Annotated in this window: 92 protein-coding genes and 2 pseudogenes (1 of these 94 running past the window's edge); 52 read left to right on the top strand and 42 right to left on the bottom strand. The window is 72.0% G+C overall.

The window, feature by feature from the left end:
- Positions 1-124: 124 nt before the first annotated feature.
- The 3 genes and pseudogenes from aztD to aztB all read right to left on the bottom strand — a co-directional run.
- Positions 125-1,228: a zinc metallochaperone AztD gene (gene aztD / locus ABZ193_RS04810; RefSeq protein WP_354708958.1), complete on the bottom strand. Its 1,104-nt coding sequence runs from the start codon at positions 1,226-1,228 to the stop codon at positions 125-127.
- Between the two features lie 37 nt (positions 1,229-1,265).
- Positions 1,266-2,156, bottom strand: coding sequence for a zinc ABC transporter substrate-binding protein AztC (gene aztC / locus ABZ193_RS04805; protein WP_354708951.1), 891 nt, complete (start codon positions 2,154-2,156; stop codon positions 1,266-1,268).
- Between the two features lie 1,076 nt (positions 2,157-3,232).
- Positions 3,233-4,048, bottom strand: a pseudogene (aztB, locus tag ABZ193_RS04800) (zinc ABC transporter permease AztB); the annotation flags it as partial.
- A gap of 234 nt (positions 4,049-4,282) precedes the next feature.
- Here aztB and aztA point away from each other — a divergent pair.
- The 3 genes from aztA to ABZ193_RS04785 all read left to right on the top strand — a co-directional run bounded on the left by aztA (position 4,283) and on the right by ABZ193_RS04785 (position 6,197).
- Complete coding sequence (aztA, locus tag ABZ193_RS04795; protein ID WP_354708950.1) at positions 4,283-4,978, top strand: zinc ABC transporter ATP-binding protein AztA; 696 nt, start codon at positions 4,283-4,285, stop codon at positions 4,976-4,978.
- A 19-nt stretch (positions 4,979-4,997) separates the two neighbouring features.
- Positions 4,998-5,801, top strand: a complete 804-nt coding sequence (locus ABZ193_RS04790; protein WP_354708949.1) for a class I SAM-dependent methyltransferase — start codon at positions 4,998-5,000, stop codon at positions 5,799-5,801.
- Between the two features lie 63 nt (positions 5,802-5,864).
- The gene (locus ABZ193_RS04785) at positions 5,865-6,197 is read left to right on the top strand and encodes an STAS domain-containing protein (protein ID WP_354708948.1); all 333 of its coding nucleotides are present in this window, start codon (positions 5,865-5,867) and stop codon (positions 6,195-6,197) included.
- 69 nt (positions 6,198-6,266) lie between these two features.
- Here ABZ193_RS04785 and ABZ193_RS04780 read toward each other — a convergent pair whose 3' ends face one another.
- The 7 genes from ABZ193_RS04780 to ABZ193_RS04750 all read right to left on the bottom strand — a co-directional run bounded on the left by ABZ193_RS04780 (position 6,267) and on the right by ABZ193_RS04750 (position 15,336).
- Complete coding sequence (locus tag ABZ193_RS04780) at positions 6,267-6,422, bottom strand: DUF6131 family protein (RefSeq protein WP_020422901.1); 156 nt, start codon at positions 6,420-6,422, stop codon at positions 6,267-6,269.
- Positions 6,423-6,597: 175 nt separating this feature from the next.
- Positions 6,598-8,178 carry a gamma-glutamyltransferase gene (locus ABZ193_RS04775; protein WP_354708947.1) on the bottom strand — a complete coding sequence of 527 codons (1,581 nt, stop codon included), beginning with the start codon at positions 8,176-8,178 and terminating at the stop codon, positions 6,598-6,600.
- On the bottom strand, positions 8,178-9,512 hold the full coding sequence (locus ABZ193_RS04770; RefSeq protein WP_354708946.1) for an MFS transporter: 1,335 nt from the start codon (positions 9,510-9,512) through the stop codon (positions 8,178-8,180). The genes ABZ193_RS04775 and ABZ193_RS04770 overlap by 1 nt, the downstream gene beginning before the upstream one ends.
- A gap of 19 nt (positions 9,513-9,531) precedes the next feature.
- The gene (locus ABZ193_RS04765; RefSeq protein ID WP_354708944.1) at positions 9,532-10,623 is read right to left on the bottom strand and encodes an FAD-binding oxidoreductase; all 1,092 of its coding nucleotides are present in this window, start codon (positions 10,621-10,623) and stop codon (positions 9,532-9,534) included.
- Positions 10,620-11,645, bottom strand: a complete 1,026-nt coding sequence (locus ABZ193_RS04760) for a Gfo/Idh/MocA family oxidoreductase (RefSeq protein WP_354708942.1) — start codon at positions 11,643-11,645, stop codon at positions 10,620-10,622. Before ABZ193_RS04760 ends, ABZ193_RS04765 begins: the two co-directional genes overlap by 4 nt.
- Positions 11,642-13,294 carry a hydantoinase B/oxoprolinase family protein gene (locus ABZ193_RS04755; RefSeq protein ID WP_354708941.1) on the bottom strand — a complete coding sequence of 551 codons (1,653 nt, stop codon included), beginning with the start codon at positions 13,292-13,294 and terminating at the stop codon, positions 11,642-11,644. Before ABZ193_RS04755 ends, ABZ193_RS04760 begins: the two co-directional genes overlap by 4 nt.
- Positions 13,291-15,336 carry a hydantoinase/oxoprolinase family protein gene (locus ABZ193_RS04750; RefSeq protein WP_354708940.1) on the bottom strand — a complete coding sequence of 682 codons (2,046 nt, stop codon included), beginning with the start codon at positions 15,334-15,336 and terminating at the stop codon, positions 13,291-13,293. The genes ABZ193_RS04755 and ABZ193_RS04750 overlap by 4 nt, the downstream gene beginning before the upstream one ends.
- A gap of 122 nt (positions 15,337-15,458) precedes the next feature.
- Between ABZ193_RS04750 and ABZ193_RS04745 the strand changes: the two genes are divergently transcribed.
- Entirely contained in the window at positions 15,459-16,520 is a 1,062-nt protein-coding gene (locus ABZ193_RS04745; protein WP_237338623.1) for a LacI family DNA-binding transcriptional regulator, read from the top strand.
- Between the two features lie 341 nt (positions 16,521-16,861).
- Here ABZ193_RS04745 and ABZ193_RS04740 read toward each other — a convergent pair whose 3' ends face one another.
- Together ABZ193_RS04740 and ABZ193_RS04735 are read right to left on the bottom strand one after the other, a co-directional pair.
- Positions 16,862-16,993, bottom strand: coding sequence for a hypothetical protein (locus ABZ193_RS04740; RefSeq protein ID WP_017981498.1), 132 nt, complete (start codon positions 16,991-16,993; stop codon positions 16,862-16,864).
- Between the two features lie 9 nt (positions 16,994-17,002).
- The gene (locus tag ABZ193_RS04735; RefSeq protein ID WP_237338622.1) at positions 17,003-17,527 is read right to left on the bottom strand and encodes a YbhB/YbcL family Raf kinase inhibitor-like protein; all 525 of its coding nucleotides are present in this window, start codon (positions 17,525-17,527) and stop codon (positions 17,003-17,005) included.
- Between the two features lie 68 nt (positions 17,528-17,595).
- Here ABZ193_RS04735 and ABZ193_RS04730 point away from each other — a divergent pair, with 68 nt between their 5' ends.
- Positions 17,596-17,793, top strand: coding sequence for a hypothetical protein (locus tag ABZ193_RS04730; RefSeq protein WP_354708937.1), 198 nt, complete (start codon positions 17,596-17,598; stop codon positions 17,791-17,793).
- Positions 17,794-17,977: 184 nt separating this feature from the next.
- Here ABZ193_RS04730 and ABZ193_RS04725 read toward each other — a convergent pair whose 3' ends face one another.
- The 3 genes from ABZ193_RS04725 to ABZ193_RS04715 are packed head-to-tail and all read right to left on the bottom strand — an operon-like array spanning position 17,978 to position 21,114.
- On the bottom strand, positions 17,978-19,645 hold the full coding sequence (locus ABZ193_RS04725; protein WP_354708935.1) for a protein kinase: 1,668 nt from the start codon (positions 19,643-19,645) through the stop codon (positions 17,978-17,980).
- A 9-nt stretch (positions 19,646-19,654) separates the two neighbouring features.
- Positions 19,655-20,239, bottom strand: coding sequence for a CPBP family intramembrane glutamic endopeptidase (locus ABZ193_RS04720; protein ID WP_354708934.1), 585 nt, complete (start codon positions 20,237-20,239; stop codon positions 19,655-19,657).
- Positions 20,236-21,114, bottom strand: coding sequence for an NAD(P)H-binding protein (locus ABZ193_RS04715; protein WP_354708932.1), 879 nt, complete (start codon positions 21,112-21,114; stop codon positions 20,236-20,238). Before ABZ193_RS04715 ends, ABZ193_RS04720 begins: the two co-directional genes overlap by 4 nt.
- 64 nt (positions 21,115-21,178) lie before the next feature.
- Between ABZ193_RS04715 and ABZ193_RS04710 the strand changes: the two genes are divergently transcribed.
- The 3 genes from ABZ193_RS04710 (at position 21,179) to ABZ193_RS04700 (ending at position 22,724) form a co-directional block, all read left to right on the top strand.
- Complete coding sequence (locus tag ABZ193_RS04710; protein ID WP_237338618.1) at positions 21,179-21,739, top strand: MarR family transcriptional regulator; 561 nt, start codon at positions 21,179-21,181, stop codon at positions 21,737-21,739.
- A 40-nt stretch (positions 21,740-21,779) separates the two neighbouring features.
- Positions 21,780-22,301: a hypothetical protein gene (locus ABZ193_RS04705; protein ID WP_354708931.1), complete on the top strand. Its 522-nt coding sequence runs from the start codon at positions 21,780-21,782 to the stop codon at positions 22,299-22,301.
- 108 nt (positions 22,302-22,409) lie between these two features.
- Positions 22,410-22,724, top strand: coding sequence for an integrase core domain-containing protein (locus ABZ193_RS04700; protein WP_354708929.1), 315 nt, complete (start codon positions 22,410-22,412; stop codon positions 22,722-22,724).
- A gap of 28 nt (positions 22,725-22,752) precedes the next feature.
- Here the strand turns inward: ABZ193_RS04700 and ABZ193_RS04695 are convergent, their stop codons facing one another.
- Complete coding sequence (locus ABZ193_RS04695) at positions 22,753-24,201, bottom strand: aldehyde dehydrogenase (RefSeq protein ID WP_354708927.1); 1,449 nt, start codon at positions 24,199-24,201, stop codon at positions 22,753-22,755.
- Between the two features lie 183 nt (positions 24,202-24,384).
- Here ABZ193_RS04695 and ABZ193_RS04690 point away from each other — a divergent pair, with 183 nt between their 5' ends.
- The 16 genes from ABZ193_RS04690 to ABZ193_RS04615 all read left to right on the top strand — a co-directional run bounded on the left by ABZ193_RS04690 (position 24,385) and on the right by ABZ193_RS04615 (position 38,814).
- Positions 24,385-24,894, top strand: coding sequence for a cupin domain-containing protein (locus tag ABZ193_RS04690; RefSeq protein ID WP_354708925.1), 510 nt, complete (start codon positions 24,385-24,387; stop codon positions 24,892-24,894).
- Between the two features lie 4 nt (positions 24,895-24,898).
- Positions 24,899-25,834 carry a PDR/VanB family oxidoreductase gene (locus ABZ193_RS04685; RefSeq protein WP_354708924.1) on the top strand — a complete coding sequence of 312 codons (936 nt, stop codon included), beginning with the start codon at positions 24,899-24,901 and terminating at the stop codon, positions 25,832-25,834.
- A 4-nt stretch (positions 25,835-25,838) separates the two neighbouring features.
- Positions 25,839-26,024, top strand: a complete 186-nt coding sequence (locus ABZ193_RS04680; protein ID WP_020418958.1) for a recombinase-like helix-turn-helix domain-containing protein — start codon at positions 25,839-25,841, stop codon at positions 26,022-26,024.
- Positions 26,025-26,026: 2 nt separating this feature from the next.
- On the top strand, positions 26,027-27,070 hold the full coding sequence (locus tag ABZ193_RS04675) for a Rieske 2Fe-2S domain-containing protein (protein WP_354708923.1): 1,044 nt from the start codon (positions 26,027-26,029) through the stop codon (positions 27,068-27,070).
- A gap of 17 nt (positions 27,071-27,087) precedes the next feature.
- The gene (locus ABZ193_RS04670) at positions 27,088-28,011 is read left to right on the top strand and encodes a VOC family protein (RefSeq protein WP_354708922.1); all 924 of its coding nucleotides are present in this window, start codon (positions 27,088-27,090) and stop codon (positions 28,009-28,011) included.
- Positions 28,008-28,784: an aspartate dehydrogenase domain-containing protein gene (locus ABZ193_RS04665; protein WP_354708920.1), complete on the top strand. Its 777-nt coding sequence runs from the start codon at positions 28,008-28,010 to the stop codon at positions 28,782-28,784. Before ABZ193_RS04670 ends, ABZ193_RS04665 begins: the two co-directional genes overlap by 4 nt.
- Positions 28,781-29,494, top strand: coding sequence for an alpha/beta hydrolase (locus ABZ193_RS04660; protein ID WP_354708919.1), 714 nt, complete (start codon positions 28,781-28,783; stop codon positions 29,492-29,494). The genes ABZ193_RS04665 and ABZ193_RS04660 overlap by 4 nt, the downstream gene beginning before the upstream one ends.
- Complete coding sequence (locus ABZ193_RS04655) at positions 29,485-30,219, top strand: SDR family oxidoreductase (protein WP_354708918.1); 735 nt, start codon at positions 29,485-29,487, stop codon at positions 30,217-30,219. Before ABZ193_RS04660 ends, ABZ193_RS04655 begins: the two co-directional genes overlap by 10 nt.
- A gap of 8 nt (positions 30,220-30,227) precedes the next feature.
- Entirely contained in the window at positions 30,228-31,007 is a 780-nt protein-coding gene (locus ABZ193_RS04650) for an SDR family oxidoreductase (RefSeq protein ID WP_354708917.1), read from the top strand.
- Positions 31,008-31,017: 10 nt separating this feature from the next.
- On the top strand, positions 31,018-32,637 hold the full coding sequence (locus ABZ193_RS04645; RefSeq protein WP_354708916.1) for a thiamine pyrophosphate-binding protein: 1,620 nt from the start codon (positions 31,018-31,020) through the stop codon (positions 32,635-32,637).
- 433 nt (positions 32,638-33,070) lie between these two features.
- A complete protein-coding gene (locus ABZ193_RS04640) occupies positions 33,071-33,658 on the top strand; it encodes a dienelactone hydrolase family protein (protein ID WP_354708915.1) in 588 nt (195 codons plus the stop codon).
- Positions 33,655-35,034 (top strand): MFS transporter, encoded by a 1,380-nt coding sequence (locus ABZ193_RS04635; RefSeq protein WP_354708914.1) that lies wholly within the window; start codon positions 33,655-33,657, stop codon positions 35,032-35,034. The genes ABZ193_RS04640 and ABZ193_RS04635 overlap by 4 nt, the downstream gene beginning before the upstream one ends.
- Positions 35,035-35,101: 67 nt before the next feature.
- Entirely contained in the window at positions 35,102-36,031 is a 930-nt protein-coding gene (ligD, locus tag ABZ193_RS04630; RefSeq protein WP_020418948.1) for a non-homologous end-joining DNA ligase, read from the top strand.
- A gap of 220 nt (positions 36,032-36,251) precedes the next feature.
- Positions 36,252-37,280, top strand: coding sequence for a hypothetical protein (locus ABZ193_RS04625; RefSeq protein ID WP_354708913.1), 1,029 nt, complete (start codon positions 36,252-36,254; stop codon positions 37,278-37,280).
- A 50-nt stretch (positions 37,281-37,330) separates the two neighbouring features.
- Complete coding sequence (locus ABZ193_RS04620; RefSeq protein WP_020418946.1) at positions 37,331-37,516, top strand: CsbD family protein; 186 nt, start codon at positions 37,331-37,333, stop codon at positions 37,514-37,516.
- Between the two features lie 62 nt (positions 37,517-37,578).
- Positions 37,579-38,814: a benzoate/H(+) symporter BenE family transporter gene (locus ABZ193_RS04615; RefSeq protein WP_354708912.1), complete on the top strand. Its 1,236-nt coding sequence runs from the start codon at positions 37,579-37,581 to the stop codon at positions 38,812-38,814.
- On the opposite strand, the gene ABZ193_RS04610 is transcribed toward ABZ193_RS04615, so the two are convergent.
- From ABZ193_RS04610 to benA, 5 genes are read right to left on the bottom strand one after another with little or no spacing between them, the layout of a single operon-like run.
- On the bottom strand, positions 38,809-41,397 hold the full coding sequence (locus ABZ193_RS04610; protein WP_354708911.1) for a LuxR C-terminal-related transcriptional regulator: 2,589 nt from the start codon (positions 41,395-41,397) through the stop codon (positions 38,809-38,811). The genes ABZ193_RS04615 and ABZ193_RS04610 overlap by 6 nt on opposite strands.
- Positions 41,398-41,406: 9 nt before the next feature.
- Positions 41,407-42,717: an MFS transporter gene (locus ABZ193_RS04605; RefSeq protein ID WP_354708910.1), complete on the bottom strand. Its 1,311-nt coding sequence runs from the start codon at positions 42,715-42,717 to the stop codon at positions 41,407-41,409.
- Between the two features lie 58 nt (positions 42,718-42,775).
- Positions 42,776-45,466, bottom strand: coding sequence for a benzoate 1,2-dioxygenase electron transfer component BenC (gene benC / locus ABZ193_RS04600; RefSeq protein WP_354708909.1), 2,691 nt, complete (start codon positions 45,464-45,466; stop codon positions 42,776-42,778).
- A gap of 10 nt (positions 45,467-45,476) precedes the next feature.
- Positions 45,477-45,983: a benzoate 1,2-dioxygenase small subunit gene (gene benB, locus ABZ193_RS04595; RefSeq protein WP_020418941.1), complete on the bottom strand. Its 507-nt coding sequence runs from the start codon at positions 45,981-45,983 to the stop codon at positions 45,477-45,479.
- Complete coding sequence (gene benA, locus ABZ193_RS04590) at positions 45,980-47,329, bottom strand: benzoate 1,2-dioxygenase large subunit (RefSeq protein WP_354708906.1); 1,350 nt, start codon at positions 47,327-47,329, stop codon at positions 45,980-45,982. The genes benB and benA overlap by 4 nt, the downstream gene beginning before the upstream one ends.
- A gap of 222 nt (positions 47,330-47,551) precedes the next feature.
- On the opposite strand from benA, the gene ABZ193_RS04585 reads away from it, so the two are divergent.
- The 4 genes from ABZ193_RS04585 to catC are packed head-to-tail and all read left to right on the top strand — an operon-like array spanning position 47,552 to position 50,738.
- The gene (locus ABZ193_RS04585) at positions 47,552-48,454 is read left to right on the top strand and encodes a LysR substrate-binding domain-containing protein (protein WP_354708905.1); all 903 of its coding nucleotides are present in this window, start codon (positions 47,552-47,554) and stop codon (positions 48,452-48,454) included.
- Positions 48,451-49,554: an enolase C-terminal domain-like protein gene (locus ABZ193_RS04580; protein ID WP_354708904.1), complete on the top strand. Its 1,104-nt coding sequence runs from the start codon at positions 48,451-48,453 to the stop codon at positions 49,552-49,554. Before ABZ193_RS04585 ends, ABZ193_RS04580 begins: the two co-directional genes overlap by 4 nt.
- A 35-nt stretch (positions 49,555-49,589) precedes the next feature.
- Positions 49,590-50,435, top strand: coding sequence for a catechol 1,2-dioxygenase (gene catA / locus ABZ193_RS04575; RefSeq protein ID WP_354708903.1), 846 nt, complete (start codon positions 49,590-49,592; stop codon positions 50,433-50,435).
- 21 nt (positions 50,436-50,456) lie between these two features.
- Positions 50,457-50,738, top strand: a complete 282-nt coding sequence (gene catC / locus ABZ193_RS04570; RefSeq protein WP_020418936.1) for a muconolactone Delta-isomerase — start codon at positions 50,457-50,459, stop codon at positions 50,736-50,738.
- A gap of 24 nt (positions 50,739-50,762) precedes the next feature.
- Here the strand turns inward: catC and ABZ193_RS04565 are convergent, their stop codons facing one another.
- The 4 genes from ABZ193_RS04565 to ABZ193_RS04550 all read right to left on the bottom strand — a co-directional run bounded on the left by ABZ193_RS04565 (position 50,763) and on the right by ABZ193_RS04550 (position 54,590).
- Entirely contained in the window at positions 50,763-52,130 is a 1,368-nt protein-coding gene (locus tag ABZ193_RS04565; RefSeq protein WP_354708901.1) for a M14 family zinc carboxypeptidase, read from the bottom strand.
- 93 nt (positions 52,131-52,223) lie between these two features.
- Positions 52,224-52,988: an SDR family oxidoreductase gene (locus ABZ193_RS04560; RefSeq protein WP_354708899.1), complete on the bottom strand. Its 765-nt coding sequence runs from the start codon at positions 52,986-52,988 to the stop codon at positions 52,224-52,226.
- A gap of 53 nt (positions 52,989-53,041) precedes the next feature.
- Entirely contained in the window at positions 53,042-53,398 is a 357-nt protein-coding gene (locus ABZ193_RS04555) for a hypothetical protein (RefSeq protein ID WP_354708898.1), read from the bottom strand.
- Between the two features lie 196 nt (positions 53,399-53,594).
- Positions 53,595-54,590, bottom strand: coding sequence for a PaaX family transcriptional regulator C-terminal domain-containing protein (locus tag ABZ193_RS04550; protein ID WP_020418932.1), 996 nt, complete (start codon positions 54,588-54,590; stop codon positions 53,595-53,597).
- A 117-nt stretch (positions 54,591-54,707) separates the two neighbouring features.
- On the opposite strand from ABZ193_RS04550, the gene ABZ193_RS04545 reads away from it, so the two are divergent.
- The 8 genes from ABZ193_RS04545 to ABZ193_RS04510 all read left to right on the top strand — a co-directional run bounded on the left by ABZ193_RS04545 (position 54,708) and on the right by ABZ193_RS04510 (position 63,612).
- Positions 54,708-55,610 carry a transporter substrate-binding domain-containing protein gene (locus ABZ193_RS04545; RefSeq protein ID WP_354708896.1) on the top strand — a complete coding sequence of 301 codons (903 nt, stop codon included), beginning with the start codon at positions 54,708-54,710 and terminating at the stop codon, positions 55,608-55,610.
- A gap of 13 nt (positions 55,611-55,623) precedes the next feature.
- Positions 55,624-56,484 carry an amino acid ABC transporter permease gene (locus ABZ193_RS04540; protein WP_354708895.1) on the top strand — a complete coding sequence of 287 codons (861 nt, stop codon included), beginning with the start codon at positions 55,624-55,626 and terminating at the stop codon, positions 56,482-56,484.
- A complete protein-coding gene (locus tag ABZ193_RS04535; RefSeq protein ID WP_354708894.1) occupies positions 56,481-57,266 on the top strand; it encodes an amino acid ABC transporter ATP-binding protein in 786 nt (261 codons plus the stop codon). The genes ABZ193_RS04540 and ABZ193_RS04535 overlap by 4 nt, the downstream gene beginning before the upstream one ends.
- Entirely contained in the window at positions 57,263-58,402 is a 1,140-nt protein-coding gene (locus tag ABZ193_RS04530) for a CapA family protein (RefSeq protein ID WP_354708892.1), read from the top strand. The genes ABZ193_RS04535 and ABZ193_RS04530 overlap by 4 nt, the downstream gene beginning before the upstream one ends.
- Positions 58,399-59,637, top strand: coding sequence for a CoA transferase (locus ABZ193_RS04525; RefSeq protein WP_354708890.1), 1,239 nt, complete (start codon positions 58,399-58,401; stop codon positions 59,635-59,637). Before ABZ193_RS04530 ends, ABZ193_RS04525 begins: the two co-directional genes overlap by 4 nt.
- On the top strand, positions 59,637-60,650 hold the full coding sequence (locus tag ABZ193_RS04520) for a 2-hydroxyacyl-CoA dehydratase family protein (protein WP_354708888.1): 1,014 nt from the start codon (positions 59,637-59,639) through the stop codon (positions 60,648-60,650). Before ABZ193_RS04525 ends, ABZ193_RS04520 begins: the two co-directional genes overlap by 1 nt.
- Entirely contained in the window at positions 60,647-61,876 is a 1,230-nt protein-coding gene (locus ABZ193_RS04515) for a 2-hydroxyacyl-CoA dehydratase family protein (RefSeq protein WP_354708886.1), read from the top strand. Before ABZ193_RS04520 ends, ABZ193_RS04515 begins: the two co-directional genes overlap by 4 nt.
- A gap of 290 nt (positions 61,877-62,166) precedes the next feature.
- Positions 62,167-63,612, top strand: a complete 1,446-nt coding sequence (locus ABZ193_RS04510) for an MDR family MFS transporter (RefSeq protein WP_354708885.1) — start codon at positions 62,167-62,169, stop codon at positions 63,610-63,612.
- Here ABZ193_RS04510 and ABZ193_RS04505 read toward each other — a convergent pair.
- Together ABZ193_RS04505 and ABZ193_RS04500 are read right to left on the bottom strand one after the other, a co-directional pair.
- Positions 63,584-64,906 carry a hypothetical protein gene (locus ABZ193_RS04505; RefSeq protein ID WP_354708883.1) on the bottom strand — a complete coding sequence of 441 codons (1,323 nt, stop codon included), beginning with the start codon at positions 64,904-64,906 and terminating at the stop codon, positions 63,584-63,586. The genes ABZ193_RS04510 and ABZ193_RS04505 overlap by 29 nt on opposite strands.
- Positions 64,903-65,826 carry a hypothetical protein gene (locus ABZ193_RS04500; RefSeq protein WP_354708882.1) on the bottom strand — a complete coding sequence of 308 codons (924 nt, stop codon included), beginning with the start codon at positions 65,824-65,826 and terminating at the stop codon, positions 64,903-64,905. The genes ABZ193_RS04505 and ABZ193_RS04500 overlap by 4 nt, the downstream gene beginning before the upstream one ends.
- A gap of 460 nt (positions 65,827-66,286) precedes the next feature.
- Between ABZ193_RS04500 and ABZ193_RS04495 the strand changes: the two genes are divergently transcribed.
- Positions 66,287-67,462 carry an FAD-dependent oxidoreductase gene (locus ABZ193_RS04495; RefSeq protein WP_354708881.1) on the top strand — a complete coding sequence of 392 codons (1,176 nt, stop codon included), beginning with the start codon at positions 66,287-66,289 and terminating at the stop codon, positions 67,460-67,462.
- 20 nt (positions 67,463-67,482) lie between these two features.
- Here the strand turns inward: ABZ193_RS04495 and ABZ193_RS04490 are convergent, their stop codons facing one another.
- Positions 67,483-68,229, bottom strand: coding sequence for an N-acyl homoserine lactonase family protein (locus ABZ193_RS04490; protein WP_354708880.1), 747 nt, complete (start codon positions 68,227-68,229; stop codon positions 67,483-67,485).
- Positions 68,226-69,563: an MFS transporter gene (locus ABZ193_RS04485; protein ID WP_354708879.1), complete on the bottom strand. Its 1,338-nt coding sequence runs from the start codon at positions 69,561-69,563 to the stop codon at positions 68,226-68,228. Before ABZ193_RS04485 ends, ABZ193_RS04490 begins: the two co-directional genes overlap by 4 nt.
- Positions 69,564-70,115: 552 nt before the next feature.
- On the opposite strand from ABZ193_RS04485, the gene ABZ193_RS04480 reads away from it, so the two are divergent.
- Both ABZ193_RS04480 and ABZ193_RS04475 read left to right on the top strand, forming a co-directional pair.
- Positions 70,116-70,601: a hypothetical protein gene (locus ABZ193_RS04480; protein WP_237338576.1), complete on the top strand. Its 486-nt coding sequence runs from the start codon at positions 70,116-70,118 to the stop codon at positions 70,599-70,601.
- Entirely contained in the window at positions 70,594-71,478 is an 885-nt protein-coding gene (locus ABZ193_RS04475) for a hypothetical protein (RefSeq protein ID WP_354708877.1), read from the top strand. The genes ABZ193_RS04480 and ABZ193_RS04475 overlap by 8 nt, the downstream gene beginning before the upstream one ends.
- Before the next feature lie 4 nt (positions 71,479-71,482).
- Here the strand turns inward: ABZ193_RS04475 and ABZ193_RS04470 are convergent, their stop codons facing one another.
- Both ABZ193_RS04470 and ABZ193_RS04465 read right to left on the bottom strand, forming a co-directional pair.
- Positions 71,483-73,048: an AMP-binding protein gene (locus ABZ193_RS04470; protein WP_237338574.1), complete on the bottom strand. Its 1,566-nt coding sequence runs from the start codon at positions 73,046-73,048 to the stop codon at positions 71,483-71,485.
- A complete protein-coding gene (locus tag ABZ193_RS04465) occupies positions 73,048-73,989 on the bottom strand; it encodes a nitronate monooxygenase (RefSeq protein WP_354708875.1) in 942 nt (313 codons plus the stop codon). Before ABZ193_RS04465 ends, ABZ193_RS04470 begins: the two co-directional genes overlap by 1 nt.
- Positions 73,990-74,530: 541 nt before the next feature.
- Here ABZ193_RS04465 and ABZ193_RS04460 point away from each other — a divergent pair.
- The 6 genes from ABZ193_RS04460 to ABZ193_RS04435 are packed head-to-tail and all read left to right on the top strand — an operon-like array spanning position 74,531 to position 82,212.
- The gene (locus ABZ193_RS04460; RefSeq protein WP_237338572.1) at positions 74,531-75,469 is read left to right on the top strand and encodes an ABC transporter permease; all 939 of its coding nucleotides are present in this window, start codon (positions 74,531-74,533) and stop codon (positions 75,467-75,469) included.
- A 40-nt stretch (positions 75,470-75,509) separates the two neighbouring features.
- Positions 75,510-76,586, top strand: coding sequence for a sugar ABC transporter substrate-binding protein (locus ABZ193_RS04455; RefSeq protein ID WP_345075052.1), 1,077 nt, complete (start codon positions 75,510-75,512; stop codon positions 76,584-76,586).
- A gap of 25 nt (positions 76,587-76,611) precedes the next feature.
- Positions 76,612-78,813, top strand: coding sequence for an SMP-30/gluconolactonase/LRE family protein (locus tag ABZ193_RS04450; protein WP_354708874.1), 2,202 nt, complete (start codon positions 76,612-76,614; stop codon positions 78,811-78,813).
- Positions 78,814-78,822: 9 nt separating this feature from the next.
- Positions 78,823-79,944, top strand: a complete 1,122-nt coding sequence (locus ABZ193_RS04445; protein ID WP_354708872.1) for an SMP-30/gluconolactonase/LRE family protein — start codon at positions 78,823-78,825, stop codon at positions 79,942-79,944.
- Complete coding sequence (locus ABZ193_RS04440) at positions 79,941-81,488, top strand: sugar ABC transporter ATP-binding protein (RefSeq protein ID WP_354708870.1); 1,548 nt, start codon at positions 79,941-79,943, stop codon at positions 81,486-81,488. Before ABZ193_RS04445 ends, ABZ193_RS04440 begins: the two co-directional genes overlap by 4 nt.
- 55 nt (positions 81,489-81,543) lie before the next feature.
- Positions 81,544-82,212 carry a TetR/AcrR family transcriptional regulator gene (locus ABZ193_RS04435; RefSeq protein ID WP_237339123.1) on the top strand — a complete coding sequence of 223 codons (669 nt, stop codon included), beginning with the start codon at positions 81,544-81,546 and terminating at the stop codon, positions 82,210-82,212.
- A 23-nt stretch (positions 82,213-82,235) separates the two neighbouring features.
- Here the strand turns inward: ABZ193_RS04435 and ABZ193_RS04430 are convergent, their stop codons facing one another.
- From ABZ193_RS04430 to ABZ193_RS04400, 7 genes are read right to left on the bottom strand one after another with little or no spacing between them, the layout of a single operon-like run.
- Entirely contained in the window at positions 82,236-82,466 is a 231-nt protein-coding gene (locus tag ABZ193_RS04430) for a phosphopantetheine-binding protein (RefSeq protein WP_020418907.1), read from the bottom strand.
- A 23-nt stretch (positions 82,467-82,489) separates the two neighbouring features.
- Positions 82,490-83,581, bottom strand: a complete 1,092-nt coding sequence (locus ABZ193_RS04425; RefSeq protein ID WP_237339122.1) for a beta-ketoacyl-ACP synthase 3 — start codon at positions 83,579-83,581, stop codon at positions 82,490-82,492.
- Complete coding sequence (locus ABZ193_RS04420; RefSeq protein WP_020418905.1) at positions 83,581-84,633, bottom strand: ketoacyl-ACP synthase III; 1,053 nt, start codon at positions 84,631-84,633, stop codon at positions 83,581-83,583. The genes ABZ193_RS04425 and ABZ193_RS04420 overlap by 1 nt, the downstream gene beginning before the upstream one ends.
- Complete coding sequence (locus ABZ193_RS04415; protein ID WP_354708868.1) at positions 84,630-85,406, bottom strand: enoyl-CoA hydratase/isomerase family protein; 777 nt, start codon at positions 85,404-85,406, stop codon at positions 84,630-84,632. Before ABZ193_RS04415 ends, ABZ193_RS04420 begins: the two co-directional genes overlap by 4 nt.
- A gap of 29 nt (positions 85,407-85,435) precedes the next feature.
- Positions 85,436-86,245, bottom strand: coding sequence for an SDR family oxidoreductase (locus ABZ193_RS04410; RefSeq protein ID WP_354708867.1), 810 nt, complete (start codon positions 86,243-86,245; stop codon positions 85,436-85,438).
- Between the two features lie 3 nt (positions 86,246-86,248).
- Complete coding sequence (locus ABZ193_RS04405) at positions 86,249-86,695, bottom strand: thioesterase family protein (protein WP_237339120.1); 447 nt, start codon at positions 86,693-86,695, stop codon at positions 86,249-86,251.
- Positions 86,692-87,402, bottom strand: coding sequence for a hypothetical protein (locus ABZ193_RS04400; RefSeq protein ID WP_354708865.1), 711 nt, complete (start codon positions 87,400-87,402; stop codon positions 86,692-86,694). Before ABZ193_RS04400 ends, ABZ193_RS04405 begins: the two co-directional genes overlap by 4 nt.
- Positions 87,403-87,770: 368 nt before the next feature.
- Here ABZ193_RS04400 and ABZ193_RS04395 point away from each other — a divergent pair, with 368 nt between their 5' ends.
- Together ABZ193_RS04395 and ABZ193_RS04390 are read left to right on the top strand one after the other, a co-directional pair.
- On the top strand, positions 87,771-89,111 hold the full coding sequence (locus ABZ193_RS04395) for a hypothetical protein (protein ID WP_354708864.1): 1,341 nt from the start codon (positions 87,771-87,773) through the stop codon (positions 89,109-89,111).
- On the top strand, positions 89,095-89,430 hold the full coding sequence (locus ABZ193_RS04390) for a helix-turn-helix transcriptional regulator (protein WP_020418899.1): 336 nt from the start codon (positions 89,095-89,097) through the stop codon (positions 89,428-89,430). Before ABZ193_RS04395 ends, ABZ193_RS04390 begins: the two co-directional genes overlap by 17 nt.
- A 144-nt stretch (positions 89,431-89,574) precedes the next feature.
- On the opposite strand, the pseudogene ABZ193_RS04385 reads toward ABZ193_RS04390, so the two are convergent.
- Both ABZ193_RS04385 and ABZ193_RS04380 read right to left on the bottom strand, forming a co-directional pair.
- Positions 89,575-89,754: pseudogene (locus tag ABZ193_RS04385) on the bottom strand (hypothetical protein); the annotation flags it as partial.
- A 36-nt stretch (positions 89,755-89,790) separates the two neighbouring features.
- Positions 89,791-91,011, bottom strand: coding sequence for an AraC family transcriptional regulator (locus ABZ193_RS04380; protein ID WP_084506109.1), 1,221 nt, complete (start codon positions 91,009-91,011; stop codon positions 89,791-89,793).
- A 53-nt stretch (positions 91,012-91,064) separates the two neighbouring features.
- Between ABZ193_RS04380 and tsrT the strand changes: the two genes are divergently transcribed.
- Entirely contained in the window at positions 91,065-92,717 is a 1,653-nt protein-coding gene (tsrT, locus tag ABZ193_RS04375; RefSeq protein ID WP_020418897.1) for a tryptophan 2-C-methyltransferase, read from the top strand.
- A gap of 36 nt (positions 92,718-92,753) precedes the next feature.
- A complete protein-coding gene (locus tag ABZ193_RS04370; RefSeq protein WP_237339117.1) occupies positions 92,754-93,035 on the top strand; it encodes a DUF6191 domain-containing protein in 282 nt (93 codons plus the stop codon).
- A gap of 192 nt (positions 93,036-93,227) precedes the next feature.
- On the opposite strand, the gene ABZ193_RS04365 is transcribed toward ABZ193_RS04370, so the two are convergent.
- Positions 93,228-93,680, bottom strand: coding sequence for a TetR family transcriptional regulator (locus ABZ193_RS04365; protein ID WP_237339116.1), 453 nt, complete (start codon positions 93,678-93,680; stop codon positions 93,228-93,230).
- 166 nt (positions 93,681-93,846) lie between these two features.
- On the opposite strand from ABZ193_RS04365, the gene ABZ193_RS04360 reads away from it, so the two are divergent.
- Positions 93,847-94,428, top strand: coding sequence for a DUF2867 domain-containing protein (locus ABZ193_RS04360; RefSeq protein ID WP_237339115.1), 582 nt, complete (start codon positions 93,847-93,849; stop codon positions 94,426-94,428).
- The gene (locus ABZ193_RS04355; protein WP_237339114.1) at positions 94,413-94,823 is read left to right on the top strand and encodes a DUF6463 family protein; all 411 of its coding nucleotides are present in this window, start codon (positions 94,413-94,415) and stop codon (positions 94,821-94,823) included. The genes ABZ193_RS04360 and ABZ193_RS04355 overlap by 16 nt, the downstream gene beginning before the upstream one ends.
- Here the strand turns inward: ABZ193_RS04355 and ABZ193_RS04350 are convergent.
- Entirely contained in the window at positions 94,792-95,151 is a 360-nt protein-coding gene (locus tag ABZ193_RS04350; protein WP_020418892.1) for an STAS domain-containing protein, read from the bottom strand. The genes ABZ193_RS04355 and ABZ193_RS04350 overlap by 32 nt on opposite strands.
- A gap of 123 nt (positions 95,152-95,274) precedes the next feature.
- On the opposite strand from ABZ193_RS04350, the gene mftD reads away from it, so the two are divergent.
- Positions 95,275-95,580: the beginning of a pre-mycofactocin synthase MftD gene (gene mftD / locus ABZ193_RS04345; RefSeq protein WP_020418891.1), read on the top strand. The gene runs 876 nt beyond the window's last position; the window shows 306 of its 1,182 coding nt (coding positions 1-306); it begins with the start codon at positions 95,275-95,277; its stop codon lies off the right edge, out of view.

Below are 95,580 nucleotides of genomic sequence, written 5' to 3'. Positions count from 1 at the left end.
AAATAACAACCAAAACCCCCAAAACAAAATGCAATTGTTTTTGAGTTGAGTACAGACGTGTGGTATTCACATGTGACAGATCGCCGCTGCCGGGGCGGCCACCGACCGGTGACCGCCCCGGCCCTCAGTGCCCTGCCACCCCGCTGAGCTCGTTCGGCTCGTGGGGCAGCGTCACGCTCCGGCGCTTCTCCCCCGTCGCCAGGTCGATCAGGTGCACCTGCCGCGTCGCCGGGTCGGTCACGTACACGTCGGCGCCGCGGGTGAAGATCGCCGGGCGGGGCTGTTGCCACTCCAGCGGCTCCTCCCACGGCCCCGTCACCGGGATCGTCCGCACGATCTGCGCGCTCACCGGGTCGATCACGCGGATCCCGCCGTCGGTGCCGAGCACCAGCGCCTCACCCTGCGGCCCGCGCGCCAGCGAGCGGAACGTGTAGCTCGTGCCGATGTCGACCAGCCTCAGCGTCCCCGCGACCGTGTCGATCAGCGAGACCTGCCGCGGCCGCTCCAGCTCCGCGTCCTCGTCCTGCTTGTAGTCGCCCAGCACGATCGGCGACGCGTCCGAACCGGCCTGGTTGCCGATCCGGCCGTACTCCGTCGGGCTGGTCACCTTCCGGATCACGCCGTCGCGGTAGACGAGCACCCCGTTCTCGCAGCCGATCACCACCGCCTCGCCGGCCGCGGTCGCCTCGCCGTGCACGCCGGGGCACTCCTCACTGCGCGTGAGCTCCTTCCGCGCGTCGTCGAGGACCGCGATGCCGCGCCGCTCCTCCTCGTTACCCAGCGTCACCACGAGCCGCCCGTCGGACAGTTCGATCGCGACCCCGTGGTGCGGCTCGGCGGACCGGTACACCTCGGTCGCCGGCTGCCCGCCGGACAACCCGGCCGGGTCGAACGCCGTGACCTCCCCGGTGCCGTCGGAGAACAACACGGTCCGCCCGGCGTGCCGGACGACGTGACCGGGCTTCGCGCCGGGGAACTTCACGTCCGTCAGCTCCGCCGACACCGCGTCGAGCGCCTGGAAGCCCTCCGCGGTGGACACCATCACGTGCCGGTCGTCGCCGGCCGGGTTGAGCCGGTTGAAACCGGCCAGCGGCAGGTCCGCCTTCTGCTCGAGCGTGTCGCCGTCGAGCACCAGGATCCCGCCGTCGTAGGTGACCACGACCGGGTCGGTGACCTCCGGCGCGGCGGACGGGCTCGTGCCGCACCCGGCCAGCACCAGGCCAGCCACAATGGACAGTGCAACTCTCTTCACGGAACAACCTTTCTCAGTGGGAACCGGCAAGGGCGGAGACGATCGCGTCGGTGTTGGACCGCATCAGCTCCAGGTAGGTCGCCGCTCCCCCGCCGGGCACGGTGAGCGACTCGGAGTGCAGCGGGACGACCCGCACGCGCACCCCGGCCTGGTCGGCCAGCACCCGCGCGAGACGGTCGGGCTGCGAGGAGTCCGCGAAGATCGCGGGCACCCCGGCGGCGCGGATCGCCGCGGCCAGCTCGGCGAGGTCGGACGGGCTCGGCGAGGCGAGCGTGGTGCCGCTGGGCACGACCGCGCCCACGACCTCGAAGCCGTAACGCTGGGCGAGATAACCGAAGACGTGGTGGTTGGTGACCAGCTTGCGCCGCTCGGCCGGGATCGTGGCGAAGCGCTCGGCCATCCACGCGTCGAGCGCGTCCAGCTCACGCACGTACGCGTCCGCGTTGGCGCGCACGACCGCCGTGTCGGCCCCAGGCACCCCGGCCACCTCGTCCGCGATCGCCAGCACCACCGCGCGCATCCGCCGCGGATCGGTCCAGAAGTGCGGGTCCGGCTCGCCCCCGGCGTACGGAATGGGGTCGGCGGCCTCGCCCGCGGCCAGCGTCGGCACACCAGCCCGGACGGCCGCGTCCACGTTGCGCGCCACGCCCTCCTCCAGGCCCAGTCCGTTGTGGACGACCAGGCCGGCGTCCTCCAGCAACGCGGCCTCCTGCGCGGACAACGCGAACGAGTGCGGGTCCGCGCCGGGCCGCATCAGCACGGTCACCTCGGCCTGGTCTCCGGCGATCGCGCGGGTGACGTCGCCGAGGATGTTCGTCGTCACGACCACCCCGGCCCGGTCACCGGCGCCGGAACAGCCCGCCACGAGCAGCAACGCCGCCAGCGCGGCCGCCAGCCGCCTCATCGCCCGGTCTCCACGAACAGCGCCGGCGCGATGCCGGTGGGCAGGGTGCGGGCGATCCGCAGGTTGTCGGCGTAGTCGATCTCGTGCACGACCCGCGCGGCGACGTCGTTCACGTACGCCCGGCTGGTGTCCAGGTGGATCGCAGCGCCCGGATCGACCGGACCGCTGATCAACGGACGGCGCGCGGTCTCCGCACCGGTTTCCGGGTCCAGCGCGTGCAGCACGCCGTCGGCGGTCAGCGTGAGCACGGCTCCGCCGGAGCCGACCGCGTTGACGGCCACCACCGGCCCGGTATCCAGCAACCGCCAGGTCTTCTCGGTCACGTCGAGCACCCAGACACCCCGGTCGCCCGCGCGGGCGGTGAGCGTGGCGCTGCCGGGACGGTGGGTGAACTCCACCGCCCGCGGACCGCCGGCGGGATAAGGGATGTGGACCGCGGCGAAGTCCTTTTCGGACACGAGCACGGCACCGTCCGCGCAGCCGATCACCACACCGCGCCGCGTGACCGCGGACCCGCGCGGATCGGCGCAGACCGGCTCCAGCACGCGTTCGGTGACCCCGTCGCGGCCGCGGACCTCGACGGCGCCGTCGGCGACCACCAGCCGCTCCTCCAGCGGGACCGCCACCCCCGCGGCTTCCCGGCCGTCCAACGCGGTGCGCCCCTCGGCCACCAGCGCGGTGACCGTGCTGTCGGCGTGCGCGGCCACAACCGGGCCGCCGGGCCGCGTGCCCGCCGCGGTGGGGGCGGTGCGGTAGTAGTGCACGTGGTCGCCGTGGTCGACCATCCAGGACCCGCTGTCCACGACGTGCACGGTGCTTCCCGCGGACAGGTAGGCGAAGCGCCCGTCGGTGGCGATGCGCTCGACGCCCGGCGCCGGCGGCAGCTCGGTCATCGACTCGGTGATCAGGTCCAGCACGCGTACGGCGCTCGCCCGGTCGGTGAGCACCAACCGGGGTTGCGCCTCGGCGGTTTCCTCGGCGCCCTCGATGTAGCCGTGCGGCGGTTCGGCGGGCGGCGGTTCCGGGGCGCAGGCCGCGAGCGGAAGTGTGGCGAGCAGGGCGAGCGCCTTGCGCGGCACGCGGTCCCGCAGGCGCGCGGCGAGGGCCGACAACCCGAACAGCGCCACGGCCACCGCGGCGATCGTCGCGCCGGCGGCGGTGCCCCAGTGCCACGAGATCAGCAGCCCGGCCGTCGTCGCGAAGGCGCCGAGCAACGCGGCGATCAACATCACGGCTGGGACGCGCCGCGCCCAGTACAGGGCGGCCGCGGGAGGCGCGACGAGCAGGCCGAACACCAGCAGCGTGCCGACGACGTGGAAGGACGCCACGATCGCGAGCGTGACCAGGCCGAGCAGCGCGGCGTGCGCCCGGCGCGGCCGGAGACCGAGGGTGTGCGCGGTGCGCTCGTCGAAGGTCAGCGCGACGAACGAGCGGTGCCCGAGCAGCGCCACGACCCCGGCGACGGCGAGCGCGACCGCCAGGAACAGCAGATCCCGGTCGCGGACCGCGAGGACGTCGCCGAACAGGAACCCGGTGAGGTCCACCGCGAACGACTGCGACCTGGACACGATGATCACGCCCAGGGCCAGCATGCCCACGAAGAGCAACCCGATGCTCGTGTCCTGGGATATCCGGCGCGACCGGCCGAGCGCGGTGACCCCGGCCGCCATCGCGCCGGCGCTGAGAGCCGCGCCGAGCACCGGGCTGCCGCCGAACAGGGCCGCGAGCGCGACCCCCGGCAGCATGCCGTGCGACATCGCGTCACCGAGGAAAGCCAGGCCCCGCAACACCATCCACGTCCCGGCGAGCGCGCACACGCCCGACACCAGGACCCCTCCCCACCAAGCCCGTTGCACGAAGGACACCTCGAACGGGGCGATCAACCACTCCACAGTGGGTCACCCTATAGTGAAAACGATTATCGTTACAAAGGGGAGGAGCTATGACGCGGAGCACGATCCGGACGAGCGTTGCGCTCGACGAGTGTGGGTCCGGGGCGCGCCACTCACCGGAGTGCCGTCGCAGGGAGGGCCAATGACACGGAACACCAGCCGGACGGGCGTGGCACTCAATGGAGTGTTGTCCAGGCGCGCAGCACCCACCGGAACGTCGTCCGGGGAGAACCCATGACCCAAAGCGCCATCCGAACAGGCGCGGCACTCAACAACGTGTCGGCCGGATACGCACGACAAGTCGTCCTGCACGAGGTCTCCGCGGTCTTCCCCGCCGGCGCCGTCACCGCCCTGGTGGGCGCCAACGGCTCCGGCAAGTCGACCGCACTGAGCGTGCTGGCCGGGATCGTCCGGCCCGCCGCGGGCAGTGTCGAGCGGCCCGCCGGGCGCGCGGCGCTCGTGGTGCAGCACGACGCGGTGCCCGCGCTGCTGCCGGTCACCGTGTGGGAGACCGTCGAGATGGGGCGCTGGGCCGGCCACCCCTGGCGGCGGCTGTCGCGGCATGACCGGGCGGTCGCGGAGCGGTGCCTGACGAGGCTCGGCCTGGATCAAATCGCCGGTCGCCGGCTGTCCGCGCTCTCCGGCGGGCAGCGGCAGCGCGCCCTGGTCGCTCAGGCGCTCGCGCAGGAGACGGACCTTCTCCTGCTCGACGAACCCACCGCGGCGCTCGACGTGCCTGCCCGGGAGACGATTTCCCGGACACTGCGCGAGGTCGCCGACAGCGGTGTCACGGTCGTGCATGCCACGCACGACCTCACCGAGGCCCGAGCCGCCGACCACTGCGTGCTCCTGCGACAGGGGCGGGTTCTCGCCGAAGGGCCCTCGGAAACCGTCCTCAGCCAGGACAATCTGCTCGACGCGTGGCACTGACGACCAGGAAGGAGCAGCCATGAATCCCGAGGCAGCAGCCGGGGTCTTCACCGCGGCCAGATCGGAGTTCGCCGCCTGGTCAGGCCGCCTGTGGCGGCCGCTCGGCGAGATCCTCACCGCGCTGGCGCGGCCACGGCCGGGCGACCGCGTGCTCGACGCCTGCTGCGGCGCCGGCGCCTCCGCCATTCCGGCCGCCCGCGCGGTCGGACCCGACGGCGTGGTCGACGCGATCGACGTCGCCGAAGGGCTGCTCGACGAGGGGCGCCGGGAGGCGGCCGCCCACGGGCTGAGCAACCTGCGCTTCACGGCCGCCGACATCCTCGCCTGGCCGCACGACGGCTACGACGTCGTGCAGAGCTCGTTCGGCGTGTTCTTCTTCCCGGACATGGACGCGGGCAGCCGCCGCCTCGCCGGGCTGCTCAAGCCCGGCGGCCGGTTCGCGGTGAGCACCTGGCGGGCCGACGGCATGTCCCGCATCGTCCCGATCGGACGCGCCGCCGCGCTGCCGGACCACCCGGAACTGGCGGACGCGCCGCCGCGGCCCAACCACAGCGCCCGCGTCGACACGGCGGACAAGCTCGCCGGCTGGCTGTCGTCGATCGGCCTGCGGGACGTCGAGGTGCGGGAGGTTGCCTACGTGCAGCCGCTGCACCCGGAGGACGCCTGGACGTTCTACCTCGGCTCGGCGATGCGCGGCTTCGTCACCGGCCTGCCCCCCGACGCGCTCGACCGGGTCCGCGCCCGCTTCTTCGACGGGCTGCGCGAAGCCGGGCTCGACACACTCGACGCGGGCACGCTGATCGGTGTCGGACGCCGGCCCTAAACCCCATCGCCGTCATCCCATCCGGTGAATCCGGGCCGAGACCCGTCCCAGGAGTGTTGAACTGTGTTCACACTGTCCGCGGAGGTGGGTGGCGTGGCGGACCGGGCCGAGGTGGAGATCCGGACGGCGGTCGTGGACGACGAGGTCGTGCGCGTGCACGTCTCCGGGGAGGTGGACCTGCTGACGGTCCCGTCGCTGGCCGAGGCGCTGGCCGCGGCCGGGCGGCTCTCGCCCCGGCTCATCGAGGTCGACCTGTCCGCTGTGGACTTCCTGTCGGTGTCCGGCGCCGCCGAGCTGGCCCAGACCGCGGCGCGGATCCCGGTCCAAGTCGGACCGGCCAGCCACGCCTCCAGGGTGGTGCTCGCCGCCGCGGGACTGGACCACCTGCTCGCCTGACAGGACTGTGCCGGTGACAGGACAGTGCCGGCCCCCCGAAGAGGGCCGGCACTCGAAGTGTGGTCCGGATCAGTACCAGTGTGCCCTGCCGCCGACCTTCCGGCCGGTGCCACCGAGGATCGCCAGTGCCGCACCCACGACCAGGAGCACGATCCCGATCGTCCAGATGATGTTGATGCCGGTCAGCAGACCGACGATGAGCAGGATGACGCCAAGAACGATCATGGCAACTCTTTCTGCCTGCAGGACGGGCCGCGCCGCCGGTCCTGCTCCGATGGGGACCGGCCAGCGATACCCGGACGGGTGATCGCGCAAACCCGGTACGCCCCGGTACGAGGCGAAGTTGCTGCGTCGCGACCACACCGTTGCGCCACGTAGACCAAGAGCGTTTGCGAACCGGTCAGTACCCTTCCGCTCCGCCGTTGCGGCGGGGGTCCGCACAGGACCGCAGCGACCCGCCGTCCAGCGTGACGCCCTCGAAGTTGCCGGTCAGCGAATGCCACGGCCCGAGATCACGCAGCCACAGCCCGCGTTCGGCGCAGCGGCGCCGGAACTCGCGGTCCACGCCGGGCGCGAACCCGTGCTCCAGCGTCACGCCCGGCAACCACCCGGCGGCCGGCTCGTGCGGCCGCACCCCGAAGCGCGGCGCCGCCACCGACTCCTCGATGGACATCCCGAAGTCCAGGAGGTTCACCAGGTTCTGCAGCACGCACGCCACCAGCGACACCGACGGCGACCCGGACGCGATGACCGGCACGCCGTCCCGCAGCACCAGGTTGGGCGCCAGGTAGACGGTGGCCCGCTCCCCCGGCCACGGCATGCCGCGCTGGAAGAACGACCCGCCGCCGGAGAGCTGGAACCCCTCCGCGAACAGCCCGTTCACCCACGGCGAGGCCATGTGGGAGTGCGTGACCGAGGCGATGTTGCGCTGCTCGTCCACCACGGTGACGTGGATCGTCCCGGGCACCGGCGTCGGCACGGACGGCGGCAGCGCGCCGAGCCGGTCCATCCGCCGGGCCGCGAAGTCCTTGGACAGCAGCGTTTCCACGTCGGCGGCGGCCGTGCGCGGTGGCGCGTAGTACACCTCGTTGTGCACGGCGACCAGCAGGTCCAGCGTGTCCACGCAAGAGTGCGCGGGGCCGCGCAGGTCCACCAGCTCCAGCATGTTGAGCGCCTCGATGAGCTGGCACCCGCCGTCGTCCGGCGGCGCGGACGCCACGACCTCCACGTCCCGGTAGGTGCCACGCAGCGGCTCGGACCACTGCGCCTCGTACGCGGCGAAGTCCTCGGTCGTGATGACCCCGCCGCCGCGGGCGCACTCGGCGGCGAAGGCCCGCGCGAAATCGCCCAGGTAGTAGTCCAGGTCCTCGTCCCGCAGCCGTTCCAGCGTGCGCGCGACCCGGTCCTGACGCAAGGTGCCGCCGGGCGCGATCAGGGTGCCGCCCGGCAGGAACGCCTCCCGCGCCTGCTCGTGACACCCGAGTTCGGCGCGGTGCGCGTACATCTCGCCGAACAGGTAGGGGTTGACCGCGAACCCGTCCCGCGCGAGCTGGACGGCGTCCCGCATCAGCCGATCCCGGGACAGCCTGCCGAACCGGTCATGCGCGGCGCGGAAGGCAGGCCACCAGCCGGGGACGGGGACGCCCCGGCCGGTGGTCAGGTCGGCCCCGGTGAACCCGGGCAGCGGCGCGAGCGGGGCGGCGACGTTGCCGTTGAGGTAGCTCGCCTCGCCACTCGCGCCGTCCCAGTGCAGCATCTCCAGGCCGCCGGTCAGCGCCGTCATGTGTGGTTCGACCACCAGCTGGGTGGCCGCCGCCGCGAGCGCCGCGTCGGCGGCCGTGCCGCCGTCGCGGAGCACGTCGATCCCGGCCCGCACCGCGAGCGGGTGCGAGGTGACCACCATGCCGCGCTCGGCCTCGACCGGCTCTTTCGGGCCGTAGGCGGCCGAACGGGCCAGTTCGTCCGCGGTGCGGGCGTCCATCAGGCCTCCGCCAGCGACTTGCGGCGCTGCTCGTCGACCGCGGCGGGCATCGCGAACAGGGCGACCAGGATCGAGACGGCGCAGATCGCCGTCATGTACCAGCCGAACGCGGCGTTGGTGCCGGTGAGGTCGAACAGCCACACCGCGATCAGGCCCGCCGTCGAGCCCAGCGCGGTGGTGCCGATGTTGTAGTTCAGCGCCGACGCGCTGGCCCGCACCTCGGCCGGGAAACTCATCACGTAGGCCGTCGTCAGCGGCGCGCCGACGAAGTTGTTGATGAAGGTGAACGCGACCACCGCGACCACCGCCAGCCACAGCGAGCCGGACCCGATGGCGAGGAACGTCGGCACGGTCAGCACGACGAACAGGCCGTAGCCGACCACGAGCGGGATCCGCGCGCCGTGCTTGTCGGCGAGCTTGCCGCCCCAGATCGCCGGGATCGGGCCGATCGCGTACGTCAGCAGGGAGGCGAGCAACGCGTTGTTCTCGGCGAACCCGGCCTTCACCATCGCGGTGACGAAGTAGGCCTGGATGACGAACGAGCCGACCCGCTGCCCGGCGCCGAGGCCGATCGCCCGCAGCATCGCGCCCCAGTGCTCGCGCACGGCGGTGCGGAACGGCGTCTGCTTGACCTTGTTCTGCTCGGCCAGCTCCGCCATTTCCTTGAACTGCGGGGTTTCCTCGACGTGACGGCGGATGTAGATGCCGACCAGCGCCATCGGGATCGACAGCAGGAACGGGATGCGCCAGCCCCAGTCGTTGAACGCCTGCGCCGGCATCACCGAGATCACCAGGTAGGACACCAGGGTGGCGAGCAGCGGACCGACCGAAGTGGACGCCACGGACAGCCCGGCGAGGTAGTTGCGCCGGTTGCCGCGCTCGTGCTCGAAGATGAAGTTGGCGGCCGTGGTGTACTCCACGCTCGCCCCGATGCCCTGCAGGACCCGGCAGAACAACAGGATCATCGGCGCCGCGATCCCGATCGCCGCGTAGGTCGGCAGCAGCCCGATGCCCGCGGTGCCGACGCTCATCACCGCGATCGTCAGCAGCAGCACGAACCGGCGGCCCTTGATGTCGGCCAGCGGTCCCAGCACGATCGCCGCCAGCGGCCGCAGCGCGTAGGACAGCACCACGCCCGCGTAGGTCGACAGCAGCGCGGCGGTCGCGTTGCCCTCCGGGAAGAACTGGCGGGAGATGATCACGGCCAGCGTGCCGTAGAGGCCGAAGTCGTAGTACTCGACGACGTTGCCGAGCATCGCGGACATGATCACCTTGCGCCGCGAGCGCAGGTCCGTCGAGGCGGGCGCGGACGCCCGCGTGTCGTGGTCGGTCAACGGATCTCCTTGCGGGGGTTCAGGGCCGGAAGCGGTCCGGCCGGAAGGGCTCCAGCATCGGGTGGGGCTCGCCGGTGCGGATCTCGCCTGCCAGCAGCTCTCCGGCGATCAGGCCGAGTGTGGCGCCGGAGTGGGTGAAGGCGACGTGGCACCGCGGCACGGCGGACAGCTCGCCGAACACCGGCTCGCCGTCGCCGGGGATGGGCTTGCGTCCGAGCTTCCAGGACGCGGCGGTCAGCGTGACCCCGCCGTCCAGGAGCGCGGAGGCCTCGGCGGCGAGTTCCTTGACCACCGACTCGTCGATCGAGCACGTGCCGTCGGCCGCCTCGGTGATCCGGTCCTCGTACCAGTGGTGGTCCAGGGCGAACGTGCCGCCCGGGTTGGGCCGCAGCGCGACGCGCGGGGTGTTCAGCACGGACTTGACGCCGGCGTCGGCGGGTTCGGTGAGCACGAGCATCGACAGCGGGGACGCGTCCGGGATGGTCACGCCCAGCTCCGCGACGACGGCCGGGGTGGCGGCGCCGCAGGCCACCACGACGGCGTCGCCCTCGAACCGCTGTCCCCCCGCGGTGGTCACCCCGGTGGCCACTCCCCCGGCGGTCGTGACGCTCGCCCGGCCCGCGCCGGTGACGATCTCGCCACCGAGCGCGGTGAACTCCGCGGCCAGGTGCTCGATCAGGTGCGGCAGGGACACCCAGCCCTCGCCCGGGTTGTGCACGGCCACCTCGGGGAACGCGGCCGGGTCGAGGCCCGGGTGGCTCGACACCAGCTTGGAGTCGTAGCCGTGCGCGACCTCGGCGCGGTGCCGGTCCCGCATCGCGTCCTCATCGAGGCTCCAGTGCAGCCCGCCGTCGAAGCGGAGCCACTCGCGGGCGGGGTCCTGCGCGAAGAGCGTGCGGTAGCGGTCGATCCCGGCCATCCGCAGCGCGTGGTAGGCCGCCGAGCGGGTCCCGGCGGAGTTGAGCCAGGACAGCGACCGGCCGGAGGCGCCGTCGGCCAGCTCGCCCTCGGTCACCAGCGTCACCGCCACGCCGTCGCGCTGCAGGTGCGTGGCCGTGGAGACGCCGAGAACGCCCCCGCCCACCACGACGACGTGCTTGCCTGCGGTCATCGGGAAAGATCCCCCTTCTGGGCGTGTGCCCGTTCGATGATGCGAAGGACGTCCACCGCGTCGCGCGGATCGACCGGTGGTTCGCCGCCGGTGGCGATCGCGGTGGCGAGCAGCCGGTAGAACTCGCCGTAGTCCCCGGGTTCCGGCTCGACCCGGCGGGTGTCGCCGCGGACGCCGAGCGTGCCCCAGTTGTCCCGCGGCTCGTGCCCGAACCCGTCGTCGCCGGGCCGGGCGCCGTTCTTCAGCGCGTCCTCCTGCGGGTCCAGGCCGTGTTTCGTGTAGCCGGCCCGGTCGCCGAGGACGTGGAACCGCGGGCCGGGCAGCGCGGCGAGGCCGGTCATGAACAGCCGGGACCGGGTGCCGTTTTCGTGGGCCAGCACCAGGAACGTGTCGTCGTCGCCGTCGCCCGCGCCGCGGCGGAGGACGTCGGCGTGCACGTGCGCGACCGGGCCGAACAACTGGATCGCCTGGTCGATCAGGTGGGTGCCGAGGTCGTACAGGATGCCGCCGCCCTCGGCCGCGCCCGCGTGCGCCTTCCAGTCGCGTGGCCCCTGCGGCTTCCACCACTCGAACCGGGACTCGAAGGTGTGCACCCGGCCCAGCTCACCGTCGTCGATCAGGCGCCGCAGGGTCCGGAAGTCGCCGTCCCAGCGGCGGTTCTGGAACACCGTGAGCACGCGGCCGGCGAGGTCGGCCTGCTCGATCAGCGCCTCGCCCTGCTCGCTGGTCACCGCGAACGGCTTGTCCACCACCACGTGCAGGCCGTGGCCGAGCGCCTCCGCGGCGAGGCCGGCGTGTGTCGCGGGCGGGGTGCCGATCACGACCAGGTCGAGCTCGTGCGCGAACAGCTCGCCGGGGGTCGCCAGGACCGTCGCGTGTGGATACTCGGCGCGGGCTTGTGCTGCGCGCTCCGGGTTTCCGGTGACGATGTAGTCGAGCGAGTAGTTCTCGTCGGCGGCCAGGAACGGGGCGTGGAAGATCCGCCCGGACACCCCGAAGCCGATCACGGCGGTGCGGATCACGACTCCACCCCGTACACGGTGCGGGCGCGCTCGGCGGAGATCCGGCCTTCGGCGACGTCCCGGCGCACCTGGTCCGGGTCACGCTCGGACGGCGGCCCGTAGCCGCCCGCCCCGGCGGTCCGGATCGACACGCGGTCGCCGGGCTGCAGGCGGGTGTAGCCGTGCTCGACCGGTTGCGCCCCTTCGGAGAGCTCGACCCCGGCGCTCGCGCCCGGCCCGCCGCCGAACAGGCCCCACGGCTGCGAGCGCTGCCGCGAGGTGTCCAGCCAGAAGTGCACGTCGGACTCCTCGACGCGGACCGTGCGCCGGATGCCCATGCCGCCGCGGGTGCGGCCGTCGCCGCCGGAGTCGTCGATCAGGGCGTACTCCTCGACCACCAGCGGGTACTCGGTCTCCAGAGCCTCCACCGGCAGGTTGCTGGTGTTGGTCATGTGCACCTGCACGCCGTCCATGCCGTCCTTGCCCAGCCGCGCGCCGCACCCGCCGCCGATCGTCTCCAGGTAGACGAAGTAGCGGCCGGTGCGGCTGTCCACCCCGGAGAAGTGCACGCCGGTGTTGGCGCCGTTGCTCGCGGCGGTCACGGTCTCCGGCACCGCATCGGCGAGCGCACCGTGGATCAGGTCGACCACGCGCTGGCAGGTCTCGCTGCGGCCGTTGACGGCGGCGGGTTCGGCGCAGTTGAGCACCGATCCACGCGGGGCGTTGATCGTGACCGGCCGGTGCAGGCCGGCGTTCGGGATGATGTCCGGGTCCACCAGCGTCTTGAGCGAGTAGTAGACCGCCGCGTACAGCGCGGTCCACACGACGTTGACGCTGGCCCGGACCTGCGGCGGCGCGGTGAAGTCGAACGTGACCTCGTCGCCGTGCACGGTGACGGTGACACCGAGGTCGAGTTCGTCGTCCAGCTCGGGGCAGTCGAAGCGGTCCGCGAAGGTGTAGGTGCCGTCGGGAACCCTCGCGATGGCCGCGCGGGTGCGGCGCTCGGTGTAGTCGAGCAGCGCCGCGGCCGCCGCCACCAGCGTGTCGCGGCCGTACCGCGCGGCCAGCTCGGTGTAGCGGGTGACGGCGAGCCGGTTCGCGGCGATCTGGGCGCGCAGGTCCGCGCGGCGCTCGTGCGGCACCTGGCAGTTGAGCAGGATCAGCTCGAACAGGTCGTTCTGCAGCTCGCCCCGGCGCATCAGCCGCACCGGCGGGATGCGCAGGCCCTCCTGGAAGATGTGCGCGTGGCCGCGGTCGCCGAAGTCGGCGTGGTGGGCCAGGTTCGCCACCCACGCGGTGATCTCGCCGTCCAGGAACACCGGCGACACCAGCACGATGTCCGGCAGGTGCGAACCGCCGCCGGTGAACGGGTCGTTGCCGATGAACGTGTCGCCCTCCTCGATCGTCCCGGCCGGGTAGCGGCGGGTGATCTCGTCGACGATGCCCATCAGCGAGCCCAGGTGCAGCGGCGAGCCGCCCTCGTCCTGTGCGAGCATCCGGCCCGCGGCGTCGAACAGCGACGCGGTGCAGTCGCGGCGTTCCTTGATGTTGGTCGAGTAGGCCGCGCGCACCAGCGTCTCGCCCATCTCCTCCACGATGGACGACAGCGCGGAGCCGATCACCTCGACCAGCACGGGGTCCTGCATGGTCTTCCCTTCCGTGTGGGTCATCGGCCCACCGTCACGACGAGGTTGCGCAGCTCGTCGACGACGGCGACGTCGCCGGGGAGCAGCAGCGTGGTGGTGTCCATCTGCTCGACGACCGCGGGGCCGTCGATGCGGTGGCCGGGTTCGAGGAGCCTGCGGTCGTACACCGGGCATTCGGTGAACCCGCCGCTCTCGGGCAGGTAGACCTCACGGGTGGCGCGGATCGCGACGCTCGCGTCGGCGTCGCCGAGCGGGGCGCGGTGCAGCTCGGCGCGGGACACCTCGCCGATCGCCCGCAGGCGGAAGGTGACCACCTGGACCGCGTCCTCGGCCGAGGAGTAGCCGTACATCCGCTCGTGCTCGGCGGCGAACCGCTTGGTCAGCTGCGCGACGGTGTCCGCGGTGATCACTCCCTCCGGGACGGGCACCGGCAGCTCGTGGTTCTGGCCCGCGTACCGCATTTCGGCGAACCGCTCGACGCGGCGGCGCTCGGCGGGGACGTTCTCCTCCGCCAGCCAGGCCGTCGCTTCGGCCTCCAGTTCGGCGAACACGCCGGCGACGGTGGTTTCGTCGGGCGGCGAGATGCGGGTGCGCAGGAAGTCGGCGCGGATGTCGGTCATCAGCAGGCCCGCGGCGCACTGCGCGCCCGGTGTCTCCGGCACCAGCACGGTGCGCATGCCCAGCTCGCGGGCCAGGCGCACCGCGTGCAGCGGGCCGGCGCCGCCGAAGGGCACCAGGACGTAGTCGCGCGGGTCGTAACCACGCTGCACGGAGATGACGCGGATGGCGCGGGCCATGTTGGCGGTGATGACGCGCACGATGCCCTGCGCCGCGTCGAGCACGTCCATCCCCAGTGGACCGGCCACTGTGGACACCGCTGCGCGGGCCGCCCCGGCGTCGATCTTCATCTGCCCGTCCAGCAGGTACTCCGGGTTGAGGACCCGCAGCACCACGTTGGCGTCGGTGACGGTCGGCTCGGTGCCGCGGCCGTAACACGCCGGGCCCGGATCGGCGCCCGCGCTGCCCGGGCCGACCTTGAGCGCGCCGCCCGCGTCGATCCACGCGATCGAGCCGCCACCGGCGCCGACGGTGTGGATGTCCAGCATCGGCGCGCGCACCGGCCTGCCGTCGATCTCGGTGCCGCTGGAGGACTTGGGCACGCCATCCTGGACGAGCGAGACGTCGGAGGAGGTGCCGCCCACGTCGAAGGTGATGATGTCCGGGTAGCCTGCCGCGCGGGCGATCTCGGCCGCGCCGACCACGCCGGTGCTGGGTCCGGAGAGGACCATGCGGGAGGGCATCCGCTCGGCGGTCTCGAACGGGATGATGCCGCCGTTGGACTGCGTGACGTGCGGGGTGGCGCGCAGGCCGAGCTCGCCCAGCCGGGTGCGCAGTTTCGCGAGGTAGCGGGCGACCACCGGGCCGAGGTAGGCGTTGACGACCACTGTGGACAGACGCTCGTACTCGCGGAACTCCGGCAGCACCGCCGAGGACACCGAGACGTGCACGCCGGGCAGTTCCTCGGCGAGGATGCGCTCGGCGGTCCGCTCGTGGCCGGGGTCGACGAAGCTGTAGAGGAAGCAGACGGCGACCGCTTCCACGTTCTGCTCACGCAGCTCGCGGGCGAGCGCGCGGACCTGCTCCTCGTCGAGGGGGCGCTCCACCCGGCCGTCGTGGCGGACCCGCTCGTCCACCTCGAGCCGCAGGTCGCGCGGCACCAGGGCGGCCGGCTTGTCGGCCTGCAGGTCGTAGAGCGACGGACGACGGCCGCGCCCCAGTTCCAGCAGGTCGCGGAAGCCGGCGGTGGTGAGCAGGCCGGTGCGCGCGCCGCGCTCGGTGAGCAGCGCGTTGGTGCCGACCGTGGTGCCGTGGGCGAAGTAGCCGACGTCGCCGAGGTCGCGTCCGCCGATCTCGTCGAGCAGCTGGGACACGCCCGTCACGATCGCCCGGCCGGGGTCGTCCGGGGTGCTGGACACCTTGCGCACGTAGAGGCGCCCGGTCTGCTCGTCGAGGGCGCAGACGTCGGTGAACGTGCCACCGGTGTCGACGCCGATCCGAAGTGTCATGTGCTGGGCCTCGCTTGAGTGAGAACCTTCTCAGTACCTGTTGGGTGAGAACCTTCTCAGTCGGTAGTAGTCTCAGTCAAGACTTGATTCGCTGACGGCTCGTTACCGGGGGAGGCGCGCAGGTGACCACGCACGGAGCCTCGCTGATCGACGTGGCCCGCGCGGCCGGGGTGTCCACGGCGACCGCGGGGCGCGCGCTCGGCGGGTACGGGCAGGTCAGCGAGCGGACCCGGGAGCGGGTGCTGGCCGCGGCGGCCGAGCTGGGGTACCGGCCGAACGGGCTGGCGCGCAGCATGGTCACCGGCAGCACGCAGACGATCGGCGTCGTGGTGACGGACGTGGCGAACCCGTTCTTCGCCACCGCGTTGCGCGGGATCACCGACGTGACGTCGCCTGCCGGGTTCGAGGTGCTGCTGGCCAACACCGGCGGTGTGCTGGAAGCCGAGCAGCGGGCGGTCAGCGTGATGTCGGAGAAACGGGTGGACGGCGTGATCGTCGCGGCGGCGCGGCCGGGCGAGGGGGCGCACCTGCGGCGGGCGATGGACGCCGGGGTGCCGGTCGTGCTGATCGACCGGCAGGTCAGCGGGGTGCCGGAGGCCGACAGCATCACCGTGGACAACGACCACGCGGCGGCGGAGGCCGTCGGGCACCTGACGGAGCTGGGGCACCGGCGGATCGGGGTGATCACGGAGGCCGGGGACCAGCTGGCGCGGGTGCGCACGGGCAACCGGCGGCGCGGGCTGTTCCCGAGCGCGGTGCGGCTGCGGGGGTATGTCAGCGCGCTGGAGGCGGCGGGGTTGCCGGTGGACGCCGGGCTGGTGGCTTCGGCGCGGTACGACCGCGAGTCGGCGTATGACGCGATGAACCGGCTGCTGGACCTGCCGGAGCCGCCGACGGCCGTGTTGTGCACCGACAACGTGCTCGCGTCGGGCGCCTACCGGGCGGCGCAGGACCGCGGCCTGCGGATGCCGACGCAGCTGTCGCTGATCGGCTTCGACGACGAGCCGTGGACGACGCTGGTGCGGCCCGAACTGACGATCGTGGAGCAGCCGACGTACGACCTGGGCGCCCGCGCCGGACGGCAACTGCTGGACCGCATCACGGACGGCACCGCGTCCCGGCGGCCGCAGCACATCCAGCTCCGGGCGAAGCTGGTCGCGCGCGGGTCGACGGTGCCGCAGTAGCCTTTCGCCGCCGCGGGTGGGATCCGCCGCGGTTGCGGGGCTGTGCACGCCTCCCGCCCGGTCACGTCCGGCAGCCCCCAGCCCATCCAGCTCCCGGCCAAGCTGGTCGCGCGCGGGTCGACCGTGCCGCAGTGGCCTTTCGCCACCCCGCTCCGCCGCCTCGCCGCGGATCGCGCACACCTCCCGGCAAAACTGGACGCGCGCGGCTCGACCGTGCCGCAGTAGTCGCGCGGGTTTCTCGGGGCTTGGCAGCGCGGGCAACGCTCCGATCGCGGAGCCCGGGGGTCCGCGACCGGAGCGTTGCCCGACCAGTGGCGCGCCGGGAACGGTGGGTGGGTGAGTCAGGCCTCCTCGCCGGGGCCGCTCGGGGTGCGGTCCTCCGGCAGGGAGTTGTCCTCCTCACCGAGGCCCTCGTCCTGTTCGGTGGCGGGGCGGGCTTCCTCGTCCAGGTCTTCGCGGCGGGGGTCGGTCATCGTGGTCTCCTAACGTCCGAAGCGGCCCATGATGGTGCCGGTGCTGAGCACGTGCCCCTCGATGGCGGCGCGCACGTCCTGGCCGGTGGCGTCCTCGCCGAGGCCAAGCTTGCGGTCCACCGCGTACAGCCGGAAGAAGTACCGGTGCGGCTCGTCCCCCACCGGCGGGCGCGGGCCGCCCCAGCCGCGCTCCCCGAAGTCGTTGCGGCCCTCCACACCGGAGTCCAGGCCGGTCGACGTCGGCGCGATGCCGGTGACCACCCAGTGGGTGAACGTCCCGGCGGGCGCGTCCGGGTCCTCGCACAGCAGCACGAGTTCCGCGGCGCCGTCGGGAATGCGCAGCCACTCCAGCGACGGCCGCTCGTTGCCGCCCTCGTAGGAGTACTGCTCGGGGATCAACGTGTTGTCGCTGAAGGAACTGGTGCGCAGCTCGAGCCCGCCGGCGAGCGGTCGCGGCGGCTCGCCGAGGCCCGGGTCGCCCCGGCTCGTGCCGCGGTCGCCGGCCGGACCGGCCGCGCGCTCTGGGTCCGGCATGGTGCCTCCTCGGGAGATCGGTCGCACCAGCCGACATACCCACTGGCCCGGCGGGTACCCACCGCGGCATGAACCCCGAACGACACCAGGCCCAGGACGACACCGAGGAGAACGCGGACAGCCGCACGTCGATCGCCGAGAGCACCGGCGAACCGTTCGAGCCGCCGCAGCCGGGCAAGACCGCCGTGTCGCGCAGCACCGAGGAGGCCGACACGACCGGCACCGTCGGGCAGGCCGAATACCCCCGGGACACCGAACGCGGCTAGCGCCGGCCGGGGCAAGGCACGAAGAACGCACGTGCTCCCCCCGCAGCCCAGGAGGCAGAACCCCGGGGGGCCACCCACTGGTCGCGCGTGCCACCCGCAAGGGCATGCTCCGCGCGGCTGAGCCGGCTCACCCCGCCGCCCGCCGCTCAGGAAACTGCCGCTCCGGAAGCGGAAACCGGGCCGGTCAGTCGCGGTCCCGGCCGTGCCCGCGGCCGGGACGGTGGTCGCCGCGGTCGTCGTCGTGGCGGTCTCCCCGGTCGTCACCGGCGCGTGGGGGCTCGGCGGCGGGCGCCGGGGTGGGTGACGGTGGCGGCGGGGGCGGCGGCGTGCTCGTCTCGCTGGACAGCACGGCGTCGCTGTCGATCAGGGGGGCCGGGGCGGCCGGGATGAGCCCGAGCTGGTGCGTCTCGGTGACCACACGGCCGTCCTCGAAGGTGTACGCGATCGTCACCGACACGGTGTTGTCGGCGACTACAGCGGGTGGCGCGGTGACCGTCAGGGCCGTGATGCCCGCCCAGCGAGCGCGGTAGGCGTCCTGGCCCTGCGCCTGCATCTTCGGGCCGAGGCGGGTCCACGCGTTGTCCGGCCGGGCGGGCAGCAGCGCGTAGTACTCGCGCACCGCCCCGGTGATCGCGGCGGCGTCGAGCGCCGCGGGCGGCGGGGCCGGCGCCGGAGCCGGTGGGTCGGGCGTGAGCTGCGTGAACAGGATGACGACCGCCAGCACCGCGAGCAACGCGCCCGCGACGGGCAGCAGGAACCGGCGCTTCGACGCGACGAGCCCGGCGACCCGCTTGTTCAGCCGTGTCCCGGCTCCGGCCGCCCCAGCCACCGGAGTGTTCAGCCGCGTCCCAGCGGCAACCGGCGCGTTCACTCGCGTGCCAGCGGCAACCGGCGCGTTCACCCGCGTCCCGGCACCGCCCGGCCCGGCAACCGGCGCCACCGGCACAGTCAGCGAAGACGGCGTCACCACCGGTTGCGTCCGCGCCCGCGCCGGGTTCAGCGTGCGCGGCGGCACCGGCTGCCCGTCCGCGACCGCCTGCAGCGCGGTCACCACCTGCACGGTGCTGGGCCGCTGGGCGGGGTCGGGCCGCAGCATCGCCATCAGCACCGGGGCGAGCGGGCCCGCGTACCGCGGTTCCGGCACCTCCCCGGCGGCGACGCGGTGCAGCAACGCGATCGGGTTCTCGTCGTCCCCGAAGGGCGGCACGCCCTCGACCGCGTCGTAGAGCGTGGCGCCCAGCGAGAACACGTCGGAGTCGGGCGTCGGCTCCTCGCCGCGGGCGATCTCCGGCGCGAGGAACATCGGCGTCCCGGAGACCAGGCCGCCCTGCGTCAGCGCCGAGTCGCCGGTCGCGCGCGAGATGCCGAAGTCCGCGATCTTGACCGTGCCGTCGTCGGCGACGAGCAGGTTGCCCGGTTTGACGTCGCGGTGCACGATCCCGGCCGCGTGGGCGGCGGCCAGCGCGCCGGCGGCCTGCAGCCCGATCCGCGCGACGGCCTCCGGCGTGAGCAGCCCCTGCTCGGCGACGACCTCGGCGAGGCTGCGGGACGGCACGTACTCCATCACCAGCACGGGCTGGCCGTTGTGCTCGGCGACGTCGTGCACGGTGACCACGTTGGGGTGGCGCAGACGGGCGGCGTTGCGGCCTTCGCGCAGGATCCGCTGCCGCGCCTGCTCGCTCTGCGCCGGGCCTGGCCACAGCTGCTTGACTGCGACCTGGCGCTCCAGACGCTCGTCACGAGCCAGCCAGACGACGCCTGTGCCGCCGGCCCCGACACGGCTCTCCAGCCGATACCGCCCGGCGAGGAGGTTGCCGGCGCCGTCCACGGTCAGTCCGTCCGTAGTCGTCACCCGGTCAGGTTACGGACCGGCCTGCTCCGGGACGAGAGCGGGCAGCCGCCACACCATCAACGCCGACCACACCACGTGCGTCACCAGCGGCGCCAGCACCCCGCCGCCCGACCGCCGCTGCCACGCGAACACCGTCCCCATCACGGCGGACGCCGCGACCAGCGCGGGGTTGCGGGTGGCGGTGGTGGTCAGGACGTACACGGCCGTCGACCCGGTCGCGCCCAGCGCGTTGTAGACCGGGCCGCGGAAGAAGAGCTCCTCGGCCGCGCCGTTGGCCAGCGTCGTGAGCAGCACGGCGCCGCCGTTGCCCGCGGTCGCGTAGCGCAGCACGCGCCGCAGCGCCCGCCGCAGCACCGGGATCCGCCGGGCCACCTCGGCACCGGCGCGGAACACCGCGAACGCGCCGACGCCGCAAGCAACCGGCCCGGCGCCGACCCGGCCGGCGGGCGTCCGGTCGAGCAGGCTCCCGGCGGCCCAGACCCCCGCCACCGCCGCGGTCGAGCGGACGAACTCCCGCGAACCCGGTTTCCGCGTCAAGGAGTACCCCAGCAGCCCGGCCCCAGCCGCCGTGACCAGCCCCAGCGCGGTCTTCACGCCCCGGCCCGCTCCCGCAACGCGGCCGCCACCGCGGCGTCGAAGCCCATCGGCTCGAACGGCACCACCTCACGCAGGCTGTGGTCCCGCACCACGACCTCGTTGATCATCGAATCGACCAGCGACCGGCCGGTGCGGGCGTCCACGTCGGTGACCAGCGACAGCCACAGCGACGACAGCCTCGGCGACAGCAGCGGCACCGGCACGATGACCCGGAACCGGCCCTCGATCCCGGCGACGCGCTTCAGCATCTCGCCGTAGGCCAGGACGTCCGGGCCGCCTGCTTCGAAGACCCGCCCCGGCGGCACGTCCAGCAGCGCGACCAGGTAGCGGACGACGTCGGCCAGCGCGATCGGCTGGGTGCGCGTGCCGACCCACCGCGGGGTGACCATCGCGGGCAGGTGCTCGACCAGCTGGCGCGTGATCTCCCAGGAGATCCCTCCGTGGCCGATGACGATCCCGGCGCGCAGCACGGTCACCGGCACGCCCGCCTCCCCCAGCAGGCCCTCCACCTCGCGGCGGCTGCGCAAGTGCGGTGACAGGTCGTCGGCGTCGTCGCCGAGCCCGCCGAGGTAGGCGATCCGGGACAGGCCGGCGTCCGCGGCGGCGCGGGCGAAGTTCCGCGCGGCACGGGCGTCGCGGCGTTCGAAGTCCGGCTCGCCCAGCGAGTGCACCAGGTAGTAGGCCGCATCGGCCCCGGCCAGTGCTTCGCGAAGGGAACCGGCGTCGTGCACGTCGCCGTGGACCGGTTCGCCCGCCCCGGCGTAGTCGTCCGGGCGCCGGGTCATCGCGACGACGTCGTGTCCGGCCTCGACGAGCGCCGGGCACAACCGCCGTCCCACGAACCCGGACGCCCCCGCCACAGCCACCCGCATCGGCCGTCCTCCACGCTATCTTAGCGATGATATTCTTACGGTAGAAATGTTTTGAGGGGATCCTATGCCGAAGCGCGACAAGCCGCAGCCGGACGCGGTCGATCTGATGCTCGCCGAGTGGCGCCGCGAGGCGCCGGAGATCGACGCGTCGCCGCTGGCGGTGTTCGGGCGGCTGCACCGCGCCTTCGACGGGTACACCGTGCAGCTCAACCGGGTGTTCGGGCGGTACGGGGTCAACATCTCCGCGTTCGGCATCCTGGCCGCGCTGCGGCGCGTGGGCGCACCGTACCGCCGGACGGCGGGCGAGCTGGCGGACGCGAACCTCCTCACCACGGGCGGTATCACGCAGCGGGTCGACAAGCTGGAGGCCGCCGGCCTGGTGTACCGCGAACGCGACGCCGCCGACCGCCGCATCGTCTACATCGGACTCACCGACGAGGGCCTCGCGCTGACCGACAAGGTCGCGGAGGTCCACTTCGCCAACGAGAACCGGATGCTGGCGGGCCTGACGAAGACCGAGCGGACGCAGCTGGCGCAGCTGCTCAGCCGTCTGGAGCATTCGATCCGGCTGGCCGAGATGGCCGACCGCGCCGAATCCGAGGGGAACCGTCCGGGCCGCCGGTGAGTCGGACCGGTAAACGATCATCCCCCCGGAAGGCTGCCTGATGACCGACCCCGTGCCGAACCTCGGCAACGACGCCACGGCGACCCTGTTCGACGCGATCGACTTCGCGGTCGAAAACGCGGAAACGACCGAGTCCGGGTTCGTGCCCTTCGTGCTCGCCGTGATGCCTGACGGCGAGAAGGTCGCGACGCGCTACGTCGACTCCGAGGAGTACTTCACCGTCGAGGGCAGCGTCGCGCTGGCCCGCCAGGACCTCGCCGCGGCCGACCCGGTCCCCCGCCACGTCGCGCTGGCCTGGGACGGTTTCCTGACCCTGGACGAGGACCGGACCGAGGCCGTGTTCGTCGACGCCTACGAGCAGGGCAGGCCGGAGGGCGTGCGGTTCGCGCAGCGCTACTACCGCGCCAGCGGCGGCCTGGAGATGATCGGGAACCCGTTGCTGCTCGGCCACCGCCCCGAGCCGATGCTGCCCCACCCGGCCGGACCCGGGCAGGCAGGCGACGGACGGGTCGCCGCGATCGCCCGGATCCAGGCCATGGTGGACGAGCGGAAGCGGCGCTAGCTGTTGTGACTCGTGAGGTTGTGGACGGCGTGCCGGGTTGATTGTGGGGAGGGCCTCCGGGCGGAGTGGGTGTTGCGACGCATCCACTACCAGCCCTGGAGGTCCTCGATGGGTCACGCTAACGGCATCACCGTGCTGCGAATCCTGACCGACAACGCCCTGGCCTACCGCCGAGGCACCTGCTGGGCCGCGGTCCGCACCGCCCTCGGCCTGCGCCGCCGCTACATCAAACCCGGCTGCCCCTGGACCAACGGCAAAGCCGAACGCTTCCACCGCACCCTGCTCACCGAATTCGCCTACGCCCAGCCCCGGACCCCCAACACCCACCGCCTGGCAACCTTGCCCACCTGGGTCCAGCACTACAACACTGAACGCCCACACTCCGCCCTGACAGGCCACCCACCCATCACCCGACTGCACTGACCCTCCACAACCTGCCAGGTCATAACACCTAGCCCGCCCAGGGCAGGGGCGCCTCGTCGAGGCCCCAGTACACGCTCTTCTGCCGCAGGTACCCGAGGATCCCCTCGCGGCCCTTGTCCACGCCCAGCCCGCTCTCCTTCCTGCCGGAGAACGGCGTCGAGATGCTGAACTGCTTGTACGTGTTGATCCACACCGTTCCGGCGTCGATCCGCCGCGCCAGGCGCCACGCGCGGCGGTAGTCGGCGGTCCAGATGCCGCACGCCAGGCCATACACCGTGTCGTTCGCCTGCGCCACCAGGTCCTCCTCGTCCCGGTAGGGCAGCAGCACCCCGACCGGGCCGAAGATCTCCTCCTGGCAGGTCTTCGACGAATTCGGCAGCCCCTCCAGCAGCGTCGGCGGGTAGTAGGCGCCCGCCGAGGACGGCACCTCTCCCCCGCACAGCACCCGCGCCCCCTCCTCGCGCGCGCGGTCCACCAGCGCGGCCACCCGGTCGCGGTGCGCGAACGTCGCCAGCGGCGCCACCTGCGTGTCCGCCGCCGTGCCCGGCCCCATGCGCAACCGGGACGCCCCCGCGACGAGCAGGTCCCGGAACTCGGCGTACCGCGACGCCGGCAGGAAGATCCGCGACCCGGCGATGCAGCTCTGCCCGCTGGAGGAGAAGATCCCGAACAGAATCCCGGCCACCGCCTGCTCCACCGGCGCGTCCGGGCACACGATCGTCGGCGACTTGCCGCCCAGCTCCATCGTCACCGGCATGACCTTCTCCGCCGCGATCCGCCCGATCGCCCGCCCGGTCGACGTGCCGCCGGTGAACGCGACCTTGCCGACCAGCGGATGCCGCACGATCGCGTCCCCCACCACCGAACCCGGCCCCGGCAGCACGGACAGCAACGGCGCCGGCACCCCCGCCTCCAGCACCAGCCGCGCCAGCGCCAGCGACACCAGCGGCGTCGCCTCGGCCGGTTTGAGCAGCACGCCGTTGCCCGCCGCGAGCGCGGGCGCGATCTTCTGCGCGTCGCTGGCGATCGGCGAGTTCCACGGCGTGATCGCGCCGACCACCCCGATCGGCTCATACACCGACATGGTGAGCCACGGCCCGCGTTGCGGGGTCAGCGCGGTCTCCATGGTCTCCAGCGCCGCCGCGTAGAACCGGAACGTCGCGGCCGCGCTCGCCACCAGCGCCCGCGTCTCGCGCAGCGCCTTGCCGGTGTTGCGGGTCTGCAGCAGGGCCAGCGACTCCGCGTCGCGCTCGATCAGGTCGCCGACCCGCGCCAGTACCCGCGCCCGTTCGTGCGGCAGCAACTCCGCCCATTCGGCCACTGACGCCGCGCGGGCCGCCTCGTCGACGTCCCGGGCGGACGCGCCGTGCACGACCGCGACCGTCTCACCGGTCGCCGGGTCCACGCATTCCAGCGGTGCGCCACCGCCCCGCCGCCACCGCCCGGCCACCAGGATCTCGTCCGCGGGCACTGTCATCGAGCCACCTCCACACGCCGTCCAGGCTCGGCAGAATAACTTAGCTCTAAGCTAATTGGAAGGCGTTAACCACATCGAAACCACCCAGCAGAAAACTTAGCGCTAAGGGTTGTCGTCGCCCGGCCGACGGTGCTACAAACTCTTCCCAAGTTCCCTTAGAGCTAAGACATCCAAGGAGATCCCGTGACGACGACGCAAGCCGGCCTCGAAGAACTGATCGACTCCTGCATCGCCACCCGCGAATCGCGCTACGAGGACTGGGACACGCTCGGTTTCCAGGCCAAGGCGGGCGAGCAGTTCCGCCGCGCGCAGGTCCGCTACATCGGCTCCGGCGCGACCGGCAACCACGACACCGACAACCGCATCCTGCCCTCGGAGCACTTCACGTTCTCCAACATGCGGCTGCCCGCCGGCGCGATCGGCCCCGAGCACACCCACCACGACGTGGAGGAGGTCTTCTTCGTCCTGGAGGGCGCCCTCGAGGTCACCGTGCACGACGTCGAGGACGGCACCAAGACCGCCAGCCGCGTGCTGGGCTACCGCGACCTCATCCGCGTCCCGGCCGGGGTGCCGCGCAGCCTGCGCAACATCGGCGACACCGACGCCCTGTTCGCCGTGATCATCGGCACGCAGAAGCCGCAGCTGCCGACCTACCCGCCGACCTCGCCGATGCACGGCGTGACCCGCGACTGAAGCCATGCCCCGGACGGTACGAGTTCACCAGAGCACCTGGCTGGCCGACGGGGTCGTGCGCGTCGAGCTGCGCGACCCCGCCGGGGCGGCCCTGCCGGCGTGGGAGCCGGGCGCGCACCTGTCGCTGCACCTGCCCAACGGGCTGGTCCGGGAGTACTCCCTGTGCGGCGACCCGGCGGACGGGCACAGCTGGACCGTGGCCGTCCTGCGCGAGCCGTCCTCCCGCGGCGGCAGCGCCTGGGTGCACGAGCGCCTCACCCCGGGCACGCTGGTCGAGGTCGACGGGCCACGCAACAACTTCGCCCTCGAAGACGCGCCCCGGCACCTGCTGATCGCGGGCGGCATCGGCATCACTCCCCTGCTGGCGATGGCGAACCACCTGGAGCAGCGGGGTTCCGACTGGTCCATGCTCTACTGTGGACGATCCCGGTCGAGCATGGCCTTCCTGGCCGACCTGCCCGCGGACCGGGTGCGCGTGCACGCCGACGACGAGCGCGGCGGGCCGCCTGACCTGGCGGCCGAGCTGGCTGAACTCCGGCCGGGCACGCTCGTCTACTGCTGCGGCCCGGAACCGCTCATCGCCGCCGTCGAGGCCGCGCTGCCGGACGCCTCGATGCTGCGGGTGGAGCGGTTCCGCGCACCGGAACCCAAAACCACCGGGCCGGACCACGGCTTCGACGTGGTGTGCGGCGGGTCGGGGCGCCGGGTTCCGGTTCCCGCCGGGGTGTCCATCTTGGACGCTCTCGCCGGGGCCGGGGTGTCCGTGCCCAACTCCTGCCGGGAAGGGGTGTGCGGCACCTGCGAGACCAAGGTGCTCGCCGGCGAACCCGAGCACCGCGACTTCCTGCTGAGCGACGACGAGAAGGCGGCCGGCGGCACGATGCTGATCTGCGTGTCGCGCAGCCGGTCGGCCGAGCTCGTCCTGGACGTGGAGGACTGAGGACATGCCTTCCAGCTACGAGAACGCGTTCGGCGACGAACTCGAGGCGATCTACGGCCGCGGCGTGCACGACCTGCCCGGCGTGGTGGCCGCGCTCAACTCCTCCGGGGTGCGCCCCGCGGGCGGCGAGGACTGGACCGAGTCGTCGTTCACTGCCGAACTGGCCCGCCTGAGCGGAACGGAGAGCTAGACGTGAACCCCTTGCACACCACCGAGGGCCTGCTGGCGTTCGGGCTGCGGGACCGCTGGTACCCACTGTGCCCGTCCGGGCACGTACGTCCCGGTGAGCTGGTCCGGATCGAGCGCGCGGGCGAGCAGCTGCTGCTGTGGCGCGACGCCGCCGGAGTCGTGCACGTTCAGGAAGACCGCTGCCCGCACCGCGCCGCCCGGCTGTCGCAGGGCGTGCACATGGGCGACCGGGTGGCCTGCAACTACCACGGCGTGCAGGTCGACGCCGAGGGCACGGTGGTGTCCGTGCCGGGCAGCCCGGGCTGCGCCCTGGAGGGCCGCCGCGTGCTGCGGACGTTCCCGGCGGAGGAGCACACCGGGGCGGTCTTCGCCTGGTTCGGGCTCGACGAGTCGGCGCCACCGGCTCCGCTGGAGGTGCCGGAGCCGATCGCGGGCGGAGAGTGGTCGGAGTTCCTCTGCTACGTCGAGTGGGACGCGCCCTACCTGTACTCGCTGGACAACCTGCTCGACCCGATGCACGGCGCGTTCCTGCACCGCAACAGCCACACGATGTTCGCGGGCAAGCGCGAGGCGGTCTTCCAGATCCGCGCGACCGACAACGGTTTCGTGTTCGAGAAGACCGACCAGCGCGGCGTGAACTTCGACTGGGTCGAGCTGACCCACGGCGGCGCGGACTGGGTCACCCTCGACATCCCGTACCCGGACACCGCAGGCCCGGGCGGGCCGTTCACGATCGTCGCCGGGCTGTGCGCGATCTCGGCGAACCGGCACGCCGGGTTCTTCTGGCGCTGCCGCAAGGTGTCCGGTTGGGAGCGGGACAGCTGGCGCTTCCTCTACCGCAACCGGCTGGAGGCCCGGCACTACGCCGTGCTGGAGCAGGACCGCGAGATGGCCGAGGCGATGCCCGCCGACGCCTGGGACCGGGAGAACCTCTACCAGCACGACATCGCGCTCGTCCGGATGCGCCGCCTGCTGAAGGCGGAGGCCGCGAAACAGGCGGCCCGCCTGACCGAGCCCGCGACCGCAGCGCCGGTCCCGGTCGCCTGAACCCCTTGGAGGACACCATGTCCGAACCCGTCGTCCGGTTGCGGGCGCTGCGGTCGGTGACCCTGCGCTCCATCGCGTGCGCCGACGCGGGCGAGTTCTACCGCGAGGTGTGGGGCCTGCGGCAGGTCGAGCAGGACACCGGCGCGGTGTGGCTGCGCGGCACCAGCAGCGAGCACCACGTGCTGCAGTTGCAGCAGGCGGAGCGCAACGCGCTCGGCAAGGTGGCCTTCGCGGTCGCCACGCCACGCGAGATCGACGAGGCCGCGACGCGCCTGGTCGCGCAGGGCATCCCGTTGGTCACCGAGCCCGGCAAGCTGGACCAGGTCGGCGGCGGCTACGGGCTGCGCTTCGCCGATCCGGAGGGACGGCTGATCGAGTTGTCCGCGGACGTGTTCGCCGTGACCCCGGACGATCCGGACGGCCACCCGGCGGTGCCGCGGAAGCTGGCGCACGTCGTGCTCAACACCGCCGACATCGACGCGGCGTGCGAGTTCTACACCCGTGTGCTCGGCATGCGGATCTCCGACTGGTCGGAGCACCAGATGGCGTTCCTGCGCTGCAACGCCGACCACCACGTGATCGCGTTCAACCAGGCGCCGTTCGCGTCGGTCAACCACGTCGCCTACGAGATGGCCTCGATCGACCACTTCATGCGTGGCATCGGGCGGCTGCGGCACAACGGGATCACCCCGCTGTGGGGTCCGGGGCGGCACGGGCCGGGCAGCAACACGTTCGGCTACTTCGCCGACCCGGCCGGGCTGGTGTGCGAGTACACGTCCGAGGTCGAGCAGGTCGTGGAGGACGCGTGGCTGTGCCGGGTGTGGCGGCGCACGCCCGAGCTGTCCGACCTGTGGGGCACCGCGGGCCCGCCGTCGAAGGACGTCCGCACCCACATGGCGGGCGTGCCCGACCCCGGTTGCACGGCTTGGTGGCGGGGATGAGGGCCGGGGTGATCGGCGCGGGCTCGATCGGCGGCGTGGTCGCCCGCGCCCTGCGCGACGGAACCGTGCCGGGTGCGACGCTGTCCGGTGTCGTGGACCCGGCGGGTGCGGCGGACCTGCCGCTGGTGTCGCTGGACGAGCTGCTGTCCACTTCGGACCTGATCGTCGAGGCGGCCGGGCAGCGGGCACTGGCGGAGGTCGGACCGCAGGTGCTGGCCGCCGGGCGGGACCTGCTGGTCGTGTCGGTCGGCGCGCTGGCCGACGACGCCCTGCTGGACAAGCTGCTGTCCGCGGGCCCCGGTGAGCTGCACCTGTCGACCGGCGCGATCGGCGGGCTGGACCTGCTGCGGGCGGCGGCCCGGATGGCGCCGCTGTCCCGGGTCACCATCGAGACCACGAAACTCGCCGCGAACCTGGTGCAGCCGTGGATGTCCGACGAGGAGGCCGCGCGGCTGCGGACCACCGCCGAGCCGGTCGAGCTGATGCGCGGCCCGGCACGCGAGGTGACGGCGGCGTTCCCGAAGTCGGCGAACGTGGCTGCCTCGGTGGCGCTGGCCGTGGGCGACTGGGACGTGGTCGAGGCGGCGGTGATCGCCGATCCGGCCGCCGAGCTGACCTCGCACGTCATCACCGCCGACGGGCCGGCCGGGTCGTACCGGTTCGAGATCCGCAACCGGCCCTCGCCGCGGACGCCGACGAGCAGCGAGGTCGTGCCGCACGCGGTGCTCGCCGCGATCGCCGCGCTGGCGGAGCCGCGGGTGGTGTTCCGGTGACCCCCGTGTTGCTGCTGCACGGCATCGGCGGGTCCAGCGCGTCCTTCGAGTCGCAAGTGGACGTCCTGGCGGAGCGGCACCGGGTGGTGGCCTGGGACGCGCCCGGGTACGGAGAGTCGCCGGACCCGGAACGCGCCGACATCGCCTGGTACGCCGAGCAGGCTGCGCGGATCTTCGACGAACCCGCCCACGTGGTGGGGGTGTCGTGGGGCGGGGTGATCGCGACCCGGCTCGCGCTGGAGCACCCCGTGCTGTCGCTGACCCTGGCCGACTCCACGCGCGGCTCCGGCACCAGCGCGGAGGCCGCGGCCCGGATGCGGGCGCGGGTGGACGAGCTGGCCGAGGTGGGTGCCGCGGAGTTCGCGCGACGGCGGGCGCCGCGCCTGAGCTCCGATCCGGCGACCCGCGCCAAGGTCGAGGCGACGATGGCCCAGGTGCGCCTGGCCGGGTACCGCGCGGCCGCGGAGTCGATGGCCACCACCGACCACGGTCCGCTGCTGGGCCGGATCAGCGTGCCGACGCTGGTGGTCGTGGGCGCGGACGACCAGGTCACCGGCGTCAAGGAGAGCCGGCTGCTGGCGCGGGAGATCCCCGGAGCGCGGCTACGGGTGATCGGCGGCGGGCACGCGGCCAACCAGGAGTGCCCCGGCGAGTTCAACGAGGTCCTGCTGGAGTTCCTGTCCGAAGTGGAGGCCGCGCGATGCGCCTGATCGTGGTGACCGGCGCCGGGCGCGGGCTCGGCTGGGCGATCGCCGACGCCCTCGGCGCGTCCGGGGCGCAGGTCGTGGTCGCCGAACACGACCCGGAGCGCGCCGCCCGCGGGGTGGCGCAGCTCGAAGAGCGCGGGCGGACCGTGCACCGGATCGACACCGACGTCGCCGATCCCGATTCGGTGGCAGGGCTGGCGGAACAGGTGGCGAAGATCGGGCCCCTGCACGGTCTGGTCAACAACGCGGCGATGGCCGACGGCGTGGGCGGCAAGCACTTCGCCGACCTGGAGGTGGAGGCGTGGGACCGGCTGATGACGGTCAACGCGCGCGGCCCGTGGCTGGTCGCCCGGGCCCTGTACCCGCAGCTCGCGGCCACCGGCGGGCGCATCGTGAACATCGCCTCCGACGTCGCGCTGTTCGGGCCGCCGCGCCTGGTGCACTACGTGTCCTCGAAGGGCGCGGTGATCGCGATGACCCGCGCGATGGCCCGCGACGCCGGGCGGGACGGGGTGACGGTGAACGCGGTCGCGCCCGGCCTGACCGAGGTCGAGGCGACCGAGCGCGTGCCGCGCGAACGGCACCAGCTCTACGCGAACGGGCGGGCGCTGACCCGGGCGCAGCAACCGGGTGACGTGGTGGGCGCGGTGGAGTTCCTGCTCTCCGACGCCGCCTCGTTCATCACCGGGCAAACGTTGGTCGTCGACGGCGGATTCGTCTGCCACTAGGAGTTTTCATGGACCTGGGACTTTCCGGGCGGGCGGTCGTGGTGACCGGCGCCAGTTCCGGTGTCGGGCTGGCGACCGCCGCGATGCTGCTCGCCGAGGGCGCGCACGTCGCCGCGTGCGCGCGGGACGGCGTGCGGCTGGAGAAGGCACTCGCCGACCTGCCCCGCGCGGCCGGCGCCCGGCTGCACACCGCGGCGTGCGACGTCCTCGACGCCGGCGACGTGCGCCGGTTCGTCACCGGCGCCGGCGAGGAGTTCGGCGGGCTGGACGGCGTGGTCAACAACGCCGGGCGCTCGCTGATGGCGCGGCTGGCCGAGACCAGCGACGAGCAGTGGCGCGACGAGCTGCACCTGAAGATCTTCTCGGTGCTGCACGTCGTCCGCGCCGCGCAGCCGTGGCTGCGGCCGGGCGCGGCGGTGGTCAACGTCAACGCGATCCTGTCCCGCCAGCCCGAGCCGAAGCTCGCCGCGACGTCGGCGGCGCGGGCGGCGCTGCTGAACCTGTCCAAGACGCTGGCCGCCGAGCTGGCGCCGGAGGTGCGGGTCAACTCGGTGTGCCTCGGCCTGGTGGACACCGGTCAGTGGCGGCGCCGGTACGAGCAGTCTGGCACCGAGCTGTCCTGGGCGGAGTGGACGTCGGAGCTCGCCGCGGACCGGGGCATCCCGCTCGGCCGGCTCGGCACCGCCGAGGAGGTCGCCTTCCCGATCGTGGCGCTGCTGTCGCCACGCGCTTCGTACGTGACCGGTTCCGCCCTCGACGTCGGTGGCGGCGTCGCCCGATACGTCTGAGGAGACACTCGTGACACACGGCAACGGCGGGGACCTGCTCGCCCAGATCCTGATCGACAACGGCGTCGACACCGCGTTCGGCATCGTGAGCGTCCACAACCTGCCGCTGGTGGAGGCGATCGCGGCGCGGCTGCGGTTCGTGCCGGTCCGGCACGAGGCGGCGGCGGTCAACGCGGCCGACGGGTACGCCCGAGCCCGCGGCGGGCTCGGGGTCGCGATCACCAGCACCGGCACCGGCGCGGGCAACGCGGCCGGGTCGCTCGTGGAGGCGCTGACCGCGGGCAGCCGGGTGCTGCACGTGACCGGGCAGATCGACTCGCCCTACCTCGGGCAGGGGCGCGGGGTCATCCACGAGACCCGCGACCAGCTGGGCATGCTCACCGCGGTGTCCAAACACGCCGCGACCATTTCTTCGGTGGCCGCGGCGGAGGACGTGCTGCGGCGGGCGGTGCGGGCGGCGGTGTCCCTCCCGTGTGGACCGTCCAGTGTGGAGTGGCCGATCGATCTGCAATACGCGCGGCACGACGTGGTGGCTCGTGCTCCGGAGGTGCCGGCGCCGGTGCCGCCGCCGGACGAGGACGCGCTGGCCCGGGCCGCCGAGTTGATCGCCTCGGCGCGGCGCCCGGTGATCTGGGCCGGCGGCGGCGCGGTGGACGCGCGGGACGAGGTGCGGGAGCTGGCCGAGCGGCTGCAGGCGCCGGTGTTCACGAGCAACTCCGGGCGGGGCACGCTGCCCGAGGACCACCCGCTGGTGGTCGGCAACTTCGCCACTGCCGCGGAGGACCTGCTGGCCGGGGCGGATCTACTGATCTCGGTCGGGACGCACTTCCGGTCCAACGAGACCAAGCACTACCACCTGGCGCTGCCCGCGCGGCACATCCAGATCGACGTCGACCCCGCCGCCCTGGGCCGGGTGCACCCGGCGACGGTCGGGATCGCCGGGGAGGCCGCGGTGGTGCTCCGGCGGCTGCAGGGCGGGTCCGGCGATCCGGAGTGGCGGGCGCGGGCGGTGGCGACGCGGTCCGCCGTGCGGTCGCGGCTGCGCGAGGCGATCGGCCCGTACGGAGAGATCTGCGACGCGATGCGCGCGGGGTTGCCGCGGGAGTCGGTGATCGCCCGGGACGTGACGATCCCGTCCAGCCAGTGGGGCAACCGGCTGCTGGACATCTTCGACCCGCGGACCAACCTGTTCCCGGTCGGCGGCGGGATCGGGCAGGGCCTGGCGACGGGCATCGGGGCGGCGCTGTCCGGCCGCGACGCACCGACGCTGGTGATGGTGGGCGACGGCGGGCTGGCCGTGCACTTGGGCGAGCTGGGCACGCTGACGCAGGAGAAGCCGTGGCTGGTGCTGGTGGTCTTCAACGACGGCGGGTACGGGGTGCTGCGGAACATGCAGGACCACCACGGCGGTGCGCGGGCCGGGGTGGACCTGTACACGCCGGACTTCTCGCGGCTGGCGCAGTCGCTGGACCTGCCGTACCAGCTGGTGAGCAAGCCGTCGCTGTTCGCGGAGGCGCTGGAGAAGGCGGTCGCGCAGCACGGCCCGTCCGTGATCGAGGTCGACGTGACCGCGCTGGACCCGGCGCCGCGCCCGTTCGTCCCGCCGGTGCCCGTCCCCCGGGAGGACTGATGACCGTCCCGATGGGGCCGCCGAGGCGACCAATCGAGCGGAATGCCCCCGCGGCCACGCGCTCCACCCCCGCCGACGGCGGCCCGCGGCACGGCCCCGCGCCGGCCGGCCGCGCCCCCGACCGCACTCGCATCCCCGGGACGGCGGCCTCACCGCCCCCGCGCCGGGTCATCGCCAAGGGCGCTGCCCCCACCCGCGCACGGCACACGGCACCACCCACGACCCCCGACCCAGCCCCACGCCAAGCCACCACCAAGCGCCCTGTCCCCACCCCCACCCGCGCACGGCACACCCCACCACCCACGACCCGCGACCGAGCCCCACGCGAGGCCACCACCGAACCCCACCCCGACGGGGCGCGGCCCGCAGCCCCCGGCCCGGTCCCCTGCCCCCCGGCCGCAACCCCACTCCCGGTCCCAGCCCTGGAGCGCCCATGACCGTCCCGGCGACCAGCCACCACCACGGACACGCCCCTGCCAACCGGCGCCGTCGCGTCCTCAAGACCGCGGCTCCCCTGCTCGTGCGCTACCCCGCCGCGGACGTGCGCGCCGCCGTCGTCGTCCTGCACGACGAGCGTGGGCTCACCGCCGAAGCCGAGGACGCCTGCCGAGTGCTCGCCGAGTGCGGCTACCTCGCCGTCGCGCCGCTGTTTTACTACGACACCGGCGGGCGGGTCTTCCCGCGCGGCAACTTCGCCGCCCTCGAGCCCGACGACCTCGCCGCCGACGTGGCCGGCGCGCTGGACCACCTGAGCCGCCGGGCGGGGGTTCCGGCGAGCGCCTTCATCGGGCTCGGCCAGGGCGCCCACCTCGCCGCCTGGGCCGCCGCCGCGCACGGGCTGCCCGCCGCCGGCGTCGGCCCGCGCGAGGGGCCCTGGCCGGACCTCCCCGAGCTGCCGGTGCTCGCCGCGAACCTGGGCGGGTCCTGGCTGTCCCTGGGTGACGAAGCCGACGCCTGGGACGAAGCAGTGCGATTCCTCGATTCAGCCCGCACACTATTGCCCGACGAGGAGACCGAATGAGCATCGACGCCACACCCGCAATGACGCAGGGTGACATCGCCGCGCGGCTGGAACGGCTGCCGATGTCGCGCTGGCAGATCAGCGTCCGCCTGCTGATCGGCATCGTGACCTTCTTCGAGGCGTTCGACCAGCTGCTGATCGCCTACACGCTGCCGGTGCTCTCCCGCGAGTGGGGCCTGTCGGCGGCCACCAGCACCGCGGCGCTGACCATCGGCTCGATCGGGATGCTGGTCGGCGCGCTGGTCTCCGGCTGGGCCGCCGACCGGATCGGCCGGGTCCGGGTCATCGCGATCTGCGTCGCGGTCAGCGCACTGTGCAGCGCAGGCATGGCGGCCTGCGACTCGCTCACCCCGTTCCTCGTCCTGCGGTTCGTGCAGGGCCTCGCGATCGGCGGTGAGGTGCCGACCGCGGCCGCCTACATCAGCGAGATCACCCGCGCCCACAAGCGCGGCCGGTTCGTGCTGCTCTACGAGGTGGTGTTCCCCGCCGGCCTGGCGGTGAGCGCGCTGGTCGCGGCATGGCTGATCCCGCTGTGGGGCTGGCGCTCGCTGTACCTGCTGGCCGCCGTCCCCGGCCTGATGGCGTTCGTGATCCTGCGCAAGGTGCCGGAGTCGCCGCGCTGGCTCGCCTCCCGGGGGAAGTACGACAAGGCCGCCGCGGCGATGGCGACGATGGAGACGAAGGTCCAGCGCGCCACCGGCGAGCCGCTGCCCGCGCCCGCCGCCGCGGTTCCGGTCACCGCCCCGCAGCAGCGCGGCAACGCCCTGCGCGACCTGTTCGCCGGCCGCTACCGCCGCCGAACGCTGACGGTGTGGACGATCTGGTTCGTCGGCTACCTCGCCAACTACGGCATCACGTCGTGGCTGCCGACCATCTACCGCGGCGTGTTCCACCTGCCGCTGGGCCAGGCGCTCTGGTACAGCACCGCGACCTCGGCGGCCGGCCTGGTCGGCTGCGTGCTGGCGGCGCTGGTGATCGACCGGATCGGGCGCCGGGTGGTGCTGGCCGCCGGGCTCGGCGCGACCACCGCGATGCTGGTGGTGCTGGGCGCGCTCGGCGCCGGGTCGCCGGTGCAGCTGCTGGTGTGGTCGTCGCTGGCGGCCGTGTTCAACTTCGCCGTGAACATCAGCCTGTACCTGTACACGCCCGAGCTGTACCCGACGCGCAGCCGCGCGCTGGGCTGCAGCCTCGGCGGCGTGATGAACCGGCTGGGCCTGATCCTCGGGCCGATCCTGGTCGGCGCGGTCTACGCCGGCGGCACCGCGCTGGGCTCGGTGTTCCTGCTGATCAGCGGGATCACACTGGTCGGCGCGATCGTGGCCGCGGTGTTCGCCGAGGAGACCCGCGGTCGCACGCTGGAGGAGATCGCGCCCTGACTGGCGATGGGGTGCCGGGTTCGCCCGGCACCCCGCCGCGGCGCGGTTTTCACGCTAGGTTCGGCCCATGGCCAAGGGCGAGGCGGTGGAGCTGGAGGCCGGGAACCACACGGTGCGGATCTCGAACCCGCAGCGGGTCTACTTCCCGGCGCGGGGCGAGACGAAGCTGGACCTGGCGCGGTACTACCTGTCCGTCGGCGACGGGATCGTGCGCGCGCTGCGGGAGCGGCCGTGCATGCTGCACCGGTTCCCGTCCGGGGTGAGCGGCGACAAGGTGCACCAGAAACGCGTGCCGGCCGGGGCGCCGCCGTGGCTGGAGACGGTGCGCGTGCACTTCCCGCGCTACAACCGGCACGCCGACGAGTTGTGCGTGACCGAGGTGGCGCACGTGATCTGGGCGGTGCAGATGAGCACCGTGGAGTTCCACCCGTGGAACTCGCGGCGCGCCGACACCGAGAAGCCCGACGAGTGGCGCATCGACCTCGACCCCGGCCCGGAGGCCGACTTCGCGCGGGTGCGGCGGGTGGCGCACGTCGCGCACGAGGTGCTCGACGAGCTGGGCGCGACCGGGTGGCCCAAGACGTCCGGCGGCAGCGGCCTGCACATCTACGTGCGGATCGAGCCGCGGTGGGGGTTCAGCGAGGTGCGGCGGGCGGCGCTGGCGTTCGCGCGTGAGGTGGAGCGCCGCGCGCCCGACGACGTGACGACGACGTGGTGGCGCAAGGACCGCGACCCGGCGCTGGTGTTCGTCGACTACAACCAGAACGCTCGCGACCACACGATCGCGAGCGCGTACTCGGTGCGGGGCGTGCCCGAGGCGACGGTGTCGACGCCGATCGCGTGGGACGAGGTGGACGACGTCGAACCGGGCGACTGCACGATCGCGACGGTCCCCGCCCGGTTCGCGAAGCTCGGCGACCTGCACGCCGGCATCGACGACACCGCCTACTCGCTGGAGACGCTGCTGGAGTGGGCGGACCGCGACGGGCTGGAGTGACCGCGGTCGGCACGCGGGTTCTTCGCGGCGGTTCGGCGCGGAAGCCCGCGACAGCCTCGGACTGACCGCAACCGGACAAGCGAACGCCTCCGCACCAGCCCACGCCGCACCACCACCGCCGCGCCACCAGCCGCCCCAGCCGGGCCTGACCGCAACCGGACAGGCGGTACGCCCACCCCCCAGCACCCGGTACAAATCTGGGGAGCGAGAGGGGCGCAGGATGAACAACCGGGCACTGGCCGCGCGTGCCGAGGCCGCCGGGCTGGGGCGGCTGGTCCGCGTGCACCGGCCGTTCCGGGAACCGGTCGCGGGCGCGATGCTCGCCGGCATCGGCGTCGTCCCGGCCGGGATCGCCGCCTTCTACCTCGTCCTCAACGACTCGCCGGCCTGGCGGTGGGTCGTCCTCGGCTACGCGGCGCTGCTGTGGGCGACGGCGGCCTGGTCGTGGTGGGGCCCGGTGCCCGGCGGCCGGTGCTGGTTCGCCTCCGCCGAGCGCGGCCTCCTGATCTGGCCGCAGGGCGAGGAGCCGGTGGCCGTGCGGTGGGAGCGGCTCGCCGCCGACGGGACGGAACTCGTCTGGGACACCGGCTCGCGGCGGGTCGGGACCGTGTGGGCCCGCACCGAACTGCTGCGCACCGCCCGGACCGGGCGCCCGTACCCGCCCGCGCGAACGCCCCGGCTCGCCATCGCCGCTCTGTCCGTGGCGCTGTCGGCCGTGGTCGTGTGGTTCACCGCGGTGCCGCTGGCGCTGGAACTCGCCTTCGGTGAGCAGCCGAGGGAGATCACCGACCTGGCCCGCCTGTGCACGGGCGGCGCGCCGTTCGGCCAGGCGCCCGCCTACACCGGCCCCGGCCCGCACGCCGTGGCCGTGTACGAGGGCTCCGGCTTCCCCGAGTACCTGCAGGGTTTCGCGGAGACGGACGAGAACTGGCCGCCCGCCGACGAGGTGCAGCTGGTCGGGTGCAGCCGCCTGATCGGCCAGGCCCAGCCGGCCGCGATCCGCACGTGCGAGTACGAGGACGGCTCCTCCCTGGTCACCTACCAGGGCCGCTGGGCGGTCACGGTGTTCGAGGCGCGCACCGGCCGCCGGGTCGCGGAGTTCACCGTCGACGGCGCCCCCTCCCGGAGTGACTGCCAGCCCACCATCCTCGTGCCCTCCGGCAGCCGGGGCAACGACGACACCGACTACTCGGCCCCCGAGGACGCCGCCTTCGCCGCGCACCTGACTCCGCTGGTGCACGCCGAATAAGGATCGCCCGGCCGGGTAATCCAAGCGCTCACCGACCGGAAGGACCGGAGATGAGCACCGACGACAAGGCCCAGAACAAGGCCGAAGAGCTCAAGGGCAAGGCGAAGGAAGGCCTGGGCAAGGCCACCGGCAACGAGCAGTGGGAAGCCGAGGGCAAGGGCGACCAGGGCAAGGCCGACGTCAAGCAGGCGGGCGAGAAGGTCAAGGACGCGGCGAAGGACGTGTTCGACCGCTGACCTCGGTGGCACCCGCCACAACCGGCTGTACGCATGGCGGCCGATGAGTTCAGCATGCGTACATGAGACTCGACGAGGAGATCCGCGCGCCACGGTTCGAGCGTCCGCCGAAACCGGTCGCCGGGCCGCGGCGCGTGCGCCGGGACTTCACCGGCACCACCCTGACCAACGGCGTGATCGGCCTGGTGTTCTCCGCGACCGGGCCGATCGCGGTCATCCTCGCGGTCGGGGTGCAGGGCGGCCTGACCCCGGCGCAGCTCGCGTCGTGGATCTTCGGCGTGTTCTTCCTCAACGGCATCCTCACGGTGCTCGCGTCGTGGCTGTACCGGCGGCCGCTGGCGTTCTTCTGGACCATCCCCGGCACGGTCGTCGTCGGCGGGTCGCTGACCCACCTGACCTGGCCCGAGGTGCTGGGCGCGTTCGTGGTCACCGCGCTGCTGATCCTGGTGATCGGCCTGACCGGCTGGGTCCGCGCGGTGATGGCGGCGCTGCCGATGCCGATCGTCATGGCCATGGTCGCCGGGGTGTTCCTGAAGTTCGGGCTCGACCTGGTGACCGCACTCGGCGTGGACCCGGTCGTCGCGGTCCCGATGGTCGTGGTGTTCGTGCTGCTCAGCGCCCTGCCCGCGGCCGGGCGGCGGCTGCCGCCGATCCTCGGGGCGTTGCTGGCGGGCGCGGTCGCCGTGGCGGTGTCGGGCCGCTTCACCCTCGCCGGTTCCGGCTGGCTCGCCGAGCCGTTGCTGCAGGCGCCCCGGTTCACTTGGCCCGCGCTGCTGGAACTGGTCGTGCCGCTGGCCGTGACGGTCCTGGTGGTGCAGAACGGCCAGGGCGTCGCCGTCCTGAAGCAGGCCGGGCACGAGCCGCCCACCAACGTCGTGACCGTCCTGTGTGGACTTTGGTCGCTGCCGGCCGCGGCGGTGGGCGCGGTGTCGACGTGCCTGACCGGGCCGACGAACGCGCTGCTGGTCGCCTCGGGCGAGCGGGACCGCCAGTACACGGCGGCCGTCGTGTGCGGGGCGGGAGCGGTGGTGACCGGCCTGTTCGCGCCGGCCTTCGTGCGCCTGATGCTGGCGACGCCGCCCGCGTTCATCGCGGTCCTGGGCGGGCTGGCGATGCTGCGGGCGTTGCAGAGCGCGTTCGTCACGGCCTTCCGCACCCGCTTCACGCTCGGCGCGCTGGTGGCGTTCCTGGTGACCGTGTCCGGCGTGCAGCCGTTGAACATCAGCTCCGCGTTCTGGGGCCTGGTCGCCGGGCTGGCGGTGTCGTTCCTGCTGGAGCGCGGCGACTTCCGCTCATGACCGCCGCCGGGCGGCCAGCTCCGCGCGCGAGCGGATGCCGAGCTTGGCGTAGATCCGGGTCAGGTGGTACTGCACCGTCTTGGTGGACAGGAACAACTCGGCCGCGACCTCCCGGTTGGACAGTCCGCTCGCGACCAGCTGGGACACCGCCTCCTCCTGCGGGGTCAGCTCGTCGAACCCGCGGCCGCGCGGCACGTGCACGCCACCGGCCTTCAGCTCGCGGTCGCAGCGGGCCACGTACGTCGAGGCGCCCAGCGCGGCGAACGCGTCCCGCGCGGTGCTGATCACCGCGTCGGCCTCGCGGCGCTTGCCGGCCCGGCGCAGGATCTGCCCGTAGGCGAAGTTCACGCGCGCCAGGTCGTAGCGCAACGGCAGGTCCTCCAACAGTTCCAGCGCCTCGTCGAACGCCGCCCGCGCCCCGTCGACGTCGCCCTGCGTGCCGAGCAGCCGTCCCCGCGCCGCAGCGAGCCGGGCGCGGGCCGAGACGCGCCCGCGTTCCGCGGCGAGGCGTTCGTGTGGCGCCAGGAACGCGTCCGCGTCCGCGGTCTTGCCCTCCAGCACCAGCGCGTGCGCGTACATGTCCGCCCACGGCCACAACCCCGGTTCGTCGATGCTGCCGCCCGCCCACGGCATCGTCAGCGGCCGCAACGCCCGCAGCACCCCGGCCGCGTCCGCGCGCGCCTCCGCGACGTGCGCCCGCGCCAGGCAGGACGGCACCCGCATGATCTCGTAGTCCTGCGGCCCGGCGTCGGCACGGCGCAACGCCTCCTCGGCGCGTTCCCAATCGCCCCGCAGCGCGTGCACCGCGACCGCCGTCCACGCCAGCAGCGGTCCGGCCAGCACGATCCCGGAGCGGTCCAGCAACGGCTCTGCCTCCGCGACCGTGCGCAGCGCGTCGTCCCACTCCCCCGTCAGGAACTGCGCCCGCGCCAGCCAGCCGCGCGCCCACAGGGAAATCCGGGTCGAACCGCCGAGGAACGTCGTGGGCACCGAGATCTCCAGGTCCACCCGCGCCTCGTCGATCGCGTCGACCATGAGGTTCAGCCAGCCGCGGCCCATCTGGATGCGCTGCGCCTGCGCGCCGTGCTGCACGCGTTCGGCCAGCTCCGCGTACCCGGCGAGCGCCTCGTCCGGCCGCCCGCTGCCGGCCAGGCCGAGCCCGCGGATCGCCGCCGCCTCCACTGCCGCCGGGGCGTCGGCGGGCACCAGCGAGATCGCCCGGTCCGCCCACCGCACCAGGTCCTCGGCGCGACACCGCGACAGCGAATGCAGCACGTAGCGCTGGCAGATCAGCGCCGCGACGTCCGGCTCCCGGCCGGTGTTGACCAGCCCCCAGGCCCGGCCCAGCCGGGTTTCCGCCTCGGCGGCGCGGCCGCGCACGATCGCCAGGTAGCCCAGGACGGCGTTGCGCAGCGGTGTTTCCCGCAGGCTCTCCACCTCCGGCATCAGCGCCGCGGCGGCGAAGGCGTCCCCGGCGCCGATCAGCGCGTCCACCGCGCGGGTGAGGCGGCTTTCCCGCTTCAGCCGGTCGTCGGTGAGGCGGCTGGCGTCGGACAGCAGCGAGGCCGCCACGCCCCACGCGCCCTCGGCGGCCCGTTCCGCGGCCAGCTCGTCGAGCCGGTCGGCGACGGCCGCGTCCGGCACCGGGGACGCGGCGACCAGCAGGTGCATGCGGCGGACCGGGTCCTCGATGAGGTCCGCGGCCCGGCGGTGGGCGTCCGCGGCGGCGGCCGGGCCCATCGCGGCGAGCACCGCGGCCCGCACCATCGGGTCCGGCGGCCCGGCTTCGGTGAGGCCGTGCGGGGCGAACTCGGCCAGCCCCGCGGCGCACGCCTCGTCGAGCAGGGGCAGCACGTCGCCGTCGACCCCGGCCAGCGACGCCGCGTCCCGCACCGCGGTGCCCGGTCCGAGGACCGCGACGGCCTCGACGAGCCGGCGCGCCTCGGGCGAGCAGGACGCCAGACCCTCGCGCACGCGCGCGGCGACGGCGGCGGGCGCGGGCAAGTCCGGGTCGAACCGCGCCCACGTCGACCGCGGCACCTCGGCGAGCAACTGCACGACGTGGCGCGGGATGCCGCCGGTGTGCCGCCAGAGCCGCTCGGCCATCGACGGGTGCAGCAGAATTCCGTGCGCGGCGGCCAGTTCGCCGGTCTCCGGCGCGGTGAGCGGTTCCAGGCGCACCGTCGTGGTGGCGGCCCGGTGCAGCAGTTCGAGCGCCGCCGCGGGTACCCGGTGGTCGCCGCTCACGCAGGTGGCGACGACGAGCGGCCGGGCGTCGCGGTCGTGCCGGACCGTGGAAACCAGCGTGCGCAACGACTCCAGGTCCGCCCACTGCGCATCGTCCACAATCACCACACCGTCGGCACCGCCGAGCTGGGCGAGCACGCCACCGGCGCGGCCGGTCTCCCACGGCGCCCCGGCCGCGCGCCGCACGCCGTCGCAGCGGGCGGCGAACTCGTCGGCCAGCGCCGTCCTCCCCACCCCGGCCGGGCCGGTGACCAGCACGAACGCCGGCGCCGCCACGCTCTCCAGTGCGGCGAGCGCGGCGGCGCGGGCGATCAGCTGCGGGCGACGGTGGACCACATGGTCACTCTAGGCGGGCTCCGGCGCGACGGCGGCCACCGGAACCTCGGCGTGCTGCGCCCGCGGCACGAGCGCGGTGACCAGCGCCGCGGCGAGCGCCACCCCGGCGAAGATGTAGAACGCCGTGGTCCCGCCGAGCCCGGCGCCGACCAGCAGGCCGCCGATCACCGGGCCCACGATCCCGCCGAGCCGTCCGAAGCCGGCGCACCACGCCACGCCCGCGGCCCGCGCCCGCGTCGGGTAGTAGTTGGACACCAGCCCGTAGATCAGCACCTGGGTGCCGATGGTGCCGACCCCGGCCACGGCGACCGCGAGCAGCAGCGCGCCCAGCGGCAGGTCCAGCGGCAGCAGCGCGAGCGTGAGTGCGGCGAGCACGAACGTGGTGACCACGACCCGCTTCGCGCCGGCCCGGTCCGCCCACAGCGACGCCAGCATGCCGCCGATGATCGCGCCGAGGTTGAGGACCAGCAGGAAGGTCAGCGAGTAGCTCTTGCCGTACCCGTTGTCCGCCATGATCTTCGGCAGCCACGTGTTCAGCCCGTAGGTCAGCAGCAGCCCGGCGAAGCTCATCAGCCCGAGCAGGGCGGTCGGCCAGGCCAGCGCGCGGGTCGCCAGCGCCGGGAATCCCACGCGGTCGGTCACCGGCGGCTCGGCGACCAGCGGCACCCCGGTCCGCTCCGACACCGCCCGTGCCTCGGCCACCCGGCCGCGGGCGGCGAGCCACTTCGCCGACTCCGGCAGCTTGACGACCGCCAGCGGCAGGACCAGCACGATCGGCAGCGCGCCGACCCAGAACAGCCCGCGCCAGCCGACGGCGTCGGCCAGCACGATCGCCAGCAGCGACGCGAGCACGCCACCGGCGGGGACTCCGCTGTAGACGATCGCGTTGAGCCGGTTGCGCCGCCCGGCGGGCGCGAATTCGGCCACCAGCGCGCCCACCGTCGCCACGAGCGCGCCCACGCCGATGCCGGTGAAGAACCGGCCGAAGCCGAACGCGGTGACGTTCTGGGTCAGGGCGGTCAGCCCCATGCCGATCGAGAACCAGGCCAGGTTGACCAGCATGATCTTGCGGCGGCCGATCCAGTCGCCGAGGCTGCCCGCGGCCAGCGCCCCGACGAGCACGCCGATCAGGGCGTAGCTGCCCAGCGCCCCGGCCTGGCCCGCGCTGATGTGGCCGAGTTGGGAGGGATCGGCGAGCAGGGTGGGCAGAACGGTGCCGTAGACGACCAGGTCGTACCCGTCGAAGACGAGGGCGATCGTCGACAGGGCGACCACCCAGGACACGGTGCGCCGGCGCTTCGTTGCGTCGGTGTCGGACATGATGGCTCCCGGTGTGGGGTGGGGAGGGCAACGGCGGCCCCGGGCGGGGCGGCCGGGTTCAGCCGAGGTCGCCCCCGGCCACCGGCAGGACGGTGCCGGTGATGTAGGAGGCCTCGTCGGAGGCCAGGAACGTGATCGCGGCGGCCTGCTCGTCGAGCGTGCCGTAGCGCTTCATCAGCGAGGAGTTCACGGTCTGGTCGATGTGCGCCTGGAACCAGGCGCGCTCCTGCTCGGTTTCCAGCGCCGATCCGCCGCGGCTGATGCGGCGGGGCGGCGCCTCGGTGCCGCCGGGCGCGGTCGCGACCACCCGGATCCCGGCGTCGGCGTACTCCAGCGCGAGCGAGGCCGTGATGGCGTTGATGCCGCCCTTGGCCGCCGAGTACGGGATGCGGTGGATGCCGCGGGTGGCGGCCGAGGAGACGTTGACGATCACGCCCTGCCCCCGCGCGGCCATCGACGGCAACGCGGCCCGGCACGAGTACAGGGTGGTCATCAGCGACCGGCGGATCTCGGCGTCGATCTCGTCCGGGGTGAACTCGGTGAACGGCTTGAACCAGATCGCACCGCCGACGTTGTTGACCAGCACGTCGATGCGCCCGTACCGGGCCAGCGCCGCCTCGGCCACCGCCTGCGCGCCCGCCCAGGTCTCCAGGTCGGACAGCACCGGCAGCGCCTCGCCCGTCAGCTCGTCCGCCACGTCCTTCACCAGGTCGGCGCGGTCGGCGAGGACGACCGTGCCGCCCTCCGCGCTGATCCGCCGCGCCACCCGCTCCCCGATGCCCTGCGCGGCGCCGGTGACCACGACGACCTTGCCGTCGAACCGGCCGGGGCTGACGAACCGCGGCCGCCGCGCGGCATTCTTGTCGTCCATCGCGCGGCGCATTGTGGTCTTCGAGCGTTCGGCGTGCTCGGCGACCAGGCGGCGCGCGGCAGTCCGGTCCCCCGCCTCGAACGCGGCCACGATGTCCAGGTGATCCTGCGTGCAACGGGGGTGGCACCAGGTGGCGTCGCGCAGGGTTTCGGTCATGTGCCCCTTGACGCCGAGCGCGTGGTAGGCCTGCAGGAGGTGCTCGTTGCCGGTCAGGGTGAACAAGTAGTCGTGGAAGGCCGCGTTGGTTTCGGTGTAGGCGGCGGCGTCGAGGAACCGGTCGCCGTCCACATAGGGCACAGTGGCCTCGGCGAGCAGGCGGTACCCGGCGAGCTGCTGCGAGGACAGGCGGCCGATCGTGATCTCCACCGCGCCCAGCTCCAGGGCCTGGCGCGCCTCGAACACGGCGTCCGACTCGTGCACCGACGGGTGCTCCTCGCCGATCTCGTACCGCCCGGGTTCGGTGAGCGGGGCGATTTCGGCCTGCGGCAGCATCTCCTGCCCGGCGATGGCGCGGGAGGCCGTTGGCCGCACTGGCTCACCGGGGTCGAGCGTGCCGCCGGTGCCGCCGGGCCAGATGACCTGCCCGGCGATGGCCCGCCGGGCCTGGCCTTCGTCGGGGATCGCGCCGCCGCGCAGCGGCGCGAGCTCGGCGCGCGGGAAGATCGCCTGCCCGGCGACGGTCCGGCTCGCCCCCGCGCGCTCCGGCGAAGGGGACGCGGATACCGGAACGGCGGGGGCTTCCGGCGCCGGGGGCGCCGGGGTCTGGACGGCGGCGGTGCGTGGCGGGGCGGTGGCCGCAGTCACGGCAGCGGCCGGTGCGGCGCCCGCCACGTCGGCACCACCCACCGGGGCGGCCGTCGTCTCCCCCGTGGGGGCGGAGAGCGCGAACTTCTCGTAGTAGAAGCCCGTCGGCTGCACACCGGCGTCGGTGAAGTGCTTGCGCACCGCCTCGACCATCGGCGGCGGGCCGCACAGGTACACGGCGACGTCGCCGCCGTGCAGGTGCTCGTCGCGGATCAGGCTGGTCACATAACCCTTGTTCGGGGCGCTGGAGTCCGGATCGGCGACGCAGTAGTCCCACGTCAGCCCCTCCACCTCCGCGGCCAGCGAGGCGAGCGTGTCCAGCTCGACCAGGTCGTCGTCGGTGCTGACGCCGTACACCAGGTGCGCCGGCCGCGACGACCCGCAGGCCCGCATCGCCCGCAGGATCGACAGGATCGGCGCCAGCCCGGTGCCGCCGGCCAGCAACAGCACCGGACGGCCGGTCTCGCGCAGGAAGAAGCTGCCGTTCGGGCCGGTGAAGCGCAGCTCGTCGCCGGGTGCGGCCCGCTCGGTCAGGTAGTCCGACATGAGGCCGCCCGGCGTGAGCTTCACCAGGAACGTCAGCTCCTTGTCGTCCGGCGCGTTGCTGAACGAGTACGAGCGCGTCTGGCCGGTGCCGGGGACCTCGATGTTGACGTACTGGCCGGGCAGGAACGCGAGCTTGTCGCGGTCCGGCGTCTCCAGCGTGAGCGCGACCGTGGTGGGCGACAACCGGTCCAGCGCGGTCAGCGTCGCCGGGTAGGTCGCCGCCTGGGTTTTCGCGACCGCTGACGTGCTGGCGATCTGCAGCACCAGGTCGGAGCGCGGCTTCATGCTGCACGGCAGCACGTAACCCCGGGACGCCTCGTCCGGGGACAACGCGTCGTCGATGTAGGTGCCGTCGTCGTAGTCGCCGGATTCGCAGAACGCCTTGCACGTCCCGCACGCCCCGTCGCGGCAGTCCAGCGGGATGTTGATGCGCTGCCGGTAGGACGCGTCGGCGACGGTTTGGTCCGGCTCGCACTTGATGAAGCGGGTGACACCGTCCTCGAAGGACAGTGCGACCTGGAAAGCCATGACGCCTCCCTCAGATGTGGTAGACGTCGACGACGTGGTGGATGTAGTCGTTCTTGAGGATGACGGTCTTGCGGCGGATCAGGGGTGACTCGCCGGAGAAGTCGATCGTGTAGAACGACGTGCCGTAGTACGGGTCGACGGTCTTGTAGCGGAAGTACATGGTGTGCCAGTTGAACCGCACGTCCACGATGTCGCCGCGGCGCTCGATCAGCTCCACGTTCGTGATGTTGTGGCTGGTGCGCGGCTCCGGGATCGACGTGGCGCTGGAGCGCTCGGTGCGGATCCGGAACACCCGGTCCTCCAGCCCGCCCTTGTTCGGGTAGTAGATGAGCGAGATCTGGCTCTGCGGGTCCTCGGTCAGCAGGTCGTCGTCGCCCCAGGAGGGCATCCAGAACACCACGTCGTCGGCGTAGCAGTCGAGCCACTTCTCGAACTCGCGGTCGTCGAGGTAGCGCGCCTCGCGGTAGAGGAACTGCTCGATGTCGGTCTGCGTGATGGTCTTGGTCGCGCTGGTCATTCCGCCACTCCGATCGCCTTGCGGAGGGTGTCCCGCCAGTAGCCGTGCTGCACCGGGTACAGGCCCTCGTCCTCGTTCTTCTGCCCCGCCGAGATGACGCCCTTCATGTCCAGCGCCAGCGCGACCTCGTCCGGGCCGGTGAGCCAGTGCTCGGCACCGCGGCTCATGTCGTTCCACGGCGCCGCGGTGGCGCGGAAGGTGAGCTGGCAGGAGCGGAACTCCTCCAGGTCGTCCGGAGTGGCCATGCCGGAGGCGTTGAAGAAGTCCTCGTACTGCCGGATCCGCCAGGCGCGGGCCTGCGCGCTCTCCCCCTTCGGCGCGATGCAGTAGATCGTCACCTCGGTCTTGTCCGGCGCGATCGGCCGGAAGTGCCGGATCTGGGTGGAGAACTGGTCCATCAGGTACACGTTGGGGTACAGGCACAGGTTGCGCGACCCCTTGACCATGAACTCGCCCTTGGCGTCGCCGAACTGTTCCTTCAGCTCGTCCATCCGGTTCCACAGTGGACGGTCCTGCGGGTTGGCCGCCCACGTCCACAGGCACAGGTGCCCGTGCGGGAACGACCAGTAGCCGCCGCCGGACTTGCCCCAGCTGCCCGCGTCGAGGGTCTTGGTGTCGTTCTTGGACTCGCCGGTGTTGCGCCGGGCGGTGGTGGCCGCGTAGTTCCAGTGCGTCGCGGTGACGTGGTAACCGTCCGCGCCGTTTTCGGCCTGCACCTTCCAGTTGCCGTCGTAGGTGTAGGTGGACGAGCCGCGCAGCACCTCCAGCCCCTCCGGGGACTGGTCCACCAGCATGTCGATGATCTTCGTGGTGTCGCCGAGGTGCTCCTCCAGCGGCAGCACGTCGGCGTTGAGGCTGCCGAACAGGAACCCGCGGTAGCTGTCGAACCGGGCGACACGGGTCATGTCGTGCGAGCCGCCGGTGTTGAACGAGGGCGGGTAGCCGGCGCCGTCGGGGTCCTTGACCTTGAGCAGCTTGCCGTCGTTGCGGAAGGTCCAGCCGTGGAACGGGCAGGTCAGCGTCATCCGGTTGTCGGTCTTGCGGCGGCAGACCATCGCGCCCCGGTGCGCGCACGCGTTGATCAGGCAGTGCAGCTCGCCGCCGGAGTCACGCGTGATCACCACCGGCTGGCGTCCGATGTAGGTGGTGAAGTAGTCGCCCGGGTTCGGGATCTGGCTCTCGTGCGCCAGGTAGATCCAGTTGCCCTCGAAGATGTGCTTCATCTCGAGTTCGAAGATCTCCTCGTCGGTGAAGATCCGGCGGTTCGCCCGGTAGATCCCGGCGTCGCGGTCCTCCACGACGGCGTCGGCGAGCACCTCCGACACGTGGTCCAGGGTCTCGGTCATGGAAACCTCCAACGGCCTCAGCGGCACTGCTCGGCTTCGGTGTTCCCCCGACCATGACAAGCGGTGGCCCCAGTCACACCGGGCGATTACCTAGTCCTGACCCAGGGTGCTATTAATCGACAGCATCGATCAATCAAGACTGAATCGCTCCTTGTCTTGACTCAATATCCGTACCTACGGTGAATGAATCCACGACGACGAGGAGCGGGAAGGAGGCCGGCGATGGAGCTGCGTCACCTGCGGTACTTCACCGCCGTGGCCGAAACCTGCCACTTCGGGAAGGCCGCCGAGCGCCTGCACATGGCGCAGCCGGCCCTGTCGCACGCGATCCGGCAGCTGGAGGCCGAACTGGGCGCGCCCCTGTTCACGCGCACGACCCGGCAGGTCCGGCTCACCCCGGCGGGTGAGTTCCTGCTGGGTGAGGCGCAGCGGGTGCTGGACACGGTCGAGGACAGCGTCCGCGGGGTGCGCCGCATCGCCGACGGCCGCCTCGGCCTGGTGCGGGTCGGGTTCACCGGCACCTCGGCCTTCTCGCACCTGCCGCGCATCGCCCGCGCGGTCAAGCGGGACCTGCCCGGCGTCGCCGTCGAGGTGCACGCCGACCTGCTCACCCCGGCCCAGTGCGACGGGCTGCGCAACGGCGACCTGGACCTGGCCGTGCTGCGCCCGCCCGCGCAGGGCGAGGACATCGACCTGCACACGCTGGAGGTCGAGCCGCTGATCCTCGCCGTGCCCGCCGACCACCGGCTCGCGGTCGAGCCCGTCGTGTCGGTGGCCGACCTGCGCACCGAGGGGTTCATCAGCTACGCCGCCAAGGATTCCGTGGTCAACGACGCCGTCATGCGCAGCTGCCAGGCCGCCGGCTTCAGCCCGCACCGCGAGCACGAAGCGGCCGGCACGGCGGTGCTGCTCGCGCTGGTGGCCGGCGGGCTCGGCATCGCGGTGCTGCCCGCGTCGGCCCGCGCGCTGCCGCTGGCCGGGGTCGTGTTCCGCGACCTCGCCGACGCCGGCACGGTCGAGCTCGCGCTCGCCTGGCGCCGCGACAACGACTCCCCGCTCGTCCGGTCGGTCCTCGAGGTGCTCGAGGCCGCACTCGCCCCCCAACGACACGAGGTCAGCCGATGAAGATCACGCGGGTGGAGGCGATCCCGTTCGCCATCCCGTACCGCAAACCGCTCAAGTTCGCCTCCGGCGAGGTGCACGTGGCCGAGCACGTGCTGGTGCGGGTGCACACCGACGACGGGGTCGTCGGCGTGGCGGAGGCGCCGCCGCGGCCGTTCACCTACGGCGAGACGCAGGCCGGGATCATCGCGGTGATCGAAAAGATCTTCGCACCGCAGGTGGTCGGCCTGACCCTGCTCGAACGCGAGACGATGGCGTCCCGGCTGAGCCGCACTGTGGGCAACCCGGCCGCGAAGGCCGCCATCGACATGGCGGTGTGGGACGCGCTGGGCCGCACGCTGGACGTGCAGGTCACCGAGCTGCTCGGCGGCTACACCGACCGGATGCGCGTGTCGCACATGCTCGGGTTCGACGAGCCGGCCGCGATGGTCGCCGAGGCGCAGCGCATGCGCGACGAGCACGGCATCACCACGTTCAAGGTCAAGGTCGGGCGGCGCCCGGTCGCGCTGGACACCGCCGTCGTGCGGGCCCTGCGCGAGGGCATGGGCGACGACGTGGAGCTGTACGTCGACGGCAACCGGGGCTGGACCGCCTCGGAGTCGGCGATGGCGATGAAGGAGATGACCGACCTCGGCCTGCTGTTCGCCGAGGAGCTGTGCCCTGCCGACGACGTGCTGGGCCGCCGCTGGCTGGTGTCGCAGCTGGACGTGCCGTTCATCGCCGACGAGTCGGCCGTCACGCCGGCCGACGTGACCCGCGAGATCCTGGCCGGCTCGGCCACCGCGATCAGCATCAAGACCGCGCGGACCGGTTTCACCCACTCGCAGCGCGTGCACCACCTCGCCGAGGGGCTCGGGCTGGAAGTCGTGATGGGCAACCAGATCGACGGCCAGATCGGTTCCGCGTGCACTGTCGCGTTCGGAGCGTCCTACGCGCTCACGTCGCGGCGGGCCGGGGAGCTGTCCAACTTCCTCGACATGAGCGACGACCTGCTCACCGAAGCGCTGGAGATCCACGACGGCGAGCTGCACATCCGTCCCGGCGCCGGGCTCGGCATCGAGATCGACCCGGCCAAGCTCGACCGCTACCGCCAGGACCGCTGAACTCCCCCGGATATCAAGGAATCAAGGAGGATCCCATGACCGCCACCCACCACGCTCCCGCGGCCGCCGAGTCCGGCGCCAGTGCCACCGCGCGGTTCAAGAGCGACAAGTTCGCCGCCGTCGCCGACACCCCGAAGGAGCGGGTGTCGCTGCTGGCCCGCGAGGTGCTCTCGGCCGTGCACGAGACCATCCGCAAGCACAAGGTCACCTACGACGAGTACAACGCGCTGAAGGCGTGGCTGATCCAGGTCGGCGAGGACGGCGAGTGGCCGCTGTTCCTGGACGTGTGGGTCGAGCACGTGGTCGAGGAGGTCGCCACCTCGCACCGCAAGGGCAACAAGGGCACCATCGAGGGCCCGTATTACGTGCCCGGCGCGCCGGAGCAGGGCTCGCGCGGGTCGGTGCCGATGCGTGAGGGCGAGGGCGGCACGCCGCTGGTGTGGACGGGCCGCGTGACCTCCGTTGACGGCAGCCCGCTGAAGGACGCGAAGGTCGAACTGTGGCACGCCGACGCCGACGGGCTGTACTCGCAGTTCGCGCCCGGCATCCCGGAGTGGAACCTGCGCGGCACCTTCTCGGTCGAGGAGGACGGCTCGTTCGAGATCCACACCGTGCGGCCCGCGCCGTACCAGATCCCGACCGACGGCGCGTGCGGCAAGCTGATCGCGGCGGCGGGCTGGCACGCGTGGCGCCCGGCGCACCTGCACGTCAAGGTGTCCGCCCCGGGCCACGAGCTGCTGACCGCGCAGCTGTACTTCCCCGGCGACGAGCACAACGACGACGACATCGCCTCGGCGGTCAAGCCGGAACTGCTCCTGGACCCGAAGCCGTCCGACGGCGGCGAGACGGTGACCTACGACTTCGTGCTCGACCCGGCTTGATTCTTACTGGAGGACTCACCCATGTTGTTCCACGTCCGGATGGATGTGCGGCTGCCGTCCGATATGGACCCGTCGGTGCGGGCCGACATCGTGGCCCGGGAGAAGGCGTACAGCCAGAAGCTGCAACGGGAAGGGAAGTGGCCGCACCTGTGGCGCATCGTGGGTGAGTACTCGAACATCTCCATCTTCGACGTGGAGTCGAACGATGAACTGCACGAGTTGCTGTCGGGGTTGCCGTTGTTCCCGTACATGGACATTCGGGTGATGGCGTTGGCTACGCATCCGTCGAAGGTCCAGGACTGACCGTCACGCCCGGTGGGGCGCTCGTCAGCGCCCCACCACGTGTTCCGCCGCCGCGAGCACCGCTCCGTACTGCGTCGCCACCAGCTGCCGGATCGGGATCGTCCGGTACTCGCCGAGCAGCGCGTCTCCGGCGACCCACTCCGCGTGCCTCGCCGCGACCCGCTCCCTGGCCGCCCGCACCGCCGGCCGCGTGTTGCCCACCGCCAGCTCACCGTCCAGGGCCCGCAACAGAATTCCGCCGTAGCGCAACCGGAAACTGTGCGTCGCCTCGGCGAGGGACGACACCTCGGCCACCGTGGCCGGCCGGTCGGCCTCCGGGGACGTGCTGCGCGAACGCGCGCTGCGCGCTGCCGACGCCATCATTGTCGCGAAGGACCGGCTCGCCCGCCAGAACGGCGAGTCCGGCACCATCAGCGCCCCGGACACCGCCTCGATCGTGTCCACCATCAGCGACGACAGGTCCGCCAGCGCCCGGGCGTGCGCGGCCAGCGCCGACGCGTACCCGGTGCCCGCCGGGCCGTCGTCGTCCGCCGTGTCGGACGTCCAGTACGGCAGCTCGGTGACCAGCGTGAGCGCGCCGTACCGGCCGGCGTACGACGCCGTGTTGTCGCCCGCCGAACTCGTCCACGGCTCGCCGAGCCCGGTCAGGTAGTCGTAGGCCCGGCTGATCGACGTGCCCTGGAAGATCGCGTCGTCGAGCCGCGTGATGTAGGGCGCCTCCGGCTCGCCGCGGTCCAGCGGCAGCCCGACGTGCGCGGGCAGCGCCTGCAGCGCCCGGTGCAGCGGCGGCTCGGCGCGGTTGAGGTAGTAGTAGACGCCGCCCAGCTCGCTGTTGTGCAGCGAGCACACCAGATCCGGCCGGTCGGAGTCGATCAGCCGCATCAGCGCCTGTGTCTCCGGCAGCGCCGCGTCGAAGTAGGCGTCCTTGTAGTCCAGCGGGAACGTCCACTCCACCTGGTCCGGCCCGGCAGGCCGGTAGAAGTGCCGCGCGTAGTGCTCCCGCGTGAACGGGCCGGCCAGCCAGCCCTCGTTGAGCCGCAGCCCGTCCGGGTCGATGCACGCGATGATCCGCCACCGGTGCCGCAGCCGCGCCCGCAGCCCTGGGTCGGCGCACAACCGCGCGGCCAGGTGCAGCGCGGTGAGCCCGCCGATCGGCTCGTTGGGGTGCGGCAGCCCGAACACCAGCGCCGTCGGATCACCGGGCTCGCCGTCGATCGTCAGGCACAGCAGCGGCTCGCCGTGCCGGGAGGTGCCGACCCGCTGCAACGTCGTGATCTCCGGGTAGCCCGCCGCCAGCGTGCGCAACCCGCGTTCCAGTTCGTCGACGCCCGCGAACGCCGGGTAGTCCCCTACGTCGTCGATCTCCTTGACCAGCCATTCCGGCAGCGCCACGGGCCCCCTCCTCGTCCGTCGTTCCGTGCTCGGTCCAGTTCACCCGAATGTGTCGCGGCGGGCGAGGGCCGACCAGGCGAAACGAGTGGAGCGTCACGTGGTACCGAGGTCGCCGGCCACCTGGTCCAGCTTCGCGCGGATGCGGGCGACCGCGTCCGCGCCGAGCGGAAGCCGCAACGGCGCGTCCGCGGCCCCGGCCACCGCGACGATCGCCGCCGCCGCGTCGGCCGGGTCACCCGGCGGGTCACCGTCGTCGTCGGTGTAGTCGGGTGCGGCGTACGCGTCGATCTTCTGCGCGACCTGGGCCGACGCGCCGCTGAAACCCGTGTCGAACACCCCCGGCTCGACGATGGTCACCCGCACCCCGAACGGCGCCAGCTCTTCGCGCAGAGCTTCGTGCAGCGCCTCGACGGCGAACTTGCTCGCCGCGTACACCCCGAACCCGGCGCCGGCCGAGAAGCCGCCCATCGAGCTGATCGCCAGCAGGTGCCCACTCCGCTGGGCGCGCATCACCGGCAGCACGGCGCGGGTCACCGCCAGCACCCCGAACACGTTGGTGTCGAACAGGGTTCGCGCTTCCGCCGGTGACGTCTCCTCCACCGCGCCGAACAACCCGCGGCCCGCGTTGTTCACCAGGACGTCGATCCGGCCGAACCGCTCGACGGCGCGCTCGGTCGCCGCGCGGGCCGCCCCCTCGTCGGTGACGTCCAGCGGCAGCACGAGCAACCGCTCCCCGGTGAGCCCGACGCGCTCCGGACGCCGCGCGGTCGCGACCACGGCGTCCCCCGCGGCGAGCGCCTGCCGGGCGATCGCGGTGCCGAAACCACCGGACGCGCCCGTGATCAGCCAGGTCTTCATGGTATCCCCAGAAAGTAGACTGAGTTGATTTCTCGCCTCAGTATACCTTTGGCTCACCCCTGCTCGACGATGAGCTTCCTGGCCAGCCGAGCCGGACCGACCGGGACGGTGCCGGTGACCAGGTTGGTGGCGGCGTCCACGACGGTCACGGTGTCGGCCCCGTTGGCGGTCACGAGCCGGGGTGAGCGCGTGATCACCGTGACCGTGTTGTCGCTGTAGTTGGTGACGTGGACGCGCGACGGGCCGGCCGCGACGGCGAGCAGGTGGGTGGTGCGCGTGTCGTAGACCGTCAGGTTGCGCGAACCGGTGTTCGTGACGAACACCTTGATCCGCGGCGGGTACGCCACCGCGGGCACGGCGCGGCTGCGAGCAGAATCGCCGAGCAGGCGACGGCAACGGTTCGTGACCACCTGGGCACGGGGTCTCTCCCTCGAGATGTGCAGCACCGGATCGGACGCCGCCCACGCCGCACCTCGCCGGGAGTGGACGCGCGGGTGGCGGCGCCGCGCACCGAGCACGGCATCGGAGCGGCTGCGTCCCGGCCCGTCACCGAACCCACACCAAATCGGCTGCCCCGGCCCCCGCCGGGCGCGCAACCAACCCCACCTAACCCCGCTCCGCCTCCGCGATGCGTCGCGCGGCGGCCGCCTGCTCGAACGGCGTGTCGCCGTGCGCGCGGCGGTCCCCGAGGGTGGCGAACAGCTCCGCGACCGTCGCCGAGTCGTGGTGCGACGCGTGTTCGGCCAGATCCGGCGCCACCGACCCGAGGATCTGCCGGAACCGGATCTCCGCGAGCGGGCCGAGCCGGTCGTAGATCTGCACGAACACCCGCTGCGCCCGCGCCCGGTCCCAGCCCGCCGGCAGCAGTTCGGCGGGCAGGTCCGGGTCGGTCTCCGGGAAGTGCCGCCAGTCCACGCGCAGCTCGGTCCGCATCCGCAGCGCCTGCTTCGGCCCGATGAGCCCGTCGTCGAGGCTCTGCAGCATCGGCTCGTACCGGTCAGCGAACTCGCGGTACTCCTTCGCCAGCGGCTCCAGGTCGAACGCGGCGACCGGGCTGACCGGCCCGCCCGGCACCTCGGTCGACCGCAGCACGGTCGCTGTCGTGATCCCAAGCTCGCGCAGCACCTCCAGGGCCTGTCCGCCCAGGTCGTGCGGCGACACCCACACCCCGTCGTACAGCGCGGCGAAGCGCAGGACCCGCAGCCGCGAGCGCAGGTTGTTGCGCAGCGTCCGGTCCTGTTCGGGGACGGAGAACGCGACGACCGTCCAGCGGCCGTCCCACTTCGGGGCGGTCGAGCCGAACGTCAGCATGCGGTGCGTGCGCTCGACGATCACTTCCGACGTGCGCGGCGGGATCCCGTACGCGGTCGTCCGGCCCTGCCGGGACGCCGTGAGCAGCCCGCGCGCCGCGAGCCGCCGCATCGCCGCACGGGCGCCGTCGGCCGTGACGTCGAAGTCCGCCAGCAGCCGGACCAGCGCGGTCGCCGGCACGTGCTCGTCCCGCCAGTACCAGAAGTCACCCAGCAGCGACGTGAGCAGCAGCTGGGGTTCGGCGCCGTTCTGCGGGCGGGGCAACGCGTCCCCCGGTTTCTTCGCGGTCACCGGCCCAGTCTCGCACAGGTCTTGAAATAGGCGACAGCTCGTGCGACGCTCGTCCTCAACTTCGACAGCAACCCTCTCCGATCGCCTGGCAAGGCCCAACGCAGGGAGAAACACGCCATGCGCCTCACCCTCCGCCGTCCCCTCGTCCTCGCGGTGGCCGCCGTCCTGGCCGTCACCGGCTGCGGCCAGGCCTCGTCCGGCTCGGGTCCCGGCCCGGGCGCCGCCACCGTGCCCGCCCTGCACGACGCCCTGCCGCAGCAGGTCAAGGACTCCGGCGTGATCAGATTCGCCGGGGACTCGCACCCGCCGTACCGGACCGTCGGCGCCGACGGCACCAGTGTCACCGGCATCGACAAGGATTTCCAGGACGCGCTCGGCCGGGTCCTCGGCGTCCGCACCCAGACCGTGGTGGTCAGCAACCTCCCGGCCGCACTGCAGGGCATGCTCAGCGGCCGCTACGAGGCCTTCAACGGCCCGGTCAAGGCCACCGCCGAACGCGAGCAGCAGTTCGACTCGATCACCTGGATGACCACCCGCACCTCCTACGTCGTGCCCGCGGGCTCCACCGCCGGCATCAAGACGGTGGACGACCTGTGCGGCAAGCGGGTCGCGGTGGTCAGCGCGAGCATCGTCGAGGAGCAGCTGAACAAGCTCTCCCAGTACTGCACCGGCGCCGGCCGCGCGCCCACCACCACGATCGGCCTGGCCGACACCAACGCGACGATGCTGGCCGCCCAGTCCGGCCGCGCGGACGCCGCCGGGATGACCCAGGCCGCGGCCATCGACGTCACCACCGCGCAGAAGGGCGCCTTCACCTACGTCACGCAGACCGAGGCGCAGGGCGCGACCGCCGACAACCTCGCGCTGCTCGTGCCCAAGACCAGCGGCCTCGGCCCGGTGCTGCGCGACGCGTTCCAGGCCCTGTTCGACAGCGGTGAGTACCGCCAGATCATGCAGAAGTGGGGACTGACCGACGTGACGGTCGAGAAACCGCTGCTCAACGTCGCCACGTCCCGCTGACCACGGAGAACCCATGACAACCCTCACCGCGGCGCCGCCCGACGACGTCGCCACCGCGCGCCACCGGTTCCGGCCGTGGCGCTGGGTGGCCGGGATCGTCCTGGCGGTCGTCACCGCCCAGCTCGCCTGGTTCCTCATCGGCAACTCCCGCTTCCAGTGGGACGTCGTGGCCGAGTACCTGTTCGACCCGACCGTGCTCGCCGGGCTCGGCACCACCGTCCTGCTCGCGGTGGTGGCGATGGTGATCGGCTCGCTGGTCGGCGGGCTGCTCGCCGCGGCGCAGCTGAGCGACTTCGCGCCGCTGCGCTGGGCCGCTACCGTCTACATCGGAGTGTTCCGCGGCATCCCGCCGCTGGTGCAGCTGATCTTCTGGTTCAACCTGGCCTACCTGCTGCCGCGGCTGTCGATCGGCATCCCGTTCGGCCCGGTGTTTGCCTCCTGGGACGCCAACCTGGTGATCACTCCGCTCACCGCGGCGATCATCGGCCTGTCGCTGGTGGAATCCGCCTATCTGGCCGAAATCATCCGCGCCGGGCTGCTCGGGGTGGACAGCGGGCAGCGCGACGCGGCCAGGGCGATGGGTTTCACGCCCGGCCAGACGTTCGTGCGCGTGGTGCTGCCACAGGCGATGCGCACGATCATCCCGCCCGCGGGCAGCCAGTTCATCAGCGTGCTCAAGGGCACCGCGCTGGTGTCGGTGATCGCGATGGCCGACCTGCTGCACTCGGTCCAGGTCATCTACAACCGCACCTACCAGATCGTGCCGATGCTCATCGTCGCGTGCCTGTGGTACCTGGCGGTGGTCACGTTGCTGACGATCGGCCAGCGCCGCCTGGAACGGCACTTCAGCCGGGGACACGGGGTGCAGAAATGAGCGATCCGGTGCTGCGCGTGCGCAACGTGCGCAAGTCCTTCGGCGACCACACCGCGCTCGACGACGTCAGCCTGGACGTGCACGAGGGCGAGGTCGTGGTGGTGATCGGCCCGTCCGGGTCGGGCAAGTCGACGCTGGTGCGGTGCGTGCACCAGCTGGAGAGCATCGACGGCGGCGCGATCTACCTCGACGACGAGCTGCTCGGCTACGAGCGCCGCGGTTCCCGGCTGCGCCCGCTGCCCGAGCGGCGCGTCGCGGCCCAGCGGCGGCGGATGAGCATGGTGTTCCAGCAGTTCAACCTCCTCCCCCACATGACCGTGCTGCGCAACGTCACCGAAGCGCCGGTGCGCGTGCACGGCCGGGACCGCGCCGAGGCCAGGGCGGAGGCGCTGGAGCTGCTGGCGCAGGTCGGCCTGAGCGACCGCACCGGGCACTACCCGCGGCAGCTCTCCGGCGGCCAGCAGCAGCGCGTGGCGATCGCCCGCGCGGTCGCCACCCACCCGCGGATCACGCTGTTCGACGAGCCCACCAGCGCGCTCGACCCCGAGCTGGTCGGCGAGGTGCTCGGCGTGATGCGGGACCTCGCCGCGAACGGCATGACCATGGTCGTGGTGACCCACGAGATGGCCTTCGCCCGCGAGGTCGCCGACCGCTGCGTGTTCATGGAGGCGGGCCGGATCGTCGAGTCCGGGCCGCCCGCGGAGCTGTTCGGCGACCCGAAAACCCCGCGGCTGCGGGCATTCCTGGCCCGCCACAACGCGACGATGGAGGGTGTTTCGTGATCACCATCGCCTCGGTCGGGGACCTGATCCTCGACGAGCCGGACCCGGCGTCGTTCCTCGCCCCGTCCGCGGACCTGCTGCGCTCGGCCGACGTGACGATCGGGCACGTCGAGGTCCCGCACTCCACGACGACGGTCTCGCAGAGCACCGACGTGCCCGCACCGCCCGCCGACCCCGCGGCTCTGAAGGCGCTTGCTCAGGCGGGTTTCGACATCGTCACCCTGGCGGGCAACCACATCTGCGACGCCGGTGACGTCGGCGTGGCCGACACCATCAGGCACTCCCGGGAAGCCGGGCTCCTGCCGACGGGCGCGGGGGCGAACCTCGACGAGGCCCGCAAGCCCGCGATCGTCGAGCGCGACGGGCTGCGGGTCGGCGTGCTGTCCTACAACTGCGTCGGCCCGCGGGAATCGTGGGCCACGTCGAAGAAGCCCGGCTGCGCCTACGTGCACGTGCTCACCCACTACGAGCTGGACCACGCGAGCCCCGGCGGGCCGCCGAAGATCTACACCTTCGCCGACCCGGACAGCCTGGACGCGATGGCCGACGACATCCGGGCGCTGCGCGCGGACGCCGACATCGTGCTGGTGTCGCTGCACAAGGGCGTCGGGCACACCCCGGCCGCGGTCGCGATGTACGAGAAGCCGGTGGCCCGCGCGGCGATCGACGCGGGCGCCGACGCGGTGTTCGGGCACCACGCGCACATCATGCGCGGCATCGAAACCCACCGGGGGAAGCCGATCTTCCACGGGCTCGGCAACTTCGTCACCGTCACCCACGCGCTCACCCCGGGCACCGGCTCGGACTCCAGCGCGGAACTGGAGGCGTGGTCGCGGCGGCGCAAGGAGCTGTACGGGTTCGCGCCCGACCCGCGGATGCCCGCCTACCCGTTCCACCCGGAAAGCCGCAACACCGCGATCGCCTGGCTCGGCTTCGACCGCGACGGGCTCGCCGAAGCCGGGTTCGTGCCGTGCTGGATCGACGAGCGCGGCGCGCCGGTGCCGTGCGGCGGCACGCCCGACGGCGACCGGGTGACCGGCTACATCGACGACATCACCCGCAGGGCCGGGCTGAACGGGCGGTTCACGCCGCGCGGCGACCGGGTCCTGCTGGCCGACATCGAAAGGACGTCATGACCGACCAGCCGCTCGCCGGGCGCACCGTCATCGACCTGACCACCGCGCTGGCCGGCCCGTACGCGACGCTCCTGCTCGCCGGGCTCGGCGCCACGGTCATCAAGGTGGAGAACCCGTTCACCGGCGGGGACTCCTCCCGCAACAACGCGCCCTACCTCGGCCGCGACGGGCTCTCCCTGACGCGACGCGGCGACGACGACATGTCGGTGTCGATGCTCGTCCGCGGCCGCAACAAGCTCAGCGTCACCCTGAACCTGAAGAACCCGCGCGCCAAGGCGGTCTTCGCCGACCTGGTGCGCGACGCCGACGTGCTGGTGGAGAACTACAGCCCGGGCGTGACGCACCGGCTCGGCATCGACTACCCGGCGGTGCGGGAGCTGAACCCGCGCCTGGTCTACACCTCGATCAGCGGGTTCGGCGCGCAGGGCGGTCCCGGCTCTGGCAAGGCGATGGACTCGATCATCCAGGCGCTGAGCGGCGTGATGATGACCGCGGGCGAGCCGGACGAAGGCCCGGTGCGGTTCGGGCTGCCGGTCGGCGACATGCTGGCGCCGCTGTTCGCGGTGATCGGGACCGTGTCGGCGCTGATGCAGGCCGAGCACACCGGCGAGGGGCAGCACGTCGACGTGTCGATGCTCGGCGCGCTGACCTCGCTGGTGGCGTGCGAGCCGTTCGACGCCTTCGAGGCGGTCGGGCTGCCGCAGCGCACCGGGTCGATGGTGCCGCGGCTGGCGCCCTTCGGGATCCTGCCTGCCGCCGACGGTCACGTCGCCCTGTGCGCGCCGACCGACGCGTTCGCGCACGGCGTGCTGCGTGCGATGGGACGCGCGGACCTGGTCGAGGACGACCGGTTCCACAGCCGGGACCAGCGCGTCCGGCACGCAGACGAGCTGCACGACCTGATCCGCGAGTGGTGCGCGTCGCGCCCGGTGGCCGAGGTGGTCGCCGCGTTCGCCGCGCACGGGGTGCCCGCGGCGCCGGTGCGGGAACCGCGGGAGGCCGTGCGCGATCCGCTCGTGCGGCAGCGCGAGGAAGTGGTGCCGCTCGCGCACCCACGGCACGGCGCGGTCGCCGACCTGTCCGCGACCGGCATCCCCATCCGGTTCTCCGGCGCCCGCGCGGGTTTCGACCGCCCGGCGCCCGCGCTCGGCGAGCACAACGACCAGGTGTACCGGGAGCGGCTGGGGTACAGCGCCGAACAGCTCGCGGAACTGGCCGCCGACGCGGTGATCTGATGGTCCCGGTGATCGGATACGTGGGCGCGGACGTCCCGGTGGAGCTGATCACCGCGGCCGGGGCGCGTCCCGTGCGGCTGGCCGGGCGGCCGGACGCGGACCGGACGCTGGGCGAGAAGTACCTCGGCCGCGGCCTCGACCCGGCGGCGCGGTCGCTGCTGTCCCGGTTGCTGGCCGGGGAGTTCGGCAGGCTGGACGGGCTCGTGGTGTCCCGCGACTGCGAAGCGTCGCTGCGGCTGTTCTACGCGCTGCGCGAGCTGCGGCGGGTGGAGCCGGCGGTGGCGCTGCCGCCGGTGCACCTGGTCGACGTGCTGCACCTGCCGCACCGCACGACGACGCGGTACGTGCTGGCGAAGGTCCGGCAGCTGCGGGCGACGCTGGAATCGTGGACGGGCTCCGTGATCACCGACGCGGCACTGACCGACGCGATCAACGCGCACGACCGGTTGCGGGCGCTGCTCGGTGAGATGGCGGCCCTGCGCCGGCGCGGACGGCTGAGCGGGACGCGAGCACTGTCCATCGTGGCCCGGACGACGGCGTTGCCGGTGCCCGCGGCGATCGAGCTGGTGGAGTCGGTGCTCGAGGAGGAGCACGCCCCGGTGCCGGGGCTGCGGGTGTTCCTCACCGGCAGCGGGCACGACGGCCCGGAGGTGTACGAGGCGCTGGAGGAGGCGGGATTGCTGATCGTCGGCGAGGACCACGACTGGGGTGATCTGCTGTGGCAGCGGCGGGTGGGCGCGCCGACCGAGCTGGCGCTGGCCGAGCGCTACCAGCACAACGGGCCGTCCGCCCCGCGCGCGTCGATCCGCGCCCGGGCCGCGCACACCGCCGCCGCGGCGCGGGAGTGCGGAGCCGAAGCGCTGATCTCCTACGTCCGCGAGCACGACGACGCGCCGCCGTGGGACTACCCGGCCCAGCGCGAAGCCACCGGGTTGCCGGCGGTCCTGCTGGAACGGCAGCCGTACGGCGGCCTCACCCCCGAAGCCCGCACCGCGATCAAGGAACTGCCGTGACCCGCCTCGCCTCCGCGTCCGCCGCCACCGCCTACCAGAAGGAGTGGTTCGCCGGCCTGCGTGCGCAGGACGGGCCGCTGGCGCTGGTCAACGCCGACGCGCCGCAGGAGATCTTCCGCGCCATGGGCATCCCGTACGTGGTGAACCAGTGGTGGGCCTCGATCGTCGCGGCGAAGCGGCGCACCCAGGACTACCTCGCGCTGCTGCGGGAGCGCGGCTACCCGGACTACGTGGAGCAGTACAGCTCGACGTCGCTGGCCTCGCTGTTCGATCCCGACCCGGCGAACGCGCCGTGGGGTGGCCTGCCGCGGCCGTCGATCGTGCTCGCCGAGACCACCGGGGACGCATCGCGCAAGATCTTCGACGTCTGGGACGCTCAGCCGGGCATCACGTTCTACCCGCTGGAGAGCGCGGCCGCGGACGACGTGCCGGTGCGCTGGTGGGAGCTGATGCCGCGGCGCTGGGAGGAGGCGATCGGCAGCGACCGGCTCGACCTGATGGTGGGCGAGCTGGAGGGGCTGATCCGGTTCCTGGAGCAGACCACCGGGCGGGTGTTCTCCGAGACCCGCTTCCGGGAGGTGATGGCGCTGGTCAACGAGCAGCAGGAGTGGAACCGGCGCACCAGGGACCTGATCGCGGCGGCGCGGCCGTGCCCGCTCGCGGTCACCGACAGCATTCCGAGCGTCATGGTGCCGCAGTGGCACCGCGGGACGGAATGGGCGCGGGACGCGGCGCGGGCCTTCCACGACGAGGTCGCGGCGCGCATCGACGCGGGCGCGGCGGTGTGCGAGGACGAGCGCGTCCGTCTCATGTGGATCGGCCGGGGGTTGTGGTTCGACCTGGATTTCTACCGCCGGTTCCAGGAGAGCCACGGCGCGGTGTTCGTGTGGTCGATGTACCTCGCGATCGCGGCCGACGGGTACCTGCGCTACGGCGACGACCCGTTGCGGGCGCTGGCTTCGCGCTTCGCCGCGTTCTCCGACCAGCTGTACACGCCGCCGTGGTCGGCCGAGTGGTACGTGAAGGAGGCCCGCAACCACGGCGTGGACGGCGTGGTGCACCTGGTCTCCGACGACGCGCGCGGTGGCTACTTCACGACACGCGCCCTGCGGGCGGCGGGCATCCCGGTGCTGGAGCTGCACGCGGACAACGTCGACGCACGGCAGGCCTCGCCCGAGACGATCAGCGCCGTGGTGCGCGACTGGCTGGACCGTGAGGTGTGCTGAACGAGCCCGATACCCGCAGTGCTCGGCAGCGGTCGCCGGAGGCGATCAGCACAACCTCCAATGTCCACGGCGCTCGGCGACATGCGGCAGCCGCCGCCCCAGGCGATCAGCGCGCGCGAGGGGCGGAACCGTGACGTGCGCCGAACCACCCTCGGCACCCACGGCGCTCGGCGACGCGCAGCGGGCGGCGCCCCAGGCGCGCGGCGTGCGCGACGGGCTGAACCACCCCCCGATGCCCACGCGGCCCTGCGGCAGCCGTCGCCCGAAGCGATCAGCTCACTGGTGCGTGAATGGTGAACCCTGAACCCCCGTCGATGCCCGCCGTGCTCGGTGGCGCTCTGGTCGCCTTGTTCGCCGCGTCGCTGACCAACACCATCGCCGGCATCGCGCTGCCGACGATCGCCGGGGAGCTGGGCGGGCAGGACAAAGTGGCGTGGGTGGCGAGCGCCGCGCTGCTGACCATGACGGCCGCGACCCCGTTGTGGGGCAAGGGCGCCGACCGGCGGGGCCCGCGGCCGCTGCTGCTGGCGGCGATCGCGGTGTTCGTGGCCGGCTCGCTCATCGCGGGCACCGCGACGGCGATGGGCTGGCTGATCACCGGCCGCGCGGTGCAGGGCGCCGGCGCGGGCGGGATCCTGGCGCTGTCGAACGCCCTGGTGGCCGGGCTGGTCCCGGCACGCGAGCGCGGCCGGTACACCGGCTGGTTCGGCATGTCGTTCGGCGTCGCGTCGGTCGCGGGGCCGCTGGCCGGTGGTCTGGTGGTCGGCGCGTGGGGCTGGCGGTGGTGCTTCCTCGGCGTGGTGCCGATCGCCGCGGTGGCGGCGGTTCTCGTGCGGCTGGCGCCCCACCGGCAGCCACCGACATCCCGCGCCCCCGTGGATTACGCGGGCGCCGCACTGCTCACGGGCGCACTGGGCGGCCTGGTGCTGCTGCTGTCCGCAGCGGGCACGGCGTGGCCGTGGCTGTCCTGGCAGAACCTCGTGCTGGGCCTCGTGGTCGTGGGCCTGGGTATCGCGGCCCTCGCCAGGGAGCTGCGGGCCGCGGATCCGATCCTGCCGCCCCGGCTGTTCCGCGTGCCGTCGTTCGCCGCGGCGGTCGGCGCGAGTTTCCTGCTGGGCGCGGTGATGTTCGGCGGCATCATCTACCTGCCGCAGTACCTGCAGGTGGTGCGCGGGCACGACGCGGTGCGCGCCGGCCTGTTGATGCTGCCCCAGATCGGCACCATGATCGCGGCCTCCGTGCTGACCGGGCGGCGGATCGTCGCGTCCGGCCGCTGGAAGGTGTTCCCCGCGGCGGGGTGTGCGTTGCTGGTGGTGGGCCTGGTGATGCTCGCCCCGCTGACGCCCGCCACCTCCCCGTGGTGGCTCGCCGCCGCGATGGCGGTCCTCGGCGCGGGAACCGGGATGGCGCAACAGGTTCTGGTGCTGGCGGCGCAGAACGCGGTCGGTCCCGGTGACCTGGGGGTGGCCGGTTCGGCCGCCACGTTCGCCCGCTCCCTCGGCGGCGCGGTCGGCGTGGCGGCCTTCGGCTCGGTCATCGCGTCCCACCTCCGCGACGGGCTGCCGGGCGATCTGCTCGGCACTCCCGAACAGATCGCCCGGCTCCCGGCCGCCTTGGCGGAGACAGTGCACCTGACCTACACCAGCGGGCTGCGGCTCGCGTTCCTCGCCGCGATCCCGTTGGCGCTGCTGGCCTTCGCCGCGGTCGTCACCGTCCGGGAGACGCCGTTGCGGTGAACGGCCGGTTGAACACCGGCGGCGTGAACGGCACGTACCGGCCGCCCATCACCCGCGGCGAGGTGGACGGCCAGTGCCCGGTCCGCAACCGGTCCAGCATCACCTCGATGGCCGTCACCTGCTCGTCCGCGGTGAACGTGCAGTGCCCCGCGGTCTGCACGTACGTCTGCCGCAGCAGCGGGCCGTTGCCCGCCGACCGCACCACCGCGCCGTAGGACTGCTGCTGCGCCACCGTCGAAATCTGGTCGCCGGTCGCGTTGACGGTCAGCACCGGGATGTCCAGCTCGCCGTCGAACACGATGCCGCGGCTGAGGTAGGCCACCGCGGACGGGTCGGCGGCGATGCGCGGCGCCGCCGCCAGCCGCGCAAGGTCCGCGCCGAGGTCCAGCCCGGCCCGCCGGTACAGCTCCCGCACCGCGGGGTCGTCGCCGAGCTGCCGGGCGTAGTCCACCCCGGTGTTCCACGACGGGTTGCCACCGGCCAGCTGCTCGATCTGCCTGCGGCTGCTCATCGCCTGTCCGATGTAGGGCAACGGCCCGCCGGCCAGCGCGAGGTACGTGCCCTCCTGGCGCTCGGTCACGGTGCGGGGCAGCGGCGTCTCGGAGCCGTCGGCCGCGAGACCCCACTCCGGGAGCTGCCCGATCGCCCCGGCGAGTGCGATCCGCGCCCGGCCCTCCGGCGTCGCCTGTGCCCCGGCGAGCGCCGAGATCCACGCCTGCTGCGTGCCCGGCACGTCCGCGGGGATGCCGGTCACCGGCAGGTCGCGGTCCGGGAACAGCAGCGTCTTCAGCGTGAACACGGTGTCCAGCTTCTGGTTCCACTGCCCGACCGCGCCGCCGAGGCCACCGCAGAACGGCACCGCGGCGTCGAACACCTCCGGGTGCACCTGCGCCGCCCCGGCCGAGACGAACCCGCCCATGGACTCGCCCGACGCGATGGCCCACTTCGCGGGGCCGGAGGCCGCCTCGAAGCGGGACAGCGCCTCGGCCTGGTTGTCGATCGCCCGCGCGATGTTCCACCCGGTGACCGTGCGGGTGGTCCCGCCGACGGCGATCCCGCGGTCCACGAGCCGGGCGGTCAGCGGATCGGTGAGCCCGCCGGAGGCGAAGTCGAGCCCGACGATCACCGTGCCCTGCCAGTGGTCCGGCTTGACGAACAGGTACGGCGTGCCGTCGGCGAGGCGGCCGTCGAGACAGGACGCGCCGGCGAGGCACTGGTCCGCCGCCGACGCGGGCACCGCGGTCCCGGCGGTGAGCAGGAGTGCGGCCACCAGGGCACGCGCGAGCCGCCTCATCGGACCGGGAAGTTCTTCGCGGCGACCTCCCACCCCGGCGTCGCGCACAGCGTGCACGAGCCGAGGAAGTAGCCGCGGGCCACCGGGTTGCCGTTGAGGGTGAAGTCCAGCCAGTTCACCAGCACCGCGACGGCCTCCTCACGCATGGCGGCGTCGACCTGCCCATCGCGCAGGCCGTACCAGAACCCGCTGTGGCCGGCGCCCGGGTTGGTCGCCCGCACGGCGGGCACGGTCGCCAGGTCGTAGTTGGCGAGGCTGTTCTCGTGGGCCACGTCGGACGGTCCGCCGTCGAGGAACAACGCCGGGGTGTGCAGTTTCGCCAGCTCCTCCCGGCCGTACCCGTACCGCCCGTCGGCGAAGAAGCCACTGTCGAGCGAGGCCACCGACTTCACCCGCGGATCCGCGCCCGCGACCAGTGCTTCGAGCCCGCCGCAAGAGTGCCCGGCCACCGCCACGCGGTTCAGGTCGAGCCGGTTGCGCAGGTCGCTGCCCTTGCGGTCGTTCTCCCGCTCGGCCCAGGTGATGCCGTCGGTGATCACCTCCGGGCGCGGGGTGCCGTTCTCGTCGTTCGCCGGCTGGTCGACCGCGCCGACCGCGACCACGACGAAACCGTGTGCGGCCACCAGCATCTCCGTGGCGAGCAGCTCGTTGTTGCCGAGGTGGCGGCACGCGCCGTTGCCGATGACGACAACGGGCAGCCTGCCGTGGATCTCGTCCAGGTCCGCCGGCCGGTACACCGTGTACTCGACGGCCAGGCCCCGCGTGTTCGCGGCCGCCTCGCGGACGACGGGGTGGAACTGCTCCATCGCCGGCCGGTTCGCCGTCTCCGGAGTCGTTCCCGATGCCAGGCCCACCGTCACACCGGTGAGGGCCACGGCCGCCGCGGCGGCCGTCAGGACCTTCCACACGAACTGCTTCACAGGACGCCTTCCCTTCGTTGGGGGACCTCACTGTGGTCATTTAGCACGACGACCGTCAACGGCACTGTCACTCAGTGGAAGGCCTCTAGACTCCGGCCATGACCGGACCCGCCCCGCAGCACTCGCAGCGCCTGCTGGGCACCTTGCTCGGCGACTACTGGTTCTGGCGGCGCGGCCCGTCGCCTGGTCACCACGTCGGCAGGGAAGCCGTTGCGCGCCTGAGATCTCGACGAGCTGCCAGTCCTACGCGGACTTCCTCACGACAGACGACACCTCAGAGCCCTATCGGACATCGCTGTGTAGCCTGACGACGCCGCGGACGGCGCCGTCACGGATCCCGACCCGGCTGTCGAGGAGTCGCCGGCGAGATCCTGCGGGCACGGGAGTGATCCGGGTCACGCGTTGTCACACCCCGGGGAGCCGCTTTGTCAGATGGTCGACCCTCTGCGAAGGAGACACCATGAGCGGCAACACCGAAGTGATCGTGATCGGCGGCGGTTACGCCGGAGTCATGGCGGCGAACCGGCTGACGCAGCGCGGCGACGTGACCGTCACCCTGGTCAACCCGCGCCCGGAGTTCGTCGACCGGATCCGCCTGCACCAGCTGACCGGCGGCACCGGCCCGGCGGTCGTGGACTACCGGAAAGTGCTGGCCGCGGGCGTGCGGCTGGTGGTGGACACCGCCACCCGCATCGACGCCGCCGCGCGGCGCGTGACGCTGGCCGGCGGCGACACCCTCGGCTACGACTACCTGGTCTACGCGGTGGGCAGCGGCAGCGCGGACCCGGGCGTGCCCGGCGCGGCCGAATTCGCCCACCCCATCGCCTCCCTGGAGGAAGCCGAGCGCGTGCGGCCACTCCTCGACGCGGCGTCGACCGTGACGATCGTGGGAGGCGGGCCGACCGGCATCGAAACCGCCGCCGAGCTGGCCGGGCGGGGTCGCGCCGTGACGCTGGTCTGCGGCGGTGAACTCGGCCCGTACCTGCACCCGAAGGGGCGGCGCTCGGTCGCCCGGCGCCTGGAAAAGCTGGGCGTGACCGTGCTCGACGGGCCCACGGTGACCGCCGTGACGCGGGACGCCGTCGAACTCAGCGACGGCCGCGCGCTGCTGTCCGGGGTGACCATCTGGACCGCCGGGTTCGGCGTGCCCGACCTCGCCGCCCGCAGCGGCCTGACCACCGACGCGCTGGGCCGCCTGCTCACCGACGAGACCCTGACCAGCGTGGACGACGAGCGCATCGTCGCGGCCGGGGATTCGGCGGCGCCGTCCGGACTGCCGGTGCGGATGAGCTGCCAGGCCGCCGTCCAGGTCGGCCCGCAGGCCGCGCGGACGGTCCTGGCCCGGATCGCGGGCGAGGAGCCCGCGCCGATCGACGTCGGGTTCGCCGGGATGTGCATCAGCCTCGGCCGCCGGCACGGCATCTTCCAGTTCTCGACGAAGGACGACACCGCGAAGGCCAACTTCATCGGCGGCAGGCTCGGCGCGCTGGTGAAGGAGGTCATCTGCCGGAGCATCGTGTGGCAGCTGGGCTACGAGGCGCGCCACCCCGGCAAGCGGCAGTGGTGGGCCAAGGACGAGAAGCGCCGCGAACTGGTGCGGGACCAGGCGCCGGCCGTCACGGACCGGGCGGCTTGACGCGGGAAGCGGTGCCCGGCTCAGGCGACGCGGACGACGTCCCGTCCCGCGGCCGGGTACCGCTCCAGCACCTCCGGGTCGTGGCCGGGCAGCACGATGCCGCCCAGCTCGCGGATCCGGTCGAACGCGCCGTAGACGCCGGGCATCGAGTGCAGCAGCGGCGCCGGGCGGTCGTCGTCGAGGTTTTCGTAGAAGTGGCTGGCGTCCGAGGCCACCACGACCGGCCCGGCCGCGGTCGCGACGCGGACGATCTGCATCCCGGCCGTGTGCCCGCCGACGAGGTGGACGCTCAGCCCGGGCAGGACCTCCACGTCGCCGTCCACTTCGGACAGCCGGTCGCCGCGGACGTGGCCGAGCGCGTCCTCGTCGAGCAGCCAGTGCTCGCGCCGGATGCGCTTCGCCCACGGTCCCGTCCAGTAGGCCAGTTCCGCGCGCTGCACGACATAGCGGGCGCCGGGGAAGTCCGCGACCGTCCCGGCGTGGTCGTAGTGCAGGTGCGTGAGCACCACGAGGTCCACGTCCCCGGCCGCGACGCCGATCGAGTCCAGCAACTCGGCCGGACGCCGGTAGTCGAGGCCGGGCGGCACTCGCGTCGGGTGGATGCCGGCGTCGATCAGGACGGTGTGCTGGGCCGACCGCGCCAGCCACACGTAGTACGCGGTCGGGTGCGGCTGGTCGGCCTCGCCCGCGGCGCACCCGAGGAAGTGCTGTCCCCGGGTGCCCTCGCGGCGGCCGTAGCAGAGGGCGTGGACCTCGTACCGGCTCACCGCGCGGCGCCCACCGGCTCCGGCGCGGCGGTTTCCTCGAGGCCGAGCCGCGCGGTCGGCACGCGGTAGGTCTCGCGCGCGGTGGCCACCGCGATCACGTTGACCAGGCACAGCCCCGCGGTGAAGATCGACACGCCGAGCCACGCGCCCGCCCCGTCACCGGCGACCGCGGCGGCGACCGTCGGCAGGAACCCGCTGATGGCGAAGCCGATCTGGGTGCCGATCGCGGTGCCGGACAACCGCACCCGCGCCGGGAACATCTCGCCGTAGAAGGCGGGCCAGACGGCGCTGGTGGCGGTGTAGACGACGCCGAACAGGACGACGCCGACGGCGAAGATCAGCACCCAGCTGCCCGCCGCGATGGCGCCGAGGTAGGCGAAGATCAGCACCGCGCAGCCGAGCGACCCGGCGATGAACAGCGGTTTGCGCCCGACGCGGTCGGCGAGCTTCGCCCACAGCGGGATCGAGACGACGGCGGCGATGTTGGCGAGGACCCCGACCCACAGCATCGGTGTCTTGCTCAGGCCGACGGTGTTGACCGCGTAGGACAGGGCGTAGACGGTGAAGATGGTGCTGACGGAGGCGATCAGCGCGGCGACGATCACCCGGAGCACGTCGGCCCAGTGCTCGCGGAGCAGCACGACCAGCGGCAGCTTGGTGACCTCGCCGGCGCGGACCTCCTGCTCGAACACCGGGGTCTCCTCGACGGTGCGGCGCACCAGGTAGCCGACGAGGACCATCAGGGCGCTGCCCCAGAACGGCACGCGCCAGCCCCAGGACAGGAGTGCGTCCTGCGGCAGCGCGGCGACCGGGAGGAACACGGCGGTGGCGACGATCTGCCCGGCCTGGGTACCGCTGAGGGTGAAGCTGGTGTAGTAGGCGCGCTGGTTCTCCGGCGCGTGTTCCAGCGACATCGAGTTGGCGCTCGCCTGCTCGCCGCCCGCGGACAGCCCCTGCAGCAGCCGGAGCGCGACGAGCATGATCGGGGCGGCGACCCCGGCGGTCTGGTAGCTGGGCAGACAGCCGACGAGCACCGTCGAGACGCCCATCAGGAGCAGGGTGAGGACGAGCACGCGCTTGCGCCCGAACCGGTCGCCGAGGTGGCCGAGCAGGATAGCGCCGAGCGGCCGCGACACGTAGCCGACGCCGAACGTGGACAGGGCCAGCAACGTGCCGGTCGCCGGGTCCGAGGCCGGGAAGAAGATCTTGCCGAACACGAGCGCGGCGGCCGTGCCGTAGATGAAGAAGTCGTAGTACTCGAGAGCGCTGCCGACCCAGGCGGCGAGTGCCGCCTTCCGCGAGCGCGCCCTGTCGGCACCCGGCTGAGCCACCACGTCGTGCTCCTTCTCAATGGACCAGATGGTTAATTGCAGATACTCAGGTAGCCGCGGCGGGGTTGTCAAAGTGGCTCCGGTCACAGATGCGCGCCGGTAACTTGGGATCATGTGGCGCGGCTGCGTGGCCCGATTTGGCGAGCGGCGGCCGTCGCGGTGGTGTGCACCGGGTTGCCGGTCTTCACGGTCGCCGGTTCGGACCGGCAATCCCGCGACGCCGCGGTGATCAAACTCAGCACCGCCCAGCGCTTCAAGGTCTACGAACAGGAACTGGTTGTTCACGACCCCGCTCGCGTCCGCACCCTGGACGACGAGAGCGGACGACGTCCGGTCGTTCTGGATCTACGCCCCACTGCTTGCCGGGCTCGCCGGAGCCCCGGCGGCCGGCCGGGCGGGTGTTCGCGACCTACGCCGAAGGCGGCGAAATCGAACTGGGCGGCGCGCACCTCACCGCAACCCCGCCGATTCACCCGAAGGGACTAGTCAACTGCTGTATCAGGTCGCGCCCCGGGTGCGTCCTGTAAGCAAGAACTCCCTCCGGGACGGTGAACCATGCGGAGGTATCAGGCAGCAGCGTTGCTGATCGGCGCGGCTCTCGCGGGGTGCGCGGGCGGGTCGCCGATCCCCGGCGAGCAGACCGCGGACAGCCCGCCCGAGAGCACCACGGCGAGCGAGACGACCACCGGCACGACGGACACCACCGAGCGCACGCGGACGTCGAAGAAGAGCGATCCGCCCGGGGTGCCGGGCAGCCCGATCAACTACGACAGCACGGTGCGCGCGGCCGGGCCGACCAGCGCGCAAGGCGCGATCCTCCGCGAGCTCGCGGAGTTCTGCGGGCCGGACCGATGCGGTGTGCGGGTGCGGATCGTCGGTTCCGGCGACTGCGCGACGGACATCTCGCCGGACCCGGTGTACCCGGGCGGAACGATCACCATCACGGCGAAACCCTGTGAGACCACGGAGGAAACCACCACCGAGGAGTCCACCGAGGAGTCCTCTTCGGAGCAGTCCACTTCGGACACCACCGGTGGCTAGGACCCGGCTGTCACCACCCCGCCCCCGGACACCGCCGCAGACCGGACCGGCCAGAGCGCTGCGGGTCGTCGGCACCCTGGCCGCGAACGCGACGCTGCTGACCGGCCTGCTGTACTACTTCGGTTTCCTGACCACACAGGTGTTCTTCAGCTACTTCCGCGTGCACTACACACTCCTCGGCCAGACCACGCCGGAAATCCTGGCGCGCGGCGTGGACGGCCTGCTGCTGCCGATCGCCGAGATCGCCGCGGCCGTGTTCCTGGTGCTCGGGGTGATCCGCTTCCTACGGTTCCGGCTGTCGCGGCGGGCGTGGCAGACCCTCCTGCGCCGGGCGACGCCGGTGGCCGCGGTGCTGGGGGCGGCGCTGCTCGCGGTGACGTTCGCGATCGCGCTGGACCCGGTGCCCTACCGGCGGTTCACCGCGCTGCCCGGCCTGGGTTTCGCGCTCGCCGTGGTGCTGCTGATCTTCGCGTGGCGCCGGTGGACCGCCCCCGCAGGCAGCGCGCTCGGGGTGGCGGAGTGGCTGGTGGCCTACGCGCTGGTGACGTTCGGCCTGTTCTGGGCGGTCGCCGACTACGCGGGCCAGGTCGGCGCCCGGCGCGCCTTCGAAACGGAGCAGGCGCTGCCCGCCCGCCCCGCGGTGGTCCTCTTCAGCACCCAGCGGCTCAACCTCCCGGGCGAAGTGCACTGCCCCGCCCCGGACGGCGCGTTCCAGTACCGCTACCCCGGGCTGAAGCTACTGCTCCAGTCGGGCGGCCAGTACGTCCTGGTGCCGGACGGCTGGCGCCGCCCCGAGGACGCCACGTACCTGCTCCCCCGAACGAACACGGTGTGGCTGGAGTTCAGCCCGCCGGGCACCCCCGCCGCCGGCTGCTGACGCCTCAGCCGATGCGCCTGCCCTGCCCGGCCCAGTACGGCGCGCGCAGCGACTTCTTGTCCACCTTGCCCGACGCGTTCAGGGGCAACGCGGACACGAAGTCCACCGACTTGGGCGCCCACACGCTGCCCTTGTGCTCCTTGACCAGAGCGATCAGCTCCTCAGCACCGACATCGGACCCGGGTTTCGGCACCACGACCGCCTTGACCGCCTCACCCCACTTCGGGTCGGGCACGCCGAACACCGCGCACTGCGCGACCGCGGGGTGCTGCGCCAGGACGTCCTCCACCTGCCTCGGGAAGACGTTGAACCCACCCGTCACGATCATGTCCTTCTTCCGGTCGACGAGGTAGAGGTACCCGTCGTCGTCGAGGTAACCGATGTCCCCGGAGTGCACCCAGCCATCGCGGATCGCCTCGCTGTCGAGCGCCGGGTCGAGGTAACCGACCATCTGCCCCTCCTGCCGGGTGCAGACCTCGCCCACGTCGCCGACCGGCAGGATCCGGTCGGACTCGTCCTGGATGCTCATCTCGACGTGGAACATCGGGCGCCCGGCCGACGCCAGCCGCGCGGCCTCCTCCGGCGTGCCGAGCCGGTGGTCCTCCTTGCGCAGCGTGGTCATGAACCCGGGCTCGTGACCGGCGTAGGTCTGCACGAAGATCGGCCCGAGCGCGGCCAGCGCCTGGCGCAGGCGTTCCGGCGCGATCGGGGACCCGGCGTAGACGACCGTGCGCAGCGACGAGAGGTCCGTGTCGGCCAGGCGCGGGTGGTCGAGCATCAGGTACAGCGCGGTCGGCACCACCGCGGTCGCGGTGACACGCTCCTTCGCCACGGTCTCCAGCAGCAGGTCCACGTCGAGGGAGGGCAGCATGACGTTCGTCCCGCCGCGCATGAACGTCGGCAGCACGAACGCCCCGGTGAAGTGCGTGAGCGGCGCGCCGTGGGCGAACACCTCGCCGGGCCGGGTGTCAGCGATCTCCAGACCGGCGGTCACGATGTAGTGCGACCAGGCCTCGTGCGTGTAGACGACCCCCTTCGGGGTGCCCGTCGTGCCCGAGGTGAACGCGACGTAGGCGAGGTCGTCCGGCGCCGGCTCGGGGACCGGTGTCTCCGTCGGCGCCGCGCTGAACACCATCCCGTAGTCCCACGTGTCCGCCAGGTCCTCCCCGCCGCCCAGCCGGACGTAGCGCCGGATCCCCGGCAGCCGGGTGCGGAACTTCCCGACCACGGGCTCGAACTGGGCGTGGTAGACCAGTGCCGACGCCTCCGACTGTTCCAGGAAGTAGGCGAGGTCCTCGGCCGAGGCCCTGGCCGGCATCTGCACCGTCGCCGCGCCGGCCTTCCAGATCCCGTGCTGCGTCGGGATGAACTCCAGGCAGTTCGGCATCAGCAGCCCGACGCGGTCCCCCTTGCGCACCCCGAGCTCGTGCAGGCCGTTGCCGACGCGGTCGGACCACTCCCGCAGCTCCCGGTACCGGATCCGGCGGCCACCGTCCACGATGGCCACCCGGTCCGGGTAGTACGCGCAGGCGCGGTCCAGGACGCTCGGCAGCGTTCCCCACAACGACATCAGGACTCCTTTCCGGCCGCACAGGCCTCGGCGAGGGGATCGACGGGAACGGCCCGGAGGGCCGAGGTGTATTCCGCCCGGACCGACTCGACCAGGTCGGCGACGCTCTGCACGCGATGCACGCCGTGCGCGCTCTGGCCGGCCGGCCAGGCGCGCGGCTGCTCGAGCAGGGTCCGGAAGTCGAACCCGGTGCGATCCTTGCCGTCGCCGGCGGCGGCCAGCGACGCGGCGAGGAAGTTGGCGGGCAGTCCGCTCGGGCCCCGCGACTGGACGATGTCGTCGAGCGAGGCGTCCACGAGCGCCTGCCGGTAGTCGTCACCGGCCAGGCTCTCCTCCGTGGCGATGAACCTGGTGCCCATGTAGGCCAGATCCGCGCCGAGCAGGCGGGCGGCGAGCAGTGCGACCCCGTCACCGACACCACCGGCGAGGACGACGGGCCCGGCGTAGCGCTCCCGCACCGCGCGGACGAAGGAGAACGGGTTGTTCCACCCCGTCTGCCCGCCGGCCCCCGACGTCAGCAGCACGAGACCGTCCGCTCCGGCGGCGAGCGCGCGGTCCACGTGGCGCAGGGTGGCGACATCGGCGAACACGAGCGCTCCGGCGTCGTGCAGCGGCCCCACCACCGGCTCCGGGGAACCGACGCTGGTGATCACCACCTCGACGCCGTGCCGCACGAGGCAGTCCACATCCTCCCGCAGCCGGGTGTTCGACCGGTGCACGACCAGGTTGGGCGCCACCGGCGCGGCCGCGGCGGGCAGCGCCGCCCGGATCAGGGACAGCCACCGGTCGAGCTCGGCGGGGTTGCGCGCGTTGTGCGTCGGGAACGAGCCGATGACGCCGTGCCGGCAGGCGGCGACGACGAGAGCGGGACCCGAGACGGCCGTCATGGGCGCCGCGATCAGCGGCAGGCGCAGCCGCGGCGCCCAGGAAGAGGGAAGCATGCGGTTTTCTCCGAGCAACGGTGACCGGCAGGAAAAACGAAATCGACGAATTCGACAAAAGAAGATCAGCGCGACGGTGAATGCGTCACACCGCTCCCTGTCGCGTCCGTGAACACCACTGGCTATCTAACGCCCGATAAGTAGGGCACGCACCGCTCCGTTTGTCAAGTTCGCCCTGCGGACAACCCGTCCGGCCGCGGCAACACGGTTGAACCTTTGACCATTCAGGACTGAAACTTCCCAGCACAGCAACGGATCAGACCCGTGAGACGTCGGCTCACGGTGCCACTCGACGGCGGCCCGCGAGACCGAAGCGTTACTCGATCACGCCGCCGCCCGCCCCGGCCCACCTCACCCCAACGGGTGGTAACCCGCTCCCGTGGACCACGGGGACTTGTCTGAAAAACGAACCCGTGTATCTTTTCCGTCAATCCTATCTAGTGCTCGCTAAGCACCTCGCGCATCGGACAATGGAGTAGCGATGAGCGCAGTTCTACCGAGGTCGCGACCGTCATTCCGGAACCGGATTTCCCAGGAACGGGTGGTCCTCTTCGTGGTCGTGGCCCTGTTCGTGGCCTTCAGCCTGACCCTCGACGGGTTCCTCAACGTCGACAACCTGGTCAACCTGGTGCGCAGCGTCTCCTCGCTGGGGATCTTCGGGGTGGCCATGGCGGTCGTGGTGATCGCCAGGGGGATGGACCTCTCCCTCATCGCGTCGATGGGCGTGGCCACCGCGGTCGCGATCCAGCTGATGCGCACCCCGGTCAGCACACCGGTCGCCCTGCTCGTCGGGCTCGGCATCGTCGTCATCATGGGGCTGCTCAACGGGTTCCTGATCGCCTTCGTCGAGATCCCGGCCCTGTTCGCGACGCTGGCCTCCGGCCTGCTGGTGTACGGTCTCGCCCGCACCACCGTCCTCGACGGACTGATCGCGGAGCTGCCGGGTGACCGCGAGTTCGTCCTGGCGCTGGGTCAGGGTACGGTCTTCGGGATCCCGGTCCCCATCATCGTGTTCGCGGTCGTCGCCGTGCTCGCCCAGCTGATGCTCTCCCGGACCCGAGGGGGACGCTTCATCTACGCGCACGGGGACAACGCCGGCGCGGCCGCGATCACCGGCATCGCGGTGCGGCCGCTGACCGTGTTCGAATACACGGCCAGCGCCGCGATCGGGTTCGTCGGCGGCCTGGTCACGGCGGGCGCGGTCGGCGGGCTCAACACCCAGGTCATCGACGGCTCGCTGATCTACGACGTCCTGCTCGTCGTGGTGGTCGGCGGGATCAGCCTCGTCGGCGGCCGCGGCAGCGTCGCGAGCGTGGTGGCAGGCACCGCGTTGATCGGGATCATGCTCAACGGCATGACGATCATGAACATGAACACCCACGAGCAGGACATCGTCAAGGGTCTCATCCTGCTGGCGGCGCTGGTGCTGGACAACCGGCTGCACCCGCGCGACGAAGAGACCGTTCGCCAGGGCGACTGACCGCCCCCGGACATCCACCGAAGGACAAGGAGGTCCTCCCATGCGTCCACTTCGCACTCGCGCGGTCCGCGCACTCGCACTCACCGCCGCCGCGATGCTGATCGCGACCGGCTGTTCCACCGGCACCAGGGCGAACTCGACGTCGGCCGCGGCAGGCCAGATCCCGCCGACGGCGTCCGCCGGCGAGCTCCGCAACCACGCCCTGCAGAGCATCGAGGGCAAGACCGTCGCGTTCGTCCCGGTGGGACTGGGCACTCCGCTGATGGAGGAGTGGAACCGGCAGATGGAGAGCGGCTTCAAGGCCGCCGGGCTGAACTACGTCCTGCGCGATCCCAACTGGGACACCGCGAAGCAGGCCGAAGCCGTGCAGTCGTTGATCAACGAGAAGCCCGCGGTGCTGGTGGTGCACAACTTCGACGTGCAGATCCTCGCCAAGCTCATCCAGCAGGCCGAGCAGGCCGGGATCTACGTCATCCAGATCAACATGGTGAGCAACTACAAGTCGGACGCCTTCGTCGGCGCCGACACCATCGACCTCGGCCGCCGGATCGCGACCGACATCGTCAGCGAGTGCGGCGCGCACACCCCCACCTCGCACGAGGTGCAGATCGTGCAGGGCGACGCGACCTCCGGGTTCACGCTCGACGTCATGGCGGGCGCGAAGGAGGTCTTCGACCAGCACCCAGAGATCAAGATCGTCTCCACGCAGGCGGCGAACTGGGACCGCACCAAGGCACACGACATCACCGCGACGGTGATCCAGCAGCACCCGAACCTGTGCGCCAGCTGGGGTTTCTGGGACCAGATGCAGTACGGATCGGCGGCGGCCATCAAGGAGGCCGGGAAGCTCGGGCAGGTCAAGGTGTTCACCTCCGACCACAGCTCGATCACCTGCGAGGGCATCCGCGACGGGATGTTCCACCAGTCCTACGGGTACTCGGTGCCGACGCAGGGCACGGACATCGTCGCCATCGCCAAGTACCTCCTGCAGTCCGGCCAGGCGCCCGGCACGGCCCGGATCGCCGACTACACGCCGCTGGTGAAGATCGACAAGTCCAACTGGAACCAGCCGAACATGTGTTACGACGGCAAGAGCGACGGGCTCACCGTCTCCTGACCCGCCGCCACCGAGAGGGACCGCCATGACGGCAAGTACGGAAGTCCGGCCCGTGCCCGCCCGGCGCCGGCCACCGGAGCGCAACGTTCTGGAGAACGAGAACCTGGGCACCCGGTTGCGGCACCTGCGATACCGGTTCTCCCCGCAGCAGGTGTTCGCCGAGCTCTTCGAGAAGCGGTGGATGGAACCCGCGATCCCGCTGGCGATCCTGGTCGGCGTGATCGTCTTCTTCTCCTTCGCCGCACCGGGTTTCGCCACCACGGCGAACCTGCTGTCCTCGGCGACCGAGCTCGCCGAGATCTCGCTCGTCTGCCTCGGCATGGCGATCGTGATGATCTCCGGCGGGATCGACCTGTCCGTCGGCTCGATGTTCGGGCTGTGCAACATCGTGGTGCTCCTGCTGATCACCGTCGTGGGTGTGCCCGTGGTGCCGGCGATCCTGCTGACGATCGTCGTCGGCGCGGTCCTCGGCTCGGTGAACGGGTCGATCGTGGCCTACCTCAAGGCGCGGCCGTTCCTCACCACGCTCGTCACGCTGATCATCTTCCGCGGTGTGCTCAACCTGCTGGACCTGCACTACTCGGCGCAGACCGCCACGGTGTTCCTGATGGACCCGGTGTGGGACTGGTTCAGCACGGGCAAGGTGGCCGGCATCCCGTTCAGCTTCGTCACGCTGCTCGTGGTGCTCGTCGCCGGTCACATCCTGCTCAGCCGGTCCCGGTTCGGCTGGCACGTCACCGCCGTGGGCGCGAGCAGGCGGGCCGCGCGGCACGCCGGCATCCGGGTGGAACGCGTCCTGCTGCTGGGTTACGTCATCTCCGGCGCGCTGTGCGCGCTCGCCGGTGTCTTCTACGCCGCGCGCCTGGGCAGTGCGAGCGCCCGCGTCGGCGAAGGCATGGAGCTCAGCGTGCTGACCGCGGTGATCCTCGGCGGCATCAGCCTGTCCGGCGGCAAGGGCACGGTGTGGCGGGCGTTCATCGGCGCGGCCACGATCAGCCTGCTCGGCAAGGGGCTGCTGCTGATGGACGTCGGCGGTGAGGTCCTGCAGACGGCGCTGGCCATCGTGCTGATCATCGCCGTCGGGCTCGACACCAAGTGGGGCAAGAACCGCGGCAAGGCGATCCAGAAGACCTACGTCAACCCGACGCTGGTCGAGTACGGCACCCCGCCGGACGTGCGGCGGGGCTCGGGCAGCCCGTACGAGGTCAACGACCGGCTCGGCGACGCCGAGGAGATCGGCCTCGGCGAGGTCGAGGGCCCCGAGGACGTCATCCTCGACGACCAGGGCCGGATCTACTGCGGCACCCGGCAGGGCTGGATCCTGCGGTTCTCCGGGGAGGGCTACCGCGAACGCGAGGTGTTCGCCCGCATCGGCGGGCATCCGCTCGGCCTGGCCTTCGACGCGGCGGGCAACCTGATCGTGTGCGTCGGCGGGATGGGCCTGTACTCGGTCTCGCCCGACGGCAAGCACCGCAAGCTCTCCGACGAGACCACCCGGACGTGGACCCGGTTGCGCGACGACTCCAGGCTGCGCCTGCCCGACGACCTCGACATCGCACCGGACGGCAAAATCTACTTCAGCGAGGCCACCAACCGGTTCGAGATGGCCGACTGGGTCCTCGACGGCATCGAGGGGCGGCCCAACGGTCGGCTGCTGTGCTACGACCCGGCCACGGGCAAGACCAGCACCGCGGTGCCGGACCTCGTCTTCCCCAACGGCGTGTGCTGCGCCCACGACGGCGAATCGGTGCTGATCGCCCAGACCTGGCTGTGCCGCATCCTGCGGTACTGGCACAGCGGCCCGAAGAAGGGCCGGCTGGAGGTGTTCATGGACAACTTCCCCGGGTACGTGGACAACATCAACCGCGCCTCCGGCGGCGCCTACTGGGTCGCGATCTGCGGCATGCGCTCCCCCGCCTACGACCTGGCGATGCGCATGCCGAAGTTCCGCCGCCGCATGATGAAGCGCATCCCCCGCGACGAATGGCTCTACCCGAGCATGAACCACGGCTGCGTGGTGCGGGTGTCGGAGCGGGGCGAGGTGCTCGACACCTACTGGGACCCGGGCGGGAAGAAGCACTCCACCATCACGTCGATGCGCGAGCACGACGGCTACCTGTACATCGGCGGGCTGGAGAACAACCGCATCGGCCGGATCAAGCTGCGCGAGGCGCCCGCCGCGGCCGCCGGCGAGGCCCGCGAGACGCACCACGCGTCGGTGAGCTGAGGAGGAACCGTGCCACGAGCAGAAGCGTGGGAACTGGTCAAGGAGTTCCTGTTCCCCGGCCGGTCCGGCGCCAGGGCCATCCCGCCGCTGGACGGCGGGCTCACCCCGAACGACGAGCTGGACCGCATCGAGGAGTCGATCGACGAGCTGCCCGAACCCGACGACATGGTGCGCGACGCGTTCGGCTCGCTCTACGTGACCACTGCCGACAAGGTGGTGCGGCGGTACGGGCTGAACTTCGCCCACCACGAGATCGCCGCCACCGTGCCCGGCGAGGCCGGCGCGATCACCGTCGACCGCGAAGGCGGGCTGCTGGTGTGCGTGGCGGGTCTCGGGCTCGTCCGCATCGACCAGGGTGGCGGCACCGAGGTCCTCGTCGACGCCGACGCCGACGGGGTGCCCACCCACTGCCTGACCGACGTCGTGGTGGCCGGCGACGGGACGATCTACCTCACCGACGGTTCGTCGCGCCACCACGGCGGGGACTGGGTCCGCGACCTGATGGAGCAGAACGCGCTGGGCCGGCTCCTGCGGCACGACCCGCGGACCGGGCGCACCACCGTGCTGGCCCGCGGCCTCGCCCATCCCAGCGGGGTGACGCTCACCGCGGACGAGAACTCGCTCGTCGTCAGCGAGGCGTGGTCGCACCGGCTCGTGCGGTACCCGCTGGCGGATCCGGGCCGGCCGGAGGTGCTGCGGGACAACCTGCCCGGCTACCCCGGCCGGATCAGCCCGGCCTCGGGCGGCGGGTACTGGCTCGCGGTGTTCGCGCTGCGCACCCAGCTGGTCGAGTTCGTGCTCACCCAGCGCGACTACGTCGAGGAGATGATGCGCACCATCGAACCGGATCTGTGGATCCGCCCCGCGTTGCGTGGCCTCGACTCCGGCCTGGAACCCTTGCAGGGCGGTCAGATCCGAAAGCTCGGCGTGATCAAACCGTGGGCGCCACCCCGGTCCTACGGGCTGGTGACCCGGCTGGACCCGGACGGCTACCCGGTCCGCGGCATGCACAGCCGCGGCGGCGGGCGGCGGCACGGGGTGACGTCGGTGAAGCAGTACGGCAACCGGTTGTTCGTCGCGGTCCGCGGCGCCGACGAGGTCCTGATCACGAGGGCGGGTGACGCGCGATGAGCCAGTCACTGGTGGAGCAGCTGGACATCGATCCGGCAGGCGACGGCACGCTGCTCGTCGACATGGCGAAGGTGACCAAGACCTACCGCGGGGTGCACGCCATCTCCGAGGTCGACTTCGACCTGCGCGCCGGCGAGGTGCACGCGCTGGTCGGCGAGAACGGCGCGGGCAAGTCGACGCTGTGCAAGATCCTCGCCGGCGCGGTGCAGCACTCGAGCGGGGTGGTGCGCATCAGCGGCGAGGAGGTCTCGTTCCGGCGGCCGCACGAAGCGCTCGACCACGGCATCGCGATGGTCTACCAGGAGACGAGCCTGGTGCCGACGATGACCGCGGCGCAGAACATCGAGCTCGGCCACGAAAAGCTGCTGACCCGCTTCCGCTCGCTCAACATCGGGGCCCAGCAGCTGCTGCAGTCGATGAACTTCCACGTCGATCCGACGGCCTACGTGTCCAACCTCGGCGCGGCGAAGAAGCAGATGGTGGAGATCGCGCGGGCGCTGCGGACCGGCGCCCGGATCGTCATCTTCGACGAGCCGACCGCGAGCCTGACCCCCGAGGAGACCCTGCACCTGTTCAACGTGATCGAGGACCTCCGCAACGCCGGCCTGGGCATCATCTACGTGTCCCACGCGCTGGAGGAATCGCTCGCGATCGCCAACCGCGTCACCGTCCTGCGCGACGGCAAGCGGGTGGCCTGCCTGGACGCGAAGCAGACGTCGCGGGACGAGATCGTCAAGTACATGGTGGGCAGGCCGCTCGACGGGGCGGCGCGGAACCGGCCCGCCGCGCGCGAGGGCCACGTCCGGCGCCGCCGAGTGCTGGAGGTCGAGAACCTGATCCTCGGCAACGTCGTGAAGAACATGTCGTTCTCGGCCTACGCCGGGGAGGTGCTCGGCATCGCCGGGCTGATCGGCAGCGGCCGGACGGAGACGGCGAAGATCGTCACCGGCGCACTGAAACGCAACCGGATCCACGGCGGGCGGGTGCTCCTCAACGGCAAACCGGTGCGCTACCGGGTGCCGAAGCAGGCGATCGACGACGGCATCGTCTACATCACCGAGGACCGCAAGCTCGACGGCTTCTTCGAGACGATGACCGTCGCCGACAACATCTACCTCGGTTACCTCGCCTCGCGCCGGGGCCGCAGGCAGTGGCTGTTGTCCGGCTCGCAGCGCAAGCGCATCGCCGGCGAGTGGTCGGCGAAGCTGCGCATCAAGGCGATCAACGCGGACGCGAAGATCATCGAGCTGTCCGGCGGGAACCAGCAGAAGGTCGTGGTCGGCAAGTCGCTGGTCGCCGAGCCCGAGGTGGTCATCTTCGACGAGCCCACGCGCGGCGTCGACGTCGGCGCCATCGACGAGATCCACCACCTGATCCGCACGCTCGCCGACGAGGGCAAGGCCGTTATCGTCATCTCCTCGTACCTGCCGGAGATCCTCGCCGTGTCCGACCGCATCCTGGTCACCAGGTTCGGCCGCGCGGTCGCGGAGTTCAGCCGCGCGGAGGCGACGCAGGAGAAGATCATGTACGCCGCGATCTACTGAGGCGGGGCGTAACCTTGGCAGGCACCGGCAACGGACGAAAGTCGGGTGGACAGGCGTGAAAGCAGCAGCGAGGAAGACCCGCCCCGCGCGGGGCGGGCAGGGCGACTGGCGCAATTTCGAGCCGCTCGACCTGACCCCCCTGCTGGCCGCGGCGCTCCAGGCGTTCTACGAGCGCGGGTTCTACGGCACGTCCGTGCGGGACATCGCCCGCAGGGTCGGCCAGACGGTGCCGTCGCTGTACTACCACCACGAGAACAAGGAGGGCGTGTTCGTCGCGCTGCTGGAGAAGGGCACGCTCGAGGTGGCGTGGCGGGCGCGGGCGGCGGTCGACGACGCCGGCGACCGCCCCGACCTGCAGTTCGTGAACATGATCGAGGCGGTCGTGCTGTACATGACGCACCGCGTCAAGCTGGCCACCCTGGACGTCGAACTGCGCTACCTGTCGGCCCCGAACCGCAAGCGCTACGCGGCCATCCGCAAGGAAGTGGAAGACCTGCTGGTCCGCGTCGTCACCGACGGCACGGTGCAGGGCATCTTCACGGTGGCGCAGCCCGCCGAGACGGCCCGCGCCCTGCTCGGCATGTGCCAGTCCATCGCGCGCTGGTACCACCCCACGGGCCCGATGACACCCGAAGAGGTCGCCCGGCGCTACGTCGACATCGCGTTGATGAGCGTGGGGGTCCACGAGCGCCCGAAGCACCTGGAGGGTGTTCCCGGCCGGTGAGGTCCACCGGCCGGGAACCCTCGTCATCCCGCCGACTCGGCCAGCTTCAGCACCTGCTCGAGGGTCAGCTCCATCGAGTCGATGTCGTCCTGCAACGGCACATCCCACTCGTCCTGGAGGTTCATGAACAACTCGGCTACCGCGAGCGAATCCAGGCCGAGTTCGGCCAGGGTGGCGCCGGGGTCGATCTGCTCCGGGTCGGCCGAGAACTTCTCGACCAGGGTCCGGGTCAACTGCTCGTAGCGTTCGGTCATCGCTTCCTCTCCTGGAACTGTGATCAAGCGTGGGTGGCGACCCGGCGGCCGGGCGCCGCGGGTTCCGGCGCTCCGGCGGCGTGCGGGGCGAGGCTGTAGGGCACGGCGGCCGGGAACCGCAGTGCCACCGAGCCCCACGTGAAGCCGGCGCCGAACGCGGCGAGAAGGGTGCGGTCGCCAGGGCCGGCAGCCCCGCGAAGCGCGGCGTCCGCGACAGCCAGTGGCACCGACGCGGCGGCCGTGTTCCCCAGTTCGCGCAGATTCCCCTGCTGCCGGCCGGGTGGAAGACCGAGGTGCTCGGCGACGCTGTCGAGGATCCGCTGGTTCGCCTGGTGGCCGATGAACACGTCGACCTCTTCGACCGACCAGCCCGCTCCGCTCAGCGCGGCCCTGGCGGTCGCGGTCATCCGGCGGACGGCGCTGGTGTAGAGCGCGCGCCCGTTCATCTTGACGTACAGCTCCTCGACCGGGCCCTGGCTCATCCGGAACGGCGACCTCGACCCGCCGGCCGGCACGTGGAAAACCTCCAGCCCGGTGCCGTCGCTGCCCAGCTGGATCGACTCGATCGCACCCGGGTCTCCTGGCGCCGCGGGGGCCACCACGACCGCCCCTGCCCCGTCGCCGAACAGGATCGCGGTGTCCCGGTCGTGCGGGTCGATCAACGTCGTCGTGTAGGTCTCCGCGGCGACGACGAGGACCTGCCGGTACGTTCCCGCCACGACGAGCGCATGGGCCAGGGAGAGCGCGTACACGAACCCCGAACAGGCGGCGGAGACGTCGACCGCGGCGATGTCCTTGAGGCCCAGGCGGTGCGCGATGTGCGGCGCGGTCGACGGGCACCGGTGATCCGGCGTGGTCGTAGCCAGGATCACCATGTCCGGGCGGACGTCGCCCCCCGTCACGAACCGGGCGGAGGCGAGGGCCGCGGCACCAGCGGCGACGCCGAGATCGCCGGTGCTCGTGTACTCGTCGGCCATCCGCCGCGCACTGATCCCGGTGCGCGTCCGGATCCACTCGTCACTCGAATCGAGCCCGTTGTCCTGGATCAACCTGTCGTTCGGCACGATGTCGGGCGGAAGGCTCATACCCAGCCCGATGAGACCGGAAGTAGTCATCACACACTCTCCTTGGCACGGGCGGCAGGGGCGGGGGTGGCGTCCAGCAGCCGAACGCCCGGCGCCCAGGTCAGCAACGCACTGCCCCACGTCATGCCGGCGCCGAACGCGACGAGGACCACCCGGGAGCCCGGCCGCAAACGTCCCCGGGCCACCGCCTCTGCGATCGCGTAGGGTGTGCATCCGGACCCGATGTTGCCGATGCGGTCGGCCACCACGATGAGCCGCTCCTGGTCGATCCCGTGCTCGGCGGCCACTGCCTTCAACAGCACCGGGTTCGCCTGGTGGCAGGCGAAAGCGTCGATTTCGTCCAGTTTCAGGTCGTTGTCGGCCAGCAGATCGTGCAGCAGCTGCGGGAACTTGGACCGGAAGAACTGGGTGACCGCCCTTCCGTCCATCCGGATGGTGTGCTCACGGCGTTCTACAGTGGACAGGCTGGCCGGAAGACGGCTACCGCCACCCGGCACCACGACGGCGTCCGCCAGGTCGCTCTCGGTGCCGAGACAGATCTCGTCGAACCCCGTCCCGTCGGGAACCGGTCCGAGCACCGTCGCGGCGGCACCGTCGCCGAAGATGACAGCGGTGGCACGGTCGTCCGGATCCAGGAACCGGGAGAACACCTCAACGCCGATCACGACCGCGTACCCACCCGTCGGGTTGTCCCGCAGCCAGTCGCGCGCGATCTTGACCGCGAACAGCCAGCCGGCGCAGGCCCCGTTGACGTCGAAGGACACCGCGTTGACCGCTCCCAGCGCGGCTTGCACCCGGCAGGCCGTCGCCGGGCTGGGCTCGTCGGCCGTCGTTGTCGCCACGACGAGCAGCGACACCTGCGCGGGGTCGAGCTCCGCGGCCGACAAGGCAGCCTCGGCAGCGGGTGTGGCCAGGTCCGAAGCGGCTTCCCCGGGTGCGGCGACGTGCCGGGTGAGCACTCCCGTCCGGCGTCCGACCCACTCCGCGTTCACACCGGGAGTGCGAGCGGCGACGTCCTCGTTCGTCCGCATCTCGCTCGGCAGGTACCGGCCCAGGCCGATGATCCCCACGTTCGTGTTCATGACTTCCCCTCCGTGCCCTTGCCGAACACCGCCCGGCCTGGCCCGTGCTCGAAGAAACTGCGCATCCCGATCTTCCGATCGGGCGCGTTGAAGGATTCGACGAAGTTCTGCAGTTCGACGGCGAGGCCGTCGTCCTGTCCGTACTCGAGCGCGGCTTTGGCCGCCCGCAGCCCCGTCGCGGAGCTGCCGGCGTAACGCGCTGCCCAGCTCTTCGCCTCGGTGAGCACTTCACCGTCGGGCACCACCAGATCGGCCAGCCCGATCTGCCCGGCTTCCGCGGCGGCGAGTGCCCGTCCCGAGTAGACGATCTCCTTGGCGCGTGGAAGACCGACCACAGCGGTCAGGCGCTGGGTGCCACCGCCGGTGGGGATGACCCCGAGCAGGATCTCGGGCAGTCCGATCACGCTGTTGTCCGCGCAGACCCGGAAGTCGGCGGCGAGCGCGAGCTCGCACCCTCCACCCACAGCCGCTCCACGGATGGCCGCGATCACGGGCACCGGTATGTGCGCCACCGACATCACCGCGTCCTGCATCGCCTTGGCGTGTTCCCGCGCATCCTCGTCGGCGAGCTGCTCGAGCTCGTGGATGTCGGCTCCGGCGGAGAACGCCTTCGGTCCTCCGTACAGAACGACGGCCTTGATGTCGAGTCTGCCTGCGATTTCCTCGGCCACCTTCCGCAGCGAGTTCAGCAACTCGAGGTTCAGGACGTTGAGCGGCGGCCGGTCCATCCGGACCGTGGCCACGGCACCCTCGACCGCCACGTCGACGTACACGGTGTTCTCCCTACTGTCGGTTCGCTTGGTCAGGACCACAGAAGACCCCCGTTGACCTCCAGGACGTGCCCGTTGACGTAGGAGCCCTCCGCACTGGCGAGGAACACGGCGGCGGCCGCGACCTCCGACGGCTCACCGGGACGGCCGGACACCATCATGCGTTCGTACCGGGAACGCAGCCGCTCGTCGTCGCGCAGGGGTTCGTACATCCCGGTGTTGACGAATCCAGGGGCGATGCAGTTCACGAGGATTCCCTTTTTCGCCAGCTCCACGGCGGATGCCCGGGTGAACATCTCGAGCGCGGCCTTCGAAGCCGAGTACGCGGCAGCGCCGGGCGCGACGCGTGTCGACATGCCGGCCGAGATGTTGATGATGCGCCCACCCCCGGCCGCCTCCATGCACGGAACCACGTACTTCGTGCAGTGGAAAGCGCCCGTCAGGTTGGTGTCCAGCACCTCTCGCCATTCTCGTTCTCCGAGGTCCACGATCTTGCCGTTGCGGCTGACTCCCGCGTTCGAGACGAGGATGTCCACGCGCCCGAACCGCCGCATCGCCGCGTCCATGAGCGACCGGACCGAGTCCGCCGAGCAGACGTCGACGGTGGTGACGCTCACCCGGTCGCCATGTGCCGCCCGGAGTTCGGCGAGAGGAGCTTCCCTCCGGGCAGCGCAGATGACGCTCGCTCCCTCTTGGAGAAATGCGCCCGCCATGGCGAGGCCGAGACCACGCGTGCCGCCGGTCACGATCGCCACGTTCCCGGCGAGCCTCCCTCTCCTCGCCCGGTCCCCGTTGGACTGGATCGCGGACGACGCGAGGGCCGTGCCGCTGTCACTACTCACCACTCAACCTCCGTTGTGCGTCGATGCCGCGAGCGAGAGGCTCGTCGCCTCCCGGTACGCGCCGAAATGAGTGCGCTCGTTTTCGGTGAGCCGGCGCGGCGTGCCGTACCGGAGGTCGACCGGGACGAGATCGGCCTCGCCCTCCAGGTAGCCGTACGCGTCGTCCCGGACGAGGTAGGCGAAGCGCACGACAGCCGCCTTGATGTCCGTCACCCAGGTTTCCACCGTGATCGGTTCCGTCCGGTAGCACAACGGCCGGAGGTAGGTCATGGACTGCCGGGTGACCACACTGCCGCGCGCCAGATCCTGTGCCTCGTACCGGGGCAACAGCCGGTGGATCAGTTCCAGCCGGCATTCTCCGAGGTACCGCAGGTAGGACGTGTCGGCTACATGTCCCAAGGAGTCCAAATCGGACCACCGCATCGCGCAGTGGTACCGGAATCTGCTCATGACCCCACTTCCTTCACCGCTCTTCGTGCTCGTGCACGCTGCGGCCAATCACGGCGCACCCGCATTTCGTCGATCAGCCGGGTCGCCGCGCGGCTCGCGGTGGCGTTGCGCCGGCGACGCGGGTAGTCGCACCACGTGTCCAGCCACGGCCGCGGCAGCCCCGATCGGCGCAGTACGACGGGAAGTGCGTAGTGGGCTTGCACGTCGCCCACTTCGCACACACCGCCCTCGCCTGCCCGGTACAAGTCACCCGAGCGCGCCAGCGTCGCCCGGAACGCCTGCTCGAATTCCGGACGCCGGTCCTGCTCGGCTATGAGCTGGCCTGCCGACATCCGCCACTGACCGAACTGCCTGGACTGGCCACGCTCGACGAGCGCGAGCGCCGTGCGCCAGCCGGGCGCGGTCGCGTCCGCGAGATGCGACCGGGCCAGCACCACCAGGCCGGCTGCCAGGACGAGACCCCGGGCGACGACCGAGGGCCACGACTGGTCGGTTGTGTGGAACAGACCGCTGGGCCACCACTCACGAGGTGGACGGCGGGTCAACCGGATTCGGTCGGGCATCCCGCTGCCACCACAGGCGGTCGCGATCTCCTGCGCGTGCAAGAGGTTGTTCCTGCTGATCGCATCGAGACCACGAGCCCTGACGGGACCGGCCTCGTCCTGCTGGGTCCGGGCCACGAACGACATCAGGCACAGGTCGTCCACCAGAGCGGTCCAGATTTGCGCCGGCTCTGCATCGGGCCGGGCTTCCGCACGGGACGAGTGACCTGTTCGCCGTCCGTGAGCCGCGCCCACGGAACCGACTTCCACGAAGATCCTCTCCGCATAGGGGCCAGCTGATCCGCCTCGTACTTCCGTAGTAACAGGACGATTCGCGTGACCGTGCCACCTACGTCATCCATGTAAGCGGCGATCAACACGGCACGCCAGTGTTCCGGCGCAGTCGGATGTTGAACGTGTTGAACGGAAGGGCGGCGGCCAAGGATTGGCCCCTGCCTGTCGCATCTCGATCGGCGATATGAAGGTGTACGAGCCGTCACGGGCGCGGTGTCCGCCAGTGGGAGGCGTGCAGGATGTCACGGGATCCGAACGAAAAGTTGCGGCAGCTGCTGGCGGTGGCCGACTGGACGCGGGAAGGCCTGGCACGGGCCGTCAACGCCGTCGCCGCCGAATCCGGCCGGACACTGACCTACGACCGGACCTCGGTCTCGCACTGGCTGCGGGGAGCGACACCAAGGGGAGAAACGCCCTTGTACATCGCCGAAGCCCTCTCGCGACGGCTGGGGCGGGTCGTCACCCCGGACGAAGCCGGCTTCACGGGTCCGGCGACTCGAAAGAGCACCACCGGCACGGACGCTTTCGCCGCGCTCCGGCACCTCGCCCGGGCGGACCTCTCCTCGATCTGGACCGGATCCCAGGAGAGACGCATCTACCGGCGAACGGACCTCGAAGTACCCGGCTGGCCGGACGGGCTGCCCGGCTACTCCACTCCAGACCGGCTTCCACCGGCAGGTGAGGCCCTCGGGACCATGATCTCCACCTTCGAATCGGTCGATCGCCGCTTCGGCGGCGGCCACGCGCGCGTGGCACTCGTCGCCTACCTGGCCGAGGACGTCGTCGACGTCGCGGGCCGCGCAACCCCGGGTAGGACCCGCCGAGCATTGTGCGCGGCCGCCGCCACTGCCTGCGACCTCGCGGGGTTCATGTCTTTCGACAGCCATTTCCACGGTCTCGCACTGGCCTACTTCCGCATCGCCGTGCGGCTGGCGATCGAGTCCGGCGACCCGGCTCTCTACGCGGCCATCCTGCGGAACATCAGTCTCCAGGCGTGGACGCTGGGCGATGCCGGAAACGCGAACCGGCTAGCGGAAGCCGCTCTCGCGGTGGGCGAGCGCGCCGTGCGGCGGGACCAGCTGGCGGAATTCCTGGGCCACGCGGCCATCACCCGTGCCGCGTCGAACCGCAGGGCCGACGCGCGCGACGCGCTGGCCGCGGCCGAACACGTCCTCTCCGGAACCGGAACCGACAGCGCGACCTTCACGTATCAGCGGGCCATCGTGCTGGAATACGCCGGTGAGCTTGCCGCATCGCAGCGCGCACTAGCGGTTTCGGTGAAGCAACGCGCTGCGGCCGAGCGCCGCTCACGCGCGCTGACCACCGCGCGGCTGGCCGGCCTGCGGATCCGGACTGGACAGATCGACAAGGCGCAGGAGGCCGTTCGCGAGCTGCTGGACGATCACGTCTGGCTGACCTCGGCCCGGGTGGACGCCGCACTCGACGACCTGATCCGGCAGCTCTCGAGGTTCCGGGGTCGGCCATCGTCCGACCTGCTGCTGCTCGAGCTGCGACAGCGCCGTCGTCAACCGGCGGCGTTCACGTTGGAAGGTGGAAACGACGATGCCGTCCGGGCCTGATCTGGCCGCTGTCATCACGCTCATCGACGAGCACGCCGACAAAAGGCTCTCCGTACCGGAGCTCGCGAGGTACGCACGGGTGAGCGTGCGCTGGCTCCAGCGGCGGTTCCAGGAGGAGCTCGGTGTCTCGCCCAACGCCTACATCCGGCTGACCCGGCTGCGGCGAATCCACGAAGACCTCCTCGCCGGAGATCCGGAAGCGGGCTGCACGGTCGAGGCGGTGACCAGCCGCTGGGGCGTGCGTCACTGCGGGCGCTTCGCCGCCTGGTACCGCAGCCACTACGACGAGCTCCCCTCGGCCACGTTGCACCGGCGCTGACGGGTCGTGCGATGCGGCGGCCACCGGCGCTGTCGGCTGAGCAGCGCGAGCGCGGTGGGCCAGACGGGCTTCACCGTCGAGCAGCGCCTCCGGCAAGTGCAGAACCTCCGCCAGCCATCTCCTCCAGTAGGGCCGCGGTATCCGTTTGCCGCGCTCCCACCGCGCGACCTGCTCGCGGGTGATCGCGGAATTACCCGAAATCCGGAGAAGTTCGGCCGCCAACGTGTACTGGCTGTACCCCATGCGCAGTCGAGCGGCCCGGATCAGCGATCCGGCAGCGGTGCGCGGGTCCCGGATTTCCGTCGTGTGGAGTTGGGTGGTCACCACACCAAGTTAGGAACGTGACAAGACCATACCTATTCACTTGCCGCCAGGTTCTTGTCCACTTTCCGCCAACGAGGTCAGCGCGGCTCGCCGCTTCGTCTCCGACGGGAGTTCGCCGAACCTCTCTCGGTAGAGGCGCGCGAAACGTCCGAAATTCGACACCCCTTCCCGTGATGCGATCTGGGTCACGGTCTCGTTGCCGGACCGGCCGGCGCGAGCCAGTTCCGTGTGCACCCGCCGCAATCGAACGTCGCTCACGTACCTCATCGGGGACACACCCAGTTGTTCGCGGAAGGCACGTTGCAGGGACCGTTCGCTCACCCCGGCGAACGCGGCCAGTTCGGCCGCGGAGGCCGGCAAGGACGGAACCTGTTCGATGTAGTCCGTCACCTTACGCACGACTCTCGACGCCACCGGTGCTTCGGCCCGTGTGAGCTCGTGGGAGTAGGTGTGCGGCTGGGCGTAGACGACGGCGGTGGTGAGCAACTGCTCGACCGCCGTGAGGACGCCCTGCTGCATCAGGAGCGAGTTTCCCGCGCTCAAGCCCTCGGCGATGCCGTGGGTGAGATCCCGGATCTGCTTGCCCGTCCCGCTTCGGAGGTCGACGAAGGGGTCGAACCGCGGCGGCGACCCGATCTGCCGGTGGATGAGCGACTCGACCCTCGCCATCACGACATCTCGCGGCAACTTCACCATAAGCTGCCCGCAACCCCGCTCCCACACCATGTCCAGCTCGTCGTCCGGGGAGACCAGCGCGGCCGTTCCCGGTGCGATCACCCGGCTCTGCCCGCCCGTGTTGACCAGGCAACGTCCGGTGTGGGGAATCAGCAGGACGTAGAAGGTCTCCAGCGGTCCGGGGATGACGTGGACGTCCTCCGCTCCGTAGCTGACGTAGTGCAGGGACGCCTTCCCTACCGGCGCGACGTGGTGGCGCGCCTCGAACCCGCTGGCGCGACGATCCAGCGGCACCAGGCGATGGGATCGCATCATCCGGGCGGTCTTGTCCCGGGATTCGTCGACCCTCGTGGTGTGGTAGTACTCGAATCGCTTGAGTGGCAACTCATCCATCGGTTCCTCGCAGGCGTGAACCACCTGATCTCGTGGATCCACGCTGACCCCCAGGAACGACGGTACCGAGCGATCAGCCGCACCGCGACGCGCCCGGGCGATCCACTCGGGGTGTCGGGAACAGTTCACCTGTTCGGCCGACAACAGCGAACTGCTGGCCCCTACCCGGTAGTGCGGATTTTTCTGCATCCTGAGTCTGCCGGGGAGACAAATACCAGCAGTACCAAGAAACTGGGGGAACAGTGAGCAAGGGATTGATCACGCTCGTCAACCCGAATCTGGTGCACCCGCCGATCACACCGTACGCACTGGACATCCTGACGACCTCGCTGGAGGACGCCGGATTCGACGTCGAAGTCCTGGATCTCACGTTCTCGCGGACGAACTGGACGGAGGTCGTGGACGAGTACTTCGGTCGCAGGCAGCCGATGCTGATCGGAGTCACCATCCGCAACACCGACACGATCTACCCCCAGGAACAACGCGTTTTCCTCGGCTCCCACAAGGAGATCATCGACCGCGTGCGCGCCCGCACGGGTTCACCTGTCGTGGCAGGGGGTGTCGGCTTCTCGTCGATGCCCTACGCGCTGGTCGATTACCTCGGAATCGACTACGGCGTCAAGGGGCCAGGAGAAGTCACGCTGGTGCAACTCGCCGAAGCCCTCGCAGGCGGGAGGCGACCGGAAACCGTCCCCGGCCTGATCGTCAACCACGGCGCAGCGGGTGTGCACCGCGTCCCCCACCCGGATCCTGTCGTCGCGGCCGGCCGGGTACCGCTTGTCCAGCGGGTCACGCCTTACCGCCGGCATTCCGGCCGCCCCGACCGCGTCGACAACCTCACCTATTTCCGTCGCGGCGGACTGGGCAACATCCTCACCAAGAACGGATGCGCCTTCGCCTGCACGCACTGCGTCGAGCCGGATGCCAAGGGCAACCGGTTCGCCCGCCGGACGGAGACCGCGGTGGTGGACGAGATGGAGACCCTGCTGGCTCAGGGCATTCACGACTTGCACACGACCGACAGCGAGTTCAACCTGAACATCGCGCACAGCAAGGCCGTCCTGCGGGAGATCGTGCGGCGCAGGTCGCGGGACTCCTCCTCGCCGTTGCATGACCTGCGCTTGTGGGTCTACGTCCAGCCGGCTCCCTTCGACGCCGAGTACGCGGCGCTGCTCGCGGAAGCCGGGTGCGCGGGCATCAACGTCGCCCCGGACCATTCGCGGCCCGAACTGCTCGACGGCTGGAAGGTGAGCTCGGGTGGCACCCGGTTCTACACCTTCGAAGACGTCCGGAACGTGTGCCGCTGGGCCTCCGAGCACGGCATCGCCACGATGGTCGAGGCGCTGCTCGGCATGCCCGGTGAAACTCCGGAGACGATGCTGGCGTGCGTCGACGACTTCCAGTCCCTGGACGCGACGGTTGTCGGTTACACGCTCGGTATCCGGGTGTTCCCGTACTCACCGCTGGGACGCGAGCTGGCTGCCGCGAGCGGCGGCGAGGTGGCGGTGCCCGGCCTGCAGTCCAACGACGCCGAGGAGCCGATCGTGCTGACTCCGCTGGGGGACAGTGCGGACACGGTGAGCTATGAACGACAGTTCATGTTCGACCGCCAGGGCCGGTTCCGGCCCGTCTACTACTTCTCGCCACACCTCCTCGGCGAGGACGAGCGGGGCCCCGGCCAGCGGTACGACCACGCGCTGGCGCTGTTGTGGGAGCGCGTCCCGCAGCGTGACCGGCTCCGGGTCATGCTCCCGACCCGTCCCGGTCTCAGCCCGGAGGACAACAACTACGCGGACAACCCGTTCCTCCTGCGGCTGACCGAACTGGGCTACACCGGGGCGTACTGGTCCCACTGGCCCAAGCGGTACGAGATCATGGAGGGGGTGCCCGCGTGACGGAACCGCGTCGCGTGGTCGCTCGTTGTAGGCCTCGTGGACCCGGTCGAGACCGTGATCGCGTGGGGGATTCCCGGCGGGACGTTGCTGCTGGTCGCCGTGGGGACCGTCGAGCTGATCCGCAAGAAGCGGGGCAAGCGGACCGGCACGCCGCTGGCTGCCACGTACGCCGATGAGGTGACGGCCATGTTCTACGGCACCAAGCGCCTCGAACTGGAGCACCGCGACTCGATGTCGATGATGCGTGAGGAGGACGCCCAGGGCGCTCCCCCGGCGCTCGACCTCGAGCGGGGTGTCATCCGCCTGCGGCGGCACTAGGGCTCACCGCCGCGGGACTGGGCTCACCACGGCGGGACTGGCGCACACCACGGCGGGACCGGAGCTCGCTACCGCGGGACTGGGGCTCACCGCCGCCGGGCCTGGGGCTGGCCGCGGCGGAACTGGAGCTCGCTACCGCGGGACTAGGGCTCAGCGCCGCGGGGCTGGGGCTCGCTACCGCGGGACTGGGGATCACCGCCGCAGGAGGTGTTCGCCCGCCAGGTGGATCGCCTCGCGCTTCGTGCGGCCCGGGTGGTCGGCGGCGATGAAGTGCCTGCCGATGGCGAGCGCGAATGCGAGCGTGCTGCGTGCCTCGATCTCGTCCGGGTCGGTCAGGAAACTGCCGAACACCCCGCGCAGGAAGTCCATCCGCTCGTTGTCGATCCGCCGCAGCCGCTCGGCGACCGCGGCGTCGTGGCGGGCCCACGCGCGCACCGCCAGGTCGATCCGGTGCAGGTCCTCGCTGAAGCTCAGCTGCCCCACCCGCCGGAACTGCTCGACCACGTCGTCACCGGCCACCGCGGCGAGGATTTCCCCGGTGCACCGGCGTTCCCACTCGTCGAGCATCTCGGCCAGCAACGCGGGACGGCCGTCGAAGTGGCCGTAGAACCCGCCCTTCGTCACGCCGAGCCGGGCGGCCAGCACCTCGACGCGGACCGCGTCCGGCCCGCCCTCGGAAAGCGCTTCCAGGCCGGCCTCGATCCAGCGGGCACGTGTCGTGCGGGCGACGGCGGGAATCTGGCACCTCCAGCGTTTTCGTGTACGGTACCGTACAAATGAACCATACGGCACCGTACAAAAGAGGTGGCCCATGCCCCGACTGGCCGAATCCGCCCACACCGGGCACCCGTGGCGGATTCACGAGTTCACCGGCGACTTCGCGGTCGAGGACGTGTGGTCGTTCCGCACACCCGGCGCCGGCCCGGGCGACTTCCCGGCGATGCTCGCCGCGATGCGCACGGCGGGCAGCCTCACGCACCAGCCGCGAGCGGTGCGGTTCCTGTTCGCCCTGCGCTGGCGGATCGGCGCGCTCCTGGGCTGGGACACGCCCGCCGCGGGAGTCGGCCGCCGCGTCGCCTCGCTGCGCGACCGCCTGCCCGCCGACCTCCGCGACGCCCCTCGCGGCCCGGACAGCGACGGGATGCCGCTCAAGGCGGTCTACGAGACGGGCACGGAAGCCGCGCGCGAGCTGGCGAACAAGACCGTCCACACGGTGATGCACCTCGGCTGGACCCGCGGCGGGAACGGCGACCACGAGCTGCGGATGGCGGTGCTCGTCAAGCCCAACGGCTGGTTCGGCCGGCTCTACCTGACCGTGATCGCCCCGTTCCGATACCTCGTGGTCTACCCGGCGCTGACGCGGCAGTGGGAGCGCGCGTGGCTGGCTCGGTGACGCGCCTGCGCTGGGCGAGCGGGATCATGGTCGCCCTCGGCGCGGGACACCTGGCCCTCATCGGAACCCTCGCCTGGACCGACTTCGCCGGCTGGGTGGACCGCGGGGTGTGGGCGGCCGTCCCGCTGCTGGACGAGACCCGGAACGGCCTCGCCTTCTGGGCCGGCCCCGGGAGTTTCGGCGTCCCGCTGGTGCTCCTCGGTTGCCTGACCTGGCACCTGGCCGGCCGGGGGACACCGCCACCCGCCTGGCTAGGCTGGGCCGTCGCGGCCTGGTGCGCGGTCGGCGGGCTGCTGCTCGTGCCGTCGCCGTTCGTCGCCGGAGTCGTCGCGGGCGCGCTCATCGTCGCGGCGGCGCGCGAGGTCACCCCTCGGCCAGGGCCTCCTCGCGCGTAGTGCACAGCCGCACGATCGCGTCGGCCCCGGTGATCTCCAGCGGCCGCCGGGTGAAGCCCGATCCGACCACCACGTGCACCTTCCCCGGCGCCTCGGTGCCCGCGGCCAGCACGACCGCGATCCCCGCCGAGGCCAGGAAGCTCACCTCGCTCAGGTCGATCACCAGGCGCCGCGGGCACGCGCGCGCCGCGGGCAGGGCGACGGCCTCGAACGCGGGCGCGGTCAGGTGGTCGAGTTCGCCTGCGACGCGCACCAGCGTCGCGCCGGGCAGGTGCTCCACGTGCACGTCCACGTGCGCGACGGGCTCGTTCGGCTGGAAGGAGGACACCGTTCGATCTAACCGCGACCGGCCGACCGCGCAAAGCCGGTCTTGCGTCCGGCGAACCCGTGTGGCCTAATATGGCATCAAGTGCCAAAATGGTGTCCCTCATCGGCGAGGCGGAGTGGCGAGATGTCCAACGGTTGGTTCGAGACGGTGGCCGAAGCTCAGCGGCGGGCCAGGAAACGGCTGCCGAAGTCGGTCTACGGCGCACTGGTGGCGGGTTCCGAACGCGGGATCACGGTCGACGACAACATCGCGGCGTTCGCCGAACTCGGCTTCGCCCCGCACGTCGCCGGGCTGTCCGACAAGCGCGAACTGGGCACCACCGTGATGGGCCAGCCGATCTCGCTGCCCGTCGTCATCTCTCCCACCGGCGTTCAGGCCGTGCACCCCGACGGCGAGGTGGCCGTCGCCCGCGCCGCGGCCGCGCGCGGC

It is taken from the genome of Amycolatopsis sp. NPDC006125 (assembly GCF_040614195.1).
In the GTDB taxonomy this organism is placed as follows: Bacteria; Actinomycetota; Actinomycetes; order Mycobacteriales; family Pseudonocardiaceae; genus Amycolatopsis_E; species Amycolatopsis_E tucumanensis.
The sequence above is the reverse complement of the archived record's forward strand: the minus strand, read 5'-3'. Positions and strand labels throughout refer to the sequence as shown.

Excerpts from the sequence above, each read along its gene's own strand:
- aztC (WP_354708951.1), bottom strand. The coding sequence starts at position 2,156 with ATGAGGCGGCTGGCGGCCGCGCTGGCGGCGTTGCTGCTCGTGGCGGGC.
- aztA (WP_354708950.1), top strand. The coding sequence starts at position 4,283 with ATGACCCAAAGCGCCATCCGAACAGGCGCGGCACTCAACAACGTGTCG.
- ABZ193_RS04790 (WP_354708949.1), top strand. The coding sequence starts at position 4,998 with ATGAATCCCGAGGCAGCAGCCGGGGTCTTCACCGCGGCCAGATCGGAG.
- ABZ193_RS04780 (WP_020422901.1), bottom strand. The coding sequence starts at position 6,422 with ATGATCGTTCTTGGCGTCATCCTGCTCATCGTCGGTCTGCTGACCGGC.
- ABZ193_RS04775 (WP_354708947.1), bottom strand. The coding sequence starts at position 8,178 with ATGGACGCCCGCACCGCGGACGAACTGGCCCGTTCGGCCGCCTACGGC.
- ABZ193_RS04765 (WP_354708944.1), bottom strand. The coding sequence starts at position 10,623 with ATGACCGCAGGCAAGCACGTCGTCGTGGTGGGCGGGGGCGTTCTCGGC.
- ABZ193_RS04755 (WP_354708941.1), bottom strand. The coding sequence starts at position 13,294 with ATGACCCACACGGAAGGGAAGACCATGCAGGACCCCGTGCTGGTCGAG.
- ABZ193_RS04750 (WP_354708940.1), bottom strand. The coding sequence starts at position 15,336 with ATGACACTTCGGATCGGCGTCGACACCGGTGGCACGTTCACCGACGTC.
- ABZ193_RS04740 (WP_017981498.1), bottom strand. The coding sequence starts at position 16,993 with ATGACCGACCCCCGCCGCGAAGACCTGGACGAGGAAGCCCGCCCCGCC.
- ABZ193_RS04735 (WP_237338622.1), bottom strand. The coding sequence starts at position 17,527 with ATGCCGGACCCAGAGCGCGCGGCCGGTCCGGCCGGCGACCGCGGCACG.
- ABZ193_RS04730 (WP_354708937.1), top strand. The coding sequence starts at position 17,596 with ATGAACCCCGAACGACACCAGGCCCAGGACGACACCGAGGAGAACGCG.
- ABZ193_RS04715 (WP_354708932.1), bottom strand. The coding sequence starts at position 21,114 with ATGCGGGTGGCTGTGGCGGGGGCGTCCGGGTTCGTGGGACGGCGGTTG.
- ABZ193_RS04710 (WP_237338618.1), top strand. The coding sequence starts at position 21,179 with ATGCCGAAGCGCGACAAGCCGCAGCCGGACGCGGTCGATCTGATGCTC.
- ABZ193_RS04705 (WP_354708931.1), top strand. The coding sequence starts at position 21,780 with ATGACCGACCCCGTGCCGAACCTCGGCAACGACGCCACGGCGACCCTG.
- ABZ193_RS04700 (WP_354708929.1), top strand. The coding sequence starts at position 22,410 with ATGGGTCACGCTAACGGCATCACCGTGCTGCGAATCCTGACCGACAAC.
- ABZ193_RS04695 (WP_354708927.1), bottom strand. The coding sequence starts at position 24,201 with ATGACAGTGCCCGCGGACGAGATCCTGGTGGCCGGGCGGTGGCGGCGG.
- ABZ193_RS04685 (WP_354708924.1), top strand. The coding sequence starts at position 24,899 with ATGCCCCGGACGGTACGAGTTCACCAGAGCACCTGGCTGGCCGACGGG.
- ABZ193_RS04680 (WP_020418958.1), top strand. The coding sequence starts at position 25,839 with ATGCCTTCCAGCTACGAGAACGCGTTCGGCGACGAACTCGAGGCGATC.
- ABZ193_RS04670 (WP_354708922.1), top strand. The coding sequence starts at position 27,088 with ATGTCCGAACCCGTCGTCCGGTTGCGGGCGCTGCGGTCGGTGACCCTG.
- ABZ193_RS04665 (WP_354708920.1), top strand. The coding sequence starts at position 28,008 with ATGAGGGCCGGGGTGATCGGCGCGGGCTCGATCGGCGGCGTGGTCGCC.
- ABZ193_RS04655 (WP_354708918.1), top strand. The coding sequence starts at position 29,485 with ATGCGCCTGATCGTGGTGACCGGCGCCGGGCGCGGGCTCGGCTGGGCG.
- ABZ193_RS04650 (WP_354708917.1), top strand. The coding sequence starts at position 30,228 with ATGGACCTGGGACTTTCCGGGCGGGCGGTCGTGGTGACCGGCGCCAGT.
- ABZ193_RS04640 (WP_354708915.1), top strand. The coding sequence starts at position 33,071 with ATGACCGTCCCGGCGACCAGCCACCACCACGGACACGCCCCTGCCAAC.
- ABZ193_RS04635 (WP_354708914.1), top strand. The coding sequence starts at position 33,655 with ATGAGCATCGACGCCACACCCGCAATGACGCAGGGTGACATCGCCGCG.
- ligD (WP_020418948.1), top strand. The coding sequence starts at position 35,102 with ATGGCCAAGGGCGAGGCGGTGGAGCTGGAGGCCGGGAACCACACGGTG.
- ABZ193_RS04625 (WP_354708913.1), top strand. The coding sequence starts at position 36,252 with ATGAACAACCGGGCACTGGCCGCGCGTGCCGAGGCCGCCGGGCTGGGG.
- ABZ193_RS04620 (WP_020418946.1), top strand. The coding sequence starts at position 37,331 with ATGAGCACCGACGACAAGGCCCAGAACAAGGCCGAAGAGCTCAAGGGC.
- ABZ193_RS04615 (WP_354708912.1), top strand. The coding sequence starts at position 37,579 with ATGAGACTCGACGAGGAGATCCGCGCGCCACGGTTCGAGCGTCCGCCG.
- ABZ193_RS04605 (WP_354708910.1), bottom strand. The coding sequence starts at position 42,717 with ATGTCCGACACCGACGCAACGAAGCGCCGGCGCACCGTGTCCTGGGTG.
- benC (WP_354708909.1), bottom strand. The coding sequence starts at position 45,466 with ATGGCTTTCCAGGTCGCACTGTCCTTCGAGGACGGTGTCACCCGCTTC.
- benB (WP_020418941.1), bottom strand. The coding sequence starts at position 45,983 with ATGACCAGCGCGACCAAGACCATCACGCAGACCGACATCGAGCAGTTC.
- benA (WP_354708906.1), bottom strand. The coding sequence starts at position 47,329 with ATGACCGAGACCCTGGACCACGTGTCGGAGGTGCTCGCCGACGCCGTC.
- ABZ193_RS04585 (WP_354708905.1), top strand. The coding sequence starts at position 47,552 with ATGGAGCTGCGTCACCTGCGGTACTTCACCGCCGTGGCCGAAACCTGC.
- ABZ193_RS04580 (WP_354708904.1), top strand. The coding sequence starts at position 48,451 with ATGAAGATCACGCGGGTGGAGGCGATCCCGTTCGCCATCCCGTACCGC.
- catA (WP_354708903.1), top strand. The coding sequence starts at position 49,590 with ATGACCGCCACCCACCACGCTCCCGCGGCCGCCGAGTCCGGCGCCAGT.
- catC (WP_020418936.1), top strand. The coding sequence starts at position 50,457 with ATGTTGTTCCACGTCCGGATGGATGTGCGGCTGCCGTCCGATATGGAC.
- ABZ193_RS04560 (WP_354708899.1), bottom strand. The coding sequence starts at position 52,988 with ATGAAGACCTGGCTGATCACGGGCGCGTCCGGTGGTTTCGGCACCGCG.
- ABZ193_RS04545 (WP_354708896.1), top strand. The coding sequence starts at position 54,708 with ATGCGCCTCACCCTCCGCCGTCCCCTCGTCCTCGCGGTGGCCGCCGTC.
- ABZ193_RS04540 (WP_354708895.1), top strand. The coding sequence starts at position 55,624 with ATGACAACCCTCACCGCGGCGCCGCCCGACGACGTCGCCACCGCGCGC.
- ABZ193_RS04535 (WP_354708894.1), top strand. The coding sequence starts at position 56,481 with ATGAGCGATCCGGTGCTGCGCGTGCGCAACGTGCGCAAGTCCTTCGGC.
- ABZ193_RS04525 (WP_354708890.1), top strand. The coding sequence starts at position 58,399 with ATGACCGACCAGCCGCTCGCCGGGCGCACCGTCATCGACCTGACCACC.
- ABZ193_RS04520 (WP_354708888.1), top strand. The coding sequence starts at position 59,637 with ATGGTCCCGGTGATCGGATACGTGGGCGCGGACGTCCCGGTGGAGCTG.
- ABZ193_RS04510 (WP_354708885.1), top strand. The coding sequence starts at position 62,167 with ATGGTGAACCCTGAACCCCCGTCGATGCCCGCCGTGCTCGGTGGCGCT.
- ABZ193_RS04505 (WP_354708883.1), bottom strand. The coding sequence starts at position 64,906 with ATGAGGCGGCTCGCGCGTGCCCTGGTGGCCGCACTCCTGCTCACCGCC.
- ABZ193_RS04495 (WP_354708881.1), top strand. The coding sequence starts at position 66,287 with ATGAGCGGCAACACCGAAGTGATCGTGATCGGCGGCGGTTACGCCGGA.
- ABZ193_RS04480 (WP_237338576.1), top strand. The coding sequence starts at position 70,116 with ATGCGGAGGTATCAGGCAGCAGCGTTGCTGATCGGCGCGGCTCTCGCG.
- ABZ193_RS04470 (WP_237338574.1), bottom strand. The coding sequence starts at position 73,048 with ATGTCGTTGTGGGGAACGCTGCCGAGCGTCCTGGACCGCGCCTGCGCG.
- ABZ193_RS04465 (WP_354708875.1), bottom strand. The coding sequence starts at position 73,989 with ATGCTTCCCTCTTCCTGGGCGCCGCGGCTGCGCCTGCCGCTGATCGCG.
- ABZ193_RS04455 (WP_345075052.1), top strand. The coding sequence starts at position 75,510 with ATGCGTCCACTTCGCACTCGCGCGGTCCGCGCACTCGCACTCACCGCC.
- ABZ193_RS04450 (WP_354708874.1), top strand. The coding sequence starts at position 76,612 with ATGACGGCAAGTACGGAAGTCCGGCCCGTGCCCGCCCGGCGCCGGCCA.
- ABZ193_RS04440 (WP_354708870.1), top strand. The coding sequence starts at position 79,941 with ATGAGCCAGTCACTGGTGGAGCAGCTGGACATCGATCCGGCAGGCGAC.
- ABZ193_RS04430 (WP_020418907.1), bottom strand. The coding sequence starts at position 82,466 with ATGACCGAACGCTACGAGCAGTTGACCCGGACCCTGGTCGAGAAGTTC.
- ABZ193_RS04425 (WP_237339122.1), bottom strand. The coding sequence starts at position 83,581 with ATGACTACTTCCGGTCTCATCGGGCTGGGTATGAGCCTTCCGCCCGAC.
- ABZ193_RS04420 (WP_020418905.1), bottom strand. The coding sequence starts at position 84,633 with ATGAACACGAACGTGGGGATCATCGGCCTGGGCCGGTACCTGCCGAGC.
- ABZ193_RS04405 (WP_237339120.1), bottom strand. The coding sequence starts at position 86,695 with ATGAGCAGATTCCGGTACCACTGCGCGATGCGGTGGTCCGATTTGGAC.
- ABZ193_RS04395 (WP_354708864.1), top strand. The coding sequence starts at position 87,771 with ATGTCACGGGATCCGAACGAAAAGTTGCGGCAGCTGCTGGCGGTGGCC.
- ABZ193_RS04390 (WP_020418899.1), top strand. The coding sequence starts at position 89,095 with ATGCCGTCCGGGCCTGATCTGGCCGCTGTCATCACGCTCATCGACGAG.
- ABZ193_RS04380 (WP_084506109.1), bottom strand. The coding sequence starts at position 91,011 with ATGCAGAAAAATCCGCACTACCGGGTAGGGGCCAGCAGTTCGCTGTTG.
- ABZ193_RS04360 (WP_237339115.1), top strand. The coding sequence starts at position 93,847 with ATGCCCCGACTGGCCGAATCCGCCCACACCGGGCACCCGTGGCGGATT.